This window comes from Bacillus silvicola (assembly GCF_050524305.1).
GTDB classification, from domain to species: Bacteria; Bacillota; Bacilli; order Bacillales; family Bacillaceae_G; genus Bacillus_A; species Bacillus_A cereus_AT.
Genome location: NZ_JBNGVC010000013.1, coordinates 112,715 through 226,835, shown reverse-complemented (window position 1 = coordinate 226,835; position 114,121 = coordinate 112,715). Strand labels below are relative to the sequence as shown.

Genomic DNA, 114,121 nt, shown 5'->3' with positions numbered 1-114,121 from the left:
TCGAAGACTCATCCATACGCCAATACGTAATAAAGCTTATCGCGATACATCCAGCTACATAGAAGTAGAATAGTGATTCCATTCCGATACTCTTTAGCCATAATGCGATAAATTCTGCTGTTCCGCCGAATATCGCAACGGTTAGAGCATATGGCAAACCTACGCCAAGCGCGCGAATTTCAGTTGGAAAGAGTTCGGCTTTTACAATTGCGTTAATGGAAGTGTAACCAGTAACGATAATAAGACCGACCATCATAAGTAAAAATGCTACAATTGGTTCTGTCGTTTTTTCCATAAAGAAGAAGATTGGTGCTGTGAGTAAAGTTCCGAGAATACCGAAAGCCATTAATAGTGGGCGGCGTCCAATTTTATCGGATAGTAGCCCCGCAATCGGCTGAAGTACGACGAAAATAAGAAGTGCGACAAAGTTAATCCAGCTTACAATTTCTTTCGGAAGACCGACTGTGTTTACCATGAATTTTTGTAAATATGTTGTGTACGTATAGAATGCAACAGTGCCTCCAAGTGTTAGGCCGACTACAGTTAATACTGCTTTCGGATGCTTCATAAGAGCGCGAATTGTTCCTGCGTTTTCGCGGTTTTTAGATTCCATTTTTGAGAACTGCTCCGATTCATCCATCGTACGGCGAAGCCATAATACAGCTACTGCGCCCATTGCTCCAATAATGAATGGAATACGCCATCCCCAAGCTTTCATATCTGGTTCGCTTAGTAATTGCTGAAGAACAATTTGAACGCCTAACGCAACCATCTGTCCAGCAACGAGCGTTACATATTGGAAACTTGAATAAAAGCCACGGCGTCCACTACTAGCCATTTCAGATAAATACGTTGCGGAAGTTCCATACTCTCCGCCGAGTGACAACCCTTGCAGTAAACGGGCAAGAACTAAAATAATTGGCGCCATAATACCGATGCTTTCGTAACTCGGTGTACAGGCAATAATTAAAGAACCACCGGCCATAACCGTAATGGAAAGCGTTAATGCTGCCCGGCGTCCATGACGATCCGCATAGCGTCCCATTAGCAAACTTCCGATAGGACGCATTAAAAATCCAACTGCGAAAATAGCTGCTGTGTTCAGTAACTGACTCGTTGGATCTCCTTTAGGAAAGAATTCTGCTGAAAAATAAACAGCAAAAGCAGAGTAAACGTACCAGTCGTACCATTCAATTAAATTGCCGACGGAACCTTTAAAGATATTGCCGGCGACTCGGTTAGATTTTGCTTGAGCCATAATAATTCCTCCTCTTGCTTATAAATAAAATGATAATTATGAAAGCGCGTTCAATATAGTTGAATTGTACTGTTCATAAATTAAAATCTCAATATTATGACAATTTTATTCTTTTTGTACTTTATGTACATGGAGAGTTTTAATAGTTGCTTCATTATTAGTTTTGTCATAATAATAGAAAAAGGAGATTGATAGTTTAGAATATTTTATCAAAGGATATGGAGTATGAAGAAATCACACAAAGTGTCATTACAAACGAAAATAGTAAGCTTAATTATTACGTTAATTTTATTTGTCGTTCTCCTATTAGCCGGAATATTTGTTTACATTCAGTCCGTTGATACGAAGCGCCAAGTGGAACAATTAGCTCTGCAAACGGCGAAGTCACTTTCTTTTATGCCAGCTATAAAAGATGCTTTTCAATATAACGAGCATAAAAGTACCATTCAATCCATTGCGGAACAAGTTCGCGAGCAAGCTGGTGCAGATTATGTCATTATAGAAGATCGTTATGGGGTTATGTATTCACATTCTAATTCGGAGTTGATTGGTACAAAGAGTAACAATCCATATAACTATGAAGCACTCACTTTTGGTGGCTATTATACACTCGAAGGAAATGGTGCAAGTGGCCCGGCTTTAATGGCGAAGGCACCCATTATTGTTCATAACGGAGACTACGATCAAGTCGTAGGTGTTGTGACAGTGGAGTTTTTAATAAAAGGTATTGAATCTAACATATTGAGCAGAACGAAAGAAATTATCCTCTTTTCCTTAGCTGTATTACTAGCCGGAATTGTTGGTGGCATTCTTTTAGCACGTAGTATCAGGAAAGATACACTCGGTCTAGAGCCGAATGAAATCGCAGCGCTATACCGGGAACGAAGCGCGATACTACTATCTATAAAAGAAGGAATTATCGCTATTGATCAAAACGGTTTTATTACGATGATGAACACTTCGGCAGAAGAAATGCTGTATGTAAATGGTGATTATATGCAGCAGCACATTTCAAAAGTTTTGCCAGAATTTAATATGGAGAGAGTGTTAGAAAACGATCAAGAAATATCGTTTCAAGATAAAGTATTCATTTTAAACATGACACCGATACTCGAAAATAATAGTACGGTAGGCGTTGTATGTAGTTTTAGAGATAAAACAGAATTGCAAAACCTTGTGAATACAATATCTGAGGTAAGAAAATATTCAGAGGACTTACGCGCTCAAACGCATGAATTTACAAATAAACTTTTCGTTTTATCAGGATTACTTCAGTTAGGACATTACAGAGAAGCAATTGAATTCATCCAGCAAGAATCTAATATTCATCAAAGCCAAAACCATATTTTATTCCATCAAATTCACGATGCGAAAGTACAAGCTATTTTATTAGGAAAACTCGGAACAGCGTCTGAAAAGAAAATCGATTTTCATATTGAAGGAGATAGTGCGCTTCAACCGTTACCAGACCATATAAAAGTTTCGCACCTTATTACGATCCTTGGAAACATAATCGACAATGCGTTTGATGCGGTGAGTGAACGAGCGGAAAAGAGTGTTTCCTTCTTTGTTACGGATATTGGACACGATATTGTGTTTGAAGTGATAGATAGTGGAGCAGGGATACCGGCAGAAAAAATCACGACCATTTTTCAAAAAGGGTTTTCAACGAAAGGGAATGATCGTGGTTACGGACTAGCAAACGTGAAAGAAATGGTAGATCTACTACAAGGAACAATTGAAATTCAAAACGAGAAAAATGGGGGAGCTATTTTTACAATTTACCTTCCGAAAACATTGAGAGAAAGTACATGACAAACAGGGGGATGGGAATATGTTGAAGGTTGCAATTGCAGAAGATGATTTCCGCGTGGCGCAAATTCAAGAGGAGTTTTTATCAAAAATAAAGGACGTAAAAGTGATCGGAAAAGCATTGAATGCAAAAGAAACGATGGAACTACTACAAAAGGAAGAAATCGATTTACTTCTATTAGATAATTATTTACCAGATGGAATTGGTACAGACTTATTGCCGAAAATCCATGCTGACTTTCCAAACGTTGACGTCATTATGGTTACAGCGACGAATGAAAACCATATGCTAGAAAAAGCAATTCGAAACGGCGTAAGCAACTACCTTATAAAACCGGTCACGTTAGATAAATTTGTTCGAACCATTGAAGACTATAAAAGAAAGAAGCAATTATTACATAGTAACAATGAAGTAAATCAAGCACTAATCGATAACTTCTTCGGTACTTCACAAATACAAGATATGAAAAACTTACCGACAGGTGTTGATCCGTTAACACTGCAAAAAGTGAAAGGAATTATAAAAGGGTTCGAAGACGGAATTACAATAGAAGAAATGGGAGAACAAATGGGAGCTTCCAGAACAACTGCAAGAAGATATTTAGAATATTTAGTGGCGACAAACGAATGCACAGTAGAGTACACATACGGCATTATCGGACGACCAGAACGAAAATATCGAATAGGACGAGGACTATGAAAAAACGATTATTACTATGTATATGGATCATGACAGGAGTAATAGCTGGTTGTTCCGTAGAAAAAACGCACACGAATAAAGTGGACATAGAAGAAGTAGAAATCGTTGCGCCAAACGTTCAAGGAGCAGGATGGGATTTAACAGCACGGGCAATGCAAAAAACGCTAACAGAAGAAAAAATCTTCACAAAACCAATCACAGTCACAAATAAAGTAGGTGGCAGTGGTGATGTCGGCTGGAAATATACGAAACAAAAAGGCGGTCACGTACTGGCGATTAACTCAAGCTTACTCATAACGAACAACCTACTAGGCCACAGTAAACTAACCTATAAAGACTTCACCCCGCTCGCAACATTAGCATCAGACTGGGAAGTCGTTGTCGTCTCAAAAGAATCAAGCATAGAAAACGCAAACGAACTAATGGAACAACTAAAACAAAACAAGAAAAACTTCAAAATCGGCGTTGCCCCCGGCCTAGGAAACGACGATCACCTATCCTTCGTACAAGTAAGCAAAGCATTCGGCATAAACCCAGCCGAACTACAATTCTTCGTTTACGAAAACAAAGAAAAAATCATAAACGCCCTAACGAACAAACAAATCAATGCCGCAACCATGACCCTATCCGAAGCCGAAAAACAATACAAAGCCGGCAAAATAAAAATACTAGCCGTATCCGCACCAAAGCGCCTAGACCGACTACCAGAAATTCCGACGTGGAAAGAACAAGGAGTCGACGTTATATTCCAGCACTGGAAAGGGATTATGGGCCCGAAGGATATGACGGAGGAAGAGGTTGCTTATTGGGATAATATCATTAAGAGGATGGTGGAGAGTGAGAGTTGGAAGGGGATTTTGAGGGAGAGGGGTTGGAATTCTTTTTATAAGAATAGTGAGGAGAGTAGGATTTTTCTTGAGGAGAGTAGTCAGGAGTATGGGGAGCTAGTGGGGAATAATAGGGATTAGTAAATCATACGGTATGGCGTATGATTTTTCTTTTATACATAGTTTGATAAAATAGTAGTAATTGTAATTTATTGTAACGGTGGGGATAAAAATGTTGGATCAACTCATAATTGAATTGGCTAAATCAACGAAGCAGGTTGAAGATATAAATGGTGATAAAACTTATTTGATTAGAAATAAGGATAATGGAGAATTAGAAATTGAAATTAAATTTTCACGTGAGCGATATGAAAAAGAAGAAGCACCGTCTTATTTTAACGTGGGCTTTGAACTTCTTAAGGATGCTTGGCAAAAAATTATTGATATGCGCACGGTAAAGAGTGAGGATTTCGGACAAGCAAGTGAATGTAATACTTTCTTGGTAGCTTTCTGTTCACAGCTTCCATTTGTGAATGTAATGGAAGCAGGAGCTATTGAATTTAAAGAATTCAAAACAGATAACCTACCAAGTGAAAAATATGATAAAGTAATGCTCTTTTTAGAAGAGACAATGAATGGTACATATAATCCAAGTACGTTAAGTGAACAAGCGGATGAAAATTTATATAGAGTGAAATCTAATGCACGCCAGGATTTAAGATTGTTGGGCTTTTTGAATGAATCTCATGAAATGAATCAGCTTTTATTAAATGAATATGTTCAATCAGAAGATAAGAATGCTTACATTGCACAGCTAGTTTTAAGACAGGAATATTTCTGTCATGCTTTATTTGTTCTTGGATTGTTAGAGAAGTATTCAAAGGATGAAAAGAAAGAAGCTTTAGTAGGTTTGGGAATGACGACTGTCCGAAATTCATTAGGGGCTAATTTGATGGTTGAATCAGTAGCGAAGCGGCGTACGAATAACTTACTAGATTGGCTGGAACAAGTAGGGCTGATTAATAATGAGTGGATTCCTATTGAACAATACGTAAAAGATGATAGAGAAAAGGGCGGTAGTATGAACAGTAATTTACGTGAAAAGTTTTTAACGGTTATGGATGAATATTTACAGGCAAGAACAGAAAGATTTGCAGGTCATAAAATGGGAGCGGTTGTTAGGCATGAAATGACAACGGAAATAACGAGGTTACCATTTATTAATCATAATCAATATGTTGTCACAGGTTCAATTGGACAAGGGAATTGGGCTGCTGTTCCGTGGCTTGCGATTATGAATAAAGATATTACGACATCCACGCAGAGAGGTTATTATATCGTTTATTTGTTTAGTGAAGATATGGAGCGATTATATTTAACGTTGGCGCAAGGTGTGACGGAAACGTCAAGAGAAGAGATGCAAAAAATTAAAGAAGAGATCCGTGAGCAAATACATATGTCCCAAAAGGTGAAAAAAGATGATGAGATTTTCCTAGGGACAAGCTCAAAAGCGAAAGGATATGCGAATTCAACAGCGGCTTATATTGCGTATGATGCTAATAAAATGCCAAGTGAAAAAGAGTTAGTAGAGGATCTAGAAGAAATGCTTCGCTATTATGAGGGATTTATTGCTTACAAAGAGGAAGGAACGAAATATGAAATGATTTATGAGAGGAAAGAAGTGTATTTAGATCAGCAATCAATTATCGATCATGTGTCTTCTTATATTCAAAGTAAAGGTTTCTTTTATGAGAAAAAAGATCTTATTAATTTCTTCCTTTCGTTAAAGACGAAGCCATTTGTAATTTTATCAGGTATTTCAGGTACAGGGAAAACGAAAATTGTTCAGTGGTTTGCGGAGAGTTTAGGGGCTACGGAAGAGAATGGACAATTTACACTCATTCCGGTTCGACCTGATTGGAGTGATAGTTCTGATTTGCTTGGTTATGTGAATCTTCAAGGGGAATTTCAAGAAAGACCGTTAATTAAAGTTCTTGAAAATGCAGATGCAAATCCAAATAGGCCGTATTTTGTAGTGTTGGACGAGATGAACTTAGCTCGAGTGGAATACTACTTTAGTGATTTTTTAAGTGTAATTGAAAGTCGTAAATGGAAAGATGGAAAAATTGTTACGTCACCAGTACTTCCAGAATCAATTACGAATAAGCATATTACGATTCCATCAAATGTATATATTATCGGAACTGTAAATATGGATGAAACGACACATCCGTTAAGTAAAAAAGTATTAGATCGTGCGAATACAATTGAATTTAATACCGTTAACTTAGATTATTTTAATTTCTTAATGGATATGGAAGAGAAGGAAGCTGAAATTGTTTCTAATAGCTCTTTAGCAACCAAGTATCTTCATTTAAAAGAATGCTTTAAAGAAAACGAAGATCTTGTGAGAAATATCTCAACTATTTTAATAGAAATAAATAAAACACTTGAATCAGTTGGAGCTCAAGTTGGATACCGTATACGAGATGAAATTTGTTTCTATATGGCATACAACGAAAAAGGAAAGTTATTATCGTTTGATGAAGCGCTTGATTATCAAATATATCAAAAGATTTTACCGCGTCTTGCTGGGAGCGATGGAAGAACAGAAGAGGTATTAGAGCAGTTGTATGTATTATGTGCAAATGAAGAATATGATAGTGGTAATAATGATGCCTCATATGCTAAGTATCCTCGTTCAGCTAACAAGCTGTCTCATATGTTAAGGAGGTTCGAGTATGATGGCTTCACCTCTTTCTGGATCTAATAATGAGATAGAGCTAGTTAAGATTGAAACAGAGGAGCTATCATTGACGATTAAAGGAAATCCTTATCATGAAAAATACGAGAGTTTAAAAGAATATCACGCTATGAACGCGGATGAAATGATGTATTTTCAAGTAGATGGGAAGACGGAATCCGTTTCTGTATTTGATGCGAGATTGCAGCGGCTAGATGAATGGAACGAACATCCGCCAATCTTTTTTGAGAATAGAAGTTATCAGCTTGTTGTTGTTCCGAAAAATAACAAGCAGCTCTCTTTTTATCATGAACATCCGGGATTTCGAAAACAAGTTAGTTCTATTCAAATGGGTTCACTACACGTGTTAATGGGGAATCTTTCATTTCCGAATGAAGTAGGAAATACAACGTTTGAAATTAAAGATGATAAAGAAACTTTATTAACAGTTACATTTGAAGTTTTTCCGGTAAAGCTTGATTATAAGGATGATTACAGAGCTTTATTAGATGAGGTAAATGATGAAATTTATAATTTAGCGTTTCATTTACTAAAGAGAACTTACTTAGGAGCATCTGCAATTTACGCTACAAATCCATCGAAGAGTGAGTTTTATCGTATTTTAAATGATTCCTTTGAGCGGTTTATGAAGTCGATCTCTCACATTAAAAGACAACCGCATCATACGCTTATGACTAGACATCAACTTGTACGAGGAGAAAAAATTCGTAAATTTGATTCTGTCGGAATGAATTATTTGCGAAAGCGACCACACTTAATACAAGGAGAAAACAGTATACCGACTAAAGGAATTACAGCTTATAAGGAAGTGTCATATGACACGCTGGAAAATCGATTTGTTAAATGGATGATTCAAAGAGTCGTACATAAAATAGAGGATTTACTTAAGGCGCTAGAGCCAAAGTCTAGATATACACGTGGTGAAACTGATGAAGATTTACTACAACGTGTAAAAAATATGAAGTATCGAATGAAAAATGAATTGAACGATCCATTTTGGCGAGGAATAGGAAAATTAGATCGCTCAGTCTTTTCGCTCGTAATCCAAATGGCTGCAGGATATAGAGATGCGTATCAAATCTTTTTAATGCTATCGCGAGGTTTAACATTACGAGGACAAATTTTCAAAATGTCGGTAAAAGATGTCGCAAGGTTATACGAATACTGGACGTATTTAAAACTCGGACAAATTCTATCTAAAAAATATATACCGCTCCATCAAGACGTTATTCAAGTTAAACAAGATGGTTTATACGTAACGCTTGATGAAAGTAAAACTGCAAAAAGAACGTTCAAACATCCAGAAACAGACGAGGTAATCGAACTTTACTTCCAAAAACGAAACGGTAGACTGCCAACAGTTACACAAAAGCCAGATACGATGCTAGCTATTGAGAAAAAGGGGAAAAACTATCAATATCAATACATTTTTGATGCGAAATACCGAATTGATTTTGCTGAAAGATCTCATTATAAAAGGAAGTATGGCACCCCTGGTCCAATGGAAGAAGATATTAATACAATGCACCGTTACAGAGATGCATTAGTTGTAGAACAAGAGGGACCTTTTGAGCGAACAGCTTAGAGCCTGTTTATAGTCTTATAAATATGTTAGGATGTATGCAAAAACAGGAGATGAGTGTATGTCTTATCCAAGTGATATCAGCCGTGAAAAATTCGAGATCATTCGTGAGGAACTAGAAACGTTTAGCAAACGCACAAGTCCGCGAAAGTATGACCTTTATGATGTGTTCAATGCACTACTCTATGTTCTGAGTACAGGCTGCCAGTGGCGTGCTTTACCAAAAGATTATCCCAAATGGCAAAATGTTTACCGCTACTATGCAAAATGGAGTAAATCCAATGCCGAAGGTAGTAGTCTATTAGAGACCTTATTAAAAAAATTGTTGGGCAAATAAGGGAAGCAGTGAATCGCCCCAAAAGCTCTAGCTTTAATATTGTCGATGCCCAAAGTGTTAAGAATGCAGATACGGCTGAACAAAAAGGTTATGATGGTGGTAAGAAAGTTTCTGGTATTAAACGACATATCAGTGTAGATATTCTTGGATTTCCCCATGCAATCCATGTTACCACTGCCAATGTCACAGATCGAAAAGGCGCACTCGAAATGTACGAGCAATATCCTGAATTGAAAGAAACCATAGAAGCCATCCTCACGGATGGTGGGTACACAGGAGAAAAGTTTCAAAAAGAAATTCAAAAGCTATTGAATGCTGAAGTACAAGTTGCCAAGCGGTCCGAATTGCATCAATTTCAAGTGATCCCTAAAAGATGGATCGTAGAGCGCTCATTTGCTTGGTTAGAAAAATACAGACGATTGTTCAAAAATGTAGAGAGAAAACTAGAAACAAGTAAACAAATGGTTGTCCTAGGATTTCTCGCTATTTTAATAAAAAGATAAGACTATAAACAGGCTCTTACGGAGCGTACGTACTATTTCCGTGGAACCAAGAGGGAGCATATGAGAATCATCCATTTTATAAAAGTATCGAAAAAGTAAATATCGGTGGATTCCCATTCTTACCAAACGCAACAAGACTAGTCGAACAGTTTTTAGATCATCTCATTGAAAAGAGCCCAGAAGAAATTATAAGAGAAGGCATTCTTCCAAGAGGAACAAAAGAAGAATGGCACTCTTCACTCGAAGAAAAAGTATTAGTGGGCAGCGTAAAAACTGAAGTCGACTATGAAACATATAGGAAAGAAGGCTTATATCAGCTACCAGTCACACAGCTAAAACCAGGATGGCAAGATGCGAAGTACATTGCATTATATGCACCGAAAAAATGGCACGGAGAAAAAGGTGGCATTCAATACTTCGCAAAAATTAAACACATTCAAATGCAACAAAACGATGAGTATGTAAATTTCGAACTAGAGCCATGGAAAAAACTAGACCACCTCATCCGCCCAGTAGGATATGGCATTCAAGCATACACAATAACAACTATGTCGTTATTAAAAGAGGTGCAAGAACTCCCGGAACTATTTATGAAATCAAAAGAAGAACGAATCCTTTGGAAAACATTACGCCGTTTTACGAAGCAAGTTAAAGTTGAGCTGGATCATCGTAATTTAGATGAGGCATCTTCTGTTAAGAGTTATTATGTGCAGGATGTTCAGATTTGGGTTGATTATGAGAATGGGGTTGTTATGGTTGGGAGAGATGGACGAGTTAAAGAGGTGCCTTTGGAGTTGGTTGTTGGGCGGGGATCGGTGTTGTTTAAAGAAGTTATAAAAGTACTAAATGTTAGGGAATAGCACTTAGAGCCTGTTTATAGTCTTATCTTTTTATTAAAATAGCGAGAAATCCTAGGACAACCATTTGTTTACTTGTTTCTAGTTTTCTCTCTACATTTTTGAACAATCGTCTGTATTTTTCTAACCAAGCAAATGAGCGCTCTACGATCCATCTTTTAGGGATCACTTGAAATTGATGCAATTCGGACCGCTTGGCAACTTGTACTTCAGCATTCAATAGCTTTTGAATTTCTTTTTGAAACTTTTCTCCTGTGTACCCACCATCCGTGAGGATGGCTTCTATGGTTTCTTTCAATTCAGGATATTGCTCGTACATTTCGAGTGCGCCTTTTCGATCTGTGACATTGGCAGTGGTAACATGGATTGCATGGGGAAATCCAAGAATATCTACACTGATATGTCGTTTAATACCAGAAACTTTCTTACCACCATCATAACCTTTTTGTTCAGCCGTATCTGCATTCTTAACACTTTGGGCATCGACAATATTAAAGCTAGAGCTTTTGGGGCGATTCACTGCTTCCCTTATTTGCCCAACAATTTTTTTAATAAGGTCTCTAATAGACTACTACCTTCGGCATTGGATTTACTCCATTTTGCATAGTAGCGGTAAACATTTTGCCATTTGGGATAATCTTTTGGTAAAGCACGCCACTGGCAGCCTGTACTCAGAACATAGAGTAGTGCATTGAACACATCATAAAGGTCATACTTTCGCGGACTTGTGCGTTTGCTAAACGTTTCTAGTTCCTCACGAATGATCTCGAATTTTTCACGGCTGATATCACTTGGATAAGACATACACTCATCTCCTGTTTTTGCATACATCCTAACATATTTATAAGACTATAAACAGGCTCTTAGATACAAGGTTGATTAAGTCATGAATAAGGGCCAAGTTTTTAAATATAATAGATAAATATTAGTTGGATAAAGTGTATTGTTAACTATGGGAAGAAGAGCATATGGGGTATATGCTCTTCTTTTATTTGTAAATAACATGGATGTGAAACTCTAAATGATGACCTCCACCCTGTCAAGGTAAAGGTCTTATTTTACCTCTATATTAGTGATACCGGATTTTTTCTATACATTCCCCTTGTACCTCCCCCAACGTCACCCCCTAACCTAAAGAAGACAAATCAAAAAGGGGGGACAAAACCACTCATGAAAACCACCACAAAAGAAAAAAGGAACACCATCATCATGCTACTACTCTCAGCTGCAATAGGAATCTTTTCACCACTACTCATGTACATCACACTGGCACGTAAAAATGAGGTGTACAAATACCATTGCCGAAAAGCATTCAACTTTCATTTGTTAATCTTTCTTCTATTTAATATTAGTTCGTGTATTAGTGATGTTTTATTTTGGATTGTATTTGCCTTTGAGGTAGTTCAAGTGATCATTGTTGCTTGGAAAGTAATACGCGACGAACCATATCGTTATTTCATTCGAATTCTGTTATTTAAAGAAGATAAGTATGCAGTGGAAGGAGAATAGATGATGAAACAAGAAGTGGAGATAAAAGGAAAGCGATTTTTCGTTATGATTGCCGTGTTGTTTATTGCGACTTATATTGTTTTACGAAAAAGAAAGTATGAGCACTTTTATGATGGTATTAGTGAGTATGAAAATCGTTATAGCGGGAAGGTTCCTTTTTTATTACTTGTTGTAGGTTTGTTTCAATATTGTAGGCAGAATGAGATAAGTTTTTCTCATATGCTTCAGTATGTGAAAGAGAAGTTAGCGGAGTAGGTGAGGATATGGCGTGGATGATTAGTGAGTTTGCAAGTGTTGGGGATGTTACGGTGCGGACGCTTCGTTATTATGACAAGATTAATTTATTAAAGCCGAGCGATTATACTGAGGGTGGGCATCGGTTATATACGAAAGATGATTTGTATGTGTTGCAGCAAATTCAATCGTTTAAGCATCTCGGTTTTTCGCTTGGGGAAATTCAAAATATTATATTGCAGCGTAATATAGAGACGGAAGAATTTTTAAGACAAATGCATTTTCAAAGAGAACTGCTTTTGGCAGAGCAAGAAAGAATTGCGAAGGTACTTTCGCATATGGATGAGATGACGAAGAAGTTTCAAAAGGAAGAACGAGTGGATATCGCTTTGTTTTCTTCGTTTCTGCAAACCTTTATATGGGAGAAAGAAAATAAGGAATGGTTAGAGGAACATTTTTCAAAGGAGAGTGTTCAAGCGGTTTATAATAATAAGGAACTAAAAGAAAAGTTTGATCGGCGATTTATGGATGTGATAGGGAAGTTGAAAAAGTATAAGGAAGAAGAGAAGGATCCGAGTCATCATGACGTTCAAGTTACTTTGAAGGAATTTTTCAATTTAATAGAAGAGGTAACGAAATATCTTGATACACCTCAAAGTGATGTGGAGGATATAATCCAAAAATCCAACCTCCCACTATCCGAATTCCCAACCCTCTTCACAACCGAAGAAGAAAACTATATAAAAGAAGCAATCCAGCAGTTTAACCCCTAGTTAAACTGCTTTTCCATTATAATAGAAGAAAAACCAAACGGAGGAAAATCCCATGCCAACCTACAACAAACTAATCCGAAATAAAATCCCACAAATAATAAAAGCTAACGGAAAAACACCAACAACAAGAATTCTATCTGAAGACGAATACATAAAAGAACTCTGCAAAAAAACACAAGAGGAACTAACCGAATACCTAGAAGCAGACACAAAAGAACATAAACTCGAAGAACTATCCGATCTTCTAGAACTAATAAACGCCCTAGCCGAATACGAAGGCACAACACTAGAAGAAATCAACAACATTCGTAAAAAGAAAGCAGAAGAAAGAGGCGGCTTCTCAGATCGAGTCTTCCTAATCAAAGTAACCGATAACTAACCCTCATAAGCCCCTTACTAGCCCCTCCCAAGTAATAAATCACTAAGAAAAAACACAACAAAACAAAAACACCAACAAACACCGTAGTAGTAGTCAAAAAAAATTAGAAATAACACGCCAAAAACCCGGACCTCCTTCCTATATATAGTACAAAGAGGAATTTTTCATTTTTGAATGAGGGCGGGAGGAACTTTAATGGCGGTGTATCGTAATGTGCAGGTGAATTTTTGGCAGGATGATTTTGTTTTGGATTTGACGCCGGAGGAGCGGTATTTTTATGTTTATTTGTTAACTTGTTCGAAGACGACGCAGTGTGGGATTTTTCCTTTTCCGAAGCGGTTAGCTGAGATGGAGACGGGTTATAACCGGGAGACTGTTGATAAGCTTGTGCAGCGCTTTGTTGATTATGGGAAGATTCTTTATGATGCGGAGACGCGGGAGTTATTTATTTTAAATTGGCTTCGTTATAATCCTGTGACGAATACGAATGTGGAGAAGTGTGTGCTTCGTGAGCTTAAGGGTGTGAAGAATAAGGAGTTTGTACATATGTTTCTTCGTAAGTGCGTAGAGGAGGAGCTGAATGTTCCGATGCTTTTAGCGCATTTCGGTATGCCTAGTGATTTGGCCGTTCATGATGTTGATCCGGTCTGTGATGAGGCGGAAGAAGAGGTTATAGAGGAAGAGACGGGGAGTCGCGTGTTTTCTTTTTATGAGCAACATTTTGGTAGTTTGTCTCCTTATACGGTAGAGGAATTGAATGCGTGGGTGAATGATTTGTCAGAGGAGCTTGTGCTGAAGGCTCTTCAAATTTCGTATGAGAATAAAAACCGGAAGATGGCTTATGTGAAGGGGATTTTGCGGGGGTGGCACGGGAAAGGATTTACGAAAGTGTCTGAGGTTGAGGCGGATACGGCAAGGTTTCGAAAGAAGGAGTCGTCTGTTAGTAGCGGGGAGACGGCAAATTTTTTGGCGAAGTGTGAGGAGTGGGAGAAGAATGTGCCGTCTGAGGAAGAGCTGCAGCGCTTTTTAGCGGAGCGCGGGTGGCGTCCATGAGCATTCAAAATGTGGAGGCGGAAAAGACGGTGTTAGGTTCTCTATTACTTGATGGAGAGCTTATTAAGGAGTGCCGTTTGACGGAGCAGTATTTTTCTATGCCAGTGCATAAGTCTATATTTCAGTTAATGCGAAAAATGGAAGAAGAGGGGCAACCGATTGATTTTGTGACATTCATTTCTAGGGTGGATCCGAATTTTTTGAAGGGGATCGGGGGAGTGGAGTATTTTATAGGGTTAATGGATGGTGTGCCTGCGACTAGCAACTTCTCTTATTATGAGGGGCTTGTTCGAGGTGCCTGGAAAATGTATCAGGCTGGCGTTCTCGGGCACAAGATGGGAGAGCGTCTTATTGCGGAGAAGAATGAGAAAATTATTGGTGAGACGATTACGGCACTTTGTGAGTTAGAGGAAAAGGACTGTGTATGTGAGTTTGATTTGAAGGATGCGTTAGTTGGTTTGTATGAAGAGCTTCATCAAGATACGAAAGAGAATACTGGTATTGAGACTGGTTATATATCGCTAAATAAAATGACGTGCGGATTGCAGGAAGGTGATTTTGTCGTTCTTGGTGCACGCCCTTCTATGGGGAAGACTGCGTTTGCGTTAAATGTTGGACTACATGCGGCGAAGTCTGGAGCGGCAGTTGGATTGTTTTCATTAGAGATGAGTAGTAAGCAATTGTTAAAAAGGATGGCGTCTTGCGTAGGTGAAGTGTCAGGAGGCAGATTGAAAAATCCGAAGCACCGTTTTGCGATGGAAGACTGGGAAAAGGTGAGTAAGGCGTTTGCGGAGATCGGGGAGTTACCACTTGAGATTTACGATAATGCAGGCGTTACAGTGCAAGATATTTGGATGCAAACTCGTAAGTTAAAGAGGAAGCACGGCGATAAAAAGCTTTTAGTCATTGTAGATTATTTGCAGCTCATTACGGGGGATCCGAAGCATAAGGGCAATCGGTTTCAAGAGATTAGTGAGATTTCTCGTAAGCTTAAGTTATTAGCGCGTGATTTAAATGTTTGTGTAGTAGCGCTGTCGCAATTGTCTCGTTCAGTAGAATCACGTCAAGATAAGCGCCCGCTTTTATCTGATTTAAGAGAGACGGGACAAATTGAGCAAGATGCGGATGTCATTATGCTTATGTATCGTGAAGATTATTACGATAAGGAAACGAAGCAGAAAGAGATGACGGAGATTCATGTGGCGAAGCATCGGAATGGACCTGTTGGTAGTTTTAAACTGAGATTTTTGAAAGAGTTTGGACGGTTTGTGGAGGGAAAATAGTGAAAAGACTGGAGTATCACTTTGCAAATAAAATAAAGCATAGGTTTTCTATTTAATTAACTTATGCTTTATTTTTTGATTCTTTGAATATGTTTCTTATTTTTCCATAAAGAAAGATCTTCTCTCTGCAGTAATCCATTGCTGCAAGTCATCTTGGCTACGTCGTACAAGTCGATTCACTAAAACATCATGCCATACATAATCCTCTAATAGGTATATATGAACGGGGTCATCTGTATAAAAAGCAATATTACGCTCCTCAAGTGATGGTCCATAAATCATCTCTTTAGAATCTATCGATAAAATAAACCAATGTTCTGTAGACAGGGTTTCTGTATAAGGTGTTATACGGTGGGCTTCTAGATTTTTAATGGGATTTTCAACATGCAGGGTAATACCTTGTATCATGACTTTATCGGCTACCTCAGATAGTTCTTCTTTTAATACTTCGTACATCTCATCCCACATCGAAATGACAATACGTTTTTCTGCTTTTTTGATTAATGCCTGACAGTAGCTAATTATTGTTTTATTGTCTTTTAAAGTAATCACTCGATTATCCGTTTTTTCCTCGAAAGTTTCTAGTTTTTTTAATGAGTCACTGATTCCTTCATAAGTAGACTGCCATTCTGATTGAGCCTTCTGCAAAAAGATTTCAACAGGTAGAGGTGAATAGCGAGTGGTGTCATTTATTTCTTCCTTCATGACAATTCCTTTTTCTACAAGGTTACCTAAAACCTCGTAAATCCGCGCTCTTGGGATACCTGAATCTTTACTCACTTGGTAGGCTGTGACAGGCCCCTGTTTAACAAGAGATACATAAGATTTAGCTTCATATTCATTAAAACCAATTTTTTTAAGCTGTTGCACTATGTAGTCCACTTTTTTCGTCCTCCGATGTTTGCTTTTATATTTCAACGTTACAATAACTGTTTACATTTAGCAAATTATTAGTTACTATTCGAATAGTGACTAAAGGGGAGGTTAATAGTATGGATTTTTATTTAGACCCATCAGTATTAATTATTTTGATTGCTTTTGGATTTTTAGCTGCATTTATTGATTCAGTTGTAGGTGGCGGTGGACTGATTGCTTTACCAGCTTTATTATTTACAGGACTGAATCCAGCAAGTGCAGTAGCTACGAATAAACTAGCGTCGACAATGGGGTGTGCAACTAGTAATATTGTGTTTTATCGTTCTGGTAATCTTGATTTGAAATCGGCGTTTAAATTAGTTCCACTCACTTTCATAGGTTCCGTAATAGGTGCATGGACCGTTCATTTAATGAACCCAGAAGTACTGAAGCCATTGATGCTGATCATGCTTGGTGCGGTTGCTATTTATACGATTTTCAAAAAGGATTGGGGTAGTGTTTCCACTCATAAGAAATTGTCCGGTCGACACTTCATTATTTTTACTTTTTTTATTTTTATTATTGGTTTTTATGATGGATTTCTAGGTCCTGGCACAGGTTCGTTTTTAATGTTTTCTCTTTTATTTATTGGGTATGATTTTTTAAAAGCAGCAGGTAATGCGAAGCTTCTTAATTTAGGAAGTAATGTTGGTGCATTGTTGATGTTTATGTATGTAGGGCAAGTAAACTATGTGTATGGTTTTATAATGGGGATTGCTCAAATTGCTGGAGGGATTGTTGGCTCCAAATTTGCTATAAAAAAAGGAAGCGGGTATGTTCGTGCTCTTTTCATTACAGTAACTTGTTTATTGTTAGCGAAAAATCTGTATGACTATATTCAGTAAGTAATTTTGAACATCTTCACTTCAAAGAACGTAGAAAAGGTCAAATATGAAGGCTACATAAAATATAAGAAGATACTAGGGGCAAATTTCTTTTAACATTTTTTAGATGCTACCTTATTCGAAGATAGCATCTAAAAAAAGGCTCATTTAAAAGAAAATAATATAAACTCATATTTTTCTGGGGTATGTTTATTGATCATAGTGAAATGTTTACTCTATATTCTTCTTATAATTAGGCCTCAACAAACTCTTAAAATCCAACTCAGCAATCAACACACTCAACAATATAAGCGTCGCCCCTAAATATCCTTTCCCAGTAAGCGTTTCGCCTGTGAAAACGAAGGCAAAGCCTGCGGAAAAGACAGGTTCTAATGAAAAAATAAGTCCTGTATGGGTAGGCGTAGTGTATTGCTGGGCGATAACTTGCACGATGAATGCGACTGCGGTGCAAAATATGCTTAAGGCTAAGATGATTAGCCATGAGTCGATCGTGCCAGGAAGCTTTGGCGTTTCTATAATGAATGAAAAAATAAGGCTAAATAGGCCGACGAAACCGAGTTGTATGACCCCGAGCGCAATCGAGTTCACATGTTTCGTTACACTTCCAGTAATGATGACATGAATGGCATAAAATAAAGCAGATAATATGCAGAATATATCGCCATTACCGATCTTGAATTCGCTAGTTAATGTTAATAAGCCGATTCCTATTATCGTTAACACAATTCCTACTATAACTTTCTTTTCAGGAATGTGTTTTAAAAATATAGCTGATAATATTGGAATGAAAATGACTGTGAGGCATAGTAAGAAACCAGCATTAGAGACACTAGTATACTTTGTGCCAAACGTCGCAAAAATGTAAACGATAAATAAAACAGAGGCCAATATAAATGCATATTTTACAGTTTTTAAATCGACTTTGAATAAATGTTTGTAAAATATTAAACCTGATAAAAGAAAGGCAATAATAAATCGTAATGCGATTAAATTATATTCTTCTATGCCATCAAGTCCAAGCTTCGTAAGTAGGATGGATGCACCCCAAAAAAATGTAACTAGTAGTAGCATTAAATCAGCTTTTAATTGAATTTTCATTTCTATTCCCTCGTTATGTATAATTTATGATTCCATACCCCTATCCCTATTGTTTATTTTAATATCAATTCTGAATATTTGGAACAAAAATTTATCGACGCTTTTTTCTCCATCCAATTATTGAAAGTTCGGACCTGAAGAAAATCGGTATGTAAGTTTCTAAAGTGAATAGAAATAATGAAAAAGAACCCAATTTCTCTATTTTATATGGAGAGATTGGGTTCTTTCGTTTTGGAATAATTATGAGAAAATTTTTAGATGTTTCTCATATATTCATCATGTTTCTTTCATCCTTTTCTCACGTCCAAGTTTTACACTCATATGTATCAAAGGTAAAGGGAGGTAATACATTTTTTACTTATCTCAAAACGAATGATAGATGGTGGTGAGCAGATGAAAAAGAATAAACGTAAAAAATTGCGTTGGTTAAAATGGATTTTGATCCTTCCGTTACTTCTGGTATTACTATTGTTTGGATTACATAGTATGAAGTTCGAAAGGTGGGACCATGAGAAGCATAAGCAAGCGGCGTATACTGTTTCTCACGATAAAGAAAGGGAAGCTTTCATCACGCAAAAAGAAAAGTTTAATAACTTTGAGCGAAATCAGCATCATGAAAAACACCATGAAAAAGAGTTTGAAGGTTTATTCTTTATACCATTCCTGTTAGCGTTTGGATTTGTTCTTTTCGGCTGGTTAATCCTTCGTAAGTCTGAAGGGAATATGGTTAAAAAATGGACAGGCATATTACTCCTTGTTATTGGTTTATTACCGGTCCTTCCGATGCTTGCATTTGTTGCAGCGATTGTTTGGGCATATAAAAAGTTTAAAGAAAAAAGAATGGCAACTGATATAGATTTATACAGCGATTTTCAAGTACAACAACAAGTAGATATTTTAGATCAATGGGAACGCAACATTCGTAAGGAGGAGAAGTAATAATGGGTATTTTAAAACGTATTAAAAATATTGTGGTAGCGGATGTGCATCAAACGTTAGATAAGGTAGAAAATCCTGTTAGCATGTTGAAGCAATATCTTCGCGAAACAGAACAGCAAATTACGAAAGCTCAAAAAGCACTCGCTCATCAATATTATTTAGAGAAGAAATATGAAGCATTAATTTCAGAAACGGATGCCCTTATTGCGAAGAGAACTCGCCAAGCTGAGCTTGCAGTATCACGCGAAGAAGATCAAATGGCACAGTTAGCCCTGCAAGAAAAAATCGTGAATGAGAAAAAAGCGGAGCTATATCGCAAGCAGTACGAAATAACAAAAGAGCAGACAGCGACGCTTTATGAACAAATTGACAAATTGCAAAAGAAATATGGAGAGTTGCAATATAAAGAACTAGTTCTTGTTTCGCGGTTAAATGCGGCGCGAGCGATAAAAGAGAGCAACACGGCAATTGATTCGTTCCATACAGAAAGTGCAGCGAAAGGCTTTGCACGCATTGAATCGTATGTGCAAAAACTAGAAGCAGAAACAGCTGCTAGTAACTATTTTTATAATTTGAAGTCTCCTAATCAACAAGAAGTGTTAGATCAAAATTTGCAAGAAGAAGTACAGCTGGAGTTAGAGAAGTTAAAAGAGAATAAATAGTATGCAAAACGCCCATTTCATATGGGCGTTTTTTTGATGTTGAAGTTATTCCTTTTCAAACTGAAAAATATCCCGATTGATAAGTTGGTGGAAGTGCCTATCCATTTCTGCTGCAGAAACTTTTCTTTCATTTTGAAACCACCACGCACTTAATGAAGTGATTACTCCTGAATAAAATTCCGTTATTAAATCGTTTGGCATCGTATGATTTTTACAAAGTTGATTTAATGCTTCCGTTTCTTGTTTTCTTGTTTCATGACTTAAATAATGTATACGGCTAATAAATTGCTCATCAGACATTTGCGCCTCTAATATTTTACCGATTTCTTCATGATGAAGGAATTGTTCCATCACTTGAAATGGTTTACTTAATCGATCTAAAAGCGGTATTTCAGCAATCATTTCGCCATAGCGTTTAAATCCAAATGCTAATAAAGCATCTTTATCTTCAAAATGTTTATAAAAGGTTGTGCGATGTACCATCGCACGATCACAAATTTGGTTAATCGTGATGGAACTATATTTCTGTTTTGATTGCGTCATTAATTCAAATAAGGAATCCCACAATAATTTATGTGTACGTCTAATACGTAAATCAAGTTGTTTTTCATTATCGTTCATCTACAATTCTCCTTTTTTGTAGATTAAATATATAGTGGCTGAAAATTGATTCTCCCTTTTTAATCTACATATGTATATTATATTACATGTATTCCGGTGTATATAAAGCTTTTTTAGTAAAAAAACAGGAGGAGAATCAATACATGAATATTACAACTAAGAGCCCTACAAGTGGCAAAGTTGATACTTCTAATATGAAACATACCCCCATTTTAATTGCATTACTTTTAGGGGCAATGGTTGCGTTATTAAACGAAACATTACTTGGGAATGCGTTAACGGTACTAATGAAAGAATTTGACGTAACAGCTTCAACTATTCAATGGCTTTCTACAGCTTACATGTTAGTAGTTGGTGTTTTAGTCCCGATTACAGCGTTACTTCAGCAATGGCTTACAACGAGACAAATGTTCTTGATCGCTATGGTAACGTTTTTAGTCGGTACATTAATTGCGGGATTTGCACCGACATTTTCCGTTTTATTAGTCGGCCGTATCGTCCAAGCAGTAGCGACGGGGTTAATTTCACCGTTATTAATGAATACAATTTTAATTATTTGTCCGCCTGAAAAACGTGGTGCTACGATGGGATTAATCGCACTCGTTATGATGTCAGCGCCAGCAATTGGTCCTACATTATCTGGAGTAATCGTTGATTCACTGAATTGGCGCTGGTTATTCTACTTTGTCGTTCCAATCGTAATTATTTCCATTGTAATTGGAATGAAGTATATTCAAAATGTTTCAGAGTTAACAAGGCCAAAAGTAGATTATCCATCTATTCTTTTATCGACATTAGGCTTTGGCGGAATTGTGTATAGCTTTAGCGCATCAGGTGATTTAGGATGGTCGGATGCGAAAGTGTATGGCGCTTTAATTGTTGGGCTTATATCACTATGTATTTTTGTCGTTCGACAATTAAAAATTGAGAATCCAATTTTAGAATTACGTGCATTTAAAGTTCCGATGTTTACATTATCAGTTGGATTAATCGTCATTGTGATGATGTCGTTATTTTCAACGATGACTTTATTACCGATGTTCTTGCAAACAGTTTTACTCGTTACAGCCTTTAAATCAGGACTTATCATGCTTCCGGGAAGTATTATTAGCGCCATAATGGGACCGATTGCAGGTAAACTATTTGATAAATTTAGCCCGAAAGTTGTTATCGTTCCTGGCATTGTGTTAGTAGGGATTGCAATGTTCTTATTTAAAGGCATTACTCCTGAAACATCAATGCTACAAATTATTGTCATGCATAGCGTATTAATGGTTGGACTTATGTTTGTCATGACAGCACAAACATATGGTTTAAATCAATTAACACCAGATTTATATCCACACGGAACAGCACTATTTAATACGTTGCAGCAAGTAGCTGGCGCAATTGGTACAGCTATATTTATATCGAAAATGTCTTCAGGAACAACTAAGTATATGGAAGGCTCCGCAAATCCAATGGATCCAGTAGAGAAGTTAAACGGTTTAACATCCGGATTCCAAGGTGCATTTACACTAGGATTAATCTTTATCGTTATTGCTTTTATCGTATCGTTGTTCTTAAAAGAAGAGAAAGAGGAAGTAAAGGCAGCAGGGGTTTTACAGAACGAAAACTAAGGTTCATAGTAAAAAGACATCTTTACGATTAAAGATGTCTTTTTACATTTCTTTCGTAATGTCATACTGCAGCAATTGCTTTTGATCGTAAAACTTTTCGAAAATAATACCCATTACGTAGAAGAACAATAGTCCGAAGCAAATGTGAATGAGTGTAAATGTAGCTCCGAATGAAGAAAATTCATACACCATAATTGGTAATTTCGCAGTTGTCCAAACGCCTAAGAAAAATACGATGTACCTAATGCTTGCGCCTTTTTTTAATAGTAGTGCTGCAATCGGAAAGGCAACGTAGAGGGGACCAGCTGCAATTCCGCCTAATAATAAAGAGAATAAGATTCCATATATGCCGGACTTTTCTCCCATGTATTTCATGAGCGTTTCTTTCTTCACCCACTGATCGAGTAACCCTACAAATATTAGGACAGGGGGGAGGAGAAATAGCATATCTAAAATACTATTCCCTGTTAGTTGTAATGCGCTCCATCCTAAAGATGGGTTTATAAAAGTTAATAAGAGAAGCCCAAACAGTAATATGAAAAAGAAGCGATATCTTTTTAGTTCTTTCATACCATCACCACCCAAATGATATATGAGAATAGGAGTGACATGAGTAACGCAGATGCATTACGTGCGTAAGCAAAGCTTCGGCCGAATATCTTTTGTTCCATCGGCATGGTTGTAAGCCCTACTGACATGAGTGTAGACATAAGTGCCGCAACTTGAGGAAGGCCTGCGCCGTGTTGGACTAACGTATTACCAAGAGGAAATACGATAAAGCTTGGAATAAGTGCAACGGAGCCGAGTATTGCTGAATAAACAATACCTAACAATCCAGACTGTTCTCCAATAATAGAAGAGATGAAGGGCGGTGTTAATATAGAAAGCGATAGTCCGACGAAAAGCATGATGGAAAGCATGGCAGGTAGAAGATTTCGAAACATTTTCCATGACTTCATTAGAGCGTCTTTCGTTTTATTACGATCTTTCATAAAAGAAATCCCCGTAAGAATAATGGCCAAAGTGTAAAGAATAGCGCCATTAATCATGATTAGATTTCTTTAAGTCTTTATATTTGTTTAAGAAAAAGGTTAAGTTTTTCATTTTTTCCTCAATATCCATTTGAAAATCTGCTAATTGTTCTTTTCCGGCTGTAGTAATTTTGTACATTTTTCTCGGCTTATCTTGAACGGATGTACTTACATAAGATTCAATAGCACCTTCATTTTCTAATTTCTTCAGCGTGCGGTAAAGAATGGCACTATCGATTGGATTGACCGGAAGTTCTTCTTCACATTTTTGAAGTAGTTGCCCGCCATAGTTATCACCTTCTGCTAAAAATAACAAAAGAAATGCACCTGTATGTCTTCCTGTATGTTTCATGAATATACCTCCTAGAATGAATTGGAATATATACTGTCAACGACAGTATACTGTCGTTAACAGTATATGGTGCATGAAGTGCTATGTCAATTTTAAAATGTGGATTCGTGCAAAGGGTGATCCTTGTTTTCATCTTTTTAAATAACAAAATAAAAGCCACTGTTTTCTTGTGACAGTGGCTTTCATAGTTGGTAAACTACTATATTACGCTTAGAGAATCTCGCACTTTGATAGTAACACAAATAGGTTAGCCCTATATTGAGAAATAAAAAAAAGACACTCTCAAGAGTGCCTCTTATTAGCAGCCGAATCCGCCGCCCCAACAGCTAGCTCCAACGATGATTAATAAAATAAAGAGCACAACAAGTAAGGCGAATCCACCGCCAAAACCACAGCCGCCACCGCAACTACCACCATAGCCTCCACAACTACCACCATAGCCCATATTAACTCCTCCTTCCATAAAGTCCATATATTAATGGATTTATATCACTTTATGTTTTTACGGATAAACTTGAGCAGGTCCCTTGGAAAAATAAAAGTATTCGGTATTTTAAGAGAGTTGACGAGCGTATTTTTGTCACGAGTATTCCGCTTATTACATATGTTATTTTATTCTGTGTATTGGGGGAAGGAGGATCTTTATGGCTAATTCTGAGATGATTTTACGTTTACTTACGGATTTAAAGATTGAACAGCAAGCTTTAAAAGAGCAGTTGGAGAAAATGCAAACAGCTTTGACTATTCTTGAAGAAAAACAAACTATTTCTGAGGAGAAATCAACTATTCTTGAAGAAAAACCAGCTGCTCCAAAGCAAAGAGCTTATTCTGGACGCCCAACATCGTTTCGTGATTGGAGAGCATCTTCTCAAAAGAATTAAGGGATAATGTGATAGTAAGTTACACAAAATCACAAATAAAAAAGTACAGTCTACTGTAGTTAATACAAAGGCTGTACTTTTTGTTATGTTAGGTGATTTATCTATTTTGACTATTCCACTTTTAACTCGATCCCTTTACCCAACGTATCTCCACTAACTTTTAAAGTTAATCCTTGCGTATTTTTCGGCACATCGAATACAATGTTCCCTTCCAAATTTTCACGAGGATTAAGAACACCAAATTTAAATGTAGCGGTATTAGCAGCTTTAAGTACTAATTGATATTCATTAGAAATGTGATATTCTCTTCCGGTTCCGTCAATTAATGTAAAGTTGTCGCTATTTAGTGTAATGGGTTCCTCTTGACCATTATGCACTCGGAGATCTAATACTTTAAATACGCCTTGTGCTTGAACTTCTCCATTACCGATAACATCTAATGAATCTACTGGGCCTATAGATATGTATATATCAGAAAAATCTCCACTGATTGGAAGTTCTTTTTGAGGATCCTTGTTGCTAAGTTCATCATTCTTTGTTTTTTTAGAAGTCTCCTGTTCGTTTTTCGTGTTATTGCTGGATGTATCATGTGAACTGCAAGCTGATAATCCAAATAAGAATGTGCTACATAATAATGATGTTAATAACCTTTTGTTCATATTTTGTTCCTTCCCTCCAAAATAAGGCACTTTCAGGGGGGGGATAATGATTTGGGAAATCTATATTTCTCTTTATATGTATTGAATGTTACATCTTATTATATCGGTTTTGGGATAAAAAGGAAACTTAATGTAAATAAAAAAGACACTTTGCAGTGTCTTTTTTATTTGAGTTATGCGCATTGCTTATTAAGACGTTAGTTCCTCATCCTGAACATGAGTAACTATGTAGGTTGATTTAATTATAACATTTTAACCAATAATGGGTCTATATGGAATTTTAATAATGGGTACGTTTAATTATTCGGAATGATATCTGTAGTATATTATGTTGGGATTTGATCCATTAAAAGCAGTAGACAAGGTAAAGGAGCATACCCTATTTCATAATTTACACAAATTGTGTAGAAAAGTATGGAGCGATATTTCCCTTTACACGAACATAAAGGTGTAATATAGTTTAGTTAACTTAACTAAACTATATTACGAAACGAAATAACATCATGACTGGAGGAAAAACGCTATGACTAGATCGTATAAAGAAGTAATTAATGAAATGAATCGAGCCTACAATGACTTCTACATTTTACTATTTCAGGAGTTAAAGGATGAGTTCGGTCTTACAGGGCAGCAAGAGAGCATGCTATTTTATATCAATTTAAATGAAAACACGACAGCAAATAACATTGCGAGTACTTTTAATATATCTAAAAGTGCTGTGAGCCAAGTTTTATCGAAATTGGAAAAACAGAAGATGATTTCGAAACAAGTAAACCCTAATAATAAAAGGGAGTATTTCCTTACGCTTGGTCCAAACGGTAGTAAGTATATAGAGCGGTTGTCTGAGTTAGATGACGTATTAATTGAGAAGTACTTTTCTAAAATCGATATCGATGCTTTACAGCAAATGACTGATACATTAACGAAAATAAATAAAGTTATATTGGAAGAAAAACAGAAGGACATTGATCCGAATGAGTAAGAAAGTCTATATGAAGTGGATAGTTGAGAGGAGGAGGAGCGTGTTATGAGTTACATACCAAATATGATTACGATAGCAAATTTTGTATGTGGGCTTTTGGCTATTTATGCTGTTTTCGTTCACGATATGTATTTGGGAGCAGTTTTTATTATTACAGGAATGTTATTTGATTTTTTTGATGGCATGGTCGCTCGGAAACTTGATGCTGTTTCGGAAATTGGCGGAGAGTTAGACTCATTTGCCGATCTAGTTACTTTTGGTGTAGCACCGTCTATTCTTGCATATAGTATCGCTTTAAAAGATTTGCAGTCTATCGGGATGTTATGTGCGCTTGCTTACAGTGTTTGTGGAATGCTGCGGCTTGCTAGATTTAACACACAACAAAGCAAACTCCCAACGTTTATCGGAATGCCCATTCCATTCGCAGCAATGTGTCTCCTTATTTTATGCTTTTTGAATAATCCAGTTTCCGTGGCGTTTGGCACATGCATACTCGCTTATTTAATGGTAAGTAAAATCAAATTCCCTCATTTAAAAAAAGATATAACGGAAAGCTTGAAGTCTGAAAGATGGGATTGATGATACGTAAATATAATGAGAAAGATAAGGAGCATAACATGATCCGTATGGCACTAAGATCATTTAACATACAAATGTATTGCTTGCTAGGCGTGATGTTACTGGGGTGGTTTATGACACCTTTCTCAGCCCATTTTGTCGGGATAGGCATTGGCCTTCTAGTTAGTATGTACTGCGCCTGGATTTTAGGAAGGCGTATTGAAAAGTTTGGAGATAGCATTGTAAAAAAAGAAAAAGCACCGATGCTTGGAATGATGAATCGGTTTGCAGCCGCGATCCTCGGTGCGATTATTATGTATGAAATTGAACATCATAAGTTCATGTGGACATTTGCTGCTGGAATTATGGGTGGGTATTTCTTAATTATTATTAATTTAGGATATTACAGCATGAAAGATGCGAAGAAATAATGTGAAACTTTAATCAACACACACTAATCGGCCTTTTTAACTATTTAAGTTTTGAATCTAAGGAATTAAAGTTAGTTGAGCAACTTTGTGTTGCGGAAGGATTATTTGTATTTCACACTAAAGACTGAAAGTGATAAAGTGTTGTGTAAATAACTAATTTGGATGACTTGAATGTATAAACCTAAAAACTTTCCTTTATGGAGAGCTTTTTTATTATAAAGAAAAGACACCCATATATGGAGTGACCCCTGTCAAGTAGACAGTATTCAAAAAACACAATTAAGCAACCTGAGTTCTATATTTATATGGACTCAGGTTATTTAGTTTCTTTTGGAACCTGTGGTGATTATAAAAGTATATATATTTGCGCACAGCAAACTTAACCTCATCAGCTGTGCGGAAAGAGTATAGGTGAAAACACTCTGACTTAAAGTGACTGAAGAAGCTTTCTATACAAGCATTGTCCCAACAGTTCCCCTTTCTGGACATACTAGCCTTCATCTGATATTTTTTGAGTAGTTGAGTATATTGACGAGATGTGTACTGGAACCCCTGATCACTATGCAGGAGAATCCCTTTCACGTTTCGTTTTTTTCTTGCCTTTTTAAGTGTGTCTAGTACTAGTTTCAGGTCATTTCTACGGCTAATTTCATAGGCAACAATTTCATTGTTGTATAGGTCTTTAATAGCGGATAAGTACAATCTCTGTCCATTGAAAATCAAATAGGTAATATCTGTTACCCATTTTTCGTTTGGTTTGGAAGCTTGAAAATCCCTGTTCAGATGGTTATCTGAAATCACGTAAGCCTCTTTCTTCCCGTAATAAGGTCGTTTTCTCCTAATAATGGCTTTGATACCTAGTTCACCCATCAACCTTTGTATACGTTTGTGATTAAAATGAAGGTTATAAGTAGCTTTCAGCCAAACTTGTACTCTCCTGTATCCATAAATCCCTTTAAGTTTTTTATGACACTCCAATACCTTCTTTTTTATTTCGGTATCCTCCAATTGTTTTTCAGAAGGCATCAACTGTCGCTTTATCCATTTGTAGTACCCACCTCTAGTTACTCCAGCGATATCACATAGAATGGTAACTGCATAACCTTTTTCTGATAGCCCTTTGATGGCTTCAAACTTCTTCGTTTTTGGTACAGATTCCACTCCTCCTTTTACATCCCTAAGAGCTTTTTTAACATTTCATTCTCCGCTTCTAATCGTTTCATTTTAGCTTCTGGATCTTCTGGATTGGTTTTTGGTCTACCTATACCTGGACCTTTCGTTTTACCACGTTTTTCTTCTAGTCCTTTGATACCTTCAGCTTCAAAGTGTTTCACCCAACGTCTTACTACCGAGTGATCAATTCCTAATTCTTTAGCAACCGTTTTGTATCCCATTCCTTCTTTCAAGTATAAATCTACTGCTTTTTTCTTAAATTCTATATCATAAGTTACTCTAATTTTGCCCATAGAAAAATCCCCTCCATAGTAAACAGATTAATGTGCTTTCTTTTTACTGTCTACTATAAGGGGATCATATCAATAAGAGTGTCTTTTCCAATAGTTTTTTAGCAGAAGCAAGAAGCTCCAACAATGATCAATAAAATAAACAATACAACTAGTAAAGCAAAGCCGCCGCCACAACTACTACAACTACCACCAAATCCCATAATAGTTCCTCCTTTAATAAGAGGGGAAAACAAGGGTACATTCATGCATTTTAACGGATTCAAATTACTTTATGTTTTTTACACAATAATTGAGCAGGTCCTTTTGAAAATAAAGAAAAGACACCTTAAGGTGCCTTTCTCCGACTTGAACCACTTTAATTTTAATAATATGTATTGGACATTAAGTAAACACGCCCTATAAAACAGAATCATTTATTTTTACCAGATTGTTAGTGTACAAATACAAGAGAATCGAGATCGTTTGTTTGGCTAGCTAGATTAAAGTAACGCCACATCTATATGGGTGAGATGTGTTACGCCTTTTAATCGGAGAATCTGCTTTATAGAGCGTGTCCACAAGTTATATTTTACTACGTGTAATATTTATTTGGTGTAATTTTTACGAATATGTATAATTACATAAAGTTTATGAGAAAAAGAGAGTATACTTTGATATTGTGTAATAAAGATAAGGCCCACCTACGGAAATAGGTGGGCTTTTTAACGCATAAAGAAAAGACATCCATATAAGAATGTCTTTTCCGATAGTTTTTTAGCAGAAGCAAGAAGCTCCAACGATGATTAATAAAATAAACAATACAACTAATAAAGCAAAGCCTCCAGCGAAACCGCCGCCGCCACAACTACCGCAACTACCACCAAATCCCATTTTAATCTCTCCTTTGAGTAGGAGGGGAAAATTAAGGTCATTCATGTATTTTAACGGGTTCACTTTACCTTATGCTTTTATGCATTAATTGAGCAGGTCCTTTTGAAAATAAAGAAAAGACACCACAAGGTGCCTTTCTCCGACTTGAACCATCTTAATTTTAATAATATGTATTGGACTCCCGTCCGAATAATATTTTACCACGTTAAGTAATACGATACATTGAGAAAAAAGAAAAAGCCCCATATATTGGAGCTTTTATTTTATAACAAGGGTACTTTTACATTTTAAGCATTGTATCTCTTTTTGTTTAAACAATAACGGCTGTTGTCTATTGCAAGAAGGGCATTGCCGTTTTAAATAAAAAACTTATTCAATTTGAATGTTATTGGAAAGGGGAATAGGCGATGAATCTATTAAAAAATCAAGAGTGTCCATATTGTGCTTCAAGTGTTGAAGATTGTTGTGCTGAATGGGAAGAAGGAAGGCATTATGTAGAATGGAATTCATGTAACAAAAAATATCAAGTAGAGCCAATTTATGAATTTAAGGGATTTGAGATTGAAAAAGTTTGTGAGCATTGTAATGAAGCTGAAGAAGATTGCTATTGTGATGATGAAGAAAAAGAAAATAAAATAGGAGTTATCTGAATACAAGAGGGGGAAATCAAAATGTGTGCATGTAACGGAACGGGAGTAATTCAGAACGACATTGGAATGGGTATATATCAATTCGCACCATGTATTTGCGAGGCAGGGAATCGTAGTTCTGAGGAAGTGGATAGAAGACGTCATGCCGTTAGGGCGATACTAAGAGGAATTCACCAATTACAACTGGAGGGGAAATGGGATGCCGAGACTTGGGACGGATTTGGAAAAGGAGAATTACACAATAGCAGCACAACAAAGGAAGTACATGAAGAACTCGCGTCGTAACATGTATATCGCTTTAGAAGAACTGGACCTGGTGTTGAAGTGATTCGATTGCAAGAAATGTGGAAAGAGAACAAAAACATTATCGAAATTGCAAAAGAATTGGGAAGACATCAATTGGAAATTGCGGCGTTGATAATGGATCAGGCGGATAAAAACGAGATTACATCACGTCCAATGGGGTTAGGAGCATGAAGCAGCTAACACTTGAGGATGTAGTAGGAAGTTTTGATTATACCGCAACAAGTACAGCGGAAAAGTTCTTGAAGCGTAATAGTGTTATGACGTACTCAATAGAGTTTTACGACAAAGACGAGAAGTGGAAACTCCGTTGGTTTGAGGCGAAGTCAGAGAGCGACGCTATAGAAATGGCTAAAAAGAAATACGGACAGATACAAATTATTACCACCTATATTTCGGATAGAACCTTAGAGGAAATAATGAATTTAGATTAGGAGGCATACCGTTATGACGATAAATAGATGGCTAGAAAAAGAGGAGTATGAAGCCGCTGAGAAGAATGGCGTCACCCATGACGCGTTGGTAGGTTTGGATCTACAGGCGTGAAGTAAGACCAAATTTGAATTTTATAGAAAAAGAGCAGCTAGCAAAAGCTAACTGCTCGGCAGGTTCTTTAAGAATAGACAGGATAGAATATTGACAGAATATAGAGGTTTATTCTGGTTATCTAAACGTAGTTAAAGAAAGAATATAAAATACTATCAATATTAATAAAAATTATCTGTATCTTTCATTTCTTTATTTTATTCACAAATAGTTCCAGTAGCTATTCCGGTTGGAGCAACACCTACTGGGACGGTATCAATAACCGTATTTGTAGCAGTATTGATGACAGAAACAGTATTACTAGCTTGGTTTGTAACATAGGCGAGAGTGCCATTGGGTATGATAGTCACTTGATCAGGGGATAGAGCAACAGGAATCGTATCGATTACAGTATTTGTCGCCACGTTTATTACCGATACATTATTGCTAACTTTATTTACTACGTAAATACGAGTGCCATCTGGTGTAATAGCTATACCAACAGGTTCAGTTCCTACGTTAATTGTATTAATAACGGAATTGGTTGCGGTGTTAATAACAGAAACAGTATTGCTGTTTTGATTTGTGACATAAGCACGAGTCCCATCTAGTGTAAAGACGATTATCCTAGGGCGAATGCCAACAGGAATGGTATCTATAACTGTGTTGGTAGCAGTATTAATAACAGAAATTGTGTTGCTTAATTCATTTGCAACATATGCAAGGGCTCCATTTGGAGAAACAGTGATTCCTTGCGGAGCGATGCCAACAGGAATGGTATCTATAACTGTGTTGGTAGCAGCATTAATAACAGAAACGGTATTATTACCATGATTCCCAACATAAACAGTTGTGTTATTTGGAGAAACAGCTACACCAATTGGATTAGTTCCAACAGGAATGGTAGCGATAACAGTATTGGTAGCAGTATCAATAACGGAAACTGTATTAGAGAAAATATTAGTAACATAAGCACGAGCCCCATTTGGTGAAACTGTTACTTCAAGAGGTGCATTATCTACAGTGATTGTATCTATTACTGTATTTGTTCCGGTATTAATTACCGATACTGTATCATCTGAAGGATCATCAATAGCTCCTGCGTTTGTAACATAAACAAGGAAATTACATCCAGGTGCAGTAGGTCCCGTCGGTCCAGTAGGTCCCGTCGGTCCAGTAGGCCCCGGTGGGCAATCACAATCTCCCGATGGCCCAGTAGGTCCTGGTGGTCCTTCAGGTCCTTGAATACCCTGCACGCCTTGAGGTCCAGTAGGTCCTTCAGGCCCTTCAGGTCCTTGAATGCCCTGCACGCCTTGAGGTCCAGTAGGTCCTTCAGGCCCTTCAGGCCCTTGAATACCTTGCACGCCTTGAGGTCCAGTAGGTCCTGGTGGCCCGGGAACTCCTGTTCCTGTCCCTGAACCAGTAGGTCCTGGTGGTCCTTCAGGCCCTTGAATACCTTGCACACCTTGAGGTCCAGTAGATCCAGGTGGTCCTTCAGGCCCTTGAATACCTTGCACGCCTTGAGGTCCAGTAGGTCCTTCAGGCCCTTCGGGTCCCTGAATACCTTGCACACCTTGAGGTCCAGTAGGTCCTTCAGGCCCCGTCGGCCCCGTCGTTCCAGTAATGTTTAATAGTGAGCTATTCAAGACTCCTTGCAAAATTAAATTAAATGTCTGCTGTAACAAGGGGTCCAGTATATTTGAACAACTAATAAGTGAAGACAAGTTTTGGAATAGAAATTGGAATAATGCTGAGATTTGAGTGAGAGAAGCAGTAGGTAAAGAATTGATTAATTGATTTATAGTTCTTATAACTAAATTTCTATTTGGTGTATTAGGTTGTACTGCTATTAATAAACCATTTAATGCCTGTAATGCTGATTGGAGTATTTGTATAGTCGTTGGGTTGGGTGTTGTGAAAAAAGAAAGGATAGCTTGATTTAATTGGTTTATTATTTGCAATAATTCTTGTTGTTGAGAATTTGAGAAAAAAACAGGTGTACAGCAATTACTTTGATCACAAGGGGATATAGAAATAAAGCAGGGTTGTTGAAACTTATCACACGGATTTGGTGAATTTGATTTTCGATTATATCTCATAAATACCTCCTTTTAAAAAATTAAAATGTTAGGTATGTCTTGATAAATTTTATTAGTAACTGAGTTTAAAGTATTTGTAGGTATATGATTAATGTGAAACGTTTTTCCTTTAAAGTATATGCCAACAATATTGAGGCGTTCTTAGGGGACATACAATCAATATTTAGTTACAGGTAGGATATTGTAATCATAGGAAAGGAAATGAAGGTGACAAAGTGAAATAGACAAGCGATTGTATTAGATAAATTTAATGAATGCGTTATTTTAACTGAAAGAGCATCCAACCTTTAGTTAAAGGCTCTTTGATTTAACTTCAGATGTGTCTCTAATTGAATAGTTTTCACTAAAATTTACAACAGCAGAAACTTTTTGCTCTTTATTATCTGCGACATGTCCGTATAGGTGGATTTCATGTGTTCTATATTCTTTTGATGGATTAATTTTGTCAACTACAATATCAAGTTCCATATTTTTTTTAAAGTAACCGATAGTTACTAGTTCAGCAGTTTTTCTTACTTCCGGCCATTCTTCACTGTATTCTTTTGGAACGAATTGAGATGAAACAAAGTGTATAAATAAAATGGGGATAGTAATAAAAGCTATACTTACAATGCCATAAAGTAATAATTTTCTTTCCACTAACTGTCACCTACTAATGATGTTTTGTTTAATCAAGTTAACAATCTAAATGTTAGACCAATATTAACCAGTCTACTATTCATTAAGGTGACACTAGTATTACAAATTTGTAAGGTTTATTAGAAAAATTAGCTTAATGGAAAGTCGAACAAAATAATTATTTGAAACTATTCACGAAAAAAGAGCACTATCGAAAGTGCTCTTAGAAAATACATTTTATATTCTGTTTTGAGCTACGATTTTAATATTCTCTGGTGGAATGATATCTTGAATTTTTTCTTTTAAATCTACTTGGACCATTTCTTCAAGATGTTCAAGTGAAACTTCAAAGTTTATGCATTCCGCAGTTGCGATGTTTAATAAAGAATAATTTTCATTCTTTTTAACAACAAGATATTGTGATTGATCTGTTAATACTATACATCCTTGTTGAATTCCTAATTTACGATTATCTTCAAAAGTCATAAATAAATCTCCTAACATTTTCTGATAGGAATTGTACTACATAAAAATGTTAGTGTCTAGTCGGTTTTATCTAAGAACTAAAGTCAAACAAAATCGTTATTTTGTACATCAAGGTAGTCAGCACAATCAACTAAGGGTTTGTTAAAAAAAGAGAAGCGCTTAATCAGGACGCTCCTCTTAATGCCAATACACAATAACTATCCCATTATACTGTATAAGAGTAAAATATTTAACAATTATCTTCATGGTAAAAATTTCATTTTTCATTAGTTTAAAACCCAAAAAGAGTACTTAATAAAGTGCTCTCGTGACGAGATTATCCATTTGTAAAGACAATTTCAATATATAGAGAAAGGAACACAGAATATTATATGTATGCCCAGTTAATTGAGTACTTTTTACAAACAAAGAGCAGCTAGCAAAAGCTAACTGCTCGGTTCTCCAAGGGGGAACAAGGAGAAAATCTAATGTCATATACAGTATTGACGGAATATTGAGTTTTATTCATGAAGAATTACGTTTAACTTAATGCATAGCCAACGATCAAAGTTAGTGTTAAAAACACTGATAATAACAATGTTAGTAGAACTGTTACTATGCTTCTAAGCATTGCTATCCAATTATCTACTTTAGAGAATCCTATAATACCAGCAAAAAAAGTTCCTATTGAAAAAATGAGTACGAAAAATAAAGGGTGAAAATAAACGACGTTTATAAAAGATGCATTCATTTCAGGTGTGCATAATTCAAGATATAAAAGAAAAAAAGCAATGCAAACGAATGAAAAAATAAAGGACCATAGATTTATATTATGCTTCATACGTTGCTCCTTTGTTATCGAAATATTTCTATTAAATTCTAATGGAAAATATAAGAAAAAGATAGTGTTTATAAAGTGGTGTGTATAAAGGAAAGCCTAAGAAATACACTGAGACAAATGAAAGTATGAAACAAGCTTTGGGATTATTTAAAGATCGTAAGAATAACGGTTATACCGTAAAGAAGATATGTAATGAAACTGGAGTTAGTCGTACTGTTTTGTATGAAATAGCAAAAGAAAAGGGAATAGTTTAATTTACTTTAAAGTAGCGAATCCGCTGCTTTTTTTATTTTATATAAATTTTTTTTGAGTAGAAATGAAAATAGGGGTTTGCCTTAAACATTTATTATTAATCAAGAATATGAGTATAGAAGGTCTAATTTTTGTAATGGTGGAGGGGATTGTTGTGGACATAACTCAAAGTGTGGCAAGAATAGTGGTTAATGGGAAAGACCTTCCGTTCACTTCAGTTCAAACCTCTGCATGGAATCATGGACCTGTAAATGATTTAATCGTTTCGACGAATCAGAGAGTGAATGAGCTTTATCAATTCATGTGGTCACAAGTACCAGTTACGATTTCGGTGTATTTTCTTCAAGGGGCGGACTTAATGAGATTCGCTAGGATTGCTGGAATTAATGAACGTGTAACGGGAGAATATATATATCATTTCATTTGGGGATAAGAAGAATTCAAAGTGGCTTAACAGCTGCTTTTTTATTTTGCATAGAAAAAGGAACCATAATAGGCTCCTTAGTTCGATTCAGAAGTTGTGTAGTTTTTCTTGATAATATCTTTTATGTTGATAATTAAGGATATAAGGAATCCAGCAGCTAGGATAGCGTTTAACCAGTAATATGTATTCCCTGATGTGAACTTTTTATAAAAAGAATCGACATTATAATATAATAAGCCTGCTGAAAGGACGGTAGAAATTACTAACGTACCAAAACTTTTCATATTTTTCACTCCGTTTCTGAAGATTAAGATTCTTACAAAAATTATACAGGGAAATTTATAGATTTAAAATATTTTATGAAATAATTACCATATGGAGGGGTTATGACGAATTTCTTCCTATTACTACTCAGTAAGATTTTTCATGGTTTTATATGTGTGTGCATGCCTAGCTTCGATTTTGTTTCTCGTTGAATTTTTCGTGATGTGATTGCACTCGATCAATTACTTGTTTTGAGTATAGGAATTATTATTTTAATAACAGCGTTTTTTGTAAAACGTTGTAGTAAAGAGTTATGAGGTGATAAAGGTTAATCGCCCTAAATGTAGTTTTAGAATTTCGCAATCGGAGTATATTTTTGAAAAAGGCTTATTGAATAATGACAGTTTATTTTAAGAAAATAAATCGATAATATAGTAAATAATACTTTCCTTGACCCCGTACTATGGTATAGGGTTTATACTTAATATGAGGTGAGATAGATGCAATATTTTATTATCGAAACTTTAATAGATTTAGAAAAGAAAGCCGAAGAATATTTATAAAAATAATAAATTGTAAAGGCGGAAGAATAATGGAAGATTGTTGTATTAACCTTAAAGGAATAAAAATTGAAAATAATGGTCATTGTCCATCATGTAAAAATAAAGCTAAGAATGTAAAGTTGATTACACTAAAATCATTGCTTAAACCATCTGCATTAGAAACATTAAATGCTAAAGAAAATCACTATTTTTGTTCAAATGAAGATTGTGATGTAGTCTATTTTGATACGAATAATAAAAAATACTTTGTATCTGACATAAAGGTAGCTGTAAATCAAAAAGATGACTCAGCAACTACACCAATTTGTTATTGTTTTGATTGGACAAAAGAAAAAATCAAACAACATGTGAAAAATGGACTTACTCCTAATCCAGTAGAGCATATTCGCGAAAACATAAGAGAAAATCGATGTGGTTGTGAAGTAAACAATCCACAAGGTAGTTGTTGTTTAGGCAATGTTACAACTTATATAAGAAAAATGTCATAAGGAACTTAAATGTTGCTTTTTTTCACCAAAATACTTGGGGGTATTTCAAAATCTCAAGTCGATGGGCATGTGACGTTGCCTTATGCTCACCAAGCTAGTTAGTGTATGTTAAGTAAACCTTATGGATTTGTATATCTCATCCATCCACTTTCAGATTGTTTCGCTTTATACTTCCCATAAGACAGAAGCTTCATTGCCGAGCGATTGGCCGCATGAAAAACCAAGTTCAGCTTCCATTCTTCCTCCATTTCACTGGGATAGGTGGTAGATTCATAAACATAATAACCCGCCATGATACAAGGGATTACTTGCTCAGGTTCAAATCCATAAGCAGTTGCATCATCCACAACCAAATCAATGATGCATCGGTTTCCATCTTTAACTTTTTTCTGGAGTAATTTTTTTACCGATCCTGGTACTAATTCTAATATTTTATCCTTCATGTCAGTCACCTCATCTTTTATCATGTCCAGATAGCCTGGGGATATGTGTCAAACAGAATGAAGTTCCAACCGTAATTGCACAGGTTTAACAAGATCTTAAGGACTATATCACCCTAAAATAGAAAATGGATTTAAATAAAAGAAACCCCGATTGTCTGCGGGGCTCCTAAGGGTAATCGTCAAGTAATGACGTACTCGACTAATTAACGATATCATGAATTTTTTGGTAAAAATACTGGTAAATGTGTCCAAATGAATGAGGACATCATTTGGAACAAAAACGTTATTTTAATTCCAAACAAAAGAACAGTCAGCAAAAGCTAACTGCTCGGTTCTCCAAGGGGGAACAAGGAGAAAGTAACTTAATCGGTTGTCTATATTATTGACGGAATATTGAATTTTATTCAGGGGACTATGTTATATCTAAACCGATGTCCTACCTAATACAGGGTTAGACAAGATTACTTGGTGGATGGATACTAGATCAGGTGGTAAATGCTTCTTTAGCTTTCTCTATCTGTATGTAACCTTGAATACAAGATTTTTTCATTTTTATTCCCGGATATATTTGAAAAACGGTATGTTTTTTATCTCAAATCAATTATATCTATAAATTTAAGGAAAACTCTGTTATAAGATGCATCAGTGCAAGTTATTAAATTCTTTATCGGATTTATGTCAGTTACAGTCATATATCTAGTAAGCAAATGACCATCTCTATAATAAGTAATCGATATCTTCTCTTCAGAAAGAAATGAACATAGTAACTTGTTTTCAATAATTTCTTGTTCGTCTTGGGTTAATGTAGGGCGCTCCACTTTTGTTTGTTTTTTAACAATCTTACCAATACCGATGGATTTCTTCGGTATCGAAGTGAATGGAGTCTGCTTAATCATTCCTATTTCTTTTGGCATATGTGTATAGTCCATGCTGTATATCTCCCTAATTGTTATTAATAACTGTATCATTATATCAATTTTTGGAGATATTAGGATTATTTATATACTTATAAAATAAACATTTAGAGGTTTTTACTCCTTATAAAATCAACCCAATTTAACTAAGCATGGTCTATATATAATTGAGTAATGAACATGAATCAATTATTGTCATAGATGTAAGCAACATTTATAATGCAAAAGAATTGCATTTACTTCTTAAAGAGAAGCTTGAGTTTCCTGATTTGTACGGGGGAAACTGGGATGCTTTTTGGGATTGTATTACAGGATTTGTATGTCCTTTGCCAAACAAAATGATCTTCGACGGATGGTCCAAGTTAGAAAAAAGGTTACCGAGAGATACAAAAATAATGAAAGAGTGTCTTCTTGATTATAATGAAGAGGATAGAAAGGATCCTGAATGGAAAAGCGAATTCTTATTTAATTGAATACTGACAATATGATATGTAAATATGCATATTGTATTTATTTGGGTTTTTTGTATGTTAAAATCAAATATAAGGATGTAAATATATAACAAACTAAAAGTAGGAATATCCAATGAATTTTGAGAGGTGTTACATGTTTAAAAATAAGAAATTAATTCGATTTTGTCTAAGAGCCTGTTTATAGTCTTATCTTTTTATTAAAATAGCGAGAAATCCTAGGACAACCATTTGTTTACTTGTTTCTAGTTTTCTCTCTACATTTTTGAACAATCGTCTGTATTTTTCTAACCAAGCAAATGAGCGCTCTACGATCCATCTTTTAGGGATCACTTGAAATTGATGCAATTCGGACCGCTTGGCAACTTGTACTTCAGCATTCAATAGCTTTTGAATTTCTTTTTGAAACTTTTCTCCTGTGTACCCACCATCCGTGAGGATGGCTTCTATGGTTTCTTTCAATTCAGGATATTGCTCGTACATTTCGAGTGCGCCTTTTCGATCTGTGACATTGGCAGTGGTAACATGGATTGCATGGGGAAATCCAAGAATATCTACACTGATATGTCGTTTAATACCAGAAACTTTCTTACCACCATCATAACCTTTTTGTTCAGCCGTATCTGCATTCTTAACACTTTGGGCATCGACAATATTAAAGCTAGAGCTTTTGGGGCGATTCACTGCTTCCCTTATTTGCCCAACAATTTTTTTAATAAGGTCTCTAATAGACTACTACCTTCGGCATTGGATTTACTCCATTTTGCATAGTAGCGGTAAACATTTTGCCATTTGGGATAATCTTTTGGTAAAGCACGCCACTGGCAGCCTGTACTCAGAACATAGAGTAGTGCATTGAACACATCATAAAGGTCATACTTTCGCGGACTTGTGCGTTTGCTAAACGTTTCTAGTTCCTCACGAATGATCTCGAATTTTTCACGGCTGATATCACTTGGATAAGACATACACTCATCTCCTGTTTTTGCATACATCCTAACATATTTATAAGACTATAAACAGGCTCTAACATTATTTGTATGTTTATCTGTAATTGATTTTACAATCGGTTATTTTCAAACATATCTTGAAACAGCAGCAGATATTAAATGGATAATACCAGGAATTTGGAAAACTATTTTGATAGATGCTCCTGAAAGCATACTTGTTATTTTAGGTGCAATAGCTTTATATGATTTCACAAAAGAGACATCGCCAAAAGACGCATCAATCTAAATGCGTCTTTTTTATTAAAATTTATATTTTAAAGAGTTACCTAGAAGAGAACAATCTATTAATTAACAAAAAAGAAAAGACACCCTAAGGTGCCTTCCTACGACTTGAACCATCTTAATTTTAATAATATTGGACTCCCGTCCAAATATTATTTTACCATGTTAACTTATTTTATCCATTGAGAAATAAAATTCAAATCTATGTTTGGTTGTTTTGGAAATAATCCATATTAATCATTACAATACATTTTTTAGTTTTTGAATTATTTATTTGTTTAAAAGTTGAAATTAAAAAGAACCCCATAAATGATAAACCATGCCACTAACAAAAAACACTAATACTAAAAACAAAACAATTAAAGCAAGTATTCCATTTTGATTATGTTCCATAAAATTAGCTCCTTTTAGAATTATTTTTATATACAAAAAAGCCTTTAGTTGTAATTATGGCTAAAGGCTTTGAGCATTATACTTTTAGTTTATGAAATCTTATATATAAAATAACCTGTATTTTATATAGAGAAAAATTTATAATGTTTTTTTATCAAATTTGAAACTGAAAATGTACTAGCTTGATAATGAAGCCTGGCTATTAGAATTGAAAAATTTTAGTTTTATTATAATTAATAGAAATGAAAGTAGTGTGAATATAAATCCGCTCCAAATAAGCTGGTGAATACCTAAGTTTGAAATGAACCAGCCTCCAATAGTTGTTCCTAAAGTAATTCCGAGATTTGAGAACGAAACGAATAGACTATTACCAAATTCAGGTGCTTCTTTTGCTTCGCTTATTAACCATGTTTGGCCAACAATTAATCCACCAGCATGTACGATTCCCCAAACGAATACTATAAAAATCATTGGAACAAGGTAGGAACCTAAATAATAAACCAATATGTAAACAACAGAATATAGAATAGGGAATGATATTACGGTGTTTATTATGCTTTTTTGCAGGAGACTACCAAATAAATGATTGCCTAAAATCATAACTACACCAAATATGAATAGCATGATACTGATGAGAGATCCGTTCATGGAAGTTACTTTTGCAAGGTATTCAGCGAAGTAGCTGTATACGGAAAACATGGCTGCAAAAAGGAATGTGACGGTTAAAATATTTAACCATAATCCTGGTTTGCCGAGTATACGAATTTGTTTGCCGAAAGACATTTTTTCTGTAACAGGCATAGAAGGAAGTAGGATTAGTATTCCAATGAATGCAAGAGTGTTAACAAGCGCTCCGAATAAGAAAGCAATTTCGAGTGAAAATTGGTCTGCAAGGTAAGAGGTTAGTGGTACACCTAAAGCAAAGCCAACAGTAATTCCCATAAAAACTTTTGTAACCGCTTGACCGCTCTTTTCTGGAGGGACAAGTTTAGCAGCTGTTACAAGAGCGATTGAAAAGAAGAGTGGATGAAGTGCTGCCGGTAAAATACGAAAAATAAGCATGATTTCAAATTGTGTTGTATAAGCGTAGATTATATTTGAAATAACGAATGTGAAAATTGCTGTTAATAAAATTATTTTGCGATTAATACTAGAGACGAGCAGAATTAGAAACGGACCAGAAATAGCAACAACTAGTGCAAATATACTTACTAAAAATCCAGCTTGTGTAGTTGAAATTCCGAATTTTTGAGTGATTTGTGGTAATACGCCGACAATACCCATCTCGGTAGTAATAATTCCGAACACACCTATTGCCAGTGTCAGAATAAGTAAAGGATTTACTTTTTTCATTTATAAAACTCTCCATTCGTATCAGTATTTTGAAAGTAAATTCATTAAAAAATAAGCATTATTATAAGCATGATTGGATGCTAATATTATTAGGGGTATGTAATTCGAAATACAATAACAGATATCTAAATAACTAGATATGATATATTAAAAAATTTTCTCCTTTCTATGTTTCTTGCTTTTATAGGTAGTGTAATTTTATAAAAGGTAATTGGATACCTGTAAAAAGCAGAATGTGTGAAAGCTAATAATCAATTGATTATTAGCTTTCATTTTATAATTCGTTTTGAACGTATTCAGAAAACTCTCGGATTGTTTTTTCATTTCGACGATAGTATGTCCATTTTCCGATTCGGTCAGAGTCTAGTAAGCCTGCTTTTTTCATAGTTAATAAATAACTAGAAATAACCGATTGGGCTAAGCCAGTTTTAAGCTGGATATCTCCTACACATACTCCAACTTGAAAGCTAAGATCTTGCTCTAGATAAGGCTTTTCATCGAAATGGTTTTCTGGATTTTTCAACCATGATAAAATTTGACATCTTGTTTCATTTGACAATGCTTTATAAATTAATAAAGGTTCCATAAGGATATTATATCTACTTTTATAGATTTGTAAATGGGTTTTGGTGATTTTAAGGGAAGGAGGTATATGTAGATTCTTTTAAATGTGAATGAGGTACTCTAGTAATAGGGCTTTTTTGGGGATGTGAATTTATAAAAGGTTGCACTGTAATATAGCTTGAGAATATGATTGTCTAAAGAATAGGTGATGAATACATGCAGGAAACAAAACAGTTTAAGCGAGCATTCTATTCTTACTATGTTTTATTTTTTTATATAGAAAATAGCCTTCAGTCGTAATAATGGCTAAAGGCTTGGGTTCTCATACTTTTTAATTTATAAAGAAAAGACACCCATATTGATATGATCCCCTTATAGTAGACAGTAAAAAGAAAGCACATTAATCTGTTTACTATGGAGGGGATTTTTCTATGGGCAAAATTAGAGTAACTTATGATATAGAATTTAAGAAAAAAGCAGTAGATTTATACTTGAAAGAAGGAATGGGATACAAAACGGTTGCTAAAGAATTAGGAATTGATCACTCGGTAGTAAGACGTTGGGTGAAACACTTTGAAGCTGAAGGTATCAAAGGACTAGAAGAAAAACGTGGTAAAACGAAAGGTCCAGGTATAGGTAGACCAAAAACCAATCCAGAAGATCCAGAAGCTAAAATGAAACGATTAGAAGCGGAGAATGAAATGTTAAAAAAGCTCTTAGGGATGTAAAAGGAGGAGTGGAATCTGTACCAAAAACGAAGAAGTTTGAAGCCATCAAAGGGCTATCAGAAAAAGGTTATGCAGTTACCATTCTATGTGATATCGCTGGAGTAACTAGAGGTGGGTACTACAAATGGATAAAGCGACAGTTGATGCCTTCTGAAAAACAATTGGAGGATACCGAAATAAAAAAGAAGGTATTGGAGTGTCATAAAAAACTTAAAGGGATTTATGGATACAGGAGAGTACAAGTTTGGCTGAAAGCTACTTATAACCTTCATTTTAATCACAAACGTATACAAAGGTTGATGGGTGAACTAGGTATCAAAGCCATTATTAGGAGAAAACGACCTTATTACGGGAAGAAAGAGGCTTACGTGATTTCAGATAACCATCTGAACAGGGATTTTCAAGCTTCCAAACCAAACGAAAAATGGGTAACAGATATTACCTATTTGATTTTCAATGGACAGAGATTGTACTTATCCGCTATTAAAGACCTATACAACAATGAAATTGTTGCCTATGAAATTAGCCGTAGAAATGACCTGAAACTAGTACTAGACACACTTAAAAAGGCAAGAAAAAAACGAAACGTGAAAGGGATTCTCCTGCATAGTGATCAGGGGTTCCAGTACACATCTCGTCAATATACTCAACTACTCAAAAAATATCAGATGAAGGCTAGTATGTCCAGAAAGGGGAACTGTTGGGACAATGCTTGTATAGAAAGCTTCTTCAGTCACTTTAAGTCAGAGTGTTTTCACCTATACTCTTTCCGCACAGCTGATGAGGTTAAGTTTGCTGTGCGCAAATATATATACTTTTATAATCACCACAGGTTCCAAAAGAAACTAAATAACCTGAGTCCATATAAATATAGAACTCAGGTTGCTTAATTGTGTTTTTTGAATACTGTCTACTTGACAGGGGTCACTCCATATAAGAGTGTCTTTTCCGATAGTTTGTTTAGCAGAAGCAAGAAGCTCCAACTATGATTAATAAAATAAACAATACAACTAATAAAGCAAAGCCGCCAGAAAATCCACAGCCGCCACAACTACCACCAAATCCCATAATAGTTCCTCCTTTAATAAGAGGGGAAAACAAGGGGTCACTCATGTATTTTAACGGATTCAATTTACTTTATGTTTTTTACGCAATAATTGAGCAGGTCCTTTTGAAAATAAAGAAAAGACACCTTAAGGTGCCTTCCTACAACTTGATAACCGTATTTCGAAACTAGTGGATAAATTGCAAATAGTATTTATGCTTCGATTTATTTACAGATACCTAAGATTTATACATCCTTCATATAAGGCAGTATTTTTGATTACTAAACGTTCAATCGTCATAATTTTTCGTTTATTGTTACCAACTACTCGCTCCAACATCCGTCTTCAACCACGTCACCCAATCAGAATCCTCTATCTTAAGCAAACTGAGCGAAACACCCTTCATATCTAAAGAGGTTAGCAGTGTACCGACTTTTACGAACTTCACATGTAAGCCTTCCAGCTCACATAAACGGCGGATGTCGTTTGCGAAAATGTATTGTTCCATTAATGGTGTCGCACCGAGTCCGTTAATGAGGATGGCGAAGTTGTCACCTTTTCTCCAGCGATAAATGCTTTTCAGTTTATTCATTAGTTCGATCGCTAATATTTCAGAAGAGGATAGTGCTTCTTTGCGGTAACCTTTTTCGCCATGAATGCCGACGCCGTAAAACACTTCATCGTCGTTCAATGTGAAGGAAGCTTTTCCTTGCATGGGATCATTGGCAGGTGAAAGGGCGACTCCTAATGTATGTAAGTTTCGGATGACAGAACGGCCAAGTGTTGTTAATTCTTCTAAAGAATGTCCGTGGGGAGCGGCCGCGCCTACTATTTTTTGAACGAAAACAGTGCCCGCTACGCCGCGTCTTCTTTTATTAAAAGAAGCATCATCTTCAATTGAAACGTCATCATTTACGATGATGTGGTCAATTTTTCTTCCTTCTTCTTTTGCGACTTGTTCTGCAGCTAGAAAGTTTGCTACGTCATCTTTAAAGTTTTTAATGATGAATAATATACTTTTATCTTTTGGCATGAGGCGAGTTGCCGCCACAATTTGCTCCACTGTAGGCGGGGTGAAAATACTTCCGTTTACTGCTGCCGTAAGCATTCCTTTTCCTACATAACCAATGTCAGCAGGTTCATGTCCGCTACCACCGCCGCTTATAATGACAACGTTTTGCTTCATTTTTTCGATATCTTTTACATAAATGATGTTATGTGTTTCGTCGTAATTTACTTTGTCGTTATGTTCAAAATAAAAGCCATGCAGCATATCTTGAACAATATTTTCTACATCATTCATAATCTTTTTCATTGCTTTTTCCACCCTTTAATTACTTTGCTGATTGCTCCAGTAATAGTAGTAATTGATTGTTTATCATATTTTTCATGAGAGAAGACATAATAGCCGGATCTACTTCGCATTTGCTTTCAATCCAATCTTTTATCGTTCCAACGAAGCCGTGACTATAAAAGGAGGCAATCGTATTTTTTGTCTCATCAGAAAGGCTGAATCCACAGCTCATAGATAGTTCATCAATAATTTTCATATATAAGTTTTTCGTATGCTCAAATAAATAGTGATTAAACGAGTTTTGCTCAATGACTTTAAATGCATTTCGGTAAAATTTTTGATTTTCGTAAAAGTAATCAAATAATAAATCAAAAATATTTTCCCATGTTTCATAGTCGAGAAAGTCGATGATATTTTCTTTCGTTTCTTCTCTATAAATCCAGCTTAATAGTTCGAATTTATCTTTAAAATGATAATAAAAAGTTTGCCTACGCATTTGACAGTGTAACATAATATCGCTCACTGATATTTTATGAAACGACTCTGTTTCCATTAAATGTTTCAACGAGTTCGCGATTATCTTTTTAGAAATTATAGAAGAGGTCATCTGAATCATCCCTAGAATGTTAGTAATATAAAAATCCTATTCAAAAATGAGAGCGGTGTCTTTAGACAGATTGTCCATTTTGTCCGTTTACTATAAAACGCTTTCATTTTAACATGAGTAGTAAGAAGAAGATTTCAAATATATCACAATATATTAAAGGAATTGAGGGAGAATCACAATGAAAAAGATTATAAACAAACCAGAAACATTAGTAATGGAAATGTGTAACGGAATGGTTATGGCTCATCCAGAGCTTGAGTTTTTGAAAAAATATAAAGTTATTAAGAAGAAAGAAATGAACGAAAATAAAGTAACGTTAATTAGTGGCGGCGGTAGTGGTCATGAGCCAGCGCATGCGGGATTAGTCGGAAAAGGAATGTTAGATGCGGCAGTGTGCGGAGATGTGTTTGCTTCGCCTTCACAAATTCAGGTATATCAAGCGATTAAAGAGACAGCTAGTAAAAAAGGTACGTTATTAATTATTAAAAATTACAGCGGCGATATTATGAATTTCAAAAACGGAGCGCATTTAGCGACTGAAGATGGAATTGAAGTAGACTACGTAAAAGTGGACGATGATATTGCGGTAGAGGATAGTTTGTATACAGTAGGACGCCGCGGCGTTGCGGGAGTTATTTTAGTGCATAAAATTGCCGGTGCAGCAGCGGAAGCAGGTATGGATTTAGGGGCGGTGAAAGCTGTAGCAGAAAAAGCAGCGGCTAACGTGCGCACAATTGGTTTAGCGTTAACTTCTTGTACAGTTCCAGCAAGTGGATCACCTACTTTCACACTTGATGAAGATGAAATGGAATACGGCGTAGGTATTCACGGCGAACCAGGAATTAAACGTGAAAAAATGATGTCAGCTGATGAATTAGCGAACCGTATGACAAATGATTTAATAAAAGATTTAGGAGTAAAAGATGGCGAAGAAATTGCGGTTCTAGTAAATGGCTTTGGCGGAACACCACTGCAAGAACTTTACCTATTTAACAACGCAGTTACGAGAGAATTAGCTGCTAGAAACATTAAAATCAATAGAGTATTCGTCGGCAACTATATGACGAGTATCGATATGGCTGGTATGTCTTTAACAGTGATGAAATTAGATGACGAGCTAAAAACGTTATTATCGGAAGAGTGTAATACACCTGCGTTTAAAGTAGACGGACCAGTTGAAAGTGTAGAGTACGTGAATGCGCTTGAAGATGTAGAAGAGAAGGAAGTTTCATTTGAACTAGAAACAGCGGAAGAGCACGCTGTTATGAAAAATAATGTCATTACATTAAACAACATGATTTATCTCGTTGATAAAATGAGCGACGTTATTATTAAAAATGAAGTACCGTTCTGTGAGTTAGATACACATGCAGGTGACGGTGACTTCGGAATGAGTGTGGCAAAAGGATTTAAACAATTAAAACGTGAGTGGCATTCTATTGTAGAACAAGAAAATGTAACAATCGGATCATTCCTTGACGGCTGTTCGATGATTATTATGGAACATTGCGGCGGAGCTTCTGGTCCAATTTGGGGTGGTGCATTCCGCGCAGCTAGTAAAGAAGCAGGAGAAAAACGTGAGCTAACAGTAAAAGAGTTCGCTGAAATGTTGCAAGCAGCACTTCAAGGCATACAATCTATCGGTGAAAGATCATTCGGTAGAGGAGCGGTAGTTGGTGATAAAACGCTTGTTGATGCACTTGCTCCATGTGTAGACTCTTGGTTAGACAGTGCTTCAAACGAAGAAGACATGAAAACTGCCTTTGCAAAAGGAGCAGAAGCAGCCGTTAAAGGCGCAGAGTATACGAAAGAAATCGTAGCTCGCATGGGCCGCGCCGGTACAGTTGGTGAAAGAAGTTTAGGATATCCAGATGCAGGTGCGCATGCGCTTGGGGTTATCTTTACGGAGATTGCGGGTAGTTTGAAATAGGAATGAGAAAGTCCCCTCTGCCTTAAGGTGGAGGGGATCTTCTAATATAGTTGAATGATATATTAATGTGGTTTAGAAGCAAATCAATTACTTTAGTTGCAAATAATTTCGGTGCAGAGTTTAAGGTTAAATGGGCTGAAGTTAATAAGTAGTCTGCTATATGTTGTTTAAGAAAGGGCACTCCATTGAGGGAGTGCCCTTTTCGTAATTCATGATATAGAATCTCTTTATATTACCAGGAGTCACCGTGACTGGATTGCATGTACATAATTGTACTAGATTTAGTCGAATCAACTTGTTCCTTGGATTCTGATTGTGAAGGGAATGCTAATCCTATAGATAAAGCAGCTGAAAGGGTTAAACCTAAAATCGTTCCGAAAATTTTCTTCATTATTTTAACGCTCCTTTTTCGAAAGTTTTTTCTTTAGCTTGATGACTAATATAAAAGTATTTACTAGCTTTTACAGTGTCTCTTTCTTCGTAAAACTTGATTGCTAATTTTTCAGTGTATTCTTGTGTGTAATTAAATAGTTGTTGCTTATCAAAAAATGAGATAGCTTCCCAAGATAATTCTTCGAGAATAGCAGCTGGAACACCTTTATTCATACAATCTAAAATTTTGAAATGATATAGGTATTCTTTATTGTCTAATTGCTCACAAATCGCCAATCCTCGTTCGATCAATTCGGCCGATTGATTAACTTCACCGAGTTTGAAATGTTCTCTAGCTTCAAGGAAAAGGGCTTTAAAATGCTCCGGAGTTTTAGTTGTTACTTCTGATAAGTGTCGGATTGCTAAAGTGGATAAGTTTTGGCTACTATATAAAAACCCTAAATTATTGCGGACTCTTAATATTAGGGAATCCTCATTATTTTTACGTAAAATATCTATTGCAGAATTAAATTTTTCTTCTGCCACAGGGAATTGTCTTATATCAATACATGCTAAACCGTATAAGTTCTCACAAGCGGCAACATTATTTTCATAACCATTATGTTTAGAGAAAATCTCTTTAGCTTTAGTCACATGTTGAATTGCTAATAGAGGTTGATAGGTATGAAGATAGAAGTTAGCAAAACGATAGCTAAACTCGGCTATTTCAAGATCGTCATGAATATGTTGTAATAGCGTTTCGGCTTTTTCGTAGTATTCCCAGGCTTCATTGTTGTTTGAAATTAGTGTGGCGTGAATCCCTTTGAAAAAGTGATAATAATAAGACAACGATTCATTTTTTGGTATATTCAGTGAATCAATTGCCTGGAAGCTTGTTGGTGTGATGCTTAAATGATTAAGCAGAACTTTAAAGCGAAAAGTAAGAAGTGAGTAATGGAATAGTAAATTTGAATCTTCATTAATGCTATTTATGTATTTATCAATCTCGTCTTTTAAGTGTTGTGCTTCCTTTAGGTGTTGGGCACGTATCTCTTGATACCAATTATTTAAAAGTTGTGTGATCATATCTCTTGTTTTTAGGTGACTTACCATAATTCTCCCCACTTTCTACTATGTTTATTTGTATATTGGTATGTATATACTAGCAAGAAATTAAGTGTGATAGAGTAATATATTGAAAGAAAAAAACTTTTTCAATAATTTTCTGATAATTTAAAAGGTAATTAGAATATAAATAGAAAAGGAATTCAATCGGATTCCTTAGGTGGTGATCATTTATTTATTGCCAAAAAATAAGTGAATCGAGTAAGTATGACTATTGCACTTAAAATAAATAACAGCTTTTTTGTAAAGTGAATCTGCATAAACTGATTCAGAATCTTATAAGAATCCATATGGAAAGTATTCATTCAAATAACAAACAGCCCGAGTTCCAATGAGGAACTTGGGCTGTTTGTTATTTCCTTTCCCAGCACTACTCTATCGCCATCAAAACAAAAGAACGAGTGATCCCACTTTATGGTTATGTGCAAAACATAAACTAGTAGAAGTTTTGTATTTTGTTATCCTACGCATCCCACCCTGCACAAAAAAATATTTCTCAACATTTTATCTATTGAAAAACATTGAATATTCTTATTATAAAGAATATTATGTTGCTATCGGCAAAAAGAACGATAATTCGCAGACACTGGGGAGGAAATGCATTGAAAAAGAATAAGAAATTAAAACCGTTATCAGTTTTAGCAACAGCGGCAGTACTAAGTAGTAGTTTTGTTTTTGGAAGTCATGCAGCGTATGCTGATACGCCATCATCTCTACCAATAGATGAGCATTTAATACCGGAGGAGCGTTTGGCAGAAGCGCTAAAACAACGGGGCGTAATTGATCAATCTGCATCACAAGCTGAGACGTCAAAAGCTGTTGAGAAATATGTTGAGAAAAAGAAAGGGGAAAACCCTGGTAAAGAAATCTTGACAGGAGATAGTCTTACGCAAGAAGCTTCTGATTTTATGAAAAAAGTAAAAGATTCAAAGATGAAGGAAAATGAACAGGCGCAGCAGCCCGCAGTAGGCCCAGTAGCTGGACAAGATGCAGCATTGAATTCTAGTAAATTAAATGGAAAAGTACCTACTGCACCAGCGAAGCAAGCTGAGTACAATGGAGCTGTTCGAAAAGATAAAGTGCTTGTTTTACTTGTAGAATTTAGCGATTTTAAGCATAACAATATTGATCAAGAGCCAGGATACATGTATTCTAAGGACTTCAATCGTGAACATTATCAAAAAATGTTATTTGGTGATGAACCATTTACTCTATTTGATGGATCGAAGATTAATACATTTAAACAATATTATGAAGAACAATCTGGCGGGAGCTACACAGTTGATGGTACTGTAACGGAATGGCTTACTGTTCCAGGAAAAGCTTCAGATTATGGTGCGGATGCAGGTACTGGACATGATAACAAAGGTCCTTTAGGGCCACGTGATCTTGTGAAAGAAGCACTAAAAGCAGCGGTAGCAAAAGGAATCAATTTAGCAGACTTTGATCAATTTGATCAATACGATCAAAATGGTGATGGAAATAAAAACGAGCCAGATGGTATTATTGATCATTTAATGGTTGTACATGCTGGCGTGGGTCAAGAAGCTGGCGGCGGTAAGTTGAAAGATGATGCGATTTGGTCTCATCGTTCAAAACTTGGATCAAAACCATATGCGATTGATGGCACAAAATCTTCTGTTTCAAATTGGGGCGGAAAAATGGCTGCATACGACTATACAATCGAGCCTGAAGATGGAGCGGTTGGTGTGTTTGCGCATGAGTATGGTCATGATTTAGGATTACCAGATGAATACGATACGAAGTACTCAGGACAAGGTGAACCTGTTGAGTCATGGTCTATTATGAGCGGCGGTAGCTGGGCTGGAAAAATTGCAGGAACAGAGCCAACAAGTTTCTCACCACAAAATAAAGAGTTTTTCCAAAAGAATATGAATGGTAACTGGGCGAATATCGTTGAGGTAGATTATGATAAACTTCGTACGGGAATTGGTGCTGCAACATATTTAGATCAAAGTGTTACAAAATCAAAACGACCAGGAATCGTTCGTGTTAACTTGCCGGACAAAGATATAAAAAATATCGAATCCGCATTTGGTAAGAAGTTTTATTACAGTACAAAAGGAAATGACATTCATACAACACTTGAAACACCAGTATTTGACTTAACAAATGCAACGAATGCTAAGTTCGATTATAAGACATTCTACGAACTTGAAGCGAAGTATGATTTCCTTGACGTAAATGCGATTACAGAAGATGGAACGAAGACACGTATTGATAGAATTGGCGAAAAAGATGTAAAAGGCGGTATGGATACAACTGATGGTAAGTGGGTTGATAAATCATACGATTTAAGCAAATTCAAAGGGAAAAAAGTAAAACTGCAATTTGAATATTTAACAGATATTGCAGTAGCTTATAAAGGATTTGCGTTAGATAATGCGGCATTAACTGTAGATGGAAAAGTTGTTTTCTCAGATGATGCAGAAGGTCAGCCAGCAATGACGTTAAAAGGATTTACTGTATCTAACGGATTTGAACAGAAAAAAAATAACTACTATGTAGAGTGGAGAAATTACGCTGGTTCTGACACGGCGTTACAACATGCGCGTGGTCCAGTGTTTAATACAGGAATGGTTGTATGGTATGCGGATCAAAGCTTTACAGATAACTGGGTAGGCGTTCATCCAGGTGAAGGATTCTTAGGAGTAGTAGATTCTCATCCAGAGGCAATTGTAGGGACATTAAACGGACAACCGACTGTGAAGAGCAGTACGCGTTATCAAATTGCCGATGCGGCATTCTCATTTGATAAAACGCCAGCATGGAGAGTAGACTCGCCAACTCGCGGTATCTTTGACTATAAAGGATTACCAGGCGTTGCAAAATTTGATGATTCTAAGCAGTACATCAACAGCGCGATTCCAGATGCAGGACGTAAGTTGCCGAAACTAGGATTGAAGTTTGAAGTAGTAGGTCAAGCTGAAGACAAATCTGCAGGTGCAGTTTGGATTCATCGATAGAATAAAGTGAAACTAAGAGGAGCTGCCTCATAAGTCGGTGAAACTGACCTATGGGCAGCTCTCTTCTTATTGTAGAAAGAGGCAGTCTAGGAACCAGTTCATTGGAAAGCGATTCTTTGAAAGCGCAAGAGACTATCGTAAAAAATATATAGACTATCAAATATAGAAGTGGAATCAAAACTCTATACTTTCGGAATTTTTTACGCAGGCAAACCATTGACCTATTATCTCGTTATGATGCTTAATAATTTGAGACGCCGATAATATTGTAGAATTATATGTACTATGCCCGTTCTTTACAAGAGTAACGTCATATCCTAAGCTGTATGCACGCCGGCATGTTGCATCTATACAAATTTCAGATTGAATTCCTGCTATAACAACTCGTTTTATATTTCTCATTTCTAGCTCTTGTTGCAGACTCGTTTTATGAAAAGAATCCGGATGATTCTTTTCAAGAACGACATCTCCTGTTGCTGGAGCAATTGATTTATGAATTTCCCATCCAGGTGTCCCTTGACTAAGTAAGGAACCAGACTTCCCGTTAAACTTCATATAAAAAATAGGGGCTGAAGCAGAACGGGCTTTAGAAATCAATAATTGAATAACTCTTAATAATTCCGTTCTATTATATAGGACTTTTTTCTCTTCAAATGAACCTACCTGTACATCAATAATAAGGAATGCTGTACAGCTTTTCATCATAAATACCCTCCTAATACTTAGTCCAAAAATACAAAAGTGAAATATATGCAAACTACAATGCTATGCGTATTTAATGTATCCAAAAGTTCTAAAGAATATTGCATGGAGGTATGAAGTGGATGCAAATAATTACACTTAGTAACAACTGTTTTAAATAAAGGACATGAAATTTGCAATCATATAATGAATTATGTTAAAAGGTATGCTCTCAAGATTCTATTGCGATTTTAATGGGGATAGCATTGTACATTTTAGCGAAATAAAAGCTCGAAAAGCGATATGTATAGTAACAATGTTACATTAGTATTTTTCTTTTTATTTATCCCGCTATTTGTGGGCAGTAAAACTGCCACCTCAAAATTCAGGTGGAGCAAAGAAGTTAGGTGAGAGTCGGACTGCCCGTAACCCCCAACTGATTAAAGTTTCACTTTATATATTCGCAACATAATATTAGTACGAATTACTATAGTAATATGAGTTTTTGCATATTTTTAAATTTAATATATCCTCCGAAAAGTTTTAATTGTATAATGTGTTTTGTCATATTCTTTTAGATTTTTCGACAAAAAATAACAAAAATAGAAGACGTATTGGGAGAATGCATTATGTACATAAAAATATTAAAATCAATTACATCATTATCGCTTATTGGTGGTGCTTTATTATATACAAATGGCAGTGATGTGAAAGCTGCTGAAGCGGGCGTTTTTTCTGATGTACCAACATCGCACTGGTCTTATCCGGCGATTAAAGATTTAGCGGGTAAAAATATTATTTCAGGCTATGGAAATGGAAAGTTTGGTTTTGGTGATGTTGCGACGAGGGAGCAAGTTGCAGCTTTAATTTATCGAGTGTTAGTACCGAATAAGCAAGGTGGTACGTTTAGTAATGATGGTGCCCGTTATGTATTAAAAGATGGGTCTACTTTAAATAATCCGTATCGTGATATTCGCTCAGGTTCTACAATGTTTCCGGAAGAGGTTTTAACGTTAACGAAATTGGGGATTTTTAAAGGTGATGGAAATGGCGGTTTTAGACCGAAAGATTCTGTTAGCCGCGCAGAAATGGCGCAAATTATTAAAAACGCGTTCCAAGTTTCAGCTAAACAAAAACATACATTTAATGATGTTCCAAATGGATTTTGGGCAGAAAACGCGATTAGTGCGGTGCAGTCAAACGGGATTGCATCTGGTACGGGAGACGGGAAATTTGAACCAGCTAAAATGGTAACGCGTGAACAGTATGCACAGTTTTTATATAATGCATTGAAATATAAAAAGCCTGAGGTTGCGGTGCAAGATACAGAAGATGCGGCATTATTAACAGCATTCAAAAATGAAGTGCAAACACGTATTAATACGTACGAAACGAACATTACACTTCCATATAAAACAAAAAATAGTAATACAGAAGAAGTGATGAATACACTTTTTAAAGCGTATAAAGAAGTCGCAAGTAAAAATGAGTATACAGATTATAATAGATCGAATGTTTCCTATGCACTGTCTGGATCACCTGGAAATTACACATTTACGTTAAAGATTACATATCGTGAAACGAAAGAACAAACAGAGTATGTCATGAAACAAGCGAAAGCGATTGTTTCATCTATTATTCAAGCAGGAATGGATGATCACGAAAAAGTGAAGGCGATTCATGATTACGTAGTAAAACATGTTTCTTATGACACATCTTATAAAGCTTATACAGCATATGAAGCACTCGTAAATCATTCTGCTGTTTGCCAAGGTTACACACTATTAACCTATCAATTATTAAAAGAAGCTGGAATTGAGAATCATTTTGTAGTAGGAACTGGAGACGGTCAGCCTCATGCTTGGAATTTAGTGAAAATCGATAACAAATGGTACCACCTCGATACAACATTTGATGATCCCGTGCCAGATGTACAAGGCCGCGTAACGTATTCATATTTCAACTTATCAGATGAGCAAATTGCAAGAAATCACGTGTGGAACCGAGGGGACTATCCGCAAGCTACTACAAATTATTATGATACACTGACGAGTAAAATTGTAGGGAGAAACTCTAAATCAGCTGTGTACCAACAAATTTTGAAAGATACAAAGTTAAATTATTTAGGAAATGAATACATCGCAAATAGCTATAATGAATTAAAAAATAAAATGCAGCAGCGCTATAGTGCAAAGCCAGAGAAAATTGAGGTTCTTTATAAGCAATCAATGGACGGTTCACTGCAAGATGTGAGAAAAGTGATTGGAGAAATCGGTTATCCAAAAGGATCAAACCGTGTTTCTTATAAAGCGGAGCCGTATAATGCAAAAGAAGGGTATTCTTTGGTGACGATTACGTTTATGTATTAAGAATGAGAAAAAGCATCTGTTTTAGATGCTTTTTTTATTGTATTAATTCGATAGAATATGATAGCTTTTATAATTTTATATTTTGGATGATTAATAATGAATAAAAAGAAGATTTTTACTGCATTAATAGGCATTGTAACTTTACTTGTAATGATTAATGTAGTAGGTATTTCTTTATTTGTTGGCGGCATTGGTGTAATGAATATTATGTATGTTTCTGTTAGTGAGCGCCGTAAAGAAATTGGTATTCGCCGTGCTATAGGGGCGAAAAAGAGGGTGATATTATTGCAATTTTTAGTTGAAGCGATTTTTATCACTACCCTAGGTGGGGGCTTTGGAATTGCACTAGGATATAGTCTTTCACGTTTATAGGTATATTTTTACCTGTTCACCCCATTTTAACAGCTAATGTTTTTATTGGATCGACTCTTACATCGATGATTATAGGTATAACGTTTGGTATTATACCAGCAATTAAAGCATCTAAATTAAGCCCTATAGAAGCGATCCGTCGTTAAATTTACTAATACATATAAATTACTAGTTTTATATTTTAGCCTTAATAAAATAATGATTAATGAAGCTAAAAATGCCTATTCTCTCGAATGATTTTTGAAGAAAGAATAGCATTTTTTATTCAAAAAAAGTTATAGTAGATTAAATCTAGTATAACGAATGAAGTATCGACTTTTATGCTTTTTATTTAGACTCTGGTAAATGTTAATCATTGTATAAAGATTAAGGGCCCATCTATAAAGGGTCCTCACTTCGTGAAGACTAAAAATAATACTGTTTATCCTATCATAAAATCAAGGTAAGATTTTTGGTCGGAAAATCGGTCATTTGAAATCAAATTCTCTGAAATTACATAAGTACCATATAAATTACCCTTTTGGATTTCAAAAAAACATACTTTTTTCAGAATAAGACTTCTTTTCTTCTTTATATTATCTCTCGGGATTTCTAACCACTCGGTGTAATTTTGATTTACGTCTTGCTGAATCACTTTCTTTGCCCATACTGTCTTATCGCTTTTAATTATGATAGCAATATCATTTTTATGTAAATTCCCAGGATTTATATGAGCCATAATTGGATCTGCGTACTTAGCAACAAATCCACCAATACACTCTACATTTTGCTGCTTAATGATGTCATTAATCATACATATCCCCCATAACTAATTTTCATTTTGCGTGTTCTCCATTGCTTGTATTTTATCATAGAGCATCAATTGTTTATACGGTTCTATTGCAAAAAATCTCTTGAATTTGGCCAGATATAATCCAGAGCATATTGCTACGGCTAATTTATTGGACCCAGTCTTTGTATTTGCGCAAATGCCCATAAAGATGATTCTTGCATCTATTCCCGCTACCGTCCCTATTGTACCTAAGTTTCTAAATACATTGAATTCCAATAATGAGGCATTGTATTAATCTTACATGAATATGATATACAACCGAAATTACACAACATAGCAGCTCTTCCAAATGGTGTAATAAGGAAAAAGAAGAGCTCAATGAATTTTCTCATGCAAGTTTTTGATGCTATATTCAATATACTGCATGACTTTTTTCAAAAAGGAATTTGGATAGTCCTGTTCTTTTTTTTCTTAAATGAATTAATTAATTAATCATAAGATACTTTTATTGAAAGGAAAAAAATTATGTTTTCTATAGCATATTTACCTATTATTTTGTATTTATTATTAGAATTTTATAGAAGTTCACCTGTTAAAGAAGAAAAACAAAATCGTGGTTCTAGTTTTTTTATCGGAGTAGTTTTAGCCTTGATGTTCACTATTCCAGAGATTATGTATTTTTTGACAATAAATAAGATTAATTCATTACTGTTTTTTGGTGTTACTGTCGGACTCATTGGTGTATGGATAAGATTTTCTTCAATGAAAATCTTAGGGAGATTTTATAGTAGGAATGTCGGAATGCAGGGGGAACATAAGTTAATTCAAAACGGTCTATATAAATATATTCGCCATCCTGGTTATTTAGGGTCTTTTTTGACCTTTTTAGGATTTGCTATATCTTCATCTTCGTTCATTGCCATTATCATAAATATCATTTTATTTTTCTTTGCGTATTCGTATCGTATAAAAATTGAAGAGAGAATTCTTATTACACTGTTTGGTGAACAATATAAACAATATCAGTCCAAGACTTGGCGAATTATTCCGTTTCTATACTAGAGATTATAGGAGAAAGTTCAAAATTAGTTACTAAAATCATTTAGTCTTTACATTGGAGTGATACCCAAACTAATCCTAAATAACATTGTGCTAAACAAATATCAGATTTATTTAAGACTGAGTAACTTCCGCTAATGAGAATTATGTGAATACGAAAGTCCTCCAGTTAAACAATCTGGAGGACTTTTAATAATCTTTTAAATACATTGAATCCCGATAATATTACGTTATGTTAACCAAACATGTATGCAATATACAAAAGGAATTTGACTTCTTAGAATCTAATATTCTATAAGTAAATAAAAGTGAAGGGGAGTTACATATGACTATAAGACTATTGCAAGCAACTGATGCAGAGAGTTATTGGAATTTAAGGTTGGAATCTTTAAAAGAGAACCCAGAGGCATTTGCAACAACTTATGAAGAATCAATGCAACAGGTTGCTAATAATTTAGAAACAGCAGGAAGTTTTACGTTTGGAGCATTTAAGAATGATAAACTCATAGGAATAGTTACTGTATTGCAAGAAAAACGATTAAAACTACAACATAGGGGCGTTATTGTATCTATGTATGTTACACCTAGTCAACGAAATTCCGGTATAGGCCAAGCACTTTTAAAAGAAACTTTAAAAAAAGCGAAAGAATTAAACCTAGAGCAAATTACTTTAACTGTATTAACAGATAACAAACCTGCAAAGGCGTTGTATGAGTCTATGGGGTTTCAGACATTCGGCATAGAGAAAAAAGCTTTAAAATACAAGGAACAGTATTTTGATGAGGAATTTATGGTTTTGGAGTGCCCATAATGAGACGTTATGTTAACTTTGTGTGAATATAATATTCATAGTCTGCCACATACTATGTTCTGATAAAATGAAATGAAAGGAAATTACTGTAAGGGGATGGTGGCTTGAGCAGGCAAAGGTTATTTGAGCTATTCTTAGTAACGTTTGCTTTACTATTCCTTCATGTGGGCACATTTACCAATTAAAAATTGAACGATAAATTTGGCAACTTTACCTTCTTTGTTGTACTTCTCATGTTTTATATCAACGTTGCATTTATAGAACGGTATTTTGATGATATACAAAAGTGGATTCGAAATATAACATTTTTTCTTGCCCTGTTAGTAGTAATTTTAGTATCAATATGGATAGATTACTTTTAAAACCCTATTTCCGAGAACGATAATTATGTAAATAAGCTGTCCATATGGGTAGCTTATTTTATTTTTTGCTTAGCACGGAGATTTTTTCATGAAGAAAAGACACTCACATGAGTGTCTTTTCCGATAGTTTTTTAGCAGAAGCAAGCAGCTCCAACGATGATTAATAAAATAAACAATACAACTAATAAAGCAAATCCTCCAGCAAAGCCGCCGCCGCAACTACCACCAAAGCCCATAACAGTTCCTCCTTTAGATAGGAGGGGAAAAACAAAGGTTCACTCATGTGTTTTAACGGATTCAATTTACTTTATGTATTTACGCATGAATGGAGCAGGTCCTTTTTTAAAAAAGAAAAACGCCCGACTGATTATAGCTTCACTTTATACTGTCATAGTTCCATGAAATGAGCTCGTATCAAATTTGTGTTCTATATAAATTTGATGCCATATCATAAAGGATAAGACTGTCCAAATTTTACGGCTATAGTCACCTTTACCGGTGCAGTGTGCTTCTAATAGATTTAAAACATAGTTCTTATCAACTAAGTAATCAGTTTCGCTCTCTTTAATAATTGTTACAGCCCAATCATACATTTCATTTTTTAACCAATGACGAATTGGCACAGGGAAACCTAGTTTTTTACGGTTTAAAAAAATCCTTCATCATTTTAACATCTTCAATATTCAATATCACACCCTCGACTTTATCTTTCTTCTCATCTTTAGCAATCGTAATTTGCTTCTTATTATCAACCCACACAAGAAACTCTTCTTTTGAGTCATCTTTATATGTAACGGTTATAGTAGAATGCACAGATTCTCTCTTTTTTTGATCTAATGTGATTGGTTTAGAGGTACCTTTTTGAACGGCTGAAACGATAGATTTTATCATTTTTTCGTTATCTGTTTGGGATTTGGAAGTAGTATTATTTATTGTTTTGAGTATTTCAATGTCTGTAATATTTGCGGAGTTTAATTGAAATGTATTTTGTGTATGTTCTTGCTTAGTTTGTGAAGCTTTATCTGTAGCTGAGGTGCTTGTACAACCTATTAAATTGAAAGATAGAACACTTAGAGCACATATGTAAGTGATTTTTTTCATTTTATCTCCTCCTCTAATTTAATTATAACAATATTCTGTTAATTTAGGTAGTTATTGTAAGGAAAAGGTAGAATAATATTTCACTCTTACAAAATTGTCACATTCATGTAAGGTAATTCAATAGATTAGATACTTTTTCCATGTCATAATAAAGACATAAGAAAGCTAATCAAAAAACTATAAGTTATTAGGAGAGTGTCAGTCATGATTGTAACAACAACGTCTGGAATTCAAGGTAAAGAAATTATTGAGTATATTGATATTGTAAATGGTGAAGCTATTATGGGTGCAAATATTGTCCGCGATTTATTCGCTTCAGTTCGTGATGTTGTCGGTGGTCGTGCTGGTGCTTACGAAAGTAAATTAAAAGATGCACGTGATATTGCGATGGATGAAATGAAAGAACTTGCAAAACAAAAAGGTGCGAATGCTATCGTTGGTATTGACGTAGATTACGAAGTTGTTCGTGATGGAATGTTAATGGTTGCTGTAAGTGGTACAGCTGTACGTATATAAGTAAATAAAAACAGGCTCACCCCTTGAAGCTTATGCTTTAAGGGGATTTTTTTGTTTTTCAGTTAAGCTATTTTCACTTCTATCTTTCTTTTGCTCATGACTAAAGTTAAAATGAACAAAATTAAGCTTAAAAGTGCCATTATAATAAAAACTTGCGTATAACCATCAAAATAATCACGAGCGATTCCTGCTAAGACAGGAATGAATCCGCCCATAATATATCCTCCTGATTGCATCATAGCAGTCCATGCACTCGCATCTTCTGAAGTTTTTGTTTCATATAGCGGTAGCATGAGAGCGAGTGGGAATACGCCGCCGAGACCGATACCTAGTAAAATAGAAGGGATCCATGGTGTAGTTAGTGGGTAAATCATAAGCGATAAACCTACGAGTACGAAGCATATACTCCCTAATAACCAAAGTGCTCGGTTTTTATAAATATCCGCTAATGTTGGAATTAAAAAGCTGCATATCATTTGAACAACTGTAAAAACAGTTATAAGAGTACCAGCTTGTTCGCTACTGACACCCATACTTTGATTTGCTGGCGCAAGCCACGTCGTAATGGAATAAAAGATTCCTGATTGTAGTCCGAAAAAGATTGTGAACAACCATGCTTTTTTATTTCTTAAAGGTAAACTATTATTCTTTTTATCTTGTGTACTCGTATTCTTTTTTCGTTTCATAACCGGATACCAAAATAGAATAGCGATAATAGTAAGTCCCCCCCCAAAAAGCGAGTGCCATATTCCAATCGTCTTTTAATACATGTTGTAAAGGAATCGTTAATCCTGCACTTAAAGAAGCGCCTGTCCCCATACCTACTGAATATATTCCAATCATTAAGCCGATTTTCGTAGGGAATTTTTCTTTAATAAAACCTGATAGTAACGGACCTGCAAGTGCGATCCCAATACCGATAAATAAAGAGCTCGCGAATAATGTGGAAATGGAAGAGGTAAAAGCTCTCATACATGTTGCGAAGCCAATTAAAATAAGACAAGCCATAATTGCTTTTTCTGCCCCATATTTTTTAATTACCTTCCCAGTCAGTAAGGCGAATGTCCCCATACAAAACACAGGAATAGCTGTTAAAAAACTAACGGAAAAATTGCTTATATTTAAGTCTTGTCGGATTGTTTCTAATAAAGGTGAAATAGATGTAATTCCGATACGTAAATTAATGGAAACAAAAAATAGTGCTAGTATATACAAATAAGTTCGTCCTTGATGTTTCAATTTAATTTTCTCCCCTCTTAAACATCAGACGTTATTGAGTATATCATCTGATGTTTGAGTGTAATATATAAGGAGCTTATTTCAGCTCCAAATTTTGAACGGCGTATGTTCGTGCCTCTTCGGCATTTTGTTTAAAAATAGCTTGGAATAACTTTTCATGAATGTCAGAGTTATCTTCATAGTTCACTGTATTTAATATTAATTGGCTTAAAATGTGGCGAAGGGCAGGTACGAAAGATTGATATAAATCAAGTAGAACTTCGTTTTTGCTCGCCTTTGCAATTGCTAGATGAAACTGAATATCTGCATCTATGTATGCTACATAATTTCCTTCTTGAAGGGCATTTTTTCTTTTATTCAAATGTCCTTTTAAGTATAAAAGATCCTCTTCGCTTCGGCGCTGTGCCGCTAACATCGCTACTTCTTTATCTAACATATTTCTTGCTTCATACACATGATTAATATTAGCTGCTTGCAATCGTTTTTCAAATGAATCTTGTGTTGTATTTAGTGAGACAATACGAGTACCTTGTCCTTGTCGAACTTCTAAGATGCCGGCATGTACTAATATCTTTATGCTTTCTCGCAGCGTCGAACGCCCTACACCTAACTCTTCCATTAATTGCGGCTCTGTAGGGAGGCGATCACCAACTTCATACTCGCCGGAAAAGATTTTTTCTTGTAAACGTTCCAACACTTCATCGACTAATTTCCGTCGAGAAACTTTTGAAAAAGATTTCTTTTCGTTTATATTCATCTGCTCATCTCCTGTTATATTCGCTTTTATGATAACCAATTTAAGTTCTGTTGACAATGTTATTTTTTAGGTAGTTGGAGCGGGAGGGGATAACGTTGATGAATAAATGAAAGGACAGCACATATTTTATATGACTCATATGTACTGTCCTCGCTTATTCCACAATTGTGTTTGTTTTTGGATTATGAATAATTGTTTCCTGTCTTGCTATAAATTTCATAAGCAAAAAATCCAAATAAATAGCCTATTCCAGCTCCTAAACCAACTGTAAACAGTGAGTGACCCGGGAAAAATATGTCGACAATTATACCGATTAAACACCCCAAAAGCATTCCCATTGGTATTAAACTATCTAATAAAACTTGAGCGTTTTTTGATTTTTTCTTACCTAAGTTACCGTTGTCATATTTATGTTTAAGCCTTCCAATCACATATAATATGATTCCTCCGACTATTACAACAGGCGCAATTACCGTAATTAACCACATGTTAGAATCTCCTTTCACCTTTTAAAGGAATTATACCAGATAATTACAAATGCACTCTTAAAAGTACTATCTAGTTTATTTAAAAGGCCAATCAAAAAAACCTTTCAATTGTAGTTAATAACTCGTCAAAAACACTTTCCCTTTCGTTTTCTCAGCAGACTGCACAACATCAACCGCAGTTTTCACATCTGCTAAGTCATACGTAGAATGTACCGTCATGAAACGTAATTTCTTATTTTCTACTAAGCGAATTAAGTGACGAAACGTTTCTTGCCATTTATATGGTGACACTTCTTTATTCCAATGTCGTAAATGAAATATGTTCGCGTGCACTTTTGCTTTCGTGACAATCTCTGCCCAGTTTACTTGTATACCTGATAGAAGACCAATCGTTAAAAAGTGCCCGTTTGGACGTAAGGAAAAAGCTAATTCATTTCCATCCGGTCCCCCGATAGAATCAATCGCAGCATCTGCACCGATCCCGTTTGTTAATTCCATAACGGTTTCATAAAGCGGGGCAGAGGAAGTATCTATTACATATTCAGCACCGAGCTGAAGTAACTCTTCTGTATGTTTACTATTTCTTGTCACTGCAATGAGCCGGAAGTTTAAAATTTGCGATAACTGTGCAAATAGATGACCAATAGCGGATCCACAGGCATTCACCAATAAAACGTCATTACGTTTTAAGTTTAGAGTTTCTGTACATGTAACCCACGCTGTAAGGGGATTAATATACATTTGTGCCGCTGTGAAATCATCAATGGAATCAGGTATAGGGACTACAAAGTCAGCTGATGTTGTAACAAATTCTTGCCAAGTACCTTCCCCTCGTAAAGGTAAAACACGTTTACCGATAAGGCCTTTAGAAACGAAAGAGCCAACATCTTCTACAATACCAACACCTTCATAACCAGGTATATTAGGTAAAGGGATCCTATGGGCGTACGCTCCGGTTACTGGAATTAAGTCAGATGGATTAATCGGTCTAACTAGCATACGAACTAAAACTTCATTATCTTTTAATGGTTCTATATTTTTATATTCAACTTGTAATACATCTTTTGGGTTACCGAACTCATGAAATTGAATGTATTTTCTGTGCAAGATAAACGTTCCCCCTTAGTTTGATTGGATTAATTATAGCATTTTTAGCTTAATTGATTATTTCAGTAGCACTAAATAAAGAAGAGCAGACAGTCGTCGTTTATTCATTTAATAAAATCGTAGAAAATGGTATTGCTGTATATAAAAAAATTAATGAAAAATAGGCTCGCTTTATGCTTTGAGGGGACTTTTATTGTGCAAATGTTAAAAAGATATATTAATTATGTAGCATTGTATGGAGTGTTAAATTGATTTCCTAAATAAGTTATTAGGTACATATTAATATAATAAAAAGACGCCCTTGTGAGCGTCTTTTTCCAACTTGAGATAGATGTATCATTATTGTTCTGCTAGGGTATATAATTCTTGTTTGAAGTTTTCTCACACAAATGATCTGTGTATCAATTTGTTTTTGATATACAGATCATTTGTATGAGAATTCTTATAGATAATTGCTGAATCATAATCTTACATAAATGCTTTTAAAAGTTCTTGAACCAATGGAATTACTCCACCTACAAATTTTAAAACTGCCATTGCGATTTCCATATGATTGCCTCCTTTTTTAAATAGTAAGTTGTAATAAATATTTATATCACCATTATAGTAAGCGTTTACATGAACATCAATGCATTTCGATATGCAATATTTCATATTTGTATTTGGTAATGAGGATGTAGAGGAATCAGTAACTCACCCCGCTATTTGTGGGAGTCGGGCTGTATGTAAAAGCCTTCATTTTATCAAAATGTAAGTTGCATCTTGTATAATGTAATGGTGGAGGTCAGATATGAAAAAAATAAGTTTAAATATAGATTTGGATACAAATGTATTGGAAGTGGTATTTATTCCAAGAAGGTTTATTATTTTATGGATTATACTCGTATATATAGCGTCAATTCTTTTAGAATTTCGTAATAATATTTTCTCTATAGATAGTTTTTTCTTTACAATAGTCATTGTTATTCATACTATTTTTCATTGGCATGCGAGTTCATTAAAGAATAGGCAATTGTTGTACTTCTTTTTTGTACAACTTTTCATTGTGTTTTTGGCTGCATTTATTGCAACAAATGCTTCGATAGCGATTTTTGTTGGATTAACTCCTATTTTAATCGCCCAAAGTTTATATGTTTATAACAATATATTTAAAGTAATGGCAGTTTTTACTCTTATGTATGCAATATTTTGTGCTGCAATTAGTATCAATTATGGTGTAAATAAATTAGCTATTCTTATCTCTATGTTTCTTTTAGTGTTAGCAATTATTGTTCCTTTTTCTTATATTAATAAGCAGCAATTTGATGCACGTAATCGTATACAGAGCTACATCCAAGAGTTAGAATCTGCATATATGAGAGTGGAAGAATTGACATTAGTTAATGAAAGGCAGCGAATGGCAAGAGATTTACATGATACGTTAGCACAAGGTTTAGCAAGCTTAATTATGCAATTGGAAGCAATAGATGCCCATATGCAAAAAGGGAATACAGGACGATCTCAAGAGATCATGAAACAAACTATGATAAGAGCGAGACAAACTTTACATGATGCAAGGTTGGTTATTGATGATTTGCGTCATACTACTAATTCATTTAATGGAGCAGTAGAGGAAGAGGTTCAACGTTTTTCTGAGGCTACGTCTATACAGGTGAGATTTACTATTCAAAGCCCCCCGCATATTTCAAGCTTAGTAAAGGAGCACTGTTTATATGTAATTAGTGAATGTTTAACGAATATCGCAAAACATTCACAGGCAACAGAGGTAAATTTAAAAGTTGAATATATCGATGATCTTGAAAAACTTACTATTGAAGTTGAAGATAATGGAATTGGGTTTGACACTGGATATATCGGTAAGAATCCTGGACATTATGGTTTGATTGGCTTAAATGAGCGTGTTCGATTGATTAAGGGAGAAATACATATATTGAGTGAAAAGATGAAGGGTACGAAAGTGTATATTCAAGTGCCTATAAATAAAGAAGGAGATAGCCATGAAGTATAACGTATTAATTGTGGATGATCATTTCGTTGTAAGAGAAGGTCTGAAACTAATAATAGAAACGAGTGATTCATTTCAAATTATAGGTGAGGCTGCAAATGGAGAAGAAGCCCTTTCTTTCATAGAGAAAAAGGAACCTGATGTCATTTTAATGGATTTAAATATGCCTAAAATGAGTGGTTTAGAAACAATTAAGGCTTTGAATAAAAAACAAAACCATACGCCGATTATCATATTAACTACTTATAACGAAGATGAATTAATGTTAAAGGGAATTGAGTTAGGGGCAAAAGGATATTTGCTAAAAGATACGGATCGTGAGAATTTGTTTCGAACATTGGAAGCGGCTATTCGAGGTGAGATTTTACTACAACCAAATATTATGGAAAAGATAGTGAAGTATAAAAGGAAAGAAGTACATGCTGATAAGGTTGAAGGGAATAACTTAACAGAAAAGGAATTGTTTGTGCTGAAAGCTATTGCACGCGGATATAAGAATAAAGAAATTGCATTCGATATGGGGATAGCTGAGCGAACGGTAAAAGCATATTTAACAAATATATACAATAAATTAGGTGTTAATTCCCGATCAGAAGCAGTAGCTGTATCTATTGAAAGGAAGTTAATTCATTTTTAAAACATTATATATGCCCAATCGTACATTATAGGCCTGCCCTTTTGTACGATTTTTTTATTTCTTTCTCATGTTATGCTTCAGAAAGTATGGGAGATTTAAGAACAATCTAATTGCATTACAATTACAGACGTTTCTAATGTAGGAAAGGAAGAAGAATAATTAAATGGAAACTTTGCTTTTAATTCCTGTAGTAATTTTCTTTCTTTGGCTGCAAAGCAAACAAAGAAAAATAAACTGGATAGATATTATAACTTTTCTCATGATGATAGGGATTATTACTTATACGGCGCCGCAGCCAATGACTAGGGATTTACAAGCAGAGCTACTGGCAGTTACGCTTTTTTCTTTCGCTATTGGTATTTGGCAAGGTGGGGGAATTACAGTCTGTTATGAGGATGAAATTTTATATATTACAAATGGAAAACAGTATTCCATTTCATGGATTCTCTTAATAATTGGCAACATAATTATTATTAATATATTTGAAGGTGGATTTACATTTAATGGACCGTGGTTTCTTTTGTGTAGTGTTGTCATTACATCTGGGGTGAAAACCAGTATTCTATGTGTTCTGTACAAATTAACAGTGCGAAATTGAATGGAAAATCAAAGCTGTTTTCTTTTATCCCAACATAAAACGTATTGCTGTAAGTTCATTAAAAGACTGTAGTTGATAAAAAATGTGAAGGAAGTATTGGAAGAATGGGGGAGTTAACGTAGATGTTTCTACCTATTACTATATTTGATAGGTTTAGTTGGCTGGGGAATGTTGCTTTCTCTTCAGAAAAGATTAGCAGGAATCGAGCGCTTTCGAGGGCTGAAGAAAGAGATGTTAATTTGTGTAATAAGAACGGTATAGGTTCAGTTAATAATATGCATCAAAAAATAACGATAGATTCTGTGGAATATGGTGATAATTGTGTATTGGGCCGTGCAGAACCTCATTCAACAATTGTCATAACAAGTAGTGATATGTATGTTGGAAGCGGACGGGTTAATGAGTATGGAGAATTTAAAATATATACAAATGATTATCTGGAAGAGTATTTGGTACTAGAGATTCAGTTGATAATGGGCGGTTTCTATCAAGGAAGTATAACGGTAAAGTTAAAAAGTTAAGGTATGATGATTTTCTTTTTATTTAGTAAATAAAAAGGAAGCAACCGTAGTCGCTTCCTACATCTATTAAGCCGAAGCTTTCTTCATTCTCTCAAGTAAACTAGATAACACATGTGTACGATATGATTCTAGTTTTTTACCTTCATAAGTACGGATACCTAATTTTTTAAGTTCTTTTACATACCAACCTTTGCTTCCGAAATACATGTGATCGCTCCCCTTCAACTTTGTTTTTATTTGTTCTGATTGTACTTGGAGGTACAGGTAATATAATGAAGGAAATGAATTTCGCGCGAAAATGGTTAACTTTGTTGCAAAAGACATATATACTAAGGATAGTATATAACGAGGTGGGCAAGACGTGATTATAGAGAAGCACGAAATTCAAATTGACCAAATTACGAGCGGTAAAGTGAATATCTTTACTTTCTATAGAAATAGAAAGCAAATTGATGATCATTTTTTACGATTGCAAGAACCATCGCTTACAGCAAACTACTTCTTCCATTTTCATTTTGATGCAGAGAGCTTGCATCTACTGCAGGAAGAGTTTCCAAGCGTATATCCGTACGACGGTAGTGAAACGATTCACGACTGGACGGAAAAGATGAAAGCAGAATTGCAACATCAGATCCAAACAGGTAAATGGAATAAACGCGTACGTATCGGCAATCGCATTCTAGATGTGGTGTTTACGTGGTGTGACGAAGATATAGTAGAGTGAAAAAGAAGCGGATGACGCTTCTTTTTTTTAGCGCTGGAATAAAACGAGCTTACCTGCAGAAGATGTGCAGCGATGTGTTTTTTCATACAATCCTTTTTCTTGTAAAATAGATTCACCTTTTGCTTTCGCTTCTTTTTCAGTTGCCGCCTCGAATGATTCGTCTAATGCTTTTGAACCATCTTTTTCAAAGACTGTTAGAACGTATACTCCCATGAAAATTCCCTCCAATAATAAAAATCAGAATCTTATAACTATTTTGGCATAAATCACTAGAATATGCAAAGAAATATATGACATTGCGTGTTACAATAAGGTGAAACTTTAATCAGTGGGGAGTTTTTTATTTCCTGCTTATTACTAGTTTTCACCAATTGAGCATTTATTGTTTGTGTTCATGCGGATAAAATGAAACTTTTGAACTATAGAAAGGATCGTTATTTGTGAAACAAGTGAAGTTTATACATGCGGCTGATTTGCATTTGGATAGTCCGTTTAAAGGGATGGAAATGAATGTAGCACAGTCTGTTTGGGAGAGAATGAAGCAAAGTACGTTTGAATCGTTCGAACGTATTGTTGATAAAGCGATTCAAGAGCGCGTTGATTTCGTATTACTAGTGGGGGATTTGTATGATGCGGAGACGAGAAGTTTGAGAGCGCAAGTGTTTGTGCGTGAGCAAATGAAGAGACTTTCGCAGTACGATATTCCCATTTTTATTATTCATGGTAACCACGATCATTTAGGGGGAAGCTGGGCAGCGATTGAGTTTCCGGAAAATGTTCATGTGTTTACGGAGCCTTATGTGGAAGAGAAGTCATTTTATAAAAATGGTGAGCTATTAGCTTCTATTTATGGATTTAGTTATTTGCAGCAAGCGGTAACGGATAATATGACAGCGCAGTATACGAAAATGAGTGATGCGCCTTTTCATATTGGGATGCTTCACGGAAGTGTGGAAGGGGATGCGGAGCATAATCGCTATGCACCGTTTCAAATTCGTGAGCTGAAGGAAAAGCAGTTTGATTATTGGGCTCTTGGCCATATACATAAACGTGAAATTTTATCAGAAGAGCCTTATATTATTTATCCGGGCAATATACAAGGGCGTCATCGTAAGGAAATGGGCGAGAAGGGTGCGTACCTTATTGAACTTACGAAACAAGGATCGCATTGTTCATTTTTTCATACGGCGGATGTTGTATGGGATGAGATAGAAGTGAGTATCGATGGGCTTGAAACGGTTGATGATCTTATGACGAGCGCGTCAAGTGCGATGAATGAATGCCGAAGAGAAGAGGAAGGCACGCTTTTAACTGTCGTATTTACAGGGCAGGGGCCACTTTCTCCTTATTTGCGTGAAGACAAGCGCGTGGAAGAGATTTTTCATATTTTAGCAGCGGGAGAAGAGCGAAAAGATTTCGTTTATGCGATGAAGTGGAAAAATGAGACGGTTTCTTTTGCGGAAATTGAACGTTTGAAAGAGGAAAATCATTTCGTCGGTAGTGTGCTAAAAGAGTTAGAAGCTTTTACAAATATGGACGGAGTGTTGCGCACCATTTGGACATCTCCTGTAGCGCGTAATAGCATTGAAGCTTTTACGGAAGAAGAGAAGAAAGAGATTCAAAAGGAAGCGGAAAATATTATTTTAGAGCAATTATTCCAGCAAGAGAGGGATAAGAAATGAGAATTGAAAGACTCCATATTTATGGGTACGGAAAATTAGAAAATGTGGAAATGGATCTGTCAATGCTGACGGTGTTATACGGTGAAAATGAAGCGGGGAAATCGACAATTCGCTCGTTTATGAAAAGTATTTTATTCGGTTTTCCAACGAGAGGACAGCGCCGTTATGAACCGAAAGAAGGCGGAAAGTATGGCGGAGCAGTTACTGTTCAAACAGAAAAGTACGGTCGTTTAAAAATTGAACGATTGCCAAAGACGGCAGTAGGCGCGGTGACCGTTTATTTTGAAGACGGGAAAACTGGCGGCGAAGATATTTTAAACGATATATTAAGCGGTGTGAATGAAAGCTTATTTGATTCTGTTTTTTCATTTGATATGCATGGTTTGCAAAATATTCATCAGCTCGGCGAAGCGGATATTGGTAATTATTTATTTTCGGCAAGCGCAGTCGGAAGCGATGCGTTATTGCAGTTAGATAAAAAATTAGAAAAAGAAATGAATCAGCGCTTTAAGCCGAGTGGTCGTAATCCTGAAATTAACGTGTCACTGCAAGAGATGAAGAAAATTGAGGAAAAGATGAAAGAGTGGCAAGGGAAGATTGGCACGTATGAAAAACAGGTCGAGCAGTTAAAAGAAAGTGAAGAGAAACTTGCTTCTGTTCGTGCGGAAAAAGAGTCAGCCGAAAGACGAAAGCAAGACTATGAAATATTAGCGGCGCTTGAGCCTCTCGTTATTGAAAAGAGTGCGCACGAGAAAGTGTTAGAAAACGAGAACGGGCAGTTTCCTGTAAACGGAATGGTGCGCTATGAGGCGGTAAAGGCAAAGATAGAACCGCTCCAAGTACAAGTAGATTCACTTCAAAAAAAGATAGAAACAGTGCAATCAGAAATTGATTCCACAGAAATAGATGAAGCATTTTTACAAAAAGAAAGTTACGTAGAAGAACTTCGTATGCAGCACATGTCTTATGAAAATGCACGCCAAGAAATGCGTGATATGACGGGAAGTATTACGAATATAAAAGAAGAAATCGCAGAACTACAGCAGCAAATTGGAGCCACTTTTGAACAAGAGATGGTTCTTTCATTTGATATAAGTTTAGCGACGAAAGAATTAATTACGCAAACTGTGCAAAAGGCGCGTGAATTAGAATCGCAAAAAGCACAACTAGATGAACGTTTTAAAACGGCTCAGGAGCGATTAGAAGAGCAAGAAGAAAATATAAGACAGATTCAGAAACAAATGTTAGCGGATGAAGAGCGAAATACGTTAGTTGAGAAAGAAAAGTCATTTCAAGATGCGGCGTTTATCGGTATGGGCGCAGAGAGAATGAAGCGTAAGTATGAAGAGAAAGCGGGAGTTGCTAAGCAAAAGAAAAAACAGTGGCAAAGAGTTTGTCTTATTTTACTTCTTATTAACACGCTTGTTTTATTCACGAGCCTATTTATAGATAACCGCGTGCTATTATTTATTAGTGTCATTGTTTTTGTAGGGATTGTTTTAGCACTCGTTTTATATAAAGATCCATCAAGCGGATTACAAGAAGAACTCCTTACTCTTCAGCAAAGTGCTGGCGGGCGCCAAAGTGAAGAAGCGATGACAGTTCGTTATCAGTTAGAAAAGGATGAAGAGATTCGAAAGTTATTTGAGCGAGAGTCTTATAAATTGCAGCAAATGGAACGAGCTTATGATAAAGTCGTTTCATCGTATGAAGAATGGGAGCGAGAAACTTTCCAAATAGGAGAACAAGTAGATGCGTATAAAACGCGCTATATGTTCCCTGAATTTTTTACGTATGCGCACATGTTGCCAGCGTTTGAGCGTATTGAAAAAATGCAGCAATTATATCGTGAGCTAGATAAACAAGGCGAGCGGAAATCTTCATTATATGAAATGATTTCGCAATTTGAACATAAACTAGAAACTGTTATCGGTAGCACGGAGTATAGTAATTTGCATGAGGCGCAAAGTCGTATGCAAAATGAGAAAGAGAAGCGCCAAACTTGTAAGCAGCTGAAAGAGAAGCTGACGGAATGGCGAGAAGAATATGAGTTCATGCAAGAGCAATTGAAACAACTATTAGTAGAACGAGATAGCTTATGGCATATCGCAGATTCTACTAATGAAGAGATGTTTTTAGAAGCAGGTAAACGGGCAGAAAAACGTGAAGATGCGGATAAGCAAGTGAGGCGTTTATTACCTCAAATTGATCTTTTAGAACAGCGCTTAACGAGTTTGTCATTAGCTGAGCATTATGAGGCTGACGGTTATGATGAAAAGTTAAAGCAAGAAATGACCGCCGCGAAAAACTGTCTGACGAAAGAGAAAGAACTGACGGAGCGTATTGCGAAACACCGTATGGAAATTGCGAATTTAGAAGAAGGTAGTACGTATGGTGATTTAATGCATGAACGGGAAATGAAAAAAGCGCAAGTACGCGAACAAGTGAAGAAGTGGGCTGCTTATGCGGCGGCAAAGAAAGTATTAACGAAAACGAAGCAATATTATCATGAAGTGCATCTTCCGCGTATTTTACAAAAATCAGAAGAGTATTTCGTCTATTTAACAGGCGGACGATATAGTAAAATCTTTTCACCGTCAGAGGCGGAGCCGTTCATTGTTGAACGTAACGATGGTATGCGTTTTTACAGTCATGAACTAAGCCAAGCGACAGCGGAGCAGTTATACTTATCGTTACGATTTGCACTAGCGAAAACGTTTGAGCATGATTATCCATTTATTATTGACGATAGTTTCGTGCATTTTGATGCGATAAGGACGAATCGAACGATTGAACTTATAAAGGAAATTGCGAAAGATAGACAAGTAATCTTCTTTACATGTCATGCGCATTTACTCGCGTATTTTACAGAAAATGAGATTATAAAATTAACGCATAAGCGTAAAGAAAATGAGTTGTAGTATGCTATACTAAAAGTAACTGATTTGGTGGAGGAATTCGAATGAAAAAGAAAATTGCAGAATATGAAGTTGGTGAACAAGTCGATGTTTTCTTGTTAATTAAAACAGCGACAAAAGGTCTCGCAAGCAATGGGAAACCGTTTTTAACAGTAATCTTACAAGACCCAAGTGGAGATATTGAAGCGAAGCTATGGGATGTATCACCAGAAGTTGAAAAACAATATGTAGCGGAAACAATCGTTAAAGTAGCTGGAGATATTCTAAACTATAAAGGACGTATTCAATTACGTGTGAAACAAATCCGTGTTGCGAATGAAAATGAAGTAACAGATATCTCGGACTTCGTAGAAAAAGCACCAGTGAAAAAAGAAGATATGGTTGAAAAAATTACGCAATACATATTTGAAATGAGAAACCCGAACATTCAGCGTCTAACAAGACATTTGTTAAATAAGCACCAAAACGAATTTTTAGAATATCCAGCAGCGACGAAGAATCATCACGAGTTCGTATCTGGACTAGCTTATCACGTAGTGTCGATGTTAGATTTAGCGAAAGCTATTGCTACGCTATACCCATCGTTAGATAAAGATTTACTATATGCAGGCGTTATTTTACACGACCTTGGTAAAGTATTCGAACTATCAGGCCCAATTTCTACAACGTATACGTTAGAAGGAAATTTACTTGGCCACATTTCTATCATGGTGAACGAAATTGGGAAAGCAGCAGACGAACTACAAATCGATGCAGAAGAAGTATTAATTCTTCAACACATCGTTCTTTCCCACCATGGAAAAGCAGAGTGGGGTAGCCCAAAACCACCATTAGTAAAAGAAGCAGAAATTCTGCACTACATCGACAACTTAGATGCAAAAATGAATATGATGGACCGCGCATTAGGACGTACAAAACCAGGTGAATACACAGAGCGTGTCTTTGCTCTTGATAATCGTTCGTTCTATAAGCCAACTTTCCATAATTAAGATTGTGAATAGAATGGCCTCATTAAGTGTGGCATGACAATAAAATTGTTTAAAAAGATGGTGTGAAATTAAGTTTTCACACCATCTTTTGTTGCCCTGATAAGGGAAGACACTGCAAACAGCTTTAAAAACCATTATTTATTCCTTGATGAGGAAAGAAATAATGAGAGAAAAAGATGTAAATCATACGGAAAATTTATATTGCATTAGCTTGTGTAAAGCTAATGGATGAGAGTCTGTTGTCAATAAAAAAACGGATCTTAAACAAAACAATTCTTTTGCATATCATGTGATGCAAGGGAGGCAAGAGAACGTGTTCGTTGATTGGAAATCTTTTGTAGAGTATTCTAAATATAGAGTTGTATTAGGAATATTCTTTTAAGGAGAGTGATTACTTTATGCTAGGAAAATGGATGGATAAAGTAAGAGAACCTAGATGTATACACAATTATAAATTTATTAAAACTCAGGATAGTGAAAATTTTAAAACAGGGCAGATTGGGACAGCTAATATTTATAAGTGCGAAAAATGTGGTAAAGAAAAGGTGGATTATAAATATAACAGTGATATAAATAGTGATTTTTGGAATATATAAAATAAATCGTTTAATGAAACGGAGAATTACTAATATTAATTATTCGCTAAAATTACAAGTTATTGTAAGGATATTTAACTATTAAAGAATTTTAATAGCCTATGATTAGTTCATTGATTGTAGGCTATTTATTTTGGCGAGTGAAAAGGTTTTATTACCAGTAGATACGAAAATAATTACGCCACAAAACATATAGCATTTTAAACTAATACTGAGATATTAAAAAATTATCTCGAATTCAAGATAATTCACTTGCTTTTTAATCACTTGAGTTGTAAAGTGATAGTAACGAAAGGAATTACTACTTTCGTACGGATCGTTTTACACATTGAATTATTTTTTAAATTATCACTTGACTAGTAAAATGAATTAATTACTTCTTATAAACACGCGCTTCGCTGACCAGCAAGCAAAAATAAAATTATTAAATACAAATTAAAACCATTGGAGGAATAGAAAATGAACCAATTAAAAGGAATACACCACGTTACAGCGATTACAAGTAGTGCAGAAAAGAATTATGAATTTTTCACTCATGTTTTAGGAATGCGTTTAGTTAAAAAAACAGTAAACCAAGATGATATTCAAACGTATCATTTATTCTTTGCAGATGATAAAGGGAGTGCCGGAACGGATATGACATTCTTTGACTTCCCAGGCGTTCCAAAAGGAGTACACGGTACAAATGAAATTTCAAAAACTTCATTCCGAGTTCCAACTGATGCAGCGTTAGCATATTGGGTGAAACGTTTTGACCGTCTTGAAGTGGAACATACAGGAATTAAAGAGCAATTTGGTAAGAAAACTCTTTCTTTCGTTGATTTTGATGATCAACAGTATCAATTAATCTCTGATGAATTAGATAAAGGAATAGAATCAGGTACACCGTGGCAAAACGGTCCAGTTCCATTAGAATATGCAATTACTGGTTTAGGACCTGTATTTATTCGTATCGCGAACTTTAGTTTCTTTAAAGAAGTGTTAGAAAAAGTTCTATTATTCAAAGAGATTGCTCAAGAAGGAGAATTCTATTTATTTGAAGTGAACGAAGGTGGAAACGGTGCCTCTGTCATTGTAGAACATAATACAGTTCTTCCTGAAGCACAACAAGGTTTTGGTACAGTGCACCATGCTGCATTCCGCGTAGAAGATCGCGCTGTATTAGAAGAATGGATTGAAAGAATCGGTAGCGTAGGGCTTCCTTCATCTGGTTATGTAAATCGTCACTTCTTCGAATCATTATACGCACGAGTGGCACCGCAAATTTTATTTGAATTCGCAACAGATGGCCCAGGGTTTATGGGAGATGAGCCATACGAAACACTTGGAGAAAAATTATCTTTACCTCCATTCCTAGAGCCAAAGCGTGAAGAAATTGAAAAATTAGTTCGCCCAATTGATACAGTGAGAAGTACGAAGGAATTTATTAAAGAGTAAAAATAGAGGTAATAAGTAGGAGAGCAAGTAGTTTTAGCGGATCGCTGGAATTGCTTGCTTTTTTTGTTTTCGCTTTACAAGTATTTTGCTAAAATGTATGTAAAACTGATGGAGGAATAGAATGACGAAAATTAGTGGGTATACTTGTGGATGCTGCGGTACATATCATAAAGAAATTCCCATAAGTTATGGGTACCAAGCTCCAGCTTATTATTACGATGCTGAACCTGAAGAACGAGAAGATAGATTTGAAATGAACGATGATTTATGCGTGATGGATGGTGAACATTTCTTCATTCGAGGAATTATTGAGATTCCTATCATTGGTACAGATGAACACTTCCTATGGGGTGTATGGGTTTCATTAAGTGAAGCGAATTTTGATAAGGTGAATGAATTTTGGGATAAGCAACAATTATTAGAGCCGATGTTTGGGTGGCTTTCGACTGATTTACCATATGAGCTGGAAACAGTAAGTTTAAAAACAATGGTTCATCCGCGAGCGGATGGTATTCGTCCTTATATTGAACTGGAACCGACAGACCATCCTCTAGCAGTGGAATTTAGAGAAGGAATGACGATGGAACGGGTGCAAGAGATAGCGGAACAACTTTGTATAAATAACGATGATGATGAAAAAGAGTGCTGATGTTTGTTCAGCGCTCTTTTTCATCATGGGAAAATTAAGAGTGGAAACAAAGTGTACTATTTCATAAACCTGTCCTGGTTTTAAGGTATCCATAATGTGCTCTAAATTAACTTTGATGTTACTACTTTTGATAATGTGAATCATTTTAAAGTGTTATTAAAAGATGTTGTAATCGATTTGGCTCGTGAAGAAAAAAATAAAGTATACGATAAAAAACGCAAACTTCTAATCAAAAGAAGCTTGCGTTTTTTATTAACTAAAAGAAGTAAGGGACACCAAGTATAGTGATAACAAGCCTTCTTTCGGATATCCAATTGTCCGACCAAGTAATTCAGCGATGCAAAGGAAGCTAGCACCAAATAGCGCTGAGCAAACAATCTTTGATGGTTCATCTCACACTAATCGGACGGCCCGTTAACGCGGATAAAATAATTGACTTACTTTTTATTTGTAACTATAATAGTTACAAAGTAACCATTAGTAGTGGCATTGAGTAATATTTTTTTAATTTAATTGTAACCGATACGGTTACGATTAAAAAAGGAACATAAAACAACCAAAAAATGTGAAACCTTTAAATAGCAACATGAGAAAGGAGACGGGGATTTTGAAACGGTTTAAGTTTTATATGATTAGCGGTATTGTGCTCGTTTTGTTAATAGTTTGTAACTTCGTTGATAAGCCGATTGCGAAGGTTGAAGAAGTGAAAGATACTGTGATGATGAAGATAAATACGAAAGAGAGTATGGCACAAATTGATGGGCAGACAATTTATTTTAAGCAAATTGGCGTGGGGAAACCGCCTTTACTTATGCTTCACGGGTTTGGTGGTTCTTCAGATGGATTTAGTGATATTTATCCGGAACTAGCGAGAGATCATACGATTATTGCGGTTGATATTTTAGGATTTGGGCGTTCTTCTAAGCCAATAGATTTTCAGTATTCGTTTCCTGCGCAAGTGAATTTATATTATAAGTTAATGAAGAAACTTGGATATGATCAGTTCGCAGTACTTGGTCATTCGATGGGTGGAGAGATGTCCCTTAATTTAGCGTACTTATATCCGGACGCGGTTACGCATCTTATTTTAGCGGATTCTACAGGAATTGAATCTTTTGAGCAAAAAGAAGGTTATGAAATGCCACAGTTATCAACGGACCTGCAAACTGTAACTGCGATTACGGATTATAATAAAAATGAAGTGAAGAATAGTCGGGATGATAAAAAGCATTATGATGAGCTTACAAAAATGAAAGAGCGCCGTATTGCGATGGAGGCAGATAAAATAAAAGTGCCAACGTTGATTATATGGGGTCGACATGATAAGAGTGTTTCTTGGGAAAACGGTGAGCTGTATCATCAGTTATTTGCAAATAGTACGTTTCATATCATTGAAAAAGGATACCACGCACCGTTTCGCCAGGAACCAATCGAATTTATGGAATATGTACAAGCGTTTTTCGCGAAGCATCCACAAGGATAAAATGAATTTTCAAGCATAAATCCACTTCTTTCCTCATAGAGTGAAACTAATAAGGCTTGTCTAAGGAAAGGAATGAACGAAAGTGGAAACTTTACCATGGTGGATTTATCTTGTGATCGTTGGGATTGTATTGAGTGGTTACATGGTTTTATATACTTCGAAAAGAGAGCAAGAGATGGATAATGAGTTTATCGAAAAAGAAGGCGAAGTTTATATGAAGCGATTAGAAGAAGAGCGCGAGAAACGCAATCAGGATAGTGATAAAGATTCAGTATTGCTTTAATAGAAATTTTGAAAGGCTACCACTTAGTAGAACTTTACATCTAGGTTGGTAGTCTTTTTTTCTTTTGAGGGGAGCAAGTGCATGCCATCAAGTTAAGCTTATATAAGTTTAATTTTACATATATACGAGATTCATCATGAACTTTTATTGATGGTATTTATATATATATTTACTCATAAGAATGGAACTAGCTTAGTATTTATTGGGGGGATTAAGAATGAATAGGGATGAAACCTCATTACATCCTGATACGGGTGTTACGTCTGTAATGTTTGTTGAACGTTCATTAAATGAAATTCGTTTTTGGTCTAGAATCATGAAGGAGCATTCTTTTTTTCTTCGATTGGGGTTTAGATGCGAGGATACCCAACTAATCGAAGAGGCTAATCAATTTTATCGATTGTTTGAACATATCGAACAAATAGCATACTCCTATACAAATGAAACAGATCCTGGACAAATAAAAAGATTTAATTCAGAAGTACAACAAGCCGCAACTAATATTTGGGGATTTAAGCGGAAAATTTTAGGTTTAATTCTCACATGTAAATTGCCAGGACAAAATAATTTTCCACTGTTAGTTGACCACACAAGTAGGGAAGCTGATTATTTTAGAAGACGTTTAATTGAATTAAATGAAGGTAAATTAGATGCTCTTCCTGATGCTATTATTAAAGAAAATGTTTTCTTTTTAAGGATTATGGCAGACCATGCTAAATTTATTGGTCATCTTCTTGATCCATCGGAAAGAAAGCTTGTAGATACAGCCCGGAATTTTAGCAATGATTTTGATGAATTGATGTATCAAGCAATTGACTTAGAATCTATGAAACCACAATCTCAAACTGTTCCTCTTTTAGATCAATTTTTAGATCAAAATCGTGTGTCAGTTACATCTCTTCGGGATTTTAAGAAAACGGCACGTGATTTAATTGAGCAATGTAAAATAAAGAGTATCATTCATCCATTATTAGCAGACCATGTTTTTCGTGAAGCTGATAGATTTCTTGAAATAATTGATATGTTTGATGCTCATCTTACAAATATTAAATCACAATCTAGATAGTAGAAGATAAGGAAAGATACTATTTTTCCTTAAGGTGAGAAGTTAACAATTTATTGTTAGCTTCTGTTCTTTGTGATGAAAAGGTTTAAAAATGACACTTTTAGTGGATGAAGAGATAAAAATCAAAATTTTCTTTTCGTCTAGTAAATTTACCTTTAAAGACTATAAATACCTTTGATCATATATGTAATTATTTGCAAAATGATATATGCGGAAGATTTGCTAAATAAAGGGATTTAAAGTGAAAAGGAAAAATGATATTACTCCAAGTTCATTGTTTGTAGTCCATTTAAATCAATTGTGAAGTGATGATATTGAAGAATTACGGGACAATTTTAAAAGAATTTGATTTAGTGGAGAAAGGACCAAATGGACTCTGTTAGCTATCACAAAAATCCAATGTGCATATGCGAAGTGAAACAGAAGAAGGCCTATACTATGTCCTGTTTTTATATGTATCTTGGCTGTCTTATACATATGTATTTTGTCAGATAATCAAATAGATTAGTATAAAAATGAAAATGGAATTGATTTTTGCTAGAGAATACTATATATTCAATTTATATAATATATGATTTTAACGTTACAAAGGAGGGGGATGTACTATGAAAAGAAGTAAATTTAAATTCACTAATTTAACAACGGCCGCCACTGAAGTGAATTTTAGTCCAAAATAAATTAGTTTAGATGAAGTTACCAAAAAGTACACAATTCCCATTGTACTCGAGGAGAGGGACTGACATGAATACAAAAAAATTTCAAACCTATGTGGCGTTGTCAACAAAAGACTGGAGTGCTGAAACATTTGTAAGAACCCTAGAAGAGATTGTAGCTTCGGCAAAAGAATATGAAAATGATTATATTGAAATCCATCAAGTATTAGAAATGGTAGTAACAGAAGTTGAAGTTGAGTATGTAATCATTCTAAATCATACGAGAAACTTAGATGATTTGGGGAAATACCTTAAATAATAATTTCTAAATACAGTTTATAAAAAAGGAACGCTTTCTGTTTATTATTCTAAAACAGAGGGCGTTTTTGTATTTTCCGTAAAGTTTTTATAGATTATTTTCTATTTTAAACAGTGATAGTAGTAGACTGTTAGAGAAAAACGTGTTGTATCCATAGTCACAGTAACCATCCAAACCCCAATTCATACACTAGGATAGAGGTTTTTTCACCTAATAATCCAATGAAAAAGGAGTGTAATGATGGAGAAACGTACTGTTAATGAAGCGGGAGGAAGTATACCACAACCAATCCGTAGCGATGGAGCAGGTGCGATTGATTCTGGCCCGCGTAATGTTATGCGGGATATTCAAAATCCGAATATGCTCGTTCCGCCTATAACTGATGCTGGATTAGTTCCTAACTTGAAATTTTCATTCTCAGACACTTCTATGATTTTAAAACACGGTGGGTGGTCTCGGGAGATTACTGTTAGGGAACTTCCGGTTTCGACTACGATTGCTGGTGTAAATATGAGTTTAACGGCCGGAGGAGTACGTGAACTCCATTGGCATAAACAAGCAGAATGGGCATATATGCTTTTAGGAAAGGCACGCATAACGGCTGTTGATCAAAATGGACGGAATTTTATTGCTGATGTTGGTCCGGGTGATCTTTGGTATTTCCCGCCTGGTATTCCGCATTCTATTCAAGGATTGGAACATTGTGAATTCCTGCTCGTTTTCGATGATGGACATTTTTCTGATCTATCTACTTTAGCTATTTCAGACTGGTTTGCACATACGCCAAAAGAAGTTCTATCGGCTAATTTCGGAGTGCCAGAAAGTGCTTTTAACTCTATTCCATCAGAGCAAATCTATATTTATCAAGGAGAGGTACCGGGTTCGCTTGAGAGTCAGGAAGTCCAGTCACCTGAAGGAGAAATTCTTTTAACCTTCAAGCACGAATTGTTAAAACAAACACCTATCAAGACCCCTGGTGGTAGTGTCCGAATTGTAGACTCTACTAATTTTCCTATTTCAAAAACAATTGCAGCAGCACTAGTTGAAATTGAGCCTGGCGGAATGAGAGAGCTCCATTGGCATCCTAACAACGATGAGTGGCAGTATTATCTTACTGGGCAAGGAAGAATGACTGTATTTCTTGGAGATGGTGCAGCTCGTACATTTGATTATCGAGCTGGTGATGTCGGATATGTACCGTTTGCGACGGGTCATTATATTCAAAATACAGGTACCGAAACATTGTGGTTTTTAGAGATGTTCAGAAGCAATCGTTTTGAAGATGTGTCGTTAAATCAATGGATGGCACTGACTCCTAAAGAAATAGTGGAAAGTAATGTGCATGTTGGGCCGCAAGTGATGGATTCTTTACGTAAAGAGAAATGGCCTGTTGTGAAATATCCTGGGTTTTCATATAGTCCGAAAAATTATGAGTAAAAATGAAAATTTGCGTTATTCTTTCTGGAGACTGATAAGAAGGGATGGCGTATTTTTTATGCCTAATCTAGTCTTTACTAGTATTCGTTCTTTGTATTATTGTTCGGGAAATTATTATAGAAGAAAAGTATATGAAATTTGCATGATATAAAATACAAAACGGCGCTATTATAAGGTGTAACGCACAAGTTGCACAGGTTATGCAACGATAACTAGCTTTACTCTTCATCATTTATTTGACCATACTAGGCTTAGAGAGGTGATAAGCACAGTATGATTTTTAGTGAACGTTTGAAAGAAGAAAGGGAAAAAAGAAATTGGTCGCAAAATGATTTGGCTGAAAACTTCATGTGAGCAGGCAGTCTGTTTCGAAATGGGAGACGGGAAAGAACTATCCGAGCATTGAAATTATTATTCATTTAAGTGATCTGTTCGGCATTACGATTGATGAGTTATTGAGGAGTGGTCAAGAGTTGACGCAGAAAGTAATAGAAGATAGTAAACAATTAGCGCATCCAAAATGGAAGGTGTTCTTTGATGGTCTATTTATGATAGGAGTATTTTTGTTTATTGCAAAAATCGTTGTATGGCTGTTAAATAAGTTTGCAGGAGCAGGCATTACAATTTTAGCGGATGCACCATACGTAATGAACTTTTTACCCCTCATATTAATGGTTATAGGTGGTACAGTTTCTGATAAGTTGAAGAAAATATATAGATAATGAAAGAAATCCCCCTACACTAGCTGTTCTTTCCACTCAAATTGTGTACTATAAAGGATAGGATGACATAAAGAAGGGGACATTTAGAATGGAATTTCATGAACAGAAGATTTTGCCGGCAGTGAGGCAAATTAAAGATTTGGAAAAGCTATTACATAGTTCGTATGAGTATATCGTTATTTTAGATATTCATGTCGGTCAATTGAGGAGTGTTATATCACTTGCGAAGCAATATTGTAAAAAGGTGTTTTTACATGTGGATTTAATTCATGGGTTGCAGAGTGATGGGCATGCGACGGAGTATTTATGCCAAGAGTTTAGACCGTACGGGTTACTTTCGACAAAGGCCGGTGTCATTATGAAGGCGAAGCAAAAGGGTGTTGTGGCAATTCAGCGTATCTTTTTAATCGATTCTAGCGCAATGGAAAAGAGTTGCAACCTTTTGGAAAAGACGAAGCCGGATTATATTGAGGTGCTTCCAGGAGCAATGACGGACATTATCGCTGAAGTGAAGGAGCGTACTGGTGTACCGATTTTGGCGGGTGGTTTTATTCGTACAGTTGATGATGTGGAGAAAGCGTTAAATGCTGGTGCGACAGCAATTACGACATCAAAACGCGAACTATGGAAACATTACCAAAAAAAGTGACGAAAATGTGAAAAAATTCTGTTGACACCGCTTTCATTAGAGGTTAACATTATAGACAAGTTAATAAACGTGACGGAGAAAAGAAGAGATCCACATTTCATTGTTTCTATATAATTTTATATAGAAACGTGCAAAGCTGTGGGTCTTTTTCTTTTGACAAAAACGAATGGCCATTCATTTTACCTCTATCACATTTAAAAGCGTTTAAATTGATTGTGGAGGGATTTTATGTCAGCATTTTTAGGGGAATTAATAGGGACAGCGTTGTTAATCTTACTTGGTGGCGGCGTTTGTGCTGGTGTAAGTTTAAAGAAATCGTTTGCGAAAGATTCTGGTTGGATTGTAATTACAATGGGCTGGGGCTTAGCGGTTGCTATGGCAGCGTATGCAGTTGGATCAATTAGTGGGGCACATTTGAATCCGGCTTTAACGATAGGACTTGCTTTTAAGGGAGCGTTCCCATGGAGTGACGTACCTATGTATATCGCAGCACAAATGATTGGGGCAATTATCGGGGCAGTTATCGTATATTTACACTACTTACCACATTGGAAAGAAACAGAAGATCCAGGAACAAAGTTAGGTGTATTTGCAACAGGTCCAGCAATTCCGAACACATTTGCAAACCTTTTGAGTGAAATGATTGGAACATTCGTTTTAGTATTTGGTATATTAGCAATTGGAGCAAATAAATTTGCAGATGGATTAAATCCATTTATCGTAGGTTTCTTAATTGTAAGTATTGGTTTATCATTAGGTGGAACAACAGGATACGCAATCAACCCGGCTCGTGATTTAGGTCCGCGTATTGCACACTTCTTCCTTCCGATTGCAGGAAAAGGCGGTTCAAATTGGAAGTATGCATGGATTCCAGTAGTTGGTCCGATTCTAGGTGGATCACTTGCAGGTTTATTCCATCAAGTTGTATTTGAAGGAAAACAAAATCCAGCACTTATTTATGTGATTATTGCAACTGTGATTGTACTAGCAATCTCTTATATGACAAGTAAAAAAAGCGGAAGCACTACAAATAATAGAAAAGTAGCATAGGGGGAAACCGATATGAAAAAATATATTCTTTCATTAGACCAAGGAACAACAAGCTCACGCGCAATTCTTTTCAATAAAGAAGGAAAAATCGTTCATTCAGCTCAAAAAGAGTTTACACAACATTTTCCAAAGCCAGGCTGGGTTGAGCATAATGCACAAGAAATTTGGGGATCTATTTTAGCAGTTATCGCAACTTGCTTAAGTGAAGCGGATGTAAAACCAGAACAAATCGCTGGTATCGGTATTACGAACCAACGTGAAACAGCGGTTGTATGGGATAAAACAACTGGAAAACCAATTTATAACGCAATCGTATGGCAATCTCGTCAAACAGTTGAAATTTGTGATGAGTTAAAAGAAAAAGGTTATAGCGAGATGGTTCGCGAAAAAACAGGTCTTTTAATTGATGCATACTTCTCTGGTACGAAAGTAAAATGGATTTTAGATAACGTTGAAGGTGCAAGAGAAAAAGCGGAAAACGGCGAGTTATTATTCGGAACAATTGATACATGGCTTGTATGGAAATTATCTGGCGGTAAAGCGCACGTAACAGATTACTCAAACGCATCACGTACATTAATGTTTAACATTCACGACTTACAATGGGATGATGAGCTTCTAGACATGTTAACAGTACCAAAGAGTATGCTTCCAGAAGTACGTCCATCATCTGAAATATATGGTGAAACAATTGATTATCACTTCTTCGGCCAAAATATACCGATTGCAGGTGTAGCTGGTGATCAGCAAGCAGCATTATTTGGACAAGCTTGTTTCGGTGAAGGTATGGCGAAAAATACTTACGGAACTGGTTGCTTCATGTTAATGAACACAGGCGAAAAAGCAGTTGCTTCTGAGCATGGCCTATTAACAACAATTGCATGGGGTTTAGATGGTAAAGTAAATTACGCATTAGAAGGAAGTATTTTCGTAGCAGGTTCTGCAATTCAGTGGTTACGTGACGGAATGCGCATGTTTAAAGATGCGAGCGAGAGTGAAGTGTACGCATCACGCGTTGCATCAACTGAAGGTGTATACGTTGTACCGGCATTCGTAGGTTTAGGTACACCGTATTGGGATAGTGAAGTACGCGGCGCTATGTTTGGTGTAACACGTGGTACGACGAAAGAGCACTTCATTCGTGCAACGCTAGAATCTTTAGCATACCAAACGAAAGATGTACTATGCGCAATGGAAGCTGATTCAGGGATTGAACTGAACACATTACGCGTTGATGGCGGAGCAGTTAAAAATAACTTCTTAATGAAGTTCCAAAGTGATATTTTAGAGGTTCCTGTAGAGCGTCCAGTGATCAATGAAACGACAGCTTTAGGTGCAGCATATTTAGCAGGTCTTGCGGTTGGATATTGGAAAAACCAAGATGAAATTAAAGCGCAGTGGCATATGGACAAACGCTTTGAACCAACGATGGAAGCGGAAACAAGCGAAGAGCTATATGCTGGATGGAAAAAGGCAATTGAAGCAACAAAAGCTTTCAAATAATCATAAACAGTGTTATAATGGTGACAAGTTAATAATTCGGTAGGAGATTTGGAGAGACCACAACGCGCTATAGAGGCGAAATCTATAGCGGAGTTTGTGGTCTCTTTTTTCGTTATCAAAGGGAGGAATTACCATGAAATTTTCAAGTAAACAACGTAAAGACGTATTAAATGGAGTAAATAAGCAAGAGTTAGATGTGATCGTAATTGGTGGAGGTATTACTGGTTCTGGTATTGCATTAGATGGGGCAACACGCGGTTTATCAACGATTGTGTTTGAAATGCAGGACTTTGCAGCAGGTACATCAAGTCGTTCAACGAAACTTGTACATGGCGGTTTACGTTATTTAAAACAACTTGAAGTGAAAATGGTAGCAGAGGTGGGGAAAGAGCGTGCGATCGTATATGAGAACGGTCCCCATGTAACAACACCAGAGTGGATGTTACTTCCGTTCCATACAGGCGGTACGTTCGGATCATTTAGTACATCAATTGGTCTTCGTGTATATGACTTCTTAGCAGGTGTAAAACGAAGCGAGCGCAGAAAGATGTTTAACCGTGAAGAAACGCTAAATAAAGAGCCTCTTGTAAAACAAGAAGGATTAAAAGGCGGCGGTTACTACGTAGAATATCGTACAGACGATGCGCGTCTTACAATTGAAGTAATGAAAGAAGCGATTGAGCATGGTGCGAAAGCTGTTAACTACGCAAAAGTAGACAGTTTCTTATATAAAGATGGAAAAGTATGCGGTGTACGTGTAATCGATTTACTAGACGGTGAAGTATACGAAGTTTACGGTAAGAAAATTGTAAACGCAGCCGGTCCTTGGGTAGATACACTTCGTGAAAAAGATAACTCGAAAAAAGGTAAAGTACTGCAGTTATCAAAAGGTGTTCACTTAGTAATTGATCAAAAACGTTTCCCATTAGGCCAAGCGATTTACTTCGATACACCAGATAAACGTATGGTGTTCGCGATTCCGCGCGGAGGAAAAACGTACGTAGGTACAACAGATACGTTCTATGATAAAGACGCAGCTGTACCGCACATGACAACAGAAGATCGCACATATATCATTAATGCGATTAACTACATGTTCCCAAGCGTGAAAATTACAGAAAAAGATGTGGAATCAAGTTGGGCTGGTGTACGTCCGTTAATTTATGAAGAAGGTAAGAATGCATCTGAAATTTCTCGTAAAGATGAAATTTGGACTTCTGAATCTGGTTTAATTACAATCGCAGGTGGTAAATTGACAGGATACCGCAAAATGGCTGAAATGGTAGTAGACTACGTAACGAACCTATTACAAAAAGAAGGACATAGCGCATATCCGAAGAGTGACACGAAACATATGCCAATCTCTGGTGGACATGTAAGTGGTTCACATGGATTCTCAGCATTCGTTGCGAAAAAAGCAGGCGAAGGTACGAAATACGGTTTAACAACAGCTCAAGCAGAAGAATTCGCGAAATTCTATGGCTCTAACGTAGACGTACTGTTCGACTTAGCGAAAAAACATAAAAACGAAGCGAAAGAATACAACATGCCGCTAGACGTTCTAATCCCTCTTGTATACGCAATGGATTACGAAATGACAGCGAAACCAGTTGACTTCTTCGTACGCCGCAGAGGTGCTGTATTCTTTAACATCCACTGGGTATACGAGTGGAAAGAAGCAGTAATCAACTACATGGCTGCAAAACTAGGCTGGAGCAAAGAAGAGCAAATGAAATATACTGCTGAACTAGAAAAAGCATTAACAGACGCTGTAATTCCTGTAGATCAACAAGAACAAGCAGCTGCGTTAGCGTAAAAATAGAGAACCACCTGAAGGGGAGCCTTTAGGTGGTTTTTGTTTTATTATGAATGCGCTAAAATATCGATTAAAGTGTTGTGTTTTACTCTTCCTAAAGAGAAATAAGCTTGAAATAAAGGTATAACAAAACGGTATGGACATAGCCAGCCATATTGTTATAGATTTATCCCGTCTTGTTTTGTTTTTTTCTTATTATTGGAGGTGTAAATATAAAGAAAAGCAAGAAGCCCATATAAGATTCCTCCTAACAAGAAAAACGGTTCAACAATTACTAATAGTAAAGAAAGGGATTCTGAGTCCAACAAGCTTTGAGTTATCCCTACGCCACCCCGCAAACCTAAAATTGCACATGCTCCCCATGCTGCAGTGAGCAACAACCAGGATGGAAATCTTCGTCCCCATGCTTGAACAAGTGCAAGTGCAGTAAATGCAGCAACTATACATAGAGCAATTGCAACTAGATTAATGATGAATAACACTTTGCCCATTGTCCTGCCTTCAAATCCTAAAGTACCTCCTGCCGCCCAATAAATGTGAATTAACCCGAATAGAGCTGACCAAACAAAAGCTGCATAACCAGTAAAAACCAACCACTTATCGATTTTGTCCGGCGGATGTTGATTATTATTGTTTTTGATTGTAATAACTCCTTTCATTACGAGGAATAATAGCAATCTTTTTGAATACCGTATAGTTTTATATACGGTATCATTTTATAATTTATTAGTATTAAATCCAATGGAAATGCGGAAATATTATGATTATATTTATGCGATCAGTTACTACATTATATGTCCCTTTTATGGAACAAAAATCAATTAGGACTTTTTAACCAAGGAGCTAAAATGTAGAGGAAACACGAATACGGTAAATGATGTCAAAATGCTAAATATACTCATGAAATAATTGATCTACTTATAAAAAGTTATGTAGAAAATGAACTATCTTCGGATCAAAAAAGAAAATTCGAATTGCTGACGGAATTATAAAACAACAGAAGTACCGCTACATTAGGGGTACTTTTTATTTTGTATCTTTATTGTGAATTTGAAACAAAGTTGTATACACCCTTTATCTTAAAATCAAGTTATGTTTAAATATAAATGTTAAAAATAAACCAAATGAGGTAAATTCTATGAAAAAGATTTGCGCTATTTTATTCTCTATCTTTTTACTACTTATTCTCTCTAGTTGCGGACGAGATATTTTAACTAAGGATACTATTGAAGACGGGTTCACACATCGATTAGACTTTGAAAATAAGTTAAAAGAATACTCAAATGGCATGATTGAGATCGAAGATTCAAATATAGAGTATCGTGATAAAGAAAACGATCGTATCTATAAAGCAGACTGGAAAGGATTTGAAATTTATTCCAAAATGGGTAAAAGTGATTGGCTGTCAAACTCCTATTCGGTTACAACTGAAAAACTGGTATTTGAGGATAAGACAGCTAATGAGCAGTATCGAAAACTAATGGAAATCATCATTCGTATTGCAGACCCAAAACTCAATATTGAAGAAGTAAATAAGCTAATAGATAGTGGAGTAGACTTAAACGAGGTAAAAGATGGGAGGGGGTTCTACTACCAACTAAAGGTAGGTCAAGACCCAGTAAACAACATTGACTTTACGATTGTACCTAAAGGTGGATGGTAATTGAAGAATGAATAGAAAGAGATAAGATTCTTAGTTGCGGTCTTAGTTTTTTGTTCTTTTAACTGATATCATTTTTGAAAAAACATGTTAAGCAAAATACAATGAGCTGCCCATATCGGCAGCTCATTTACATACTTATCGTTAGCGGAAGTCATTTTAAACTTCTATGTGTCGATTTTTTCTTTGCCCTTGCGGATAAACCACCATATCAAAGCTACAAGTAGTAGGAGGAGCGGTATTCCCTGAATAAAGAGAAATCCTCCCCAAAAATCAAGTTCAGTACTATATGGAGAGTCTGTTGCCATCACACCTATAAATAAAGCCACTGGAATTGTGCATAGATTTACCCCTAAACTGACCATTATGAATGTTAGATTTTTATCCTTAGTTTTTGGTGAATCAGAATTGAAGAATGAGAATACTGCAAGGCCGATTATAAAATACAGTATTACATAAAGCTGATTAAGATATCCCATAATATTCCTCCGTTATCCTAATTGTACCATTAGCAAGGCCTATTTTGTGTACATTTGGATGAATAGGATATTCATATAAAGTTAACATAACGTAACATTATTGATAGGAAGAAAAAAGTGGATCCCTACTCTCGCAAGGAATCCACCTATTCATTATATGCTTCTATACTTGTTTTGTTTTCTTTGCTAGTGCCAACTTCAAAAAAGCTGCAAGTAGTATGAGAAGCGGTATTCCCTGAATGAAGAGAAATCCTCCCCAAAAATCAAGTGCAGTACTATCTGGAGGGGCTGTTGCCATCCCGCCTATAAAAAAAGCTATTGGACTTGTGAGTAGATTTATCCCTAAACAGACCATTATCAACGATAGGTTTTTAGCCTTAATTTTTGGTGAACCAGATTTAAAAAATAAGAATATTGCAGTGCCGAATATAAGAAACAGTGTTACATAAAAATTTAACATAATAGCCCTCCATGACTTTAATTGTACCATCAGCAAGGACAAATTTGAACAAATAGGATATTTATGTAAGTCAGATATAGTGTCTCATTATCAGTAGCAAGAAAAAAGCGGATCCTTACTCTCAAAAGGAATCCACTCTCTCTTTTTCTATAACTATATTTTTATATGTTCCTACCATGCTGGGGGTACCCCATGCCCATCAACTTAAGAATTTTATAACAACACAGGCTAAAAATTCCATGTATTTTTGAAAGAAAACGGCTTATATTTTCGTTTTGGGGTATTTGCTTTTCATAGCTTGATGGTGATGGAGTAGCGCCAACAAAACGCGAATTTCGTACGCTAAGCAAAGTTATTAAAAGAAAAACCCGTTTTTCTGAACAGGTGAGAGTTATACAGTATTGTAGATGGAAAACATATCTAGATAATTCAAATCAGCTCAAATTATTTGACGTTGACTTTACTTTTTTGGTGCTTTGCATATCGATGGTAAATTCGTTGACCACGGTAGGACTTTGTTTCAAACCAAAACAAGAAAAATAAGATTACCTGCACACTAAAAAGTATAGTGAACAGGTAATCTAGGTTAGGTGTTTTGAGATTAATGAAAGCTAATTTATTTTTTGGATTCTTCCATCAATAATAGGCTGAATTGGTTCTTTTGCTTGTTTTATATAATCTACTAATGCTTCAAAATCAGTTGGTCCTGTTTCAGCATCTTTCCCATTTTTAAAGGATACAAATCCATCGCCACCTGAAGCTAGAAATGCATTCGCAACAACGCTGTAAGTTTTAGAAGGAATAATTTCTTCTCCATTTGTTAAGTGAATACTTGTGACTTTTTCTCCATTTGGCTTGTTCGCATCCCAAGTGTATTGGATCCCTGAAATTTGAAGCATTCTTGTGATGTCTTTTTGCCATTGTTGATTTAAAATATCACGTATGTCTTGACCCGTTAAATTAACCTTTATTAATTGATTTCCGAATGGTTGAATGCCATATATTTCTCCCCATGTAATATCACCAGCATCTAAGTCATTACGAATACCACCAGGGTTCATAAGAGCAATTTGGGATTGCATTGTTGCACGCTGGGCATCAGCAACTAAATTGCCGAGAGTAGATTCACCAGCCGTATTTAGTTTGCGATCTAGTGGATTGGTAGACTTACCAATAACCTCATTGACAAGAGGTGCGATTTTAGCTTGATACTTCTCCATCTTCTTCTTTATTTTTTTATCAGGCTCTATGCCTTCATGGTAAGTTGTAACAATTTCTGCTTTTTTCTCGACAATATCTTTTGTCTTACGATCAATCTTTACATCAACATCGGCAAAAGCCATTCCATAAGAATTTGCTTGTACGACAAGTTTATTATTAACAGTTCCATTTACATAGGTGTGGCTATGCCCCCCAAAAATAACATCGACTTCTGGATCAGTCTCATTTGCTAATCGGACGAGATCACCATTTGTTACGCCGTTCGCATCTGTTGTACCTCCGTTATGCGCAAGAACAACGATAGATTTAACGCCTAGTTCTTTCAATTGCTTTACGGATTTGTTAATGGCTTCAACTTCATCTGTAATTTCTACATTCTTTAGCATAGTAGGCATAACAACGTTAGGAACATCTGTTGTTACGACTCCGATAAAGCCAACAGGAACTCCTTGTACCTTTTTTATAGTAAATGGTGGTAAAAATAGACGCCCGGTGGATTTATTATAGAAATTTGCGGCAACATATGGGAATTTTGCTCCTTTAAAATTCCCTGTTTTTTCATGGTATCCACCATAAATAAGGCGGTGCATTTCTTCAACACCTTCATCAAATTCATGATTTCCGATGGTTCCAACATCAAATTTTAAATCGTTTAGAAATTCAATCGTAGGTTCGTCTTGTAATAATGCTGAGACAGGAGGACTTGCTCCAACGATATCGCCCGCATGAACCTTTAATGTATTTGGATTTTGTTTTTCACGATCACGTAAATAAGCCGCTAAGTACTCGATTCCCCCTGCATCTTTATTGTTAATTTTCTTTACAGTGTCTAGTTGCCCATGAAAATCGTTAATACCGAGCATTTGTACATCTATGTAGCGGTTTGGTTCTGTATTTGTTTGAGCCGAAGGCGCAGCAAATACACTTGAAAAAGTAATTGTACTTAATGCTAAAGCAACTGGAATGATTTTTTTTAACATAAAATTTTCTCTCCCCTTATTACAATCTGACATCATATGATATAATCTGTCATCATTCGATATTAATTTTAATAGATTAAGAAGATTATTTCTATAAAAATTCTACTAATTATAAAAATTAATAAGATTTTATTGTTTTCTGACAAAATACTCCTTCCTCAAAAATGTGAAACACTAATTTTAGGTGGGAGATGGATATCGGTATGCGCTACATAAATTGTTAGATATTCGCACACATCTGTTTTACAAACTATTCACAGGAAAACAGATTCATATGGATGAAATGACAGAATCAGAGTAAATGTAAAATAGGGTGAGTGCAAAATTATGGATGTTACTTTTATATTGTTCTTTGTAGGGAGACCTTACACATCCATCAAAGTAAGAGTGAAAGTAAACTGAGCTTGCGAAAGGATAACGCTTTTTATATTTGAGGGTATTAAAATTAACCTTAAAGAATGTATGCGATATGTTTTTCGTGCGGATAATTATGAAAGTTTATAGAAATGAATGTTAAAACAGTTTTTATTTACACTGATAGGACATAATTATATTCCAACTACAAATATTGATACGTCTATTAAATGGTATACTCATAATCTTTATTAAGGTAACGAGTTAGAGTTTTTCGTAACAAAAATGAGCAAAGGGATTTTGCTCTTTGGTTGAGCTAATACAAATGAATAAAAGGTTTACTCCTCGTAAAGAAAATTAGATTTAAAATAAAGGTAAAAAACGGTACGGACATTGCCATCCGTATTTTTTTATGAATTTATAAAACTTTTCCATGGCGTGCGTCGTCTAATATATGGGAAGGAGGAAATGATGTGGATGAATTAACGGTAGAAGTGTTTGAAATAGAAGATAAGGAGGACCTTATCGACGAAATAATGAACAAGTATGGACAAGAAGTCCTGCAGCTTGTGTATTCATATGTGAATAATAAAGAGGTTGCTGAGGATTTAACGCAAGATATATTTGTGAAATGCTATAAATCTCTTCATACATATAAAGGGAATTCTAATTTAAAAACATGGTTATGGAGAATTGCGATTAATCATTGTAAGGACTATTTAAAAAGTTGGTATAACAAAAAAGTTATCGTGACAGAGGATGAATCTGCGTATATTGAGATTCAAAATGATAGTGTCGAACAAACTGTCATTCAAAATGCAGAGGATAGTAGGCTGGCTTCTGCAGTAATGAATTTACCGATAAAATATCGAGAAGTGATTTATCTATTTTATTATGAAGAGTTATCAATTAAAGAGATTGCTACGGTAATAGAAGTGAAGGAAAACACGATAAAAACGAGACTGAAAAAAGCGAAGGAACTATTGAAGAAAGGATTGGAGGGATAATCAAATGGAAGATCGATTAAAAGGCTTGCGAAAATCAATGGAGAACACAACTTTTAAACATTTGAGTTTTTCTAATCAGCATCGAAAGCGGGTGCGTGAAAAAATCAATCAATCGTCCGAAAAGGAAGAAGATATCCTTTTAGCAGTGTTGCAACTTCTTATGAATGAAAAAACAGGTTATGAATTGATGCAGTTACTACGGGGGAGAGGGATTCAAAAGTTCGAAGGAAATGAAGGTTTTTTATACACTTTATTACACCGCTTAGAACAGAATCGTTTTATCCAATCGAGTTGGGATCACGAAGGAGCTAAATATTATCAATTAAATGATAAAGGAAATAAGATGCTGCGAAAGGCAGAGAAGAATGCTACGAAGGCACGAATTATATTAAAAGGATTAGTACAGGAGTGAGAAAAAATTGAACAAAAAAGGGGAGCAGTTTTTAAAAGAAGTTACGAACCATATTAAATCAAAAGAAGCGAAGGACTTGGTGGCAACTGAACTAGACTTTCACTTAAAACAGACGAAGAATATGTGGATGGATAAAGGGTTAAGCGAGGAAATTGCTGAAGATAAGGCTGTTGAGCAAATGGGGAGTCCGATTAAACTTGGCCAGGAGCTTAACAAACTACATAAGCCAAAGGTGGATTGGTTTTTAATTGGTTTATTAGTGGTTGCGATGGGGCTAGGATTTTTGCCGGTTCTAGCTTTTGGATATATGAATGATTTTCTAATGAATAAGGTGCTATCTGTTATTCTCGGTATTGCAACAGTTGTAGTGATGATGCTACTTGATTACCGGAAATTAGAGAGATTAGGGTGGCTGTTTTATACAATTGGTGTACTTATCTTGTTAATATTAAATTGTTTTCCAAACGCTGGGGTGGCTGGAGAACCGTTAATAAAAATTGGTCCCGTTGCAATTGGCCGTTTAATGGCAGTGCCGTTCTTTTTTCTAGCTTGGGCTTCTTTTTTCAATAATAGTAGGGTGAAAGTTAGGTATCTTGTGGCTTTGTATTTGTTTTCTCTGTATTTATTCTTAATTGGATCCGCTTTTTCAACAATGTTTATTTATATCGCGATGGTCTTCGTTATGCTTTGGTGGAGTAAATTAGGAAAGAAAACGGCAGTGATTATTACAGCTGTACCCATTTGCTTATTTATTATTAGGATGTCCTTTTCCCTGGATTCAGTGAAAAGATACTACTGGCCTACCTTTTTAGCATATATAAATCCAGAGCGTGATGCACGTGGCGCAGGGTTTATGTATATACGTTTAAAAGAGGTAATGTCGTCAGCAGGTTGGTTTGGTACAGCTGGAGATACAAAGTTCATCCCTGCTGGAGATACTGATTTTGTATTTGCAAGTTTGACTTACTATTATGGGTATTTTCTGGCACTAATTCTTGTGTTCGTTCTTTCTCTTTTTGTGGCAAGGATAGTGGTCATATCTTATAAAATAAATGACCGGTACGGTAAACTGCTTCTCGTTGGAGGGATGACTCTTTTTGTAGTTCAATTTATTTATAATGTTGGTATGATTCTAGGCCTATTACCGATTGCTGCTATATCCTTACCTTTTATTAGCTACGGATTAACGCCGACTGTATTTCATGCGCTTTTAATGGGGATTGTGCTCAGTGTATATCGACGTAAAGATATTTCGTTTAGAATGAGAAAAACACCTTGATACTTATATAAGTTGTATATAAAAAAATCATTACTATGATCAAGTACAGACGTAAATAGATAGTAGAAGAGGGTTATGATAAATAACCCTCTTTTTATGTTTAAATAAGCGAACTGGCTTTAATAGAAGTACATAATTCAGAACGAGAAATTGATTCAGCTAGCTGCTGTAAATAGGAGTATTCTTCCGTATTTTTTTCGGAAGTGTTAGGATCCAATAAAGGTGAAGAAAGAAGTACATCAATCGTAAGTATGTCTGCATCATGAGAAATGATGTTATACCCTGCAAATACAGGTCGTTTTAAGTCTTTTACTTTTTGAATCATCTGATGGAATTTCGTAACACTTATATTGATTTGTGCTAATGGAAAGCATTTTTGGGTAGGATTCTCGATGGTCTTTCTAATTTTATAATCGTATACGTAATAGTATTTCTCTTGCTGCTCAAGTGTTTGCAACTCTTTCGTTAATAAGTGGTATTTGTCTGTAAGTCCAGTTGTGAGTGCATCATGTTCTTCGCCAACTAATAATGTGAAAGGTCTTGGTGATGAGATTTTGAGAGGGCGGATGTTTAGGTCGGTAAAAGTAGGATTAGATTGTAAAATGGTATGTAATTTTTCGGTAGGAAACACGCCGTCATAAATAGCAATAAAATAATGGTTCATCTTGTCACTCCTTAGCTTTTTATAAAATGATATATTCTATTTTTAAGGTGTAAATCCTGCATAAAAAAGAAACACCTTGAATCATCAAGGTGTTTTCGTTATAAGTTCAAAACTCTCCGAATCAGCCCCAAGTACAAAAGGATTAACTTCGCCGACGCTATAAAGCTGCAATTCATGCATCGCGCGCGTACAAGCAGTGTAGAACAATCTACGCAAGCTTTCATCACTGTACACATCTTTAGAAGCATCGTAAATAATAACAGCATCAAATTCGATACCCTTTGCTAAATAAGCAGGGATAACGACGATGCCTTGCTCATACTCGGCTGAGTTACTTTTCACAAGTTTAATATTCTCGATATGACTGAGTGCCTCGTAGGCAGCGGCACTTTCAGCTGCGGATTGACATATAATTGCGATCGTATTGTGCTGTTGTTTTTGTAGTTCAGCAACTTTGGCAGTAATACGGTCGTGCAGTTCGCTGAAATTAGACACTTTCGTCACTGTAGGTTTCTCACCGTCACGTTCAAAGGCATGAATGTTATTGCCTTCCGGTACGAGAGCACGTGTAAATTCAATAATCGGTTTTGTTGAGCGATAGCTACGAGTTAGGTTGATACCGTTCGTTTCATCTGGTCCGTATAAGCTAGTAAGTGTATTGAAATTCACTGCTTCACTCGCATGGGCAAATATCGCTTGGTTAAAGTCCCCGAGTACAGTCATTCTTGCAGCAGGGAAGAGACGTTTTAAAAACTCGAACTGAAACGGCGAATAATCTTGTGCTTCATCTACGAGTACGTGTTTAATCGATCTATTCGTTTGGAAGCCTTCAATTAACTCTTTTAAAAGTAAAAATGGAGTCGCATCCTCGTAATATAGTTTTCCTTCATCGAGCATGTTCACTGTTAATGAGCAAATATCATCCCATTCTTTCGGTTTTTCTCCAGTAACCAATGATGCATCTGTGAAGAGTTGTTTATATATTCCCGTGAAATTGATGAAGCGTAGTGTTTGAACACCTTTACGAAGCGGCTTCAATTTTTTGCGGACGATCATACGTCCAAGTACTTTCGTTTCTTGCTCATAATCATTAAAGGAGTTGTCGTCAAACTCTCCTTTTTTCTGTAAGTATTTATAAGCTTTTTGATATTCATCTTTACTAAGTAGTTCAATTTCTTCTTCTACCCAAGGTTTTTTTAGTTCTGCCTTTTCGATTGCATCTATTTGTTTATTTAGCCAATCCGTTAACTTTTCAATTCGATTATGGAAACGGAGGGAGGAGTCGGTATTGTAAAATTGCTCTGCGATTTCTTTAGCAGAGGCAATCAGTTTTCCTCTAAATTTCATTCCTCTAAATAGCATGCCTGAAGATTCAAGAGATTGTCTGTACGCTCTAATCATTTCGAAAAATTGAGTAGATGCTTTAAATCGAATGCTAGCATTTCTCGTTTTATAGATAGGGCTATTCGTTTCAGTTAACATATATTCTAATTGCTCATAAGGATCTTCAACGTCAAATGACTTGCTTAGTCTATGGTTTAAATATTCTTGGAATGTAACTTGCTGCATATTTTCTTCACCGAGTTCAGGTAGTACGTTAGAAACGTAGCTATTGAACATAGAGTTAGGGGAGAAGAGAATAATTTGATCTGCTTTTAACCATTCGCGATATTTATATAGTAAGTAGGCGATTCGTTGCAGGGCAGCTGACGTTTTCCCGCTACCAGCAGCTCCTTGCACGATAAGTAGTCGACCTTCATCGTGACGGATAATTTCATTTTGCTCGCGCTGGATAGTAGCAACAATACTTTGCATATGTTTGTTTGTACCTTTTCCGAGCGCTTGTTGCAGGATTTCATCGCCGATTGTAAGGCTCGTATCGAACATAGAATCAATCTCGCCATTTTGAATAATGTACTGTAATTTCTTCTCCACATTACCGTGGATTACGCCTCCTGGTGTACTGTATTCAGCCGGTCCTGGTGGATAATCGTAGTAAACACTCGAAATGGGTGCGCGCCAGTCATATATAAGAAAGTTTTCTCCGCTTGCATCAGTAAGTGTGGCTACGCCGATGTAAATTTGATCCGCAGCAGATTCTCCTTCTTCTTTGAAATCAATTCGCCCAAAGTAAGGTGCTTTATGCATGCGTCTTAATGCGGCAAGTCGATTAAAGGTGTGCTTATGGGTAATTTGTGTGACAGCTAGTGACTGAGCTTGTTGTCTTAAGTTGATAACTGTTTCAAGATAATCATCAAAAGTATCAGTATTCACTTTAACGTCATCCCAAAAATGTTTACGAATATTGATTACTTCTGCCCGGCGTCTGCCAGTTTCGTTTTCTAGTTTATCAATTTGCTCCGTAATCGTTTCTATTACGGTATCCAATCGTTTTTGCTCTAAATCAAGTTTTTTGTTCATACGTAAGCGCTCCTTTAAAAGTGAAAAATAGAGGTTGACTGAAGATGTGTTTTGGTGTACAATTAAGATACGGATAAATACATTCTGTTGTTTTTAGCGAATGCGTTTCTGTACTAATTTAACATAGTTTTTTAATTTAATCAATAATGATGAGATAAACCTTGGTTTCGTGTTGAGCGAATCAAGGTTTTTTTGTTTTTCTTTAAGAGGGGACTGCAAGCATTGTCAGTTTTTGTCGGTAAGTCGATATATTTCGAAAATCGCCGATATAATTAGAGTTACGGTCGATATAATTGAAAAATCGCCGATATAATTGGAGTTACGGTCGATATAATTGAAAAATCGCTGATATAAATAGATCTATAGTTGATCGATTTGAAGAACCAATCGCATAATTTCATTTACCGAATCTGGATGTAACGTATCGCGAAGAGAGAACATACAAAAAAGCTCGGGCTAAGCCCGAGCTTTTCATTATTTCTTTGCGTCTTTTTTAGCGTCAGCTTTTGGTTCTTCGAAAAGATCTTTCAAATCTTTGTCGTCAACTTTTACGTCAGCTTTTTTGATTTCTTTCATCATAAGATCGTTCATAAATTGAGCGTCTTGTGATTTTTCTTGAACTACTTCTTTTTTGATGTCAGCTTTTGCTTGATCGAAAGTTTTGTCAGCATGAGTATCAGTTACTTTAATGATATGGTAACCATGTTGTGTTTTTACTGGCTCACTTACTTCGTCTTTTTTCAGCTTACGAGCAGCTTCATCGAATTCTTTAACCATTTTATCTGGTCCGAAGAATCCTAAGTCGCCACCTTTTTCTTTTGAACCTGGATCTTCAGAGTACTTTTTCGCTAACTCTTCGAAAGATTTACCTTGTGCAAGTTCTTCTTTCACTTTTTTAGCAGTCTCTTCATCTTTTACAAGAATATGGCTTGCTTTAATTTCTTGCTTATAGTCTTCATATTTTGCTTGTAAGTCTTTATCAGTGATTGCTTTTGCAATTGCTTGTTCTTGAGCTAATGAAGCGCGAACACCGTTTTTAACTGTTTCTTCTTTAAGGCCTTGTTGTTTCAATAGTGTATCGAATTGATCACCGACTTGCTTTTTCATTTCATCGTACTTTTTGTCTACTTCTTTGTCATCGACTTTGTAGTTTTTGATAAGTACTTTTTCCATAACCATGTTATTTAGTACTTGTTTACCAGCTTGTGTCTTCATTTGATTGTAGAACTCTTCTTTAGTGATGTCACCAGCTTTAGATGTAACAATTTTGTCTGATGATGATGATGTTCCACATGCTGATAATGCGATTACACTTGTTGCGGCTAAGGCAAGCATAGCTTTCTTCATTCAATAAACACTCCTACTATTATGTATTTTTAATTTATCCCATACAAATGAAGAAACGCCTTATGATAGGTTATTTTCGTTCATAAGAACCCGATTAAGTCTCACTGATGTCTTTGCTTTTTTTATATGTAAAAGCACGCTTAACAGGGCTTAGCGAGGCTTTGGGATAAAGTTTAGATGCGTGTCGTTTATTTCATAGTATAAGCAATATGTACAAAATTTAATATATCATATTTCGACTCGTTTTCCTATTGATAAAGAAATTTTAACCAGTTTGTGTCAGATTTTGAAGGGGTACCACATTGGGCGCATGCTGCATATACAGAAAAGAGGAGGGGATGGGGGATGAATTCTCAACTTATTTTATTACTTGTACTGTTTATTTTATTGGTTATAGTAGGTATAATTTGCTTATAGAGGAAAAAAATGAGGAAGGGGCTTTCCTTCCTCACTTTCCATGAAATATAATTTCTACATAACTAGAAATTAATAGAATGGTAATACATACATTAATAACTCGAAAGACACCTGGCTGGCGGCTCGCAGATATTTGTTTTCGCTCACACAGTGTATGTGTCATGAAATTCGTGTAAAATATAACAAGAAGTGCAAATGCGACAAAAACAACGGTTATAAGAGTCATGAGGCGAGACCTCCTTTTGGCTAAAATACATATACTTTATATATTGTATCATACGATATTTTGTTCGTGTTACAAAATTCAGAAATAGAAGACTTTGTGTTAGGAAGTGAGGGAGAAAATGGACGTTGTAAGAAGACTAGAACAAGCTGAATATTACGTAGACCTACTATTTAAAATGATTGATGAAGAAAAGTGTCCATTTTATTCTTTAATCATAAAGAAAAAAGCTCGTAAAAAAGATATTGAACGTATACTAAATCTTTGTGAAAAGCTGAACGAACAATACGTAAAGGAGAAAGCGGAAGGCTTTCTATTGTTCGATGCGCTGTTAGATCAATTTGAAAAAGCGCTTCCACATCAGCTCGAAGTAAACGAAACTGCGGAAGCGCTAGTAAAACAAGGCTTATTTGTGCCACTTATGAATGAATTTTTACGCATGATTGCGAAAAGATAAAAAGATTATTTTTTAACTAATTTTTGATCGGACTCCGTAAAGTTCTCCTCAATATTCTCTAATGATTTCTCAAAAATATCGATGAAGTCTTGTCCGTAAATATTACGCAGGATTGCGATAAGTTCGATATTTTCTGGGAACTTACCGTAAAAATTACGAAGAGCAAGTGCCCCATTAAACACAGAATTATTTTCAGGATCATACTCCTCCATTAAGCGAAGTAGTAATTCTTCCCCTTTGTCTGTAATTTCAATGTACGTATTTCGTTTATCATCTTCTTTTTTCGAGAATACAAGATAGCCGCGTTCTTCTAGCTTTTTAGAGAAGTTAAACGCCGTTGATACGTGCATAACTCCAAACTTAGCAATCTCAGAAATAGAAGCCCCTTTTAAATGATAAGCGATTGATAAAATGTGATGCTCATTAATGTTCAAATCGTAAGGTTTAATCCACTGTTGCCAATCTTTCTCTACGCACTTCCATAACGCTTTTGATAATTGAGCAATGCGTTGGCTGAAAATCATCGCTTCTTTTACCGAGTAATCTTTTTCTCCACTTTTCATTTACTCACCCACTTTAACATTCTTTTTCATTACTATCTATTATGCCAGTAAAATAAAAATTAATAAAGTCTTTTTGTGAGAATTGTGAAAATTTTTTGGAAAAATGACATTCTATACAAATCATGCATAACTATGGAAGCGTTTTATGAGTCAAGAATACATGTGTTGTCCATACATGTTAAGGGATAACAGATATTGTAAATGCATAAAAACACGGCATATCTATGTGATATGCCGTGTCAAGGTCAATTTGTATAAAAAATATTTGTTATATGCAAAAAACTAAGCAGGAATATGTTTACGCTTTTTCTGGAACGGCTTCTTGTAGTTTCTCAATTGACTTTTGAATGTCTAAAATTTCTTTTTCAATATGTCGTTTGTTTTGAGAAATATCTTGTTTCCAGTTAGAAAGCGTGTCTTGCATATCGTCTTTTAGTTCTTGAAATACTTCTTTACCTTCTGAAGCAGTTTCAACGATTTGGCGCTTTAACAACTTCGTATCAGCTGTAATATCAGCTAATGTCTTTTTAATATCAGTTCCTTTTTCTTTCAGCTTACCGCGCATGGCTTTACCAGAAGAAGGAGTTGAGAAAAGAACGGCTAGTCCAGCAACTGCTCCGCCGCAAAGTACACCTGTAATAAAGGATTTAGCTTTTGACATAAAAGGAAACCTCCTTATTTTTCGTTCGTATTCATGATGTATAAAACTGTGCATATCTTTAAAACAAGGGGAAGAAAAGTGAACTTTTCTCTCTTGTACGTGCTATGCACAAAAAATCATATCCCCGGCATTTTTTGTGAAGAAACAAGCCATGCAATATATGCCGGAGGGAAGGCTTGTTATGTATTACTTCTTATTATAGTGGCACTATTTCACACTATTTGCAATTGTACTTGCGATGTTTTGTAAATTTTCCATAGTGTATTCATTTTGGTGTGATTTCCAAACAGCACCGAAACCATCGTTTTCACCGTAGCGTGGAATTAAATGAAGGTGGAAGTGGAATACAGTTTGTCCAGCTTTCTCGCCGTTATTGTTAAGCAAGTTGAAGCCAACTGGATTAAATTCTGCTTTCATTGCATTTGCGATTTTTGGAACGACAGCAAAAATATGTGATGCGATTTCTGGCGTTAACGCAAAAATGTCTTGTTTGTGAACTTTTGGAATAACAAGAGTATGTCCTTTTGTTACTTGACTAATATCTAAAAATGCAAGCACATGTTCATCTTCGTATACTTTTGAACAAGGGATTTGCCCGTCAATAATTTTACAAAAAATACAATTGTCCGCTGTATGATTCATCGATCTCATCCTTTCAAATAGCCTTAGCCGTATTTTACCATAATTACATAGGAGAACAAACACGAAAAACAGGAAGCTGACTCAGCTTCCTGTTTTCTGAAGAGGGATTGAAAAAGCATTTTTTATAATTTACGGTTCGCAGACACCTCATTTATTTAAGAAATGCACGGTAAATCGGCTAAAGTTTCTGCCGTAGACACCCCATTTTCAAGTGAAATGAATTGCAATCTTTTTTTAAAATGAAATTGTTTATTTTTTAAAACAGTATATGCTCTTTCGGAGACACCCCGTTTCGAAAATGAAACAAATTATCTGGTTATGTGTAAATTTCATTGTCCAATTTGGACACCCCATTTCATGATGACTTCACTGTGTTGTTATACTCATCAATTGGTGGTTGCTTTTTCAATGTGTTCCTTCCTCACTAATTATGATGCCCGCTTTCGTAAAAATATATGCTAATAAATTTAAATTTTTTTTGGAGGCATCGATACTATGTAGTACAGCGCCATTTTTGGTAAGATGAATATAGAATGAATACTAATGAAGAAAGTGGTGTCGTATGAGCGAGTTATTGCGTGTAGAAAATGTTACAGGAGGATATACGAAACGACCTGTACTAAAAGATGTTTCGTTCTCTGTGAATAAAGGCGAGCTTGTCGGCTTAATCGGTTTAAATGGAGCTGGTAAAAGTACGACAATTAAACATATCATCGGTTTAATGGAGCCGAAAAAAGGAACTGTCACAATTAACGGGAAAACAATTCGTGATGATATGACAGCGTACCGTTCTAGTTTCTCCTTCATTCCAGAAACGCCAGTATTATATGATGAGTTAACGTTAGAAGAGCATTTGAAATTAACAGCGATGGCGTACGGTGTAGATGAAAAACAATATGAAGAACGCGTAGGACAACTATTACAAGAGTTTCGCATGAAAAATCGTTTGAAATGGTTTCCGTCTCATTTCTCAAAAGGGATGAAACAAAAAGTAATGATTATGAGTGCATTTTTAGTTGAACCATCTCTTTACATTGTGGACGAACCTTTCGTTGGTCTTGATCCTTTAGCGATTCAATCGCTTCTTCAAATGATGGATCAAATGAAAAAGAGTGGTGCGGGTATTTTAATGAGTACACATATTTTAGCGACAGCAGAGCGCTATTGTGATTCATTCATTATTTTGCATCAAGGTGAAGTGAGAGCGATGGGAACATTATCAGAACTTCAATCCGGGTTTAATATGCCAGGTGCAACGTTAGATGATATTTACATTGCATTAACAAAGGAAGAAGATTATGAATAGCACAGCGTTATGGAAAGAACGGTTTCGACACTTTCTAAAAGAAGTTCGTACATATAGTAAATACGTATTTAATGATCATTTGAAATTTATTTTCGTATTTATCATCGGTGCAGGAGCGTATTATTACCAGCAATGGTTACAAACGTTAACATCTTCGTTTCCGACAGCGCTCGTTATGGCGGTCATACTTGGCCTCGTGTTAACAGCGGGGTCAATCCAAACATTATTAAAAGAAGCGGACCTCGTTTATTTGCTGCCAGTTGAAGAAAAGTTAAAGCCTTACTTTACAAAGGCATTTCTCTTTACGTTTATGATTCAGTTATACATAATCGCAATCGTAGCGGCTGCGCTTGCCCCGTTATACTTCCAGCAAATGAAACAAACAGGAGCGGCTTACATATGGATTGTAATCGCGTTCGTCATTGTAAAGGCGTGGAATTTATTCGTTGCGTGGGAAAAATCATTTTTAACAGATCAAAGCGTTCAAAAAGCAGATTGGTTCATTCGTTTTATCTTAAACGGCTTATTTGTGTACTTCCTTGTAGAACGTACTTCAGTCATTTTTACCGGTGTAATTGTCTTTTTAATGGTGCTATACATCGCTGTTATGCATCAAAAGGTGAAGGGAAAGCCGCTGAACTGGGAGTATTTAATTTCTGAAGAAGGTAAAAAAATGATGCTGCTGTACCGCATTGCGAATATGTTCGTTGATGTACCAGCGTTAAAAGAGAGAGTATCACGCCGAAAATGGCTTGATTTCATCCTTTCGATGATCGGTGAGAAACGTACATATTTATACTTATATACGAGAACGTTTTTAAGATCCGGTAACTATTTTGGATTATATGTGCGCCTGCTCGCTCTTGGCGGAGTTATTCTTTACTTCATACCGTTTTTATATGGACGATTTATCGTAAGTTTTATTTTCCTATACTTAATCGGTTATCAGCTATTAACTTTATGGAAACATCACCGCATGAAAATTTGGCTTGATTTGTATCCAGTAAAGATAGATGAAAAGAAGAAAGATTTTCTTACTTTATTAAATGCGATTCTAATCATCGGGAGCGTAATCTTTACAGTTATATTTGCACTAGCAACGAAAGATTTCATGATGACAGGAATTTTACTAGTCGTAAGCATATTATTTAGTATTGGTTTCGTTTATCAATACGGTGCAAAGCGTATTGAGCGTTTAAATTGAAAGGAATGAACCTATGATTACATATGAAGAGAAGGTTATAAAAGAATTGGAGCAGTGGAAAGCTACATTCATGAAAGATTCTTCTATGATGACACGGTTCTCTAAAAAAGTGCAGGTGAAAGTGCAACAACTAGTGCCCGCGAAAGTGCAAAAGGTACTAACAGAAACGATTCGGATGATGGTGCAAACAATTAGCGCTGGATCAAACTTCATAAAACCGAAGCTAAAAGAAACGAACTGGTCACTGCAAAGACGAGACGATGAAGTCCGTAAAAAAATGGATGAGTACAAAAAAGTCGCAGCGGCAGAAGGGGCAGGAACAGGAGCAGGTGGTATTCTCCTTGGCCTTGCCGATTTCCCGTTATTACTGACCATTAAAATAAAATTTTTATTTGATGCAGCAACATTGTACGGGTTTGATACGAGTAAACAAGAAGAGCGTCTCTTTATTCTTCACGTTTTCCAGCTTGCTTTTTCAAGTGATGATCATAGAAAAGAAATATGGAAAGCAATTGAAACGTGGGATACAGAAGAAGAAAATCATATGGACTGGGAAAAGTTCCAAACAGAGTACCGAGACTATATCGATTTAGCAAAAATGCTTCAACTCGTTCCAATCATCGGTGCCCCGGTTGGCGCATATGCGAATTATCAATTGTTGCAAAGACTTGGAGAAGTGACGATGAATTGTTATCGTATGCGATTGCTTAATAGAAATTAATTTGTTTTATCAAAAAAGAAAGCCTCTTAAATGTGTAATTTAGGAGGCTTTTCTATTTATTATTTTGGCTGTTTTCGTAGATATTGTTGCTTTTGATGCAAAAACGAAGAGGGGCTTTACCCCTCTTCGTTCCTACTTCCTCATCGAACTTCCCACGACCTTACCTGATGGTTCGTCCACGAGTCTATTTATATCGCCTAACAACTCTCGCTGTTTAGACGGAATGGTAACGAGTGTTACTTCTTTTCCTTTGAATGACGCATCATCGAGTTGATATTCGGTTGCATCCGCTATTACCTTGCTGACTTTGGCATCTTTCCAACTGCCATCTATTTCATCTTTCTCTGCTTGCGATAACGAGTTCCAAACCAATTCCCTTACATCCTTTGTCGTTTGTACCGTTTCTGTTTTCGGGGTTTCGTTGGTTTTTGTTGTTCCACAACCGCTTAAAAGGATGGATACACAAGTGAATGCAGATATAATCATGCCGATTTGTTTCTTCAAGATGCAAAACTCCCTTCATCGCATAGATACTTCTATATTCCACGCCCTGACACATATCCCTTCTTCATACCAAGATATATCAATATACGATATTTCGGGATTGGCTCATACACATCTCAAAGAAGAGACAGTATCAAAGTTCGCTCGTTGACACACTTGCAGAAGCAAGAGCGTTGTTTGTTCCGACTTTGGTATTTAGTGATTGAGATAGTCCTCAATCACTTTTTTTATATTTTTATTCATATTTTTTATTTTTTTACCAATAATATACAAATAAAGTTACTTGAGCTTACTTTACTGTATTTAGGGGTGCAAAATATGAAAGTATCAATATTTATTACTTGTGTTGCAGATGTTTTTTATCCAGAAGTAGGGAAAGATGTTGTGGAAATTCTTGAAGATTTAGGGTGTGAAGTTGATTTTCCAAAAACGCAAACTTGCTGCGGACAACCTGCTTATAATAGCGGGTATGTGAAAGAAACAAAAACAGCTGCAAAACATATGATTGAAGCCTTTGCTAGTTCAGAATATGTTGTGGCGCCATCGGGGTCTTGCGCTATGATGGTTCACGAGTTTTCTAGCTTATTTTCTGAAAGTGAAGCGGAGTGGAAGAAAAAAGCAACTGAACTTGGGAATAAAACGTATGAATTCACACAATTTCTCGTTGAAGTATTAGGGAAAGAAGATTTAGGTGCAGAGCTTCATAAAAAAGCAACGGTTCATACATCTTGTCATATGAGCCGATTAATGGGGATTAAGGAACCGCCGCAAAAATTATTAAAGTGTGTAAAGGGACTGGAAGTTGTTTCACTGCCACATAATTATGATTGCTGCGGATTTGGAGGGACATTCTCGGTGAAGATGCCAGAGATCTCTGAAGAAATGGTTGAGGAAAAAGTAAAGCATATTATGGAAACCGGTGCGGAATTGTTAATTGGGATGGATTGTAGCTGCTTAATGAATATAAAAGGGCGTTTAACACGTAATGGCTACCCAATTGATGTAAAACATATTGCTCAAGTATTAAATGAAGATCGAAAATAAGAGGGGGGATATAGAGATGGGAATGAGAATTGGGAACGATCCCTTTCATAAGCGTACTGAAACAGGCATTGGGGATCAATTTATGCGACAGGCTGTCAGGAAAGCGCAAGATGGTCTTAGAGTTAAGAAATTAAAAGCTACTGAGAGTCTTGGGAATTGGGAGGAATGGCGAGCTTTAGGAGAAGAAATTCGAAAGCATACATTAGAAAATCTTGATTATTATTTATATGAGCTAAGTGAAAATATCGAAAAAAACGGCGGTTTTGTTTATTTCGCAAAGACTGCAGAAGACGCAAGGGAATATGTAAAAGAGATTGTAAAAAAGAAAAATGCGAAAAAAATTGTGAAATCAAAATCGATGGTAACAGAAGAGATTAGTTTAAATGAAGCAATTGAAGAAGCTGGAGCGGAAGTGTTAGAAACAGATCTTGCTGAATTTATTCTACAAGTGAACGACCACGATCCTCCCTCGCATATTGTTGTTCCGTGTCTTCACAAGGATAAAGAACACATTTGTGAAATATTTAAAACAAAGTTAAATTACACTGGAACATCTGATCCTACGGAAATGGCGAGGTTTGTAAGATCATATTTACGGGATGATTTTTTTGCAGCGGATATAGGAGTGACTGGATGTAACTTTGCTGTTGCAGAGTCTGGATCAATTTCTATCGTAGCAAACGAAGGAAATGCAAGGCTTACTACGACACTTCCAAAAACGCTGATTACAGTTATGGGGATGGAACGTATTGTTCCGACATGGGAAGAGCTTGATGTTTTAGTAACACTCCTATGCCGAAGTTCTGTAGGACAAAAGTTAACAAGTTATATTACAGGATTAACTGAGCCTGGGGGGACAGATGGACCTGAGGAATTTCATTTAGTCATTGTTGATAACGGTCGTTCCGATATTGTAGGAACAGAATTCCAAAGTGTTCTTCAGTGTATTCGTTGCGCGGCATGTATTAATGTGTGTCCTGTATACAGGCATATTGGTGGACATGCATACGGTTCTATTTATCCAGGGCCAATTGGAGCTGTGTTAACACCACTTTTAGGGGGATATGATGAATATAAGGATTTACCTTATGCATCTAGCCTTTGTGGTGCTTGTACAGAAGCGTGTCCAGTGAAAATCCCGTTACACGACTTATTAATTAAACATCGCAGCCGCATTGTAGAAGAAAAACAATCACCCGTAGCTTGGAACGTGGCTATGAAAGGTTTTGAAAAAGCGGTGAAGAGTCCTAGACTATTTTCTTTTGCTGCGAAGAGTGCTCCGTATGCATTAAAACCTCTTGCAAAAGGCGATAAGATCGAGCGTGGTATTGGGCCGTTAAAAGCGTGGACGGAAGCGAGAGATTTTCCAGTTCCGAAAAAACAACCATTCCGAGAGTGGTTTGAAAAACGCGTAAAGGAGAACGATGATGGCCATCCAAAATCGTGAGGAGTTTTTATTCCAATTATCAGAAAAGCTTGGTAGAAATCGTCCAGAAACAGTGGAAAAACCGAAATGGTCTGTTTCACCGCAGTGGAATGTTTTTGACGGACTTTCGCAAGACGAACTTGTATCAAAGTTAATAGAGCACTGCGAAGTGATTCATACAGAGGTGAAGCGAACAACAAAGGAAAATCTTGTTGAAACATTGGGGTCTTTTATAACAGATTGGAATATTAAATCTGTTATGTATGCGAATGATGAGCGCTTTAATGAGTATGGTCTTGCTCCATTTTTCAAAAATGAAGGTACAACACATTTTCGCGCATGGGGATTAGATCATAAAGAAGAGGACATAAAATTTGCGAAAGCTGCTGACCTTGGTATTACGTTCAGTGATATGACGCTGGCGGAATCAGGAACCGTTGTGCTATTTAATGATGGGTTAAAAGGAAGACATGTTAGTTTGCTTCCAGAGTCATATATTGCAATCGGTCCTAAAAGTACGATCGTACCAAGATTAACCCAAGCTACAAAACTGATTCATGATCAAAGTAAAGCGGGAGAAAACCTGCCGGCTTGTGTGAATTTCGTTTCTGGTCCGTCAAATAGCGCAGATATTGAAATGAACCTTGTCGTAGGTGTACATGGTCCAATTAGAACAGCGTATATTATTGTGGATGATCAATAATGAAACACACATGATGTATAAGAATGCTGAAAATAGAAAGCACTGGCCGTTAATATAGCCAGTGCTTTCTATTTTGCGAACATTACTGGTGAAAGTTAAAGACCAAGTCCACTATAGCTGACTCCAGCTACGATTAATATGATAAAGAGCACAATGAGTAATATGTAGCCGCTACTAACGCTCTTGCCATCTTGTCCAGCTTCACCGCCGCCAGTGCCACCACTACCGCCTTTACCGCCAAGTCCCATATGAACATCCTCCTTATTGTTATATGTTGCTTTTACTTTATGTTTTCTACATTTACCAATAAATCCCTTCTGGGGCGCTAACTAACTTGCAAATCATTTCGTTTCATTTTATAATTTATTTACCGACCGGTAAGTAAAAGTAAGTGAGGTACAGTATGACAAAAAATTTACAAACATCGCAAAACATTGTAGAGGCATCATTTAAACTCATGGCAGAGCACGGTATTGAGAAGATGAGTCTTTCCATGATTGCGAAAGAAGTAGGCATATCAAAGCCAGCTATTTATTATCATTTTTCGTCTAAAGAAGCGTTAGTAGATTTTTTATTCGAAGAGATTTTTTCTGAATATCATTTCGTAAATTACTTCGATAAAGAACAATATACGAAAGAAAACTTTGCAGAGAAATTAATCGCAGATGGTTTACAAATGTTGTCTGAGTATAAAGGCCAAGAAGGTATATTACGCGTTATAAATGAATTCATCGTAACTGCGACGCGAAATGAAAAGTATCAGAAACGTTTATTTGAAATACAAGAAGATTTCTTAAATGGATTCCATGATTTATTGAAGCAAGGTGTGGAACTTGGTGTTGTGTCAGAACATGGAACAGAAGAAAACGCGCATACGTTAGCGCTTGTTATTGATAATATGAGTAATTACATATTAATAGGATTCGATTTAAAGTATAAAGAAATTTGGATTCGAAATGTGAAAAACGTAATGAAGGGGGAATAAGGATGAAAATGCAAAAAAACTGGTGGCTCGGGTTTCTTGGATTTATTGGGGTTTATAAAATTCCAGGTATGATAGAAGCTTTTCAAGCGGATAAAGGTTGGTTTGCATTAATCGGTTTCGTTTGGCTACTTTGGTTCGGATATTTTATTCCTGAGAAAAAGGATAAAGAAGAAGGAAAATAATAAAATATCAATTTTATGTCAAGTTATGTAAAATATAGGTTATAAGCATTCGTATATTAGATTACTAGATTTGGAGTGGTTACATGGATCCATTGAAAAATGAAATTCACCCTGACATGGTCAAGGTGTGGAAAACGCGTTCCTTAATTGAGCTAGGAATCAGTATTATAGTCATTTTGGCATATCTTTTCTTTATGATTAAGTTTAATTGGTGGGCTTGGATTTTTTTTGTGCTCATCGGATTAACAATTGTATATACGCCGTTTGATTACTTTACGTTTCCAAAATTGCGGCAACGTTATTACAGCTACCAACTAAATGAAGAAGAACTTGAAATTCAGCACGGTCTTTTCGTTGTAAAACGTGTATTAGTACCGATGATTCGTGTCCAACACGTAACGATTGAACAAGGGCCAATTATGAGAAAACATGGATTAGCAGAACTACATATTTCAACAGCAGCAACTTCGCATAGCATTCCAGGTTTAACGATGTATGAAGCAGAAATGCTGAAAACGAGAATCGCAGAATTAGCGAAAGTGAGTGATGAGGATGTATAAGAGACAGCATCCAATCACGATGTTATTAGAATTAAAAATAACAGACTTTATACCATTACTTATTTTCATGTTTAGTTTAAACGGAAAGTTTCCATTTTGGTATTTAATTCCGGCTGGATTCGGTTTACTCACTATTTTTTCAGCATTTGAAAAATGGTATTACACAACATATTGGGTTGAAAATAACGTATTACATGTGAAACAAGGACTCTTTGTGAAGAAGGAGAGTTACTTAAATAAAGAACGTGTTCAAACGATTAATACAAGTTCAAACATTTTATATCAAATGCTTGGTTTAAAGAAAATTCAAATCGAAACAGCTGGTGGAGGCGATGATGCAGAAGTAAGCCTAGCTGGTATTACGGAAGATGAGGCGAAGGAGCTTATCTCCTTACTAAATGAGCCGACTCCAGAAGTGAAAGTAGAAAAAACATCAGAAGAAGTAGTAGAAAAAGAAGTTATGGCGGAGGAAAAGCAAGCGACAGAGTACAAATTAACTTTGAAAGAAATTTTATTAGCATCTGTTACATCTGGTCAGTTTGGACTATTATTCTCATTAATCTTTTTCGTGTATCACCAAGTAGATGAGTACATTCCGAAATGGATCAAAAAGAGCGTAGAGTCGTATGTAATGGATCATGATATATACGGCTGGATTTACATGGTAGCTATTTTACTTGTTGTTTCTTGGATTATATCCACAATTGGTTATGCGTTAAAACATGGCAACTTCACAGTAAATCGAAAAAACGATGAAGTGCGTATTTCTCAAGGATTACTTGAAAGGAAAGAACTTGTACTAAAGTTACACCGCATTCAAGGGATTACGATAAAAGAAGGTATTTTCCGTCAGATGTTCGGTTATTGTGCTGTGCAAGTCGAAGTTATTCAAAGTAAGGGATTGGGAGAAGAGAAAGACAAAGTTACGCTGCATCCGATTATTCGAAAAGATCGTGTGCAAGAGTTACTCGCTCATTTACAATTGCCATATGAACTGAATACAAACATTATTGCATTACCAAAAGCAGCCTTGCGCCGTTATTTAATTGATAGTTTCATTTTCTTTGCAATGCTAGCAATCCCGCTTACGGGGATAAGCATATACTTTGAAAAGTATTTCATCATGTGGGCATTAATTCCGCTCGCAATCCTCACCTTTACACTTGGATACGCAACATTTAAAACAAATGGTTACAGTGTAAACGGAGAGCAAATTACGCTTGTATATCGTAGTCTCGGAAAATATACAGGGCTTGTCAGAAGAAGACACGTCCAATCGATGGAAAAGACACAATCATATTTCCAGCGCCGCGCGGATTTATGTACGTATAAGTTCTCCAGTGCATCATCGAATTATAAAATAGAGCATGCGAGAGTAGAAGATGCGAAGAGAATGCAGGATTGGTATAAGAAGAAATCAAGTGAGAAATAACTTGAAAAAGCTTGCCTATTACGAAAGGCAGGCTTTTTTTGTTATAGGAAAATGAGTGACTTAATCCATATATTAGTACAGCTACAGCGCACATATATCAATACATATCAAAAAAAGTAGTATACTTCTATTTCAGGAAAATCTGTGGAATTTTTGATATAAATGGTATACTAATATAGAAAAAGTATTAGGAGGCTATATATGATAAGTCAGTTAAAAAGAGAAGCACTTGATGCATTAAAAGGAAAATGGGGATTAGCGGTAGGGGCAACCTTATTACTTGGAATCCTTATTGGAGTTGTTGAACTTCTAACCACGGGTGTTTTCTCGATGTTTTGGGGCTGGAAAGAAGCAAGTGATTCGCTTACAGTAAGTATTATTGCAATGCTTGTTATCGGTCCATTAACAGTAGGTGCCTATTATCTCGTTTTACATGTAATCCGTAGGGATAATGCTGGTATTGGTCATTTATTTAGATGGTTTAGCGATGGAAGTAAGTTTATGAAGGCATTTTTAACATATTTACTAATGTATGTATACTTGATTCTATGGACATTACTTCTTATTATTCCGGGAATTATTAAATCATTTTCTTATGCTATGACGTACTTTATTTTGAATGATCACCCAGAATACACAGCGAATCAAGCAATTACTGAAAGTCGCCGTATGATGGATGGGCATAA

Annotated in this window: 121 protein-coding genes and 13 pseudogenes (2 of these 134 cut by a window edge); 79 read left to right on the top strand and 55 right to left on the bottom strand. The window is 35.9% G+C overall.

Annotated features, from left to right (window positions below):
- On the bottom strand, positions 1-1,258 hold the 5' portion of the coding sequence (locus ACP6L7_RS23350; RefSeq protein WP_097829841.1) for an MFS transporter. The gene continues 65 nt to the left of window position 1, outside the view; the window shows 1,258 of its 1,323 coding nt (coding positions 1-1,258); the start codon lies at positions 1,256-1,258; its stop codon lies beyond the left edge, outside the window.
- A 225-nt stretch (positions 1,259-1,483) separates the two neighbouring features.
- Between ACP6L7_RS23350 and ACP6L7_RS23345 the strand changes: the two genes are divergently transcribed.
- The 7 genes and pseudogenes from ACP6L7_RS23345 to ACP6L7_RS23315 all read left to right on the top strand — a co-directional run.
- Positions 1,484-3,073 (top strand): ATP-binding protein, encoded by a 1,590-nt coding sequence (locus tag ACP6L7_RS23345; protein ID WP_097829842.1) that lies wholly within the window; start codon positions 1,484-1,486, stop codon positions 3,071-3,073.
- 19 nt (positions 3,074-3,092) lie between these two features.
- Positions 3,093-3,770: a response regulator gene (locus tag ACP6L7_RS23340; protein ID WP_097829843.1), complete on the top strand. Its 678-nt coding sequence runs from the start codon at positions 3,093-3,095 to the stop codon at positions 3,768-3,770.
- The gene (locus ACP6L7_RS23335; RefSeq protein ID WP_097829844.1) at positions 3,767-4,738 is read left to right on the top strand and encodes a tripartite tricarboxylate transporter substrate binding protein; all 972 of its coding nucleotides are present in this window, start codon (positions 3,767-3,769) and stop codon (positions 4,736-4,738) included. Before ACP6L7_RS23340 ends, ACP6L7_RS23335 begins: the two co-directional genes overlap by 4 nt.
- 91 nt (positions 4,739-4,829) lie before the next feature.
- Positions 4,830-7,367, top strand: a complete 2,538-nt coding sequence (locus tag ACP6L7_RS23330) for an MrcB family domain-containing protein (protein WP_097829845.1) — start codon at positions 4,830-4,832, stop codon at positions 7,365-7,367.
- Positions 7,342-8,943: pseudogene (locus ACP6L7_RS23325) on the top strand (DUF2357 domain-containing protein); the annotation flags it as partial. The gene ACP6L7_RS23330 and the pseudogene ACP6L7_RS23325, both read left to right, overlap by 26 nt.
- 61 nt (positions 8,944-9,004) lie before the next feature.
- Positions 9,005-9,783 (top strand): IS5 family transposase gene (locus tag ACP6L7_RS23320; RefSeq protein ID WP_430528891.1). Its coding sequence is split into 2 segments (ribosomal slippage): positions 9,005-9,266 and positions 9,266-9,783, totalling 780 coding nucleotides; the frame shifts between segments, so codons are not numbered across the junction.
- Positions 9,784-9,797: 14 nt separating this feature from the next.
- Positions 9,798-10,643: pseudogene (locus ACP6L7_RS23315) on the top strand (DUF8743 domain-containing protein); the annotation flags it as partial.
- A 22-nt stretch (positions 10,644-10,665) separates the two neighbouring features.
- Here ACP6L7_RS23315 and ACP6L7_RS23310 read toward each other — a convergent pair.
- Positions 10,666-11,444, bottom strand: a protein-coding gene (locus tag ACP6L7_RS23310; protein WP_430528891.1) for an IS5 family transposase whose coding sequence is annotated in 2 segments (ribosomal slippage) — positions 10,666-11,183 and positions 11,183-11,444 — 780 coding nt in all. Because the reading frame shifts where the segments join, the coding sequence is not laid out codon by codon here.
- Between the two features lie 366 nt (positions 11,445-11,810).
- On the opposite strand from ACP6L7_RS23310, the gene ACP6L7_RS23305 reads away from it, so the two are divergent.
- From ACP6L7_RS23305 to dnaB, 6 genes are all read left to right on the top strand, one after another.
- Positions 11,811-12,149, top strand: coding sequence for a magnetosome magnetite crystal formation protein family (locus ACP6L7_RS23305; protein WP_097829847.1), 339 nt, complete (start codon positions 11,811-11,813; stop codon positions 12,147-12,149).
- Positions 12,150-12,404 carry a hypothetical protein gene (locus tag ACP6L7_RS23300; RefSeq protein WP_097829848.1) on the top strand — a complete coding sequence of 85 codons (255 nt, stop codon included), beginning with the start codon at positions 12,150-12,152 and terminating at the stop codon, positions 12,402-12,404.
- Between the two features lie 8 nt (positions 12,405-12,412).
- On the top strand, positions 12,413-13,156 hold the full coding sequence (locus tag ACP6L7_RS23295; RefSeq protein WP_097829849.1) for a MerR family transcriptional regulator: 744 nt from the start codon (positions 12,413-12,415) through the stop codon (positions 13,154-13,156).
- Between the two features lie 52 nt (positions 13,157-13,208).
- Positions 13,209-13,535 carry a nucleoside triphosphate pyrophosphohydrolase gene (locus ACP6L7_RS23290; RefSeq protein WP_071772284.1) on the top strand — a complete coding sequence of 109 codons (327 nt, stop codon included), beginning with the start codon at positions 13,209-13,211 and terminating at the stop codon, positions 13,533-13,535.
- 195 nt (positions 13,536-13,730) lie between these two features.
- Positions 13,731-14,588 (top strand): DnaD domain-containing protein, encoded by an 858-nt coding sequence (locus tag ACP6L7_RS23285; protein ID WP_097829850.1) that lies wholly within the window; start codon positions 13,731-13,733, stop codon positions 14,586-14,588.
- On the top strand, positions 14,585-15,871 hold the full coding sequence (gene dnaB, locus ACP6L7_RS23280) for a replicative DNA helicase (RefSeq protein ID WP_141533298.1): 1,287 nt from the start codon (positions 14,585-14,587) through the stop codon (positions 15,869-15,871). Before ACP6L7_RS23285 ends, dnaB begins: the two co-directional genes overlap by 4 nt.
- 96 nt (positions 15,872-15,967) lie before the next feature.
- Here the strand turns inward: dnaB and ACP6L7_RS23275 are convergent, their stop codons facing one another.
- Positions 15,968-16,753: a TrmB family transcriptional regulator gene (locus tag ACP6L7_RS23275; RefSeq protein ID WP_097829852.1), complete on the bottom strand. Its 786-nt coding sequence runs from the start codon at positions 16,751-16,753 to the stop codon at positions 15,968-15,970.
- 110 nt (positions 16,754-16,863) lie between these two features.
- Between ACP6L7_RS23275 and ACP6L7_RS23270 the strand changes: the two genes are divergently transcribed.
- Positions 16,864-17,631: a TSUP family transporter gene (locus tag ACP6L7_RS23270; protein WP_097829853.1), complete on the top strand. Its 768-nt coding sequence runs from the start codon at positions 16,864-16,866 to the stop codon at positions 17,629-17,631.
- A 210-nt stretch (positions 17,632-17,841) separates the two neighbouring features.
- Here ACP6L7_RS23270 and ACP6L7_RS23265 read toward each other — a convergent pair whose 3' ends face one another.
- Positions 17,842-18,729 (bottom strand): DMT family transporter, encoded by an 888-nt coding sequence (locus ACP6L7_RS23265; protein WP_097829854.1) that lies wholly within the window; start codon positions 18,727-18,729, stop codon positions 17,842-17,844.
- 393 nt (positions 18,730-19,122) lie between these two features.
- Here ACP6L7_RS23265 and ACP6L7_RS23260 point away from each other — a divergent pair, with 393 nt between their 5' ends.
- The gene (locus ACP6L7_RS23260; RefSeq protein WP_097830174.1) at positions 19,123-19,668 is read left to right on the top strand and encodes a hypothetical protein; all 546 of its coding nucleotides are present in this window, start codon (positions 19,123-19,125) and stop codon (positions 19,666-19,668) included.
- Between the two features lie 2 nt (positions 19,669-19,670).
- Positions 19,671-20,330: a PspA/IM30 family protein gene (locus ACP6L7_RS23255; protein ID WP_071772290.1), complete on the top strand. Its 660-nt coding sequence runs from the start codon at positions 19,671-19,673 to the stop codon at positions 20,328-20,330.
- Positions 20,331-20,375: 45 nt separating this feature from the next.
- Here ACP6L7_RS23255 and ACP6L7_RS23250 read toward each other — a convergent pair whose 3' ends face one another.
- A complete protein-coding gene (locus tag ACP6L7_RS23250; protein ID WP_097829855.1) occupies positions 20,376-20,951 on the bottom strand; it encodes a TetR/AcrR family transcriptional regulator in 576 nt (191 codons plus the stop codon).
- A gap of 143 nt (positions 20,952-21,094) precedes the next feature.
- On the opposite strand from ACP6L7_RS23250, the gene ACP6L7_RS23245 reads away from it, so the two are divergent.
- Positions 21,095-22,570 carry an MDR family MFS transporter gene (locus ACP6L7_RS23245; protein ID WP_097829856.1) on the top strand — a complete coding sequence of 492 codons (1,476 nt, stop codon included), beginning with the start codon at positions 21,095-21,097 and terminating at the stop codon, positions 22,568-22,570.
- A 42-nt stretch (positions 22,571-22,612) separates the two neighbouring features.
- Here ACP6L7_RS23245 and ACP6L7_RS23240 read toward each other — a convergent pair whose 3' ends face one another.
- From ACP6L7_RS23240 to ACP6L7_RS23225, 4 genes are all read right to left on the bottom strand, one after another.
- Positions 22,613-23,140: a permease gene (locus ACP6L7_RS23240; RefSeq protein WP_141533299.1), complete on the bottom strand. Its 528-nt coding sequence runs from the start codon at positions 23,138-23,140 to the stop codon at positions 22,613-22,615.
- On the bottom strand, positions 23,137-23,619 hold the full coding sequence (locus ACP6L7_RS23235; protein WP_097829858.1) for a hypothetical protein: 483 nt from the start codon (positions 23,617-23,619) through the stop codon (positions 23,137-23,139). Before ACP6L7_RS23235 ends, ACP6L7_RS23240 begins: the two co-directional genes overlap by 4 nt.
- Positions 23,612-23,953 carry a PadR family transcriptional regulator gene (locus ACP6L7_RS23230; protein WP_097829859.1) on the bottom strand — a complete coding sequence of 114 codons (342 nt, stop codon included), beginning with the start codon at positions 23,951-23,953 and terminating at the stop codon, positions 23,612-23,614. Before ACP6L7_RS23230 ends, ACP6L7_RS23235 begins: the two co-directional genes overlap by 8 nt.
- A gap of 298 nt (positions 23,954-24,251) precedes the next feature.
- On the bottom strand, positions 24,252-24,398 hold the full coding sequence (locus tag ACP6L7_RS23225) for a YjcZ family sporulation protein (RefSeq protein WP_000540380.1): 147 nt from the start codon (positions 24,396-24,398) through the stop codon (positions 24,252-24,254).
- Positions 24,399-24,597: 199 nt separating this feature from the next.
- Here ACP6L7_RS23225 and ACP6L7_RS23220 point away from each other — a divergent pair, with 199 nt between their 5' ends.
- Positions 24,598-24,834 carry a preprotein translocase gene (locus ACP6L7_RS23220; protein WP_097829860.1) on the top strand — a complete coding sequence of 79 codons (237 nt, stop codon included), beginning with the start codon at positions 24,598-24,600 and terminating at the stop codon, positions 24,832-24,834.
- 110 nt (positions 24,835-24,944) lie between these two features.
- Here ACP6L7_RS23220 and ACP6L7_RS23215 read toward each other — a convergent pair whose 3' ends face one another.
- On the bottom strand, positions 24,945-25,493 hold the full coding sequence (locus tag ACP6L7_RS23215; RefSeq protein WP_097829861.1) for a DUF4352 domain-containing protein: 549 nt from the start codon (positions 25,491-25,493) through the stop codon (positions 24,945-24,947).
- Positions 25,494-26,016: 523 nt separating this feature from the next.
- Here ACP6L7_RS23215 and ACP6L7_RS23210 point away from each other — a divergent pair.
- The 3 genes from ACP6L7_RS23210 to ACP6L7_RS23200 are packed head-to-tail and all read left to right on the top strand — an operon-like array spanning position 26,017 to position 27,464.
- Positions 26,017-26,475, top strand: a complete 459-nt coding sequence (locus ACP6L7_RS23210; RefSeq protein ID WP_097829862.1) for a MarR family winged helix-turn-helix transcriptional regulator — start codon at positions 26,017-26,019, stop codon at positions 26,473-26,475.
- A 45-nt stretch (positions 26,476-26,520) separates the two neighbouring features.
- Positions 26,521-27,054, top strand: coding sequence for a CDP-diacylglycerol--serine O-phosphatidyltransferase (pssA, locus tag ACP6L7_RS23205; protein ID WP_097829863.1), 534 nt, complete (start codon positions 26,521-26,523; stop codon positions 27,052-27,054).
- Positions 27,055-27,092: 38 nt separating this feature from the next.
- On the top strand, positions 27,093-27,464 hold the full coding sequence (locus tag ACP6L7_RS23200) for an ATP synthase subunit I (protein WP_097830175.1): 372 nt from the start codon (positions 27,093-27,095) through the stop codon (positions 27,462-27,464).
- A 279-nt stretch (positions 27,465-27,743) separates the two neighbouring features.
- Here the strand turns inward: ACP6L7_RS23200 and ACP6L7_RS23195 are convergent, their stop codons facing one another.
- From ACP6L7_RS23195 to ACP6L7_RS23180, 4 genes are all read right to left on the bottom strand, one after another.
- Positions 27,744-28,625 carry an IS3 family transposase gene (locus ACP6L7_RS23195; protein WP_430528867.1) on the bottom strand — a complete coding sequence of 294 codons (882 nt, stop codon included), beginning with the start codon at positions 28,623-28,625 and terminating at the stop codon, positions 27,744-27,746.
- An 8-nt stretch (positions 28,626-28,633) separates the two neighbouring features.
- Positions 28,634-28,930 (bottom strand): transposase, encoded by a 297-nt coding sequence (locus ACP6L7_RS23190; RefSeq protein ID WP_000516528.1) that lies wholly within the window; start codon positions 28,928-28,930, stop codon positions 28,634-28,636.
- Between the two features lie 98 nt (positions 28,931-29,028).
- On the bottom strand, positions 29,029-29,130 hold the full coding sequence (locus ACP6L7_RS23185; protein ID WP_000505688.1) for a YjcZ family sporulation protein: 102 nt from the start codon (positions 29,128-29,130) through the stop codon (positions 29,029-29,031).
- Positions 29,131-29,683: 553 nt separating this feature from the next.
- Positions 29,684-29,800, bottom strand: a complete 117-nt coding sequence (locus ACP6L7_RS23180; RefSeq protein WP_002069235.1) for a YjcZ family sporulation protein — start codon at positions 29,798-29,800, stop codon at positions 29,684-29,686.
- 407 nt (positions 29,801-30,207) lie between these two features.
- On the opposite strand from ACP6L7_RS23180, the gene ACP6L7_RS23175 reads away from it, so the two are divergent.
- From ACP6L7_RS23175 to ACP6L7_RS23160, 4 genes and pseudogenes are all read left to right on the top strand, one after another.
- Positions 30,208-30,450, top strand: a complete 243-nt coding sequence (locus tag ACP6L7_RS23175) for a hypothetical protein (RefSeq protein ID WP_097829864.1) — start codon at positions 30,208-30,210, stop codon at positions 30,448-30,450.
- 21 nt (positions 30,451-30,471) lie between these two features.
- Positions 30,472-30,735 carry a hypothetical protein gene (locus ACP6L7_RS23170; protein WP_097829865.1) on the top strand — a complete coding sequence of 88 codons (264 nt, stop codon included), beginning with the start codon at positions 30,472-30,474 and terminating at the stop codon, positions 30,733-30,735.
- Positions 30,650-30,927 (top strand): annotated as a pseudogene (locus ACP6L7_RS23165) (helix-turn-helix domain-containing protein). Before ACP6L7_RS23170 ends, ACP6L7_RS23165 begins: the two are co-directional and overlap by 86 nt.
- The gene (locus ACP6L7_RS23160; protein ID WP_097829866.1) at positions 30,924-31,187 is read left to right on the top strand and encodes a hypothetical protein; all 264 of its coding nucleotides are present in this window, start codon (positions 30,924-30,926) and stop codon (positions 31,185-31,187) included. The pseudogene ACP6L7_RS23165 and the gene ACP6L7_RS23160 overlap by 4 nt, the downstream one beginning before the upstream one ends.
- A gap of 309 nt (positions 31,188-31,496) precedes the next feature.
- Here ACP6L7_RS23160 and ACP6L7_RS23155 read toward each other — a convergent pair whose 3' ends face one another.
- The 4 genes from ACP6L7_RS23155 to ACP6L7_RS23140 form a co-directional block, all read right to left on the bottom strand.
- The gene (locus tag ACP6L7_RS23155; RefSeq protein WP_098774743.1) at positions 31,497-33,377 is read right to left on the bottom strand and encodes a YVTN family beta-propeller repeat protein; all 1,881 of its coding nucleotides are present in this window, start codon (positions 33,375-33,377) and stop codon (positions 31,497-31,499) included.
- Positions 33,378-33,668: 291 nt separating this feature from the next.
- Positions 33,669-34,016 carry a phosphoglycolate phosphatase gene (locus tag ACP6L7_RS23150; RefSeq protein ID WP_097829868.1) on the bottom strand — a complete coding sequence of 116 codons (348 nt, stop codon included), beginning with the start codon at positions 34,014-34,016 and terminating at the stop codon, positions 33,669-33,671.
- Between the two features lie 216 nt (positions 34,017-34,232).
- Positions 34,233-34,481: a hypothetical protein gene (locus ACP6L7_RS23145; RefSeq protein ID WP_097829869.1), complete on the bottom strand. Its 249-nt coding sequence runs from the start codon at positions 34,479-34,481 to the stop codon at positions 34,233-34,235.
- A gap of 520 nt (positions 34,482-35,001) precedes the next feature.
- Positions 35,002-35,301, bottom strand: coding sequence for a hypothetical protein (locus tag ACP6L7_RS23140; protein ID WP_097829870.1), 300 nt, complete (start codon positions 35,299-35,301; stop codon positions 35,002-35,004).
- Between the two features lie 77 nt (positions 35,302-35,378).
- Here ACP6L7_RS23140 and ACP6L7_RS23135 point away from each other — a divergent pair.
- Together ACP6L7_RS23135 and ACP6L7_RS23130 are read left to right on the top strand one after the other, a co-directional pair.
- A pseudogene (locus ACP6L7_RS23135) lies at positions 35,379-35,555 on the top strand (HNH endonuclease); the annotation flags it as partial.
- A gap of 152 nt (positions 35,556-35,707) precedes the next feature.
- Positions 35,708-35,986: a hypothetical protein gene (locus tag ACP6L7_RS23130; RefSeq protein WP_000355688.1), complete on the top strand. Its 279-nt coding sequence runs from the start codon at positions 35,708-35,710 to the stop codon at positions 35,984-35,986.
- 68 nt (positions 35,987-36,054) lie between these two features.
- Here the strand turns inward: ACP6L7_RS23130 and ACP6L7_RS23125 are convergent, their stop codons facing one another.
- Positions 36,055-36,261, bottom strand: a complete 207-nt coding sequence (locus ACP6L7_RS23125) for a hypothetical protein (RefSeq protein WP_000834525.1) — start codon at positions 36,259-36,261, stop codon at positions 36,055-36,057.
- Positions 36,262-36,833: 572 nt separating this feature from the next.
- Here ACP6L7_RS23125 and ACP6L7_RS23120 point away from each other — a divergent pair.
- Positions 36,834-37,292 (top strand): putative iron-sulfur cluster-binding metallochaperone, encoded by a 459-nt coding sequence (locus tag ACP6L7_RS23120; protein ID WP_098361657.1) that lies wholly within the window; start codon positions 36,834-36,836, stop codon positions 37,290-37,292.
- Positions 37,293-37,411: 119 nt separating this feature from the next.
- On the opposite strand, the gene ACP6L7_RS23115 is transcribed toward ACP6L7_RS23120, so the two are convergent.
- Positions 37,412-37,735: a hypothetical protein gene (locus tag ACP6L7_RS23115; RefSeq protein WP_002110670.1), complete on the bottom strand. Its 324-nt coding sequence runs from the start codon at positions 37,733-37,735 to the stop codon at positions 37,412-37,414.
- Positions 37,736-38,144: 409 nt separating this feature from the next.
- Here ACP6L7_RS23115 and ACP6L7_RS23110 point away from each other — a divergent pair.
- A pseudogene (locus ACP6L7_RS23110) lies at positions 38,145-38,249 on the top strand (N-acetylmuramoyl-L-alanine amidase C-terminal domain-containing protein); the annotation flags it as partial.
- 73 nt (positions 38,250-38,322) lie between these two features.
- On the opposite strand, the gene ACP6L7_RS23105 reads toward ACP6L7_RS23110, so the two are convergent.
- Positions 38,323-38,664, bottom strand: a complete 342-nt coding sequence (locus tag ACP6L7_RS23105; RefSeq protein WP_097829872.1) for a YolD-like family protein — start codon at positions 38,662-38,664, stop codon at positions 38,323-38,325.
- A gap of 152 nt (positions 38,665-38,816) precedes the next feature.
- Here ACP6L7_RS23105 and ACP6L7_RS23100 point away from each other — a divergent pair, with 152 nt between their 5' ends.
- Positions 38,817-39,122, top strand: a complete 306-nt coding sequence (locus ACP6L7_RS23100) for a barstar family protein (protein WP_097829873.1) — start codon at positions 38,817-38,819, stop codon at positions 39,120-39,122.
- A 186-nt stretch (positions 39,123-39,308) separates the two neighbouring features.
- On the opposite strand, the gene ACP6L7_RS23095 is transcribed toward ACP6L7_RS23100, so the two are convergent.
- A protein-coding gene (locus ACP6L7_RS23095; protein ID WP_430528891.1) for an IS5 family transposase occupies positions 39,309-40,087 on the bottom strand; the annotation gives its coding sequence in 2 pieces (ribosomal slippage) (positions 39,309-39,826 and positions 39,826-40,087; 780 coding nt in all).
- Positions 40,088-40,145: 58 nt separating this feature from the next.
- Here ACP6L7_RS23095 and ACP6L7_RS23090 point away from each other — a divergent pair.
- A pseudogene (locus ACP6L7_RS23090) lies at positions 40,146-40,355 on the top strand (DUF3937 family protein); the annotation flags it as partial.
- Between the two features lie 566 nt (positions 40,356-40,921).
- Here ACP6L7_RS23090 and ACP6L7_RS23085 read toward each other — a convergent pair.
- Together ACP6L7_RS23085 and ACP6L7_RS23080 are read right to left on the bottom strand one after the other, a co-directional pair.
- Positions 40,922-42,097 (bottom strand): MFS transporter, encoded by a 1,176-nt coding sequence (locus tag ACP6L7_RS23085; protein ID WP_097829875.1) that lies wholly within the window; start codon positions 42,095-42,097, stop codon positions 40,922-40,924.
- Positions 42,098-42,371: 274 nt separating this feature from the next.
- The gene (locus ACP6L7_RS23080) at positions 42,372-42,683 is read right to left on the bottom strand and encodes an ArsR/SmtB family transcription factor (protein ID WP_097829876.1); all 312 of its coding nucleotides are present in this window, start codon (positions 42,681-42,683) and stop codon (positions 42,372-42,374) included.
- A 409-nt stretch (positions 42,684-43,092) separates the two neighbouring features.
- Between ACP6L7_RS23080 and ACP6L7_RS23075 the strand changes: the two genes are divergently transcribed.
- Complete coding sequence (locus ACP6L7_RS23075) at positions 43,093-43,389, top strand: transposase (protein ID WP_000516528.1); 297 nt, start codon at positions 43,093-43,095, stop codon at positions 43,387-43,389.
- A gap of 8 nt (positions 43,390-43,397) precedes the next feature.
- A complete protein-coding gene (locus tag ACP6L7_RS23070) occupies positions 43,398-44,279 on the top strand; it encodes an IS3 family transposase (protein WP_430528867.1) in 882 nt (293 codons plus the stop codon).
- A 70-nt stretch (positions 44,280-44,349) separates the two neighbouring features.
- Here the strand turns inward: ACP6L7_RS23070 and ACP6L7_RS23065 are convergent, their stop codons facing one another.
- From ACP6L7_RS23065 to dhaS, 3 genes are all read right to left on the bottom strand, one after another.
- Positions 44,350-44,457, bottom strand: coding sequence for a YjcZ family sporulation protein (locus tag ACP6L7_RS23065; RefSeq protein ID WP_000505673.1), 108 nt, complete (start codon positions 44,455-44,457; stop codon positions 44,350-44,352).
- 294 nt (positions 44,458-44,751) lie between these two features.
- Positions 44,752-45,750: a DhaKLM operon coactivator DhaQ gene (dhaQ, locus tag ACP6L7_RS23060; protein WP_097829877.1), complete on the bottom strand. Its 999-nt coding sequence runs from the start codon at positions 45,748-45,750 to the stop codon at positions 44,752-44,754.
- A 19-nt stretch (positions 45,751-45,769) separates the two neighbouring features.
- The gene (gene dhaS / locus ACP6L7_RS23055; protein ID WP_097829878.1) at positions 45,770-46,336 is read right to left on the bottom strand and encodes a dihydroxyacetone kinase transcriptional activator DhaS; all 567 of its coding nucleotides are present in this window, start codon (positions 46,334-46,336) and stop codon (positions 45,770-45,772) included.
- Between the two features lie 178 nt (positions 46,337-46,514).
- Here dhaS and dhaK point away from each other — a divergent pair, with 178 nt between their 5' ends.
- A complete protein-coding gene (gene dhaK / locus ACP6L7_RS23050) occupies positions 46,515-48,266 on the top strand; it encodes a dihydroxyacetone kinase subunit DhaK (protein WP_097829879.1) in 1,752 nt (583 codons plus the stop codon).
- Between the two features lie 232 nt (positions 48,267-48,498).
- Here dhaK and ACP6L7_RS23045 read toward each other — a convergent pair whose 3' ends face one another.
- Entirely contained in the window at positions 48,499-48,657 is a 159-nt protein-coding gene (locus tag ACP6L7_RS23045) for a general stress protein (protein WP_088077832.1), read from the bottom strand.
- Positions 48,657-49,751, bottom strand: coding sequence for a response regulator aspartate phosphatase (locus tag ACP6L7_RS23040; protein ID WP_097829880.1), 1,095 nt, complete (start codon positions 49,749-49,751; stop codon positions 48,657-48,659). The genes ACP6L7_RS23045 and ACP6L7_RS23040 overlap by 1 nt, the downstream gene beginning before the upstream one ends.
- Positions 49,752-50,365: 614 nt before the next feature.
- Here ACP6L7_RS23040 and ACP6L7_RS23035 point away from each other — a divergent pair.
- Positions 50,366-52,750, top strand: a complete 2,385-nt coding sequence (locus ACP6L7_RS23035; protein ID WP_097829882.1) for an immune inhibitor A domain-containing protein — start codon at positions 50,366-50,368, stop codon at positions 52,748-52,750.
- 174 nt (positions 52,751-52,924) lie between these two features.
- On the opposite strand, the gene ACP6L7_RS23030 is transcribed toward ACP6L7_RS23035, so the two are convergent.
- Entirely contained in the window at positions 52,925-53,455 is a 531-nt protein-coding gene (locus ACP6L7_RS23030; protein WP_033730911.1) for a cysteine hydrolase family protein, read from the bottom strand.
- Between the two features lie 605 nt (positions 53,456-54,060).
- Between ACP6L7_RS23030 and ACP6L7_RS23025 the strand changes: the two genes are divergently transcribed.
- The gene (locus ACP6L7_RS23025; RefSeq protein WP_097829883.1) at positions 54,061-55,800 is read left to right on the top strand and encodes an S-layer homology domain-containing protein; all 1,740 of its coding nucleotides are present in this window, start codon (positions 54,061-54,063) and stop codon (positions 55,798-55,800) included.
- A 162-nt stretch (positions 55,801-55,962) separates the two neighbouring features.
- Positions 55,963-56,158, top strand: a pseudogene (locus ACP6L7_RS23020) (ABC transporter permease); the annotation flags it as partial.
- Between the two features lie 435 nt (positions 56,159-56,593).
- On the opposite strand, the gene ACP6L7_RS23015 reads toward ACP6L7_RS23020, so the two are convergent.
- Complete coding sequence (locus tag ACP6L7_RS23015) at positions 56,594-56,965, bottom strand: hypothetical protein (RefSeq protein ID WP_097829884.1); 372 nt, start codon at positions 56,963-56,965, stop codon at positions 56,594-56,596.
- 100 nt (positions 56,966-57,065) lie between these two features.
- Between ACP6L7_RS23015 and ACP6L7_RS23010 the strand changes: the two are divergent.
- The 4 genes and pseudogenes from ACP6L7_RS23010 to ACP6L7_RS22995 form a co-directional block, all read left to right on the top strand.
- Positions 57,066-57,203, top strand: a pseudogene (locus ACP6L7_RS23010) (alpha/beta fold hydrolase); the annotation flags it as partial.
- 266 nt (positions 57,204-57,469) lie between these two features.
- Positions 57,470-58,006: a methyltransferase family protein gene (locus tag ACP6L7_RS23005; RefSeq protein ID WP_097829885.1), complete on the top strand. Its 537-nt coding sequence runs from the start codon at positions 57,470-57,472 to the stop codon at positions 58,004-58,006.
- A gap of 322 nt (positions 58,007-58,328) precedes the next feature.
- Positions 58,329-58,814, top strand: a complete 486-nt coding sequence (locus ACP6L7_RS23000) for a GNAT family N-acetyltransferase (protein ID WP_097829886.1) — start codon at positions 58,329-58,331, stop codon at positions 58,812-58,814.
- 104 nt (positions 58,815-58,918) lie between these two features.
- Positions 58,919-59,176 (top strand): annotated as a pseudogene (locus ACP6L7_RS22995) (DUF3963 domain-containing protein).
- Positions 59,177-59,307: 131 nt separating this feature from the next.
- Here ACP6L7_RS22995 and ACP6L7_RS22990 read toward each other — a convergent pair.
- From ACP6L7_RS22990 to ACP6L7_RS22980, 3 genes and pseudogenes are all read right to left on the bottom strand, one after another.
- Positions 59,308-59,412: a YjcZ family sporulation protein gene (locus ACP6L7_RS22990; RefSeq protein WP_000505684.1), complete on the bottom strand. Its 105-nt coding sequence runs from the start codon at positions 59,410-59,412 to the stop codon at positions 59,308-59,310.
- A gap of 144 nt (positions 59,413-59,556) precedes the next feature.
- Positions 59,557-59,826 (bottom strand): annotated as a pseudogene (locus tag ACP6L7_RS22985) (asparagine synthase-related protein); the annotation flags it as partial.
- Positions 59,816-60,277, bottom strand: a complete 462-nt coding sequence (locus tag ACP6L7_RS22980) for a hypothetical protein (RefSeq protein ID WP_097829887.1) — start codon at positions 60,275-60,277, stop codon at positions 59,816-59,818. The gene ACP6L7_RS22980 and the pseudogene ACP6L7_RS22985, both read right to left, overlap by 11 nt.
- 204 nt (positions 60,278-60,481) lie before the next feature.
- Between ACP6L7_RS22980 and ACP6L7_RS22975 the strand changes: the two genes are divergently transcribed.
- On the top strand, positions 60,482-60,793 hold the full coding sequence (locus tag ACP6L7_RS22975) for a heavy metal-binding domain-containing protein (RefSeq protein ID WP_000637505.1): 312 nt from the start codon (positions 60,482-60,484) through the stop codon (positions 60,791-60,793).
- Positions 60,794-60,855: 62 nt separating this feature from the next.
- Here the strand turns inward: ACP6L7_RS22975 and ACP6L7_RS22970 are convergent.
- From ACP6L7_RS22970 to ACP6L7_RS22950, 5 genes and pseudogenes are all read right to left on the bottom strand, one after another.
- Positions 60,856-62,038 (bottom strand): annotated as a pseudogene (locus ACP6L7_RS22970) (MFS transporter).
- A 70-nt stretch (positions 62,039-62,108) separates the two neighbouring features.
- Positions 62,109-62,789 (bottom strand): FadR/GntR family transcriptional regulator, encoded by a 681-nt coding sequence (locus ACP6L7_RS22965; RefSeq protein WP_097829889.1) that lies wholly within the window; start codon positions 62,787-62,789, stop codon positions 62,109-62,111.
- Positions 62,790-62,971: 182 nt separating this feature from the next.
- Entirely contained in the window at positions 62,972-63,277 is a 306-nt protein-coding gene (locus ACP6L7_RS22960) for a hypothetical protein (RefSeq protein WP_097829890.1), read from the bottom strand.
- A gap of 114 nt (positions 63,278-63,391) precedes the next feature.
- The gene (locus tag ACP6L7_RS22955; RefSeq protein ID WP_097829891.1) at positions 63,392-64,387 is read right to left on the bottom strand and encodes a zinc-dependent alcohol dehydrogenase family protein; all 996 of its coding nucleotides are present in this window, start codon (positions 64,385-64,387) and stop codon (positions 63,392-63,394) included.
- A gap of 465 nt (positions 64,388-64,852) precedes the next feature.
- The gene (locus ACP6L7_RS22950) at positions 64,853-65,038 is read right to left on the bottom strand and encodes a hypothetical protein (RefSeq protein ID WP_097829892.1); all 186 of its coding nucleotides are present in this window, start codon (positions 65,036-65,038) and stop codon (positions 64,853-64,855) included.
- Positions 65,039-65,174: 136 nt separating this feature from the next.
- Between ACP6L7_RS22950 and ACP6L7_RS22945 the strand changes: the two genes are divergently transcribed.
- The 4 genes from ACP6L7_RS22945 (at position 65,175) to ACP6L7_RS22930 (ending at position 68,145) form a co-directional block, all read left to right on the top strand.
- On the top strand, positions 65,175-66,392 hold the full coding sequence (locus tag ACP6L7_RS22945) for a sensor histidine kinase (RefSeq protein WP_097829893.1): 1,218 nt from the start codon (positions 65,175-65,177) through the stop codon (positions 66,390-66,392).
- The gene (locus ACP6L7_RS22940; protein WP_097829894.1) at positions 66,382-67,026 is read left to right on the top strand and encodes a response regulator; all 645 of its coding nucleotides are present in this window, start codon (positions 66,382-66,384) and stop codon (positions 67,024-67,026) included. Before ACP6L7_RS22945 ends, ACP6L7_RS22940 begins: the two co-directional genes overlap by 11 nt.
- A gap of 163 nt (positions 67,027-67,189) precedes the next feature.
- Positions 67,190-67,624, top strand: coding sequence for a hypothetical protein (locus ACP6L7_RS22935; protein ID WP_097829895.1), 435 nt, complete (start codon positions 67,190-67,192; stop codon positions 67,622-67,624).
- Positions 67,625-67,746: 122 nt separating this feature from the next.
- On the top strand, positions 67,747-68,145 hold the full coding sequence (locus ACP6L7_RS22930) for an Ig-like domain-containing protein (protein ID WP_071772315.1): 399 nt from the start codon (positions 67,747-67,749) through the stop codon (positions 68,143-68,145).
- A gap of 66 nt (positions 68,146-68,211) precedes the next feature.
- On the opposite strand, the gene ACP6L7_RS22925 is transcribed toward ACP6L7_RS22930, so the two are convergent.
- Positions 68,212-68,352, bottom strand: a complete 141-nt coding sequence (locus tag ACP6L7_RS22925) for a YflJ family protein (protein ID WP_000273536.1) — start codon at positions 68,350-68,352, stop codon at positions 68,212-68,214.
- 154 nt (positions 68,353-68,506) lie between these two features.
- Here ACP6L7_RS22925 and ACP6L7_RS22920 point away from each other — a divergent pair, with 154 nt between their 5' ends.
- Positions 68,507-68,869 carry a hypothetical protein gene (locus tag ACP6L7_RS22920; protein WP_029437729.1) on the top strand — a complete coding sequence of 121 codons (363 nt, stop codon included), beginning with the start codon at positions 68,507-68,509 and terminating at the stop codon, positions 68,867-68,869.
- Between the two features lie 27 nt (positions 68,870-68,896).
- Here ACP6L7_RS22920 and ACP6L7_RS22915 read toward each other — a convergent pair whose 3' ends face one another.
- Positions 68,897-69,082, bottom strand: a complete 186-nt coding sequence (locus tag ACP6L7_RS22915; protein WP_000539551.1) for a YhzD family protein — start codon at positions 69,080-69,082, stop codon at positions 68,897-68,899.
- 227 nt (positions 69,083-69,309) lie between these two features.
- Between ACP6L7_RS22915 and ACP6L7_RS22910 the strand changes: the two genes are divergently transcribed.
- From ACP6L7_RS22910 to ACP6L7_RS22885, 6 genes are all read left to right on the top strand, one after another.
- Positions 69,310-70,551 (top strand): metallophosphoesterase family protein, encoded by a 1,242-nt coding sequence (locus ACP6L7_RS22910; RefSeq protein WP_097829896.1) that lies wholly within the window; start codon positions 69,310-69,312, stop codon positions 70,549-70,551.
- On the top strand, positions 70,548-73,472 hold the full coding sequence (locus tag ACP6L7_RS22905; RefSeq protein WP_097829897.1) for an ATP-binding protein: 2,925 nt from the start codon (positions 70,548-70,550) through the stop codon (positions 73,470-73,472). The genes ACP6L7_RS22910 and ACP6L7_RS22905 overlap by 4 nt, the downstream gene beginning before the upstream one ends.
- Before the next feature lie 41 nt (positions 73,473-73,513).
- On the top strand, positions 73,514-74,458 hold the full coding sequence (gene yhaM / locus ACP6L7_RS22900) for a 3'-5' exoribonuclease YhaM (RefSeq protein ID WP_000726646.1): 945 nt from the start codon (positions 73,514-73,516) through the stop codon (positions 74,456-74,458).
- Between the two features lie 398 nt (positions 74,459-74,856).
- Entirely contained in the window at positions 74,857-75,054 is a 198-nt protein-coding gene (locus tag ACP6L7_RS22895) for a hypothetical protein (protein ID WP_002150116.1), read from the top strand.
- A gap of 459 nt (positions 75,055-75,513) precedes the next feature.
- Entirely contained in the window at positions 75,514-76,491 is a 978-nt protein-coding gene (locus ACP6L7_RS22890) for a ring-cleaving dioxygenase (RefSeq protein WP_097829898.1), read from the top strand.
- Positions 76,492-76,612: 121 nt separating this feature from the next.
- Positions 76,613-77,140 carry a DUF2199 domain-containing protein gene (locus tag ACP6L7_RS22885; RefSeq protein WP_097829899.1) on the top strand — a complete coding sequence of 176 codons (528 nt, stop codon included), beginning with the start codon at positions 76,613-76,615 and terminating at the stop codon, positions 77,138-77,140.
- Positions 77,141-77,396: 256 nt separating this feature from the next.
- Here ACP6L7_RS22885 and ACP6L7_RS22880 read toward each other — a convergent pair.
- A pseudogene (locus tag ACP6L7_RS22880) lies at positions 77,397-77,515 on the bottom strand (iron chelate uptake ABC transporter family permease subunit); the annotation flags it as partial.
- A 232-nt stretch (positions 77,516-77,747) separates the two neighbouring features.
- Here ACP6L7_RS22880 and ACP6L7_RS22875 point away from each other — a divergent pair.
- From ACP6L7_RS22875 to glpD, 10 genes and pseudogenes are all read left to right on the top strand, one after another.
- Entirely contained in the window at positions 77,748-78,623 is an 876-nt protein-coding gene (locus tag ACP6L7_RS22875) for an alpha/beta fold hydrolase (protein WP_141533303.1), read from the top strand.
- An 82-nt stretch (positions 78,624-78,705) separates the two neighbouring features.
- Positions 78,706-78,906, top strand: coding sequence for a sporulation YhaL family protein (locus ACP6L7_RS22870; RefSeq protein WP_097829900.1), 201 nt, complete (start codon positions 78,706-78,708; stop codon positions 78,904-78,906).
- Positions 78,907-79,123: 217 nt separating this feature from the next.
- The gene (locus ACP6L7_RS22865; RefSeq protein ID WP_001078040.1) at positions 79,124-79,972 is read left to right on the top strand and encodes a DUF2935 domain-containing protein; all 849 of its coding nucleotides are present in this window, start codon (positions 79,124-79,126) and stop codon (positions 79,970-79,972) included.
- 741 nt (positions 79,973-80,713) lie between these two features.
- On the top strand, positions 80,714-80,944 hold the full coding sequence (locus ACP6L7_RS22860; protein WP_087970766.1) for a hypothetical protein: 231 nt from the start codon (positions 80,714-80,716) through the stop codon (positions 80,942-80,944).
- Positions 80,945-81,184: 240 nt separating this feature from the next.
- Complete coding sequence (locus ACP6L7_RS22855; RefSeq protein WP_097829901.1) at positions 81,185-82,381, top strand: oxalate decarboxylase family bicupin; 1,197 nt, start codon at positions 81,185-81,187, stop codon at positions 82,379-82,381.
- Between the two features lie 273 nt (positions 82,382-82,654).
- A pseudogene (locus ACP6L7_RS22850) lies at positions 82,655-83,103 on the top strand (helix-turn-helix domain-containing protein).
- An 88-nt stretch (positions 83,104-83,191) separates the two neighbouring features.
- Entirely contained in the window at positions 83,192-83,752 is a 561-nt protein-coding gene (glpP, locus tag ACP6L7_RS22845; protein ID WP_097829902.1) for a glycerol uptake operon antiterminator GlpP, read from the top strand.
- Positions 83,753-83,980: 228 nt separating this feature from the next.
- Complete coding sequence (glpF, locus tag ACP6L7_RS22840; RefSeq protein ID WP_097829903.1) at positions 83,981-84,802, top strand: glycerol uptake facilitator protein GlpF; 822 nt, start codon at positions 83,981-83,983, stop codon at positions 84,800-84,802.
- A 12-nt stretch (positions 84,803-84,814) separates the two neighbouring features.
- Positions 84,815-86,305 carry a glycerol kinase GlpK gene (glpK, locus tag ACP6L7_RS22835; protein WP_097829904.1) on the top strand — a complete coding sequence of 497 codons (1,491 nt, stop codon included), beginning with the start codon at positions 84,815-84,817 and terminating at the stop codon, positions 86,303-86,305.
- Between the two features lie 133 nt (positions 86,306-86,438).
- Complete coding sequence (gene glpD, locus ACP6L7_RS22830) at positions 86,439-88,121, top strand: aerobic glycerol-3-phosphate dehydrogenase (RefSeq protein ID WP_098361658.1); 1,683 nt, start codon at positions 86,439-86,441, stop codon at positions 88,119-88,121.
- A 158-nt stretch (positions 88,122-88,279) separates the two neighbouring features.
- On the opposite strand, the gene ACP6L7_RS22825 is transcribed toward glpD, so the two are convergent.
- Positions 88,280-88,780: a DUF3995 domain-containing protein gene (locus tag ACP6L7_RS22825; RefSeq protein ID WP_097829906.1), complete on the bottom strand. Its 501-nt coding sequence runs from the start codon at positions 88,778-88,780 to the stop codon at positions 88,280-88,282.
- A 479-nt stretch (positions 88,781-89,259) separates the two neighbouring features.
- Between ACP6L7_RS22825 and ACP6L7_RS22820 the strand changes: the two genes are divergently transcribed.
- Complete coding sequence (locus tag ACP6L7_RS22820) at positions 89,260-89,784, top strand: hypothetical protein (RefSeq protein WP_097829907.1); 525 nt, start codon at positions 89,260-89,262, stop codon at positions 89,782-89,784.
- Between the two features lie 164 nt (positions 89,785-89,948).
- Here ACP6L7_RS22820 and ACP6L7_RS22815 read toward each other — a convergent pair whose 3' ends face one another.
- The 3 genes from ACP6L7_RS22815 to ACP6L7_RS22805 form a co-directional block, all read right to left on the bottom strand.
- A complete protein-coding gene (locus ACP6L7_RS22815) occupies positions 89,949-90,260 on the bottom strand; it encodes a hypothetical protein (RefSeq protein ID WP_071747296.1) in 312 nt (103 codons plus the stop codon).
- A 163-nt stretch (positions 90,261-90,423) separates the two neighbouring features.
- Complete coding sequence (locus tag ACP6L7_RS22810) at positions 90,424-90,720, bottom strand: hypothetical protein (protein ID WP_071772337.1); 297 nt, start codon at positions 90,718-90,720, stop codon at positions 90,424-90,426.
- Positions 90,721-91,331: 611 nt separating this feature from the next.
- Positions 91,332-92,921 carry a bifunctional metallophosphatase/5'-nucleotidase gene (locus tag ACP6L7_RS22805; RefSeq protein WP_097829908.1) on the bottom strand — a complete coding sequence of 530 codons (1,590 nt, stop codon included), beginning with the start codon at positions 92,919-92,921 and terminating at the stop codon, positions 91,332-91,334.
- Between the two features lie 827 nt (positions 92,922-93,748).
- Here ACP6L7_RS22805 and ACP6L7_RS22800 point away from each other — a divergent pair.
- From ACP6L7_RS22800 to ACP6L7_RS22790, 3 genes are read left to right on the top strand one after another with little or no spacing between them, the layout of a single operon-like run.
- On the top strand, positions 93,749-94,282 hold the full coding sequence (locus ACP6L7_RS22800; protein ID WP_097829909.1) for a sigma-70 family RNA polymerase sigma factor: 534 nt from the start codon (positions 93,749-93,751) through the stop codon (positions 94,280-94,282).
- 4 nt (positions 94,283-94,286) lie between these two features.
- Positions 94,287-94,694, top strand: a complete 408-nt coding sequence (locus tag ACP6L7_RS22795) for a PadR family transcriptional regulator (protein ID WP_097829910.1) — start codon at positions 94,287-94,289, stop codon at positions 94,692-94,694.
- Between the two features lie 7 nt (positions 94,695-94,701).
- Positions 94,702-95,973, top strand: a complete 1,272-nt coding sequence (locus ACP6L7_RS22790) for an FtsW/RodA/SpoVE family cell cycle protein (protein ID WP_097829911.1) — start codon at positions 94,702-94,704, stop codon at positions 95,971-95,973.
- Positions 95,974-96,073: 100 nt separating this feature from the next.
- Here ACP6L7_RS22790 and ACP6L7_RS22785 read toward each other — a convergent pair whose 3' ends face one another.
- From ACP6L7_RS22785 to ACP6L7_RS22770, 4 genes are all read right to left on the bottom strand, one after another.
- Positions 96,074-96,637 (bottom strand): hypothetical protein, encoded by a 564-nt coding sequence (locus ACP6L7_RS22785; RefSeq protein WP_097829912.1) that lies wholly within the window; start codon positions 96,635-96,637, stop codon positions 96,074-96,076.
- Positions 96,638-96,721: 84 nt separating this feature from the next.
- A complete protein-coding gene (helD, locus tag ACP6L7_RS22780; RefSeq protein WP_430529452.1) occupies positions 96,722-99,058 on the bottom strand; it encodes an RNA polymerase recycling motor HelD in 2,337 nt (778 codons plus the stop codon).
- A 474-nt stretch (positions 99,059-99,532) separates the two neighbouring features.
- The gene (gene prsA, locus ACP6L7_RS22775) at positions 99,533-100,405 is read right to left on the bottom strand and encodes a peptidylprolyl isomerase PrsA (protein ID WP_097829914.1); all 873 of its coding nucleotides are present in this window, start codon (positions 100,403-100,405) and stop codon (positions 99,533-99,535) included.
- 448 nt (positions 100,406-100,853) lie between these two features.
- On the bottom strand, positions 100,854-101,048 hold the full coding sequence (locus tag ACP6L7_RS22770) for a hypothetical protein (RefSeq protein WP_000172693.1): 195 nt from the start codon (positions 101,046-101,048) through the stop codon (positions 100,854-100,856).
- Between the two features lie 118 nt (positions 101,049-101,166).
- On the opposite strand from ACP6L7_RS22770, the gene ACP6L7_RS22765 reads away from it, so the two are divergent.
- Positions 101,167-101,502: a DUF1878 family protein gene (locus tag ACP6L7_RS22765; protein WP_071747306.1), complete on the top strand. Its 336-nt coding sequence runs from the start codon at positions 101,167-101,169 to the stop codon at positions 101,500-101,502.
- A gap of 5 nt (positions 101,503-101,507) precedes the next feature.
- On the opposite strand, the gene ACP6L7_RS22760 is transcribed toward ACP6L7_RS22765, so the two are convergent.
- The 3 genes from ACP6L7_RS22760 to ACP6L7_RS22750 form a co-directional block, all read right to left on the bottom strand.
- A complete protein-coding gene (locus ACP6L7_RS22760; RefSeq protein WP_000834920.1) occupies positions 101,508-102,065 on the bottom strand; it encodes an HTH-type transcriptional regulator Hpr in 558 nt (185 codons plus the stop codon).
- Between the two features lie 298 nt (positions 102,066-102,363).
- Positions 102,364-102,726: a YtxH domain-containing protein gene (locus ACP6L7_RS22755; RefSeq protein WP_002201482.1), complete on the bottom strand. Its 363-nt coding sequence runs from the start codon at positions 102,724-102,726 to the stop codon at positions 102,364-102,366.
- A gap of 207 nt (positions 102,727-102,933) precedes the next feature.
- Positions 102,934-103,368 (bottom strand): HIT family protein, encoded by a 435-nt coding sequence (locus ACP6L7_RS22750; protein ID WP_001016832.1) that lies wholly within the window; start codon positions 103,366-103,368, stop codon positions 102,934-102,936.
- A gap of 562 nt (positions 103,369-103,930) precedes the next feature.
- Here ACP6L7_RS22750 and ecsA point away from each other — a divergent pair.
- Genes ecsA through ecsC form a run of 3 tightly spaced genes read left to right on the top strand, consistent with a single transcriptional unit; the run spans position 103,931 to position 106,599 of the window.
- On the top strand, positions 103,931-104,674 hold the full coding sequence (ecsA, locus tag ACP6L7_RS22745) for an ABC transporter ATP-binding protein EcsA (RefSeq protein WP_097829915.1): 744 nt from the start codon (positions 103,931-103,933) through the stop codon (positions 104,672-104,674).
- The gene (locus ACP6L7_RS22740; RefSeq protein WP_097829916.1) at positions 104,667-105,878 is read left to right on the top strand and encodes an ABC transporter permease; all 1,212 of its coding nucleotides are present in this window, start codon (positions 104,667-104,669) and stop codon (positions 105,876-105,878) included. The genes ecsA and ACP6L7_RS22740 overlap by 8 nt, the downstream gene beginning before the upstream one ends.
- Before the next feature lie 13 nt (positions 105,879-105,891).
- Entirely contained in the window at positions 105,892-106,599 is a 708-nt protein-coding gene (gene ecsC, locus ACP6L7_RS22735; protein WP_097829917.1) for an ecs operon protein EcsC, read from the top strand.
- Positions 106,600-106,731: 132 nt separating this feature from the next.
- On the opposite strand, the gene ACP6L7_RS22730 is transcribed toward ecsC, so the two are convergent.
- A complete protein-coding gene (locus ACP6L7_RS22730) occupies positions 106,732-107,103 on the bottom strand; it encodes a hypothetical protein (protein ID WP_097829918.1) in 372 nt (123 codons plus the stop codon).
- Positions 107,104-107,421: 318 nt separating this feature from the next.
- Between ACP6L7_RS22730 and ACP6L7_RS22725 the strand changes: the two genes are divergently transcribed.
- From ACP6L7_RS22725 to ACP6L7_RS22715, 3 genes are read left to right on the top strand one after another with little or no spacing between them, the layout of a single operon-like run.
- Entirely contained in the window at positions 107,422-108,147 is a 726-nt protein-coding gene (locus ACP6L7_RS22725) for a (Fe-S)-binding protein (RefSeq protein ID WP_097829919.1), read from the top strand.
- A 16-nt stretch (positions 108,148-108,163) separates the two neighbouring features.
- On the top strand, positions 108,164-109,594 hold the full coding sequence (locus ACP6L7_RS22720) for a LutB/LldF family L-lactate oxidation iron-sulfur protein (protein ID WP_097829920.1): 1,431 nt from the start codon (positions 108,164-108,166) through the stop codon (positions 109,592-109,594).
- Entirely contained in the window at positions 109,575-110,276 is a 702-nt protein-coding gene (locus ACP6L7_RS22715) for a LutC/YkgG family protein (RefSeq protein WP_430529451.1), read from the top strand. Before ACP6L7_RS22720 ends, ACP6L7_RS22715 begins: the two co-directional genes overlap by 20 nt.
- Before the next feature lie 95 nt (positions 110,277-110,371).
- Here ACP6L7_RS22715 and ACP6L7_RS22710 read toward each other — a convergent pair whose 3' ends face one another.
- A complete protein-coding gene (locus tag ACP6L7_RS22710; RefSeq protein WP_097829922.1) occupies positions 110,372-110,524 on the bottom strand; it encodes a sporulation protein YjcZ in 153 nt (50 codons plus the stop codon).
- Positions 110,525-110,679: 155 nt separating this feature from the next.
- On the opposite strand from ACP6L7_RS22710, the gene ACP6L7_RS22705 reads away from it, so the two are divergent.
- From ACP6L7_RS22705 to ACP6L7_RS22685, 5 genes are all read left to right on the top strand, one after another.
- Positions 110,680-111,261 (top strand): TetR/AcrR family transcriptional regulator, encoded by a 582-nt coding sequence (locus tag ACP6L7_RS22705; protein WP_097829923.1) that lies wholly within the window; start codon positions 110,680-110,682, stop codon positions 111,259-111,261.
- Between the two features lie 2 nt (positions 111,262-111,263).
- The gene (locus tag ACP6L7_RS22700) at positions 111,264-111,443 is read left to right on the top strand and encodes a hypothetical protein (RefSeq protein WP_002150063.1); all 180 of its coding nucleotides are present in this window, start codon (positions 111,264-111,266) and stop codon (positions 111,441-111,443) included.
- Between the two features lie 83 nt (positions 111,444-111,526).
- Positions 111,527-112,003: a PH domain-containing protein gene (locus ACP6L7_RS22695; RefSeq protein WP_097829925.1), complete on the top strand. Its 477-nt coding sequence runs from the start codon at positions 111,527-111,529 to the stop codon at positions 112,001-112,003.
- Positions 111,996-113,435, top strand: coding sequence for a PH domain-containing protein (locus ACP6L7_RS22690; RefSeq protein ID WP_097829926.1), 1,440 nt, complete (start codon positions 111,996-111,998; stop codon positions 113,433-113,435). The genes ACP6L7_RS22695 and ACP6L7_RS22690 overlap by 8 nt, the downstream gene beginning before the upstream one ends.
- A gap of 201 nt (positions 113,436-113,636) precedes the next feature.
- Positions 113,637-114,121: the 5' portion of a DUF975 family protein gene (locus tag ACP6L7_RS22685; RefSeq protein WP_097829927.1), read on the top strand. 169 nt of this gene lie beyond the right edge of the window; 485 of the gene's 654 nt are visible here — the first part of the coding sequence; the start codon lies at positions 113,637-113,639; its stop codon lies beyond the right edge, outside the window.

Coding starts and splice junctions, on each gene's coding strand:
- ACP6L7_RS23215 (WP_097829861.1), bottom strand. CDS start 25,493: ATGAACAAAAGGTTATTAACATCATTATTATGTAGCACATTCTTATTT.
- ACP6L7_RS22765 (WP_071747306.1), top strand. CDS start 101,167: ATGGACGTTGTAAGAAGACTAGAACAAGCTGAATATTACGTAGACCTA.
- yhaM (WP_000726646.1), top strand. CDS start 73,514: ATGAAAAAGAAAATTGCAGAATATGAAGTTGGTGAACAAGTCGATGTT.
- ACP6L7_RS23245 (WP_097829856.1), top strand. CDS start 21,095: ATGAATATTACAACTAAGAGCCCTACAAGTGGCAAAGTTGATACTTCT.
- ACP6L7_RS22990 (WP_000505684.1), bottom strand. CDS start 59,412: ATGGGCTTTGGTGGTAGTTGCGGCGGCGGCTTTGCTGGAGGATTTGCT.
- ACP6L7_RS23145 (WP_097829869.1), bottom strand. CDS start 34,481: ATGACTTTTGAAGATAATCGTAAATTAGGAATTCAACAAGGATGTATA.
- ACP6L7_RS23025 (WP_097829883.1), top strand. CDS start 54,061: ATGTACATAAAAATATTAAAATCAATTACATCATTATCGCTTATTGGT.
- ACP6L7_RS23005 (WP_097829885.1), top strand. CDS start 57,470: ATGTTTTCTATAGCATATTTACCTATTATTTTGTATTTATTATTAGAA.
- ACP6L7_RS23105 (WP_097829872.1), bottom strand. CDS start 38,664: ATGGACTATACACATATGCCAAAAGAAATAGGAATGATTAAGCAGACT.
- ACP6L7_RS23085 (WP_097829875.1), bottom strand. CDS start 42,097: ATGAAAAAAGTAAATCCTTTACTTATTCTGACACTGGCAATAGGTGTG.
- glpF (WP_097829903.1), top strand. CDS start 83,981: ATGTCAGCATTTTTAGGGGAATTAATAGGGACAGCGTTGTTAATCTTA.
- ACP6L7_RS23040 (WP_097829880.1), bottom strand. CDS start 49,751: ATGGTAAGTCACCTAAAAACAAGAGATATGATCACACAACTTTTAAAT.
- ACP6L7_RS22815 (WP_071747296.1), bottom strand. CDS start 90,260: ATGGGATATCTTAATCAGCTTTATGTAATACTGTATTTTATAATCGGC.
- ACP6L7_RS23045 (WP_088077832.1), bottom strand. CDS start 48,657: ATGAAGAAAATTTTCGGAACGATTTTAGGTTTAACCCTTTCAGCTGCT.
- ACP6L7_RS22915 (WP_000539551.1), bottom strand. CDS start 69,082: ATGGGAGTATACGTTCTAACAGTCTTTGAAAAAGATGGTTCAAAAGCA.
- ACP6L7_RS23270 (WP_097829853.1), top strand. CDS start 16,864: ATGGATTTTTATTTAGACCCATCAGTATTAATTATTTTGATTGCTTTT.
- ACP6L7_RS22855 (WP_097829901.1), top strand. CDS start 81,185: ATGGAGAAACGTACTGTTAATGAAGCGGGAGGAAGTATACCACAACCA.
- ACP6L7_RS23335 (WP_097829844.1), top strand. CDS start 3,767: ATGAAAAAACGATTATTACTATGTATATGGATCATGACAGGAGTAATA.
- ACP6L7_RS23340 (WP_097829843.1), top strand. CDS start 3,093: ATGTTGAAGGTTGCAATTGCAGAAGATGATTTCCGCGTGGCGCAAATT.
- dnaB (WP_141533298.1), top strand. CDS start 14,585: ATGAGCATTCAAAATGTGGAGGCGGAAAAGACGGTGTTAGGTTCTCTA.
- ACP6L7_RS23305 (WP_097829847.1), top strand. CDS start 11,811: ATGAAAACCACCACAAAAGAAAAAAGGAACACCATCATCATGCTACTA.
- glpK (WP_097829904.1), top strand. CDS start 84,815: ATGAAAAAATATATTCTTTCATTAGACCAAGGAACAACAAGCTCACGC.
- ACP6L7_RS23285 (WP_097829850.1), top strand. CDS start 13,731: ATGGCGGTGTATCGTAATGTGCAGGTGAATTTTTGGCAGGATGATTTT.
- glpP (WP_097829902.1), top strand. CDS start 83,192: ATGGAATTTCATGAACAGAAGATTTTGCCGGCAGTGAGGCAAATTAAA.
- ACP6L7_RS22710 (WP_097829922.1), bottom strand. CDS start 110,524: ATGGGACTTGGCGGTAAAGGCGGTAGTGGTGGCACTGGCGGCGGTGAA.
- ACP6L7_RS23180 (WP_002069235.1), bottom strand. CDS start 29,800: ATGGGATTTGGTGGTAGTTGCGGTAGTTGTGGCGGCGGCGGTTTCGCT.
- ACP6L7_RS23015 (WP_097829884.1), bottom strand. CDS start 56,965: ATGATTAATGACATCATTAAGCAGCAAAATGTAGAGTGTATTGGTGGA.
- pssA (WP_097829863.1), top strand. CDS start 26,521: ATGAGTTACATACCAAATATGATTACGATAGCAAATTTTGTATGTGGG.
- ACP6L7_RS22690 (WP_097829926.1), top strand. CDS start 111,996: ATGTATAAGAGACAGCATCCAATCACGATGTTATTAGAATTAAAAATA.
- ACP6L7_RS22805 (WP_097829908.1), bottom strand. CDS start 92,921: ATGTTAAAAAAAATCATTCCAGTTGCTTTAGCATTAAGTACAATTACT.
- ecsA (WP_097829915.1), top strand. CDS start 103,931: ATGAGCGAGTTATTGCGTGTAGAAAATGTTACAGGAGGATATACGAAA.
- dhaK (WP_097829879.1), top strand. CDS start 46,515: ATGAAAAAGATTATAAACAAACCAGAAACATTAGTAATGGAAATGTGT.
- ACP6L7_RS22750 (WP_001016832.1), bottom strand. CDS start 103,368: ATGAATCATACAGCGGACAATTGTATTTTTTGTAAAATTATTGACGGG.
- ACP6L7_RS23235 (WP_097829858.1), bottom strand. CDS start 23,619: ATGATTAATGGCGCTATTCTTTACACTTTGGCCATTATTCTTACGGGG.
- ACP6L7_RS22980 (WP_097829887.1), bottom strand. CDS start 60,277: ATGAAAAAAATCACTTACATATGTGCTCTAAGTGTTCTATCTTTCAAT.
- dhaS (WP_097829878.1), bottom strand. CDS start 46,336: ATGACCTCTTCTATAATTTCTAAAAAGATAATCGCGAACTCGTTGAAA.
- glpD (WP_098361658.1), top strand. CDS start 86,439: ATGAAATTTTCAAGTAAACAACGTAAAGACGTATTAAATGGAGTAAAT.
- ACP6L7_RS23075 (WP_000516528.1), top strand. CDS start 43,093: ATGGGCAAAATTAGAGTAACTTATGATATAGAATTTAAGAAAAAAGCA.
- ACP6L7_RS23255 (WP_071772290.1), top strand. CDS start 19,671: ATGGGTATTTTAAAACGTATTAAAAATATTGTGGTAGCGGATGTGCAT.
- ACP6L7_RS22740 (WP_097829916.1), top strand. CDS start 104,667: ATGAATAGCACAGCGTTATGGAAAGAACGGTTTCGACACTTTCTAAAA.
- ACP6L7_RS23230 (WP_097829859.1), bottom strand. CDS start 23,953: ATGAAACATACAGGAAGACATACAGGTGCATTTCTTTTGTTATTTTTA.
- prsA (WP_097829914.1), bottom strand. CDS start 100,405: ATGAAGAAAGCTATGCTTGCCTTAGCCGCAACAAGTGTAATCGCATTA.
- ACP6L7_RS23080 (WP_097829876.1), bottom strand. CDS start 42,683: ATGGAACCTTTATTAATTTATAAAGCATTGTCAAATGAAACAAGATGT.
- ACP6L7_RS23295 (WP_097829849.1), top strand. CDS start 12,413: ATGGCGTGGATGATTAGTGAGTTTGCAAGTGTTGGGGATGTTACGGTG.
- ACP6L7_RS22865 (WP_001078040.1), top strand. CDS start 79,124: ATGAATAGGGATGAAACCTCATTACATCCTGATACGGGTGTTACGTCT.
- ACP6L7_RS22770 (WP_000172693.1), bottom strand. CDS start 101,048: ATGACTCTTATAACCGTTGTTTTTGTCGCATTTGCACTTCTTGTTATA.
- ACP6L7_RS22700 (WP_002150063.1), top strand. CDS start 111,264: ATGAAAATGCAAAAAAACTGGTGGCTCGGGTTTCTTGGATTTATTGGG.
- ACP6L7_RS22905 (WP_097829897.1), top strand. CDS start 70,548: ATGAGAATTGAAAGACTCCATATTTATGGGTACGGAAAATTAGAAAAT.
- ACP6L7_RS22895 (WP_002150116.1), top strand. CDS start 74,857: ATGCTAGGAAAATGGATGGATAAAGTAAGAGAACCTAGATGTATACAC.
- ACP6L7_RS23300 (WP_097829848.1), top strand. CDS start 12,150: ATGATGAAACAAGAAGTGGAGATAAAAGGAAAGCGATTTTTCGTTATG.
- ACP6L7_RS23000 (WP_097829886.1), top strand. CDS start 58,329: ATGACTATAAGACTATTGCAAGCAACTGATGCAGAGAGTTATTGGAAT.
- ACP6L7_RS22975 (WP_000637505.1), top strand. CDS start 60,482: ATGATTGTAACAACAACGTCTGGAATTCAAGGTAAAGAAATTATTGAG.
- ACP6L7_RS22945 (WP_097829893.1), top strand. CDS start 65,175: ATGAAAAAAATAAGTTTAAATATAGATTTGGATACAAATGTATTGGAA.
- dhaQ (WP_097829877.1), bottom strand. CDS start 45,750: ATGAAAAAGATTATGAATGATGTAGAAAATATTGTTCAAGATATGCTG.
- ACP6L7_RS23175 (WP_097829864.1), top strand. CDS start 30,208: ATGAATCTATTAAAAAATCAAGAGTGTCCATATTGTGCTTCAAGTGTT.
- ACP6L7_RS23140 (WP_097829870.1), bottom strand. CDS start 35,301: ATGAAGCATAATATAAATCTATGGTCCTTTATTTTTTCATTCGTTTGC.
- ACP6L7_RS22925 (WP_000273536.1), bottom strand. CDS start 68,352: ATGTATTTCGGAAGCAAAGGTTGGTATGTAAAAGAACTTAAAAAATTA.
- ACP6L7_RS23125 (WP_000834525.1), bottom strand. CDS start 36,261: ATGAAAAGTTTTGGTACGTTAGTAATTTCTACCGTCCTTTCAGCAGGC.
- helD (WP_430529452.1), bottom strand. CDS start 99,058: ATGAACAAAAAACTTGATTTAGAGCAAAAACGATTGGATACCGTAATA.
- ACP6L7_RS22960 (WP_097829890.1), bottom strand. CDS start 63,277: ATGTGGTTAATTACGGTAATTGCGCCTGTTGTAATAGTCGGAGGAATC.
- ACP6L7_RS22795 (WP_097829910.1), top strand. CDS start 94,287: ATGGAAGATCGATTAAAAGGCTTGCGAAAATCAATGGAGAACACAACT.
- ACP6L7_RS22695 (WP_097829925.1), top strand. CDS start 111,527: ATGGATCCATTGAAAAATGAAATTCACCCTGACATGGTCAAGGTGTGG.
- ACP6L7_RS23170 (WP_097829865.1), top strand. CDS start 30,472: ATGTGTGCATGTAACGGAACGGGAGTAATTCAGAACGACATTGGAATG.
- ACP6L7_RS22860 (WP_087970766.1), top strand. CDS start 80,714: ATGAATACAAAAAAATTTCAAACCTATGTGGCGTTGTCAACAAAAGAC.
- ACP6L7_RS23330 (WP_097829845.1), top strand. CDS start 4,830: ATGTTGGATCAACTCATAATTGAATTGGCTAAATCAACGAAGCAGGTT.
- ACP6L7_RS23115 (WP_002110670.1), bottom strand. CDS start 37,735: ATGAAGGATAAAATATTAGAATTAGTACCAGGATCGGTAAAAAAATTA.
- ACP6L7_RS23030 (WP_033730911.1), bottom strand. CDS start 53,455: ATGATGAAAAGCTGTACAGCATTCCTTATTATTGATGTACAGGTAGGT.
- ACP6L7_RS23345 (WP_097829842.1), top strand. CDS start 1,484: ATGAAGAAATCACACAAAGTGTCATTACAAACGAAAATAGTAAGCTTA.
- ACP6L7_RS22785 (WP_097829912.1), bottom strand. CDS start 96,637: ATGAACCATTATTTTATTGCTATTTATGACGGCGTGTTTCCTACCGAA.
- ACP6L7_RS22940 (WP_097829894.1), top strand. CDS start 66,382: ATGAAGTATAACGTATTAATTGTGGATGATCATTTCGTTGTAAGAGAA.
- ACP6L7_RS22825 (WP_097829906.1), bottom strand. CDS start 88,780: ATGAAAGGAGTTATTACAATCAAAAACAATAATAATCAACATCCGCCG.
- ACP6L7_RS23160 (WP_097829866.1), top strand. CDS start 30,924: ATGAAGCAGCTAACACTTGAGGATGTAGTAGGAAGTTTTGATTATACC.
- ACP6L7_RS23220 (WP_097829860.1), top strand. CDS start 24,598: ATGGCTAATTCTGAGATGATTTTACGTTTACTTACGGATTTAAAGATT.
- ACP6L7_RS22820 (WP_097829907.1), top strand. CDS start 89,260: ATGAAAAAGATTTGCGCTATTTTATTCTCTATCTTTTTACTACTTATT.
- ACP6L7_RS23210 (WP_097829862.1), top strand. CDS start 26,017: ATGACTAGATCGTATAAAGAAGTAATTAATGAAATGAATCGAGCCTAC.
- ACP6L7_RS23065 (WP_000505673.1), bottom strand. CDS start 44,457: ATGGGATTTGGTGGTAGTTGTGGCGGCTGTGGATTTTCTGGCGGCTTT.
- ACP6L7_RS22705 (WP_097829923.1), top strand. CDS start 110,680: ATGACAAAAAATTTACAAACATCGCAAAACATTGTAGAGGCATCATTT.
- ACP6L7_RS22810 (WP_071772337.1), bottom strand. CDS start 90,720: ATGTTAAATTTTTATGTAACACTGTTTCTTATATTCGGCACTGCAATA.
- ACP6L7_RS23250 (WP_097829855.1), bottom strand. CDS start 20,951: ATGAACGATAATGAAAAACAACTTGATTTACGTATTAGACGTACACAT.
- ACP6L7_RS22965 (WP_097829889.1), bottom strand. CDS start 62,789: ATGAATATAAACGAAAAGAAATCTTTTTCAAAAGTTTCTCGACGGAAA.
- ACP6L7_RS23265 (WP_097829854.1), bottom strand. CDS start 18,729: ATGAAAATTCAATTAAAAGCTGATTTAATGCTACTACTAGTTACATTT.
- ACP6L7_RS22720 (WP_097829920.1), top strand. CDS start 108,164: ATGGGAATGAGAATTGGGAACGATCCCTTTCATAAGCGTACTGAAACA.
- ACP6L7_RS22930 (WP_071772315.1), top strand. CDS start 67,747: ATGTTTCTACCTATTACTATATTTGATAGGTTTAGTTGGCTGGGGAAT.
- ACP6L7_RS22725 (WP_097829919.1), top strand. CDS start 107,422: ATGAAAGTATCAATATTTATTACTTGTGTTGCAGATGTTTTTTATCCA.
- ACP6L7_RS22755 (WP_002201482.1), bottom strand. CDS start 102,726: ATGTCAAAAGCTAAATCCTTTATTACAGGTGTACTTTGCGGCGGAGCA.
- ACP6L7_RS23120 (WP_098361657.1), top strand. CDS start 36,834: ATGGAAGATTGTTGTATTAACCTTAAAGGAATAAAAATTGAAAATAAT.
- ACP6L7_RS23260 (WP_097830174.1), top strand. CDS start 19,123: ATGAAAAAGAATAAACGTAAAAAATTGCGTTGGTTAAAATGGATTTTG.
- ACP6L7_RS22950 (WP_097829892.1), bottom strand. CDS start 65,038: ATGAAATATTGCATATCGAAATGCATTGATGTTCATGTAAACGCTTAC.
- ACP6L7_RS22890 (WP_097829898.1), top strand. CDS start 75,514: ATGAACCAATTAAAAGGAATACACCACGTTACAGCGATTACAAGTAGT.
- ecsC (WP_097829917.1), top strand. CDS start 105,892: ATGATTACATATGAAGAGAAGGTTATAAAAGAATTGGAGCAGTGGAAA.
- ACP6L7_RS23190 (WP_000516528.1), bottom strand. CDS start 28,930: ATGGGCAAAATTAGAGTAACTTATGATATAGAATTTAAGAAAAAAGCA.
- ACP6L7_RS23290 (WP_071772284.1), top strand. CDS start 13,209: ATGCCAACCTACAACAAACTAATCCGAAATAAAATCCCACAAATAATA.
- ACP6L7_RS23240 (WP_141533299.1), bottom strand. CDS start 23,140: ATGAAAGAACTAAAAAGATATCGCTTCTTTTTCATATTACTGTTTGGG.
- ACP6L7_RS23185 (WP_000505688.1), bottom strand. CDS start 29,130: ATGGGATTTGGTGGTAGTTGTAGTAGTTGTGGCGGCGGCTTTGCTTTA.
- ACP6L7_RS23155 (WP_098774743.1), bottom strand. CDS start 33,377: ATGAGATATAATCGAAAATCAAATTCACCAAATCCGTGTGATAAGTTT.
- ACP6L7_RS22935 (WP_097829895.1), top strand. CDS start 67,190: ATGGAAACTTTGCTTTTAATTCCTGTAGTAATTTTCTTTCTTTGGCTG.
- ACP6L7_RS22885 (WP_097829899.1), top strand. CDS start 76,613: ATGACGAAAATTAGTGGGTATACTTGTGGATGCTGCGGTACATATCAT.
- ACP6L7_RS22760 (WP_000834920.1), bottom strand. CDS start 102,065: ATGAAAAGTGGAGAAAAAGATTACTCGGTAAAAGAAGCGATGATTTTC.
- ACP6L7_RS23200 (WP_097830175.1), top strand. CDS start 27,093: ATGATCCGTATGGCACTAAGATCATTTAACATACAAATGTATTGCTTG.
- ACP6L7_RS22715 (WP_430529451.1), top strand. CDS start 109,575: ATGGCCATCCAAAATCGTGAGGAGTTTTTATTCCAATTATCAGAAAAG.
- ACP6L7_RS23225 (WP_000540380.1), bottom strand. CDS start 24,398: ATGGGCTATGGTGGTAGTTGTGGAGGCTATGGTGGTAGTTGCGGTGGC.